112 protein-coding genes and 6 pseudogenes (2 of these 118 only partly in view) are annotated in these 115,343 nt (G+C 41.9%); 105 read left to right on the top strand and 13 right to left on the bottom strand.

Annotated features, from left to right (window positions below; translation table 11 throughout):
• From PAV_RS18735 to PAV_RS18455, 59 genes and pseudogenes are all read left to right on the top strand, one after another.
• A protein-coding gene (locus PAV_RS18735) for a betaine/proline/choline family ABC transporter ATP-binding protein (RefSeq protein ID WP_005548983.1) crosses the window boundary here: on the top strand, positions 1-927 show its 3' portion. It extends 237 nt beyond the left edge of the window; 927 of the gene's 1,164 nt are visible here — the last part of the coding sequence; the start codon falls outside the window, past its left edge; its stop codon occupies positions 925-927.
• Positions 928-933: 6 nt separating this feature from the next.
• On the top strand, positions 934-1,593 hold the full coding sequence (locus PAV_RS18730; protein ID WP_081505784.1) for an ABC transporter permease: 660 nt from the start codon (positions 934-936) through the stop codon (positions 1,591-1,593).
• 207 nt (positions 1,594-1,800) lie between these two features.
• A complete protein-coding gene (locus PAV_RS18725) occupies positions 1,801-2,703 on the top strand; it encodes a glycine betaine ABC transporter substrate-binding protein (protein ID WP_005548980.1) in 903 nt (300 codons plus the stop codon).
• A gap of 15 nt (positions 2,704-2,718) precedes the next feature.
• Positions 2,719-3,414, top strand: coding sequence for an ABC transporter permease (locus PAV_RS18720; protein WP_005548978.1), 696 nt, complete (start codon positions 2,719-2,721; stop codon positions 3,412-3,414).
• 261 nt (positions 3,415-3,675) lie between these two features.
• Positions 3,676-4,239, top strand: a complete 564-nt coding sequence (locus PAV_RS18715; protein WP_005548976.1) for an RNA polymerase sigma factor — start codon at positions 3,676-3,678, stop codon at positions 4,237-4,239.
• Between the two features lie 145 nt (positions 4,240-4,384).
• Positions 4,385-5,854, top strand: coding sequence for an Ig-like domain-containing protein (locus tag PAV_RS18710; protein ID WP_005548975.1), 1,470 nt, complete (start codon positions 4,385-4,387; stop codon positions 5,852-5,854).
• Positions 5,855-6,135: 281 nt separating this feature from the next.
• The gene (locus tag PAV_RS32505; RefSeq protein WP_005548974.1) at positions 6,136-6,465 is read left to right on the top strand and encodes a hypothetical protein; all 330 of its coding nucleotides are present in this window, start codon (positions 6,136-6,138) and stop codon (positions 6,463-6,465) included.
• A 2-nt stretch (positions 6,466-6,467) separates the two neighbouring features.
• Positions 6,468-6,992, top strand: coding sequence for a hypothetical protein (locus PAV_RS32500; protein WP_005548973.1), 525 nt, complete (start codon positions 6,468-6,470; stop codon positions 6,990-6,992).
• 281 nt (positions 6,993-7,273) lie between these two features.
• Positions 7,274-8,686, top strand: a complete 1,413-nt coding sequence (locus PAV_RS18700) for an MDR family MFS transporter (protein ID WP_005548972.1) — start codon at positions 7,274-7,276, stop codon at positions 8,684-8,686.
• A gap of 150 nt (positions 8,687-8,836) precedes the next feature.
• On the top strand, positions 8,837-9,946 hold the full coding sequence (locus PAV_RS18695) for a hypothetical protein (RefSeq protein WP_005548970.1): 1,110 nt from the start codon (positions 8,837-8,839) through the stop codon (positions 9,944-9,946).
• Between the two features lie 112 nt (positions 9,947-10,058).
• Positions 10,059-10,802 carry a hypothetical protein gene (locus PAV_RS18690; protein ID WP_005548968.1) on the top strand — a complete coding sequence of 248 codons (744 nt, stop codon included), beginning with the start codon at positions 10,059-10,061 and terminating at the stop codon, positions 10,800-10,802.
• 114 nt (positions 10,803-10,916) lie between these two features.
• Positions 10,917-11,672, top strand: a complete 756-nt coding sequence (locus PAV_RS18685; RefSeq protein WP_005548966.1) for a hypothetical protein — start codon at positions 10,917-10,919, stop codon at positions 11,670-11,672.
• Positions 11,673-11,794: 122 nt separating this feature from the next.
• A complete protein-coding gene (locus PAV_RS18680; protein WP_005548964.1) occupies positions 11,795-12,295 on the top strand; it encodes a hypothetical protein in 501 nt (166 codons plus the stop codon).
• An 18-nt stretch (positions 12,296-12,313) separates the two neighbouring features.
• On the top strand, positions 12,314-12,724 hold the full coding sequence (locus PAV_RS36365; protein WP_005548963.1) for a site-specific integrase: 411 nt from the start codon (positions 12,314-12,316) through the stop codon (positions 12,722-12,724).
• Between the two features lie 15 nt (positions 12,725-12,739).
• A complete protein-coding gene (locus PAV_RS18670) occupies positions 12,740-13,162 on the top strand; it encodes a hypothetical protein (protein WP_005548961.1) in 423 nt (140 codons plus the stop codon).
• 60 nt (positions 13,163-13,222) lie between these two features.
• A complete protein-coding gene (locus PAV_RS18665) occupies positions 13,223-13,723 on the top strand; it encodes a hypothetical protein (protein ID WP_005548958.1) in 501 nt (166 codons plus the stop codon).
• 8 nt (positions 13,724-13,731) lie between these two features.
• Entirely contained in the window at positions 13,732-16,785 is a 3,054-nt protein-coding gene (locus PAV_RS18660) for a phage tail tape measure protein (RefSeq protein ID WP_005548957.1), read from the top strand.
• On the top strand, positions 16,779-19,133 hold the full coding sequence (locus PAV_RS18655; RefSeq protein WP_040736157.1) for a hypothetical protein: 2,355 nt from the start codon (positions 16,779-16,781) through the stop codon (positions 19,131-19,133). The genes PAV_RS18660 and PAV_RS18655 overlap by 7 nt, the downstream gene beginning before the upstream one ends.
• Positions 19,133-19,723: a phage tail domain-containing protein gene (locus PAV_RS18650; RefSeq protein WP_005548954.1), complete on the top strand. Its 591-nt coding sequence runs from the start codon at positions 19,133-19,135 to the stop codon at positions 19,721-19,723. The genes PAV_RS18655 and PAV_RS18650 overlap by 1 nt, the downstream gene beginning before the upstream one ends.
• Positions 19,720-20,721, top strand: a complete 1,002-nt coding sequence (locus PAV_RS18645) for a hypothetical protein (RefSeq protein WP_005548952.1) — start codon at positions 19,720-19,722, stop codon at positions 20,719-20,721. Before PAV_RS18650 ends, PAV_RS18645 begins: the two co-directional genes overlap by 4 nt.
• Before the next feature lie 56 nt (positions 20,722-20,777).
• A complete protein-coding gene (locus tag PAV_RS36360; protein WP_005548950.1) occupies positions 20,778-21,422 on the top strand; it encodes a phage distal tail protein in 645 nt (214 codons plus the stop codon).
• A gap of 19 nt (positions 21,423-21,441) precedes the next feature.
• On the top strand, positions 21,442-23,838 hold the full coding sequence (locus PAV_RS18635; protein WP_005548948.1) for a phage tail spike protein: 2,397 nt from the start codon (positions 21,442-21,444) through the stop codon (positions 23,836-23,838).
• Complete coding sequence (locus tag PAV_RS18630; protein WP_157266985.1) at positions 23,744-26,269, top strand: hypothetical protein; 2,526 nt, start codon at positions 23,744-23,746, stop codon at positions 26,267-26,269. Before PAV_RS18635 ends, PAV_RS18630 begins: the two co-directional genes overlap by 95 nt.
• A 76-nt stretch (positions 26,270-26,345) precedes the next feature.
• On the top strand, positions 26,346-27,107 hold the full coding sequence (locus PAV_RS18625; RefSeq protein ID WP_005548944.1) for a copper amine oxidase N-terminal domain-containing protein: 762 nt from the start codon (positions 26,346-26,348) through the stop codon (positions 27,105-27,107).
• A gap of 153 nt (positions 27,108-27,260) precedes the next feature.
• Positions 27,261-27,650 (top strand): copper amine oxidase N-terminal domain-containing protein, encoded by a 390-nt coding sequence (locus tag PAV_RS36355; RefSeq protein WP_005548943.1) that lies wholly within the window; start codon positions 27,261-27,263, stop codon positions 27,648-27,650.
• 50 nt (positions 27,651-27,700) lie between these two features.
• On the top strand, positions 27,701-28,024 hold the full coding sequence (locus PAV_RS36350; protein WP_040736153.1) for a hypothetical protein: 324 nt from the start codon (positions 27,701-27,703) through the stop codon (positions 28,022-28,024).
• A gap of 163 nt (positions 28,025-28,187) precedes the next feature.
• Complete coding sequence (locus PAV_RS18610; RefSeq protein ID WP_005548941.1) at positions 28,188-28,949, top strand: copper amine oxidase N-terminal domain-containing protein; 762 nt, start codon at positions 28,188-28,190, stop codon at positions 28,947-28,949.
• 166 nt (positions 28,950-29,115) lie between these two features.
• On the top strand, positions 29,116-29,505 hold the full coding sequence (locus PAV_RS36345) for a copper amine oxidase N-terminal domain-containing protein (RefSeq protein WP_005548940.1): 390 nt from the start codon (positions 29,116-29,118) through the stop codon (positions 29,503-29,505).
• Positions 29,506-30,025: 520 nt separating this feature from the next.
• Positions 30,026-30,784 (top strand): copper amine oxidase N-terminal domain-containing protein, encoded by a 759-nt coding sequence (locus PAV_RS18600; RefSeq protein ID WP_005548939.1) that lies wholly within the window; start codon positions 30,026-30,028, stop codon positions 30,782-30,784.
• 162 nt (positions 30,785-30,946) lie between these two features.
• Entirely contained in the window at positions 30,947-31,339 is a 393-nt protein-coding gene (locus PAV_RS18595) for a PAAR domain-containing protein (protein WP_040736150.1), read from the top strand.
• A 15-nt stretch (positions 31,340-31,354) separates the two neighbouring features.
• Positions 31,355-31,939: a hypothetical protein gene (locus tag PAV_RS18590; protein ID WP_005548937.1), complete on the top strand. Its 585-nt coding sequence runs from the start codon at positions 31,355-31,357 to the stop codon at positions 31,937-31,939.
• The gene (locus PAV_RS18585) at positions 31,888-32,505 is read left to right on the top strand and encodes a hypothetical protein (protein ID WP_005548936.1); all 618 of its coding nucleotides are present in this window, start codon (positions 31,888-31,890) and stop codon (positions 32,503-32,505) included. Before PAV_RS18590 ends, PAV_RS18585 begins: the two co-directional genes overlap by 52 nt.
• A 15-nt stretch (positions 32,506-32,520) precedes the next feature.
• Positions 32,521-33,063 carry a hypothetical protein gene (locus PAV_RS18580; protein WP_005548935.1) on the top strand — a complete coding sequence of 181 codons (543 nt, stop codon included), beginning with the start codon at positions 32,521-32,523 and terminating at the stop codon, positions 33,061-33,063.
• 78 nt (positions 33,064-33,141) lie between these two features.
• The gene (locus PAV_RS18575; protein ID WP_005548934.1) at positions 33,142-33,762 is read left to right on the top strand and encodes a hypothetical protein; all 621 of its coding nucleotides are present in this window, start codon (positions 33,142-33,144) and stop codon (positions 33,760-33,762) included.
• 13 nt (positions 33,763-33,775) lie between these two features.
• Positions 33,776-34,105: a hypothetical protein gene (locus PAV_RS18570; RefSeq protein WP_005548933.1), complete on the top strand. Its 330-nt coding sequence runs from the start codon at positions 33,776-33,778 to the stop codon at positions 34,103-34,105.
• A gap of 15 nt (positions 34,106-34,120) precedes the next feature.
• Positions 34,121-36,229, top strand: coding sequence for a LamG domain-containing protein (locus PAV_RS18565; protein WP_005548931.1), 2,109 nt, complete (start codon positions 34,121-34,123; stop codon positions 36,227-36,229).
• A gap of 34 nt (positions 36,230-36,263) precedes the next feature.
• A complete protein-coding gene (locus PAV_RS18560; RefSeq protein WP_005548929.1) occupies positions 36,264-36,974 on the top strand; it encodes a hypothetical protein in 711 nt (236 codons plus the stop codon).
• 1 nt (position 36,975) lies between these two features.
• Positions 36,976-38,925: a discoidin domain-containing protein gene (locus PAV_RS18555; RefSeq protein ID WP_005548927.1), complete on the top strand. Its 1,950-nt coding sequence runs from the start codon at positions 36,976-36,978 to the stop codon at positions 38,923-38,925.
• Positions 38,926-38,984: 59 nt separating this feature from the next.
• Positions 38,985-40,160 carry a hypothetical protein gene (locus tag PAV_RS18550; RefSeq protein ID WP_005548925.1) on the top strand — a complete coding sequence of 392 codons (1,176 nt, stop codon included), beginning with the start codon at positions 38,985-38,987 and terminating at the stop codon, positions 40,158-40,160.
• 47 nt (positions 40,161-40,207) lie between these two features.
• Positions 40,208-40,747, top strand: coding sequence for a hypothetical protein (locus PAV_RS18545; RefSeq protein ID WP_040736146.1), 540 nt, complete (start codon positions 40,208-40,210; stop codon positions 40,745-40,747).
• A complete protein-coding gene (locus PAV_RS18540) occupies positions 40,654-41,562 on the top strand; it encodes a hypothetical protein (RefSeq protein WP_167549040.1) in 909 nt (302 codons plus the stop codon). The genes PAV_RS18545 and PAV_RS18540 overlap by 94 nt, the downstream gene beginning before the upstream one ends.
• A gap of 14 nt (positions 41,563-41,576) precedes the next feature.
• Entirely contained in the window at positions 41,577-42,116 is a 540-nt protein-coding gene (locus PAV_RS18535; protein ID WP_005548922.1) for a hypothetical protein, read from the top strand.
• Positions 42,073-43,200, top strand: coding sequence for a discoidin domain-containing protein (locus PAV_RS18530; protein WP_157266982.1), 1,128 nt, complete (start codon positions 42,073-42,075; stop codon positions 43,198-43,200). The genes PAV_RS18535 and PAV_RS18530 overlap by 44 nt, the downstream gene beginning before the upstream one ends.
• A gap of 216 nt (positions 43,201-43,416) precedes the next feature.
• Positions 43,417-44,439, top strand: coding sequence for a discoidin domain-containing protein (locus tag PAV_RS18525; protein ID WP_040736142.1), 1,023 nt, complete (start codon positions 43,417-43,419; stop codon positions 44,437-44,439).
• 95 nt (positions 44,440-44,534) lie between these two features.
• Complete coding sequence (locus PAV_RS18520; protein ID WP_157266979.1) at positions 44,535-45,755, top strand: hypothetical protein; 1,221 nt, start codon at positions 44,535-44,537, stop codon at positions 45,753-45,755.
• A gap of 24 nt (positions 45,756-45,779) precedes the next feature.
• The gene (locus tag PAV_RS18515; RefSeq protein WP_005548918.1) at positions 45,780-47,714 is read left to right on the top strand and encodes a CBM96 family carbohydrate-binding protein; all 1,935 of its coding nucleotides are present in this window, start codon (positions 45,780-45,782) and stop codon (positions 47,712-47,714) included.
• A gap of 144 nt (positions 47,715-47,858) precedes the next feature.
• On the top strand, positions 47,859-48,206 hold the full coding sequence (locus PAV_RS18510) for a hypothetical protein (RefSeq protein WP_005548917.1): 348 nt from the start codon (positions 47,859-47,861) through the stop codon (positions 48,204-48,206).
• Entirely contained in the window at positions 48,193-48,489 is a 297-nt protein-coding gene (locus PAV_RS35555; RefSeq protein ID WP_005548915.1) for a hypothetical protein, read from the top strand. The genes PAV_RS18510 and PAV_RS35555 overlap by 14 nt, the downstream gene beginning before the upstream one ends.
• The gene (locus PAV_RS18500) at positions 48,482-49,243 is read left to right on the top strand and encodes a peptidoglycan recognition protein family protein (protein WP_167549039.1); all 762 of its coding nucleotides are present in this window, start codon (positions 48,482-48,484) and stop codon (positions 49,241-49,243) included. The genes PAV_RS35555 and PAV_RS18500 overlap by 8 nt, the downstream gene beginning before the upstream one ends.
• Before the next feature lie 215 nt (positions 49,244-49,458).
• Positions 49,459-50,637, top strand: a complete 1,179-nt coding sequence (locus PAV_RS18495) for a DUF262 domain-containing protein (protein ID WP_005548912.1) — start codon at positions 49,459-49,461, stop codon at positions 50,635-50,637.
• Between the two features lie 199 nt (positions 50,638-50,836).
• Positions 50,837-51,829: a phage lytic cycle repressor MrpR family protein gene (locus tag PAV_RS18490; RefSeq protein ID WP_005548910.1), complete on the top strand. Its 993-nt coding sequence runs from the start codon at positions 50,837-50,839 to the stop codon at positions 51,827-51,829.
• A gap of 187 nt (positions 51,830-52,016) precedes the next feature.
• A complete protein-coding gene (locus PAV_RS18485; protein ID WP_005548909.1) occupies positions 52,017-52,499 on the top strand; it encodes a hypothetical protein in 483 nt (160 codons plus the stop codon).
• 183 nt (positions 52,500-52,682) lie between these two features.
• On the top strand, positions 52,683-52,847 hold the full coding sequence (locus tag PAV_RS34775) for a hypothetical protein (RefSeq protein ID WP_157266973.1): 165 nt from the start codon (positions 52,683-52,685) through the stop codon (positions 52,845-52,847).
• A gap of 31 nt (positions 52,848-52,878) precedes the next feature.
• Positions 52,879-53,181 carry a DUF1653 domain-containing protein gene (locus PAV_RS18480; RefSeq protein WP_005548905.1) on the top strand — a complete coding sequence of 101 codons (303 nt, stop codon included), beginning with the start codon at positions 52,879-52,881 and terminating at the stop codon, positions 53,179-53,181.
• 202 nt (positions 53,182-53,383) lie between these two features.
• Complete coding sequence (locus tag PAV_RS18475) at positions 53,384-53,941, top strand: dCTP deaminase/dUTPase family protein (RefSeq protein WP_157266971.1); 558 nt, start codon at positions 53,384-53,386, stop codon at positions 53,939-53,941.
• Positions 53,942-53,967: 26 nt separating this feature from the next.
• Positions 53,968-54,195 (top strand): hypothetical protein, encoded by a 228-nt coding sequence (locus PAV_RS18470; protein ID WP_005548902.1) that lies wholly within the window; start codon positions 53,968-53,970, stop codon positions 54,193-54,195.
• A gap of 189 nt (positions 54,196-54,384) precedes the next feature.
• Complete coding sequence (locus tag PAV_RS18465) at positions 54,385-55,338, top strand: helix-turn-helix transcriptional regulator (RefSeq protein WP_005548900.1); 954 nt, start codon at positions 54,385-54,387, stop codon at positions 55,336-55,338.
• Positions 55,339-55,961: 623 nt separating this feature from the next.
• Positions 55,962-57,317 (top strand): annotated as a pseudogene (locus tag PAV_RS18460) (MutS-related protein); the annotation flags it as partial.
• Between the two features lie 304 nt (positions 57,318-57,621).
• Positions 57,622-58,779, top strand: a complete 1,158-nt coding sequence (locus tag PAV_RS18455; RefSeq protein WP_005548897.1) for an amidase domain-containing protein — start codon at positions 57,622-57,624, stop codon at positions 58,777-58,779.
• Between the two features lie 121 nt (positions 58,780-58,900).
• On the opposite strand, the gene PAV_RS18450 is transcribed toward PAV_RS18455, so the two are convergent.
• Positions 58,901-59,275: an RNA polymerase sigma factor gene (locus PAV_RS18450; RefSeq protein WP_005548896.1), complete on the bottom strand. Its 375-nt coding sequence runs from the start codon at positions 59,273-59,275 to the stop codon at positions 58,901-58,903.
• The gene (locus PAV_RS18445) at positions 59,272-59,481 is read right to left on the bottom strand and encodes an RNA polymerase sigma factor (protein WP_005548894.1); all 210 of its coding nucleotides are present in this window, start codon (positions 59,479-59,481) and stop codon (positions 59,272-59,274) included. Before PAV_RS18445 ends, PAV_RS18450 begins: the two co-directional genes overlap by 4 nt.
• A 319-nt stretch (positions 59,482-59,800) precedes the next feature.
• Between PAV_RS18445 and PAV_RS18440 the strand changes: the two genes are divergently transcribed.
• The 10 genes from PAV_RS18440 (at position 59,801) to PAV_RS18395 (ending at position 69,761) form a co-directional block, all read left to right on the top strand.
• Positions 59,801-60,664 (top strand): sugar phosphate isomerase/epimerase family protein, encoded by an 864-nt coding sequence (locus tag PAV_RS18440; RefSeq protein ID WP_005548893.1) that lies wholly within the window; start codon positions 59,801-59,803, stop codon positions 60,662-60,664.
• 60 nt (positions 60,665-60,724) lie between these two features.
• Positions 60,725-61,795, top strand: coding sequence for a Gfo/Idh/MocA family protein (locus PAV_RS18435; RefSeq protein WP_005548892.1), 1,071 nt, complete (start codon positions 60,725-60,727; stop codon positions 61,793-61,795).
• Positions 61,796-61,958: 163 nt separating this feature from the next.
• A complete protein-coding gene (locus PAV_RS18430) occupies positions 61,959-62,831 on the top strand; it encodes a sugar phosphate isomerase/epimerase family protein (RefSeq protein WP_005548891.1) in 873 nt (290 codons plus the stop codon).
• Positions 62,832-63,044: 213 nt separating this feature from the next.
• Positions 63,045-63,308, top strand: coding sequence for an acyl carrier protein (locus tag PAV_RS18425; protein WP_005548890.1), 264 nt, complete (start codon positions 63,045-63,047; stop codon positions 63,306-63,308).
• A complete protein-coding gene (locus tag PAV_RS18420) occupies positions 63,301-64,737 on the top strand; it encodes an ATP-grasp domain-containing protein (RefSeq protein WP_005548889.1) in 1,437 nt (478 codons plus the stop codon). Before PAV_RS18425 ends, PAV_RS18420 begins: the two co-directional genes overlap by 8 nt.
• A gap of 49 nt (positions 64,738-64,786) precedes the next feature.
• On the top strand, positions 64,787-65,884 hold the full coding sequence (locus PAV_RS18415; RefSeq protein ID WP_005548888.1) for a hypothetical protein: 1,098 nt from the start codon (positions 64,787-64,789) through the stop codon (positions 65,882-65,884).
• Positions 65,881-67,056: a radical SAM protein gene (locus PAV_RS18410; RefSeq protein ID WP_005548887.1), complete on the top strand. Its 1,176-nt coding sequence runs from the start codon at positions 65,881-65,883 to the stop codon at positions 67,054-67,056. Before PAV_RS18415 ends, PAV_RS18410 begins: the two co-directional genes overlap by 4 nt.
• Before the next feature lie 154 nt (positions 67,057-67,210).
• Positions 67,211-67,834, top strand: a complete 624-nt coding sequence (locus PAV_RS18405) for an ABC transporter permease (protein WP_005548886.1) — start codon at positions 67,211-67,213, stop codon at positions 67,832-67,834.
• Between the two features lie 3 nt (positions 67,835-67,837).
• Complete coding sequence (locus tag PAV_RS18400) at positions 67,838-68,671, top strand: ABC transporter permease (protein WP_005548885.1); 834 nt, start codon at positions 67,838-67,840, stop codon at positions 68,669-68,671.
• A 46-nt stretch (positions 68,672-68,717) separates the two neighbouring features.
• A complete protein-coding gene (locus tag PAV_RS18395; protein ID WP_005548884.1) occupies positions 68,718-69,761 on the top strand; it encodes a hypothetical protein in 1,044 nt (347 codons plus the stop codon).
• A gap of 175 nt (positions 69,762-69,936) precedes the next feature.
• Here PAV_RS18395 and PAV_RS18390 read toward each other — a convergent pair whose 3' ends face one another.
• Together PAV_RS18390 and PAV_RS18385 are read right to left on the bottom strand one after the other, a co-directional pair.
• Positions 69,937-71,121: a gluzincin family metallopeptidase gene (locus tag PAV_RS18390; RefSeq protein WP_005548883.1), complete on the bottom strand. Its 1,185-nt coding sequence runs from the start codon at positions 71,119-71,121 to the stop codon at positions 69,937-69,939.
• Positions 71,111-71,554, bottom strand: a complete 444-nt coding sequence (locus tag PAV_RS18385; RefSeq protein WP_005548882.1) for a hypothetical protein — start codon at positions 71,552-71,554, stop codon at positions 71,111-71,113. The genes PAV_RS18390 and PAV_RS18385 overlap by 11 nt, the downstream gene beginning before the upstream one ends.
• Positions 71,555-71,766: 212 nt before the next feature.
• On the opposite strand from PAV_RS18385, the gene PAV_RS18380 reads away from it, so the two are divergent.
• A complete protein-coding gene (locus tag PAV_RS18380) occupies positions 71,767-73,515 on the top strand; it encodes a protoglobin domain-containing protein (RefSeq protein ID WP_005548881.1) in 1,749 nt (582 codons plus the stop codon).
• 160 nt (positions 73,516-73,675) lie between these two features.
• Here PAV_RS18380 and PAV_RS18375 read toward each other — a convergent pair whose 3' ends face one another.
• The 3 genes from PAV_RS18375 to PAV_RS18365 form a co-directional block, all read right to left on the bottom strand.
• Positions 73,676-74,002 (bottom strand): YnfA family protein, encoded by a 327-nt coding sequence (locus PAV_RS18375; RefSeq protein ID WP_005548880.1) that lies wholly within the window; start codon positions 74,000-74,002, stop codon positions 73,676-73,678.
• Positions 74,003-74,085: 83 nt separating this feature from the next.
• Positions 74,086-74,496, bottom strand: coding sequence for a YjdF family protein (locus tag PAV_RS18370; RefSeq protein ID WP_005548878.1), 411 nt, complete (start codon positions 74,494-74,496; stop codon positions 74,086-74,088).
• A gap of 356 nt (positions 74,497-74,852) precedes the next feature.
• Positions 74,853-75,446, bottom strand: a complete 594-nt coding sequence (locus PAV_RS18365; protein WP_005548876.1) for an LOG family protein — start codon at positions 75,444-75,446, stop codon at positions 74,853-74,855.
• A 73-nt stretch (positions 75,447-75,519) separates the two neighbouring features.
• Between PAV_RS18365 and PAV_RS18360 the strand changes: the two genes are divergently transcribed.
• Positions 75,520-75,837: a MazG nucleotide pyrophosphohydrolase domain-containing protein gene (locus tag PAV_RS18360; RefSeq protein WP_005548875.1), complete on the top strand. Its 318-nt coding sequence runs from the start codon at positions 75,520-75,522 to the stop codon at positions 75,835-75,837.
• Positions 75,838-75,869: 32 nt separating this feature from the next.
• On the opposite strand, the gene PAV_RS37335 is transcribed toward PAV_RS18360, so the two are convergent.
• From PAV_RS37335 to PAV_RS18350, 3 genes are read right to left on the bottom strand one after another with little or no spacing between them, the layout of a single operon-like run.
• On the bottom strand, positions 75,870-76,436 hold the full coding sequence (locus PAV_RS37335; protein WP_338010910.1) for an MFS transporter: 567 nt from the start codon (positions 76,434-76,436) through the stop codon (positions 75,870-75,872).
• Between the two features lie 23 nt (positions 76,437-76,459).
• Complete coding sequence (locus PAV_RS37330) at positions 76,460-77,158, bottom strand: MFS transporter (RefSeq protein ID WP_005548873.1); 699 nt, start codon at positions 77,156-77,158, stop codon at positions 76,460-76,462.
• A 28-nt stretch (positions 77,159-77,186) separates the two neighbouring features.
• Complete coding sequence (locus tag PAV_RS18350; RefSeq protein WP_005548872.1) at positions 77,187-78,101, bottom strand: polysaccharide deacetylase family protein; 915 nt, start codon at positions 78,099-78,101, stop codon at positions 77,187-77,189.
• A gap of 207 nt (positions 78,102-78,308) precedes the next feature.
• Between PAV_RS18350 and PAV_RS18345 the strand changes: the two genes are divergently transcribed.
• Together PAV_RS18345 and PAV_RS18340 are read left to right on the top strand one after the other, a co-directional pair.
• Positions 78,309-78,854, top strand: coding sequence for a hypothetical protein (locus PAV_RS18345; RefSeq protein ID WP_005548871.1), 546 nt, complete (start codon positions 78,309-78,311; stop codon positions 78,852-78,854).
• Positions 78,855-79,160: 306 nt separating this feature from the next.
• Positions 79,161-80,039 carry an ABC transporter substrate-binding protein gene (locus PAV_RS18340; RefSeq protein ID WP_005548870.1) on the top strand — a complete coding sequence of 293 codons (879 nt, stop codon included), beginning with the start codon at positions 79,161-79,163 and terminating at the stop codon, positions 80,037-80,039.
• A gap of 269 nt (positions 80,040-80,308) precedes the next feature.
• Here PAV_RS18340 and PAV_RS18335 read toward each other — a convergent pair whose 3' ends face one another.
• Positions 80,309-81,967, bottom strand: coding sequence for a hypothetical protein (locus tag PAV_RS18335; protein ID WP_005548869.1), 1,659 nt, complete (start codon positions 81,965-81,967; stop codon positions 80,309-80,311).
• 211 nt (positions 81,968-82,178) lie between these two features.
• Here PAV_RS18335 and PAV_RS34250 point away from each other — a divergent pair, with 211 nt between their 5' ends.
• The 7 genes from PAV_RS34250 (at position 82,179) to PAV_RS18300 (ending at position 91,908) form a co-directional block, all read left to right on the top strand.
• A complete protein-coding gene (locus PAV_RS34250) occupies positions 82,179-82,517 on the top strand; it encodes an RHS repeat domain-containing protein (RefSeq protein WP_040736139.1) in 339 nt (112 codons plus the stop codon).
• A gap of 55 nt (positions 82,518-82,572) precedes the next feature.
• Entirely contained in the window at positions 82,573-83,610 is a 1,038-nt protein-coding gene (locus PAV_RS18325) for a GBS Bsp-like repeat-containing protein (protein WP_238555866.1), read from the top strand.
• Between the two features lie 118 nt (positions 83,611-83,728).
• Positions 83,729-84,178 (top strand): hypothetical protein, encoded by a 450-nt coding sequence (locus PAV_RS18320; RefSeq protein ID WP_005548866.1) that lies wholly within the window; start codon positions 83,729-83,731, stop codon positions 84,176-84,178.
• A 117-nt stretch (positions 84,179-84,295) separates the two neighbouring features.
• Complete coding sequence (locus PAV_RS18315) at positions 84,296-84,898, top strand: carbohydrate binding domain-containing protein (RefSeq protein ID WP_040736138.1); 603 nt, start codon at positions 84,296-84,298, stop codon at positions 84,896-84,898.
• A 27-nt stretch (positions 84,899-84,925) separates the two neighbouring features.
• Positions 84,926-90,229 (top strand): polymorphic toxin-type HINT domain-containing protein, encoded by a 5,304-nt coding sequence (locus PAV_RS18310; protein ID WP_005548862.1) that lies wholly within the window; start codon positions 84,926-84,928, stop codon positions 90,227-90,229.
• A gap of 15 nt (positions 90,230-90,244) precedes the next feature.
• Positions 90,245-90,751 carry a hypothetical protein gene (locus tag PAV_RS18305; RefSeq protein WP_005548860.1) on the top strand — a complete coding sequence of 169 codons (507 nt, stop codon included), beginning with the start codon at positions 90,245-90,247 and terminating at the stop codon, positions 90,749-90,751.
• 545 nt (positions 90,752-91,296) lie between these two features.
• On the top strand, positions 91,297-91,908 hold the full coding sequence (locus tag PAV_RS18300) for a helix-turn-helix domain-containing protein (RefSeq protein ID WP_005548858.1): 612 nt from the start codon (positions 91,297-91,299) through the stop codon (positions 91,906-91,908).
• A gap of 420 nt (positions 91,909-92,328) precedes the next feature.
• Here PAV_RS18300 and PAV_RS18295 read toward each other — a convergent pair whose 3' ends face one another.
• On the bottom strand, positions 92,329-92,535 hold the full coding sequence (locus PAV_RS18295; RefSeq protein WP_005548856.1) for a helix-turn-helix domain-containing protein: 207 nt from the start codon (positions 92,533-92,535) through the stop codon (positions 92,329-92,331).
• Between the two features lie 151 nt (positions 92,536-92,686).
• Here PAV_RS18295 and PAV_RS18290 point away from each other — a divergent pair.
• The 22 genes and pseudogenes from PAV_RS18290 to PAV_RS18190 all read left to right on the top strand — a co-directional run bounded on the left by PAV_RS18290 (position 92,687) and on the right by PAV_RS18190 (position 111,761).
• Positions 92,687-93,464: pseudogene (locus PAV_RS18290) on the top strand (recombinase family protein).
• A gap of 121 nt (positions 93,465-93,585) precedes the next feature.
• Positions 93,586-94,823, top strand: a pseudogene (locus PAV_RS18285) (IS110 family RNA-guided transposase).
• Positions 94,824-94,874: 51 nt separating this feature from the next.
• Positions 94,875-95,267 (top strand): annotated as a pseudogene (locus PAV_RS37700) (polymorphic toxin-type HINT domain-containing protein); the annotation flags it as partial.
• 286 nt (positions 95,268-95,553) lie between these two features.
• The gene (locus tag PAV_RS18275) at positions 95,554-95,901 is read left to right on the top strand and encodes a DUF3969 family protein (RefSeq protein WP_005548851.1); all 348 of its coding nucleotides are present in this window, start codon (positions 95,554-95,556) and stop codon (positions 95,899-95,901) included.
• 627 nt (positions 95,902-96,528) lie between these two features.
• On the top strand, positions 96,529-96,909 hold the full coding sequence (locus PAV_RS36335) for a type II toxin-antitoxin system HicA family toxin (protein ID WP_005548850.1): 381 nt from the start codon (positions 96,529-96,531) through the stop codon (positions 96,907-96,909).
• A gap of 25 nt (positions 96,910-96,934) precedes the next feature.
• Positions 96,935-97,186 carry a type II toxin-antitoxin system HicB family antitoxin gene (locus tag PAV_RS18265; protein ID WP_005548848.1) on the top strand — a complete coding sequence of 84 codons (252 nt, stop codon included), beginning with the start codon at positions 96,935-96,937 and terminating at the stop codon, positions 97,184-97,186.
• 437 nt (positions 97,187-97,623) lie between these two features.
• A complete protein-coding gene (locus tag PAV_RS18260; RefSeq protein ID WP_040736136.1) occupies positions 97,624-101,355 on the top strand; it encodes an RHS repeat-associated core domain-containing protein in 3,732 nt (1,243 codons plus the stop codon).
• Positions 101,346-101,480: pseudogene (locus PAV_RS37695) on the top strand (polymorphic toxin type 17 domain-containing protein); the annotation flags it as partial. The gene PAV_RS18260 and the pseudogene PAV_RS37695, both read left to right, overlap by 10 nt.
• A gap of 125 nt (positions 101,481-101,605) precedes the next feature.
• Positions 101,606-102,154 (top strand): hypothetical protein, encoded by a 549-nt coding sequence (locus PAV_RS18255; RefSeq protein ID WP_005548844.1) that lies wholly within the window; start codon positions 101,606-101,608, stop codon positions 102,152-102,154.
• Between the two features lie 611 nt (positions 102,155-102,765).
• Complete coding sequence (locus PAV_RS36330; RefSeq protein ID WP_005548840.1) at positions 102,766-103,047, top strand: hypothetical protein; 282 nt, start codon at positions 102,766-102,768, stop codon at positions 103,045-103,047.
• Positions 103,048-103,073: 26 nt separating this feature from the next.
• Positions 103,074-103,310, top strand: coding sequence for a hypothetical protein (locus PAV_RS36325; RefSeq protein WP_005548838.1), 237 nt, complete (start codon positions 103,074-103,076; stop codon positions 103,308-103,310).
• Positions 103,253-103,945 (top strand): wall-associated protein WapA, encoded by a 693-nt coding sequence (locus PAV_RS35645; RefSeq protein WP_005548836.1) that lies wholly within the window; start codon positions 103,253-103,255, stop codon positions 103,943-103,945. Before PAV_RS36325 ends, PAV_RS35645 begins: the two co-directional genes overlap by 58 nt.
• Before the next feature lie 14 nt (positions 103,946-103,959).
• On the top strand, positions 103,960-104,262 hold the full coding sequence (locus tag PAV_RS18235; RefSeq protein WP_005548834.1) for a hypothetical protein: 303 nt from the start codon (positions 103,960-103,962) through the stop codon (positions 104,260-104,262).
• Positions 104,263-104,431: 169 nt separating this feature from the next.
• Positions 104,432-105,412, top strand: coding sequence for a wall-associated protein WapA (locus PAV_RS18230; protein ID WP_005548828.1), 981 nt, complete (start codon positions 104,432-104,434; stop codon positions 105,410-105,412).
• Between the two features lies 1 nt (position 105,413).
• Positions 105,414-105,968, top strand: a complete 555-nt coding sequence (locus PAV_RS18225; RefSeq protein WP_005548826.1) for a hypothetical protein — start codon at positions 105,414-105,416, stop codon at positions 105,966-105,968.
• A gap of 236 nt (positions 105,969-106,204) precedes the next feature.
• Positions 106,205-107,149, top strand: a complete 945-nt coding sequence (locus PAV_RS36320; protein WP_005548824.1) for an RHS repeat-associated core domain-containing protein — start codon at positions 106,205-106,207, stop codon at positions 107,147-107,149.
• Positions 107,150-107,155: 6 nt separating this feature from the next.
• Complete coding sequence (locus PAV_RS18215; protein WP_238555857.1) at positions 107,156-107,647, top strand: hypothetical protein; 492 nt, start codon at positions 107,156-107,158, stop codon at positions 107,645-107,647.
• Positions 107,648-108,637: 990 nt separating this feature from the next.
• Positions 108,638-109,099, top strand: coding sequence for a hypothetical protein (locus tag PAV_RS18210; protein WP_005548821.1), 462 nt, complete (start codon positions 108,638-108,640; stop codon positions 109,097-109,099).
• 360 nt (positions 109,100-109,459) lie between these two features.
• Positions 109,460-109,729, top strand: a pseudogene (locus PAV_RS37690) (RHS repeat-associated core domain-containing protein); the annotation flags it as partial.
• A 309-nt stretch (positions 109,730-110,038) separates the two neighbouring features.
• Complete coding sequence (locus PAV_RS18200; RefSeq protein ID WP_005548818.1) at positions 110,039-110,284, top strand: hypothetical protein; 246 nt, start codon at positions 110,039-110,041, stop codon at positions 110,282-110,284.
• 16 nt (positions 110,285-110,300) lie between these two features.
• The gene (locus PAV_RS18195; protein ID WP_005548816.1) at positions 110,301-110,699 is read left to right on the top strand and encodes a DUF4279 domain-containing protein; all 399 of its coding nucleotides are present in this window, start codon (positions 110,301-110,303) and stop codon (positions 110,697-110,699) included.
• 684 nt (positions 110,700-111,383) lie between these two features.
• Entirely contained in the window at positions 111,384-111,761 is a 378-nt protein-coding gene (locus PAV_RS18190; protein WP_476638846.1) for a Tle-like phospholipase domain-containing protein, read from the top strand.
• 181 nt (positions 111,762-111,942) lie between these two features.
• Here PAV_RS18190 and PAV_RS18185 read toward each other — a convergent pair whose 3' ends face one another.
• Positions 111,943-113,097, bottom strand: coding sequence for an IS4 family transposase (locus PAV_RS18185; protein ID WP_005543483.1), 1,155 nt, complete (start codon positions 113,095-113,097; stop codon positions 111,943-111,945).
• A gap of 159 nt (positions 113,098-113,256) precedes the next feature.
• Between PAV_RS18185 and PAV_RS18180 the strand changes: the two genes are divergently transcribed.
• The 3 genes from PAV_RS18180 to PAV_RS18170 all read left to right on the top strand — a co-directional run.
• A complete protein-coding gene (locus PAV_RS18180; protein ID WP_005548811.1) occupies positions 113,257-113,790 on the top strand; it encodes a hypothetical protein in 534 nt (177 codons plus the stop codon).
• A gap of 412 nt (positions 113,791-114,202) precedes the next feature.
• Complete coding sequence (locus tag PAV_RS18175) at positions 114,203-114,736, top strand: hypothetical protein (protein ID WP_005548810.1); 534 nt, start codon at positions 114,203-114,205, stop codon at positions 114,734-114,736.
• A 306-nt stretch (positions 114,737-115,042) separates the two neighbouring features.
• Positions 115,043-115,343, top strand: the start of a protein-coding gene (locus tag PAV_RS18170) for a LamG domain-containing protein (protein WP_005548809.1). It continues 2,126 nt past the right edge of the window; the window shows 301 of its 2,427 coding nt (coding positions 1-301); it begins with the start codon at positions 115,043-115,045; its stop codon lies beyond the right edge, outside the window.

Raw genomic sequence — 115,343 nt, 5'->3', positions numbered from 1 at the left:
TATGTTATTCAAAATATCGGGCTATTCCCCCATATGACGATCGGCAATAACATTGCTGTCGTTCCACGCTTGAACAAATGGGATAAAGATAAGATTGACGCCCGTATTGATGAGCTAATGCGCCTCGTTAACCTTGATCCGGAAATTTACCGCAATCGGTATCCAGCCGAATTGAGTGGCGGACAGCAGCAGCGTATTGGTGTTGCTCGCGCATTTGCAGCGGATCCAGATATTATTCTAATGGACGAACCGTTTAGTGCACTTGATCCTATTAGCCGTGAACAATTGCAGGATGAACTGATTCGATTACAGCAAGATTTTAATAAGACGATTATTTTCGTTACCCATGATATGGATGAGGCGATCAAGATTGCAGATACAATCGTGCTGATGAAGGATGGAGTGGTCGTGCAGACCGGTTCTCCAGAAAAGATTCTTCGCCATCCGGCGAATGATTTCGTTCGCACGTTCATCGGTCAAAAGAGATTGGAGAGCGAGTCTCCTATCGATATTCCAACCGTGGATGAGGTAATGGTGTCTACACCAGCGACGGCATTCCCGAATCGCGGTTTAGCGGAAGCCATCAAAATGATGGAGCATCGCAAGGTTGACTCCTTGTTCATCGTGGATCGTGCGAAGAAGCTCCAAGGCATTGTATCGATCTATAATGTGCTCGATCAGTACGGTGAGGAAGGCAAAACCGTCAAAGATGTGATGAAGCCGATCGGCTATTCCGTTCCACCGGGAACGCCGCTGCCTGATGCCTTGAATATGATGAACGATCATCGCTTGACCAATCTGGCGGTGGTCGATGATACGGGGACATTTGTGGGACTCATTACGCGGGGAAGTGTCGTCAAGCATTTGTCCGAGGTATATCCAGCTGTCGTGGATAAGCTGGCGAAAGCTTATGCGGAGGAGGCCTGATGGATGATGAATGAATGGTGGACGTTCTTTCAGGAGCGAGGCGCAGACATAATCATGGCGCTTCGCGAGCATTTGGCGATTACGGCCGCTTCTGTACTGCTGGGTTGCTTGGCAGCAATCCCGTTAGGAATCGTGCTTGTCTACAATCGCGTGAAGTGGGTGAACAGCATTGTGTTCTTTGCTGCGAACCTGTTGCAGACGATTCCAAGCCTTGCGCTGCTCGCGATTCTGATACCGCTGATGGGCATTGGGATGAAGCCGGCAATTATCGCCTTGTTCTTGTATTCTATAATGCCGATTCTGCGCAATACGTATGATGGCTTCGAGTCGGTCGATCGCGGCGTGCTGGAATCCGCACGGGGCATGGGATACGATACGATGCAGCGTATTCTTCGCATTCAGCTTCCTCTGGCGCTTCCTTATATCATGTCGGGCATTCGAATTACGACTGTGTACATTATCAGTTGGGCCACGTTAGCAGCACTTATCGGTGCAGGTGGTCTTGGACAGCTAATCGTATCCGGTCTTGGCGTAAATAAGCCGGAATTGATTGTCGCAGGAGCAGTTGGAGCCATTGTGCTGGCATTTGTCATTGACGCATTGCTGGGCTGGATTGAGCGAGCACTGACACGCCGTTTCGGACGGACGAGCAGCATGATGGCATAAGTTATTGCCGTACGTGAACGGGGTGGACAGTCGGATAAAGGATAGAAGTGTAAGGCAGGATGTTCATCGCAGCGCTGAATGTGAGCGAATCAAGTAAAGCATTAAGTTGAATGAAACTCGGAACTCGGTTAGCTGGGATTTGAGCTGGATTTAGTTGAATCGTGATGAACACCTGTCCTGAATGTCTGAATGAAGGAGGGCGCACATATGAAGATGCGACAAAAATGGGCTGTTGGCGGAACAGCACTCATGGTAATGCTGGCATTGTTGTTGTCTGCTTGTGGAGCGGATAACCGGATCATTATCGGCACCCAGACATTTTCGGAAACCAAAATTATTGCGGAAATGTATAAAGCACTTATTGAAGATCGTACGAACATCAAGGTCAAGGTACTGCCGGATTTAGCGGCTAGTCCTGTAGTCATCAATGCGATGAAGAAGAATGAAGTACAGATGGCAACCTTGTACACGGGTGAGATCTTCAACAATCACTTTCCGGTGAAAGATACAAAGAATCGCCAGGAGGTATTGAAGCAGGCTCAGCAGGGTTTTGATAAATATTTTGACTTCAAATGGTATGAGCCGCTTGGATTCGAGAATACGTATGCCTTTACGATCCAGAAAAAGCTGGCGGATGAGAAAGGATACAAGACGATATCGGATGTGGCCAAAGATGCAGGCAGCTTGAGGTTGGGCGTTGACACGACTTGGCTGGAGCGTGATGCGGATGGATATAAGGGCTTCCAGCGAACTTATGGCTTTGCCTTTGGCAAGGAATTTCCAATGGAGATGAGTCTGGTATATGAGGCTGTTGCCAACAACCAGGTGGATATTGTGCTTGCCTATTCCACCGATTCGCGCTTGAAAGCCTATAATTTAACAACGATTAAGGACGACAAGCAATTCTTCCCTCCTTATGATGCATCCCCGGTCATCCGCAAGGATGTGCTGGAAAAGCACCCAGAGCTGAATGACGTGATCGGGCTGCTCTTGGGTACGCTGGATGAGAAGACGATGATCGATCTCAATTATCAAGTGGATATTGAGAAAAAAAGTGAGCGTGAGGTTGCTGTCGATTATTTAACTAAGGTCGGCTTGCTAAAGAGCTAGGGAAGGAGGATACGAATGAGCAATTATGAGTGGTCAATCGCAGATTTATTGTCATATATGGGTAGAAACAGCGGTATGCTGTGGGAGTATTTTATTACACATGTGGTGATGGTGCTGGCAGGCATCGGTCTTGCACTCGCAATCGGAATCCCGCTTGGTGTGCTCTGTTCCCGGAATGAGAAGCTGGCTAAGTTCATCTTGGCAATAACCAGCATGCTGCAGGTTGTACCGAGCTTGGCGCTGCTGGTGCTGCTAATGCTCGTGTTCGGTCTCGGGACAACGACCGTTGTCGTTGGTTTGCTGCTTTACTCCTTGAATCCAATCGTTCGCAACACATATGTCGGCTTGAAGCAGGTGAACGGAAGCTATGTGGAAGCGGGACGCGGACTTGGCATGAGCTCAATGCAGCTCATGTTCAAGGTAAGATTCCCGCTGGCGCTGCCTTATGTCATTTCAGGACTTCGCATTGCGGCCGTCATTGCAATCGGGGTTGCGACTATCGCGCCTCTCGTCGGCGGTGATGGATTGGGTAGAGAAATCTATTCTGGATTGAACGGGCAAAATCCGCTCCGCTTGTATGCGGGAGCGATTCCAGCAGCACTGCTGGCCATCGTTGCGGATATCATATTTGGAGTGATGCAGCGCAAGCTCAACTTTGCACAGCGGACGTCTAGTTCAGGTTCTCGGCAGAGTGCCTCTTCTTCGAAGTAAAACTAGGCCACGGTGAATTCAAGAAATGAAATGCTGTGGGTGATTGAAAAAGGAGCATCGAATAATATCGGTGCTTCTTTTTTTATTTTTACCGCATGTGAACGATACATGAATATCTTCTTATTATTGTTACAATTTGGAATTAATGAGTTATACTTGAAACGAATCGAGTTGTTTTAAGGGCGAGCTTGTAAGCAGCGAGTCAGATCAACCGGAGGCAAGGGCGCCCCATATCAAAGATTTGATCGGGGGAAAGCAAAAATGGGACAAGCACTGATGCAATTATACGCATACGTACAGAATGCGAACCAAGAGCTTCAGGCGGTCGTCTATGATGAATTTCGCAAGCTTGTGTACGCCGACATTTATTGCATCGTTCAAGATCGCTCGTTAACGGAGGATGTCATTCAAGAAGCCTCGATGAAGGCGTTGACGAATATCCACCATGTGCGGCATCCTGCCGCCATTCGTTCCTGGCTCAAGCAAGTTGCGCGCCACACCGCGTTCGATGTTCTTCGCAAAAATAAAAGCCACAATTTGAAAGCAAGCGAGTCCATGCTGCACACAGCCAACTCAACCCCATTTACCCAAACGGAACCGGACATATCGATTACTGTGGAAAATAAATTGCGGGATTCCTTATTGCATCAATCGATGAGTGAATTGAAATCCCATTACCAAGCCCTGCTTCGTCTGCACTATTTTGAAAATAAATCGTATAAAGAGATCTCCAAGGAATTGCATTTGTCCGAGCAAGTGATCAGCCAACGGCTGGCTCGCGCACGAATAAAGCTTCGGCAGCAATTTTCGAAGAAGTGGTCTTAACTTTGCATTTCGAATTCTAAGTGACGGATTCGAAATGATAAATTTTTCGTTAGAAAATAGCTCGTAGGTACGTCTTTAATTATAAGACCTTCAGTCCTTCCAATTACAAGGTCACTTTACATAACGAGAAAGGGGTAAGTCCACGATGAAAAAAAAGTTTTCGATCGTAACGGTGCTAAGCCTCGTCCTGCTGCTCGTATTTCAAATGAGCGTGGTGTCTGCAGCCGAGGGCAGACTTTCAGAAGCGCTCCCATCAACAACGCAAGAGGATGCATTATCACTGCATGCCGCGATTGATAATGCGGAGCCTGTTACACAGCTCATGAAAGCCGCACCTGCAGATGGCTTAAATGGCGCCTTGCAGCATACGATTGATACTCCCGTGAATTTGAATGATGCCGCAGCTATTCAGCCCCTGACAAGCTCTCTTCGCACATTGGCGGAGTCGACCAGCTCGGTTACAACCGCCACTTATACCGGGGTTATACCGAAGGAAGGGGAAGCCGTCCATTTATATCCGATTTACGTGAAGCCGGGAGAAGTGCTGCAGGTACAGCTCGATCCGCCATTGTCGCCGCAGTTGAACTATGATCTGTATTTGTACGAATTCGATATGGCAACAGGCAATATCATTACGACGCCAATTGATCATTCGATTTACGGAACGTATATGAATAATTATGAGAACGGAACGCGCACATTATCTGAAAACGTGGGTACGAAAAACACGACGTCGGGAGATAAGGCTTATCTCGTCGAGGTACACGCCAAGCAGGGCGGAAGCATCAATGATCCGTTTACCGTCACGCTGGCCGTCAGTTCGGAATATGACGCCTATGAGACGGATGAAAATGCATTTCACGCCTATGGATTTACAGTGAACACATCTGGATCTTCGTTGAACACGCGTTCGATTAGCTCCCCGATCGATAATGACTGGTTTTCGATAAACGTACCGGAAAATCGCAATTATGACGCTTTGAACTTATCGCTGGACAATGTGTCCATGAGCAAAGGATATAAGGTTGAAGTATACGGGGCATTCGAAGGCAATCAAATGAGGCTGCTGTCATCTCCAGCAGACAAAAATGTTCGAATAGGAACAGGTACGTTCTATGTTCGTGTCTATACGACGGGCCAATATGATAATACCAATTACACGTTGACTGTTAGACCCGTACTGCGTGCAGATAAGATTTCCATTATCGGCTTTAATTCCAAGGAAGGCCCGAATGATTATCCGACTTACCAATACGGAAAACATTTCCGTGCAAAAGACACGCTAACGGTAGTCGGCAGGGTGACAACATCGGATAATTATGCGGTAGCCAATGCGAAAGTGGATGTTCTATGGCTGAATAAGAATTGGACGGAAGGCAGCGGCAATCGCACCCGCGCTGCTTCCGTGTATACGGATGCCAATGGGACCTTTACGGCCACATTAAGCCTGCCGCCTTCAACGGGCAGCATAAGTGAATTTTTACCGGGAGCCATTAATTTTACGCATTATTATGACTTGAGCGGCATTAACGTACAAGTGTCCGAACGTCCGAACGTAAGTGCAACGAATATTATCTATCACTTCGCTTACAGCTTGTACGGAGGAAGAGGTTAATTGTTCACGGATGAATGTGATGATTGATGGTGATGGTTAATTAGCGAGTGCTCTTCATTATTATTCGCAAGCTGCAAAAGCCTCCAATCTCGCCTAACTAGCGTGCTGGAGGCTTTGTTGTATGGATGTACTTATGCTTTCTTACTGACTTGAGGATGAAATGTAAATCATTGGATGTCGGTGGTCGATATATGTTGTAGAAGCCTGAAATACTGAAATAATCCAACATACCTATTCAGATGATAGAGCATACGTCGTATGCCATCATGCAGGAGGCAGCCATGAAAATAAACAATCCAATGATTTCACCGAAGCTGTATGACAGCTATGGGCAATCGAGCAGGCAAATGAGAACCGATACGGGCATAATGAACGGCGTCAATCACGACTCCGTTGAAATTAGCCCAACCGGACGGCAGCTAGCTGTTGGTGCTATTGAACATCATGTTGGTTCTTATTATGGAAATGCGGACATCGATGATTCGCTGCAGCGCATTTTAGAAGGAAAATCGCCCGAAATTAAAAAGCTGTGTATACAGTCATTGAATCCAATCTGGCTCCCGGCGGCTCTGTTCCTGATGATGCGGCTCGCTCAGCTTTGCTGGAGTTAGGGTTGACCCAAGCCAAATATATCGCACAGCATTATTTTGCGGATGATGAGGGCTCGGAACTGCTTAGCACGTTCAACAACATTGCTGCGTTGTCGCAGAAGCGGGCGGATGGGACGGCAGCCGGAACGAATCCATATCGAGAGCCTACTCCCAAACCAGCAGGAGCGCCGGATGATTATGTGAATATTACGGACTTGATGAGAAGGTTCGCACCTGAAAGTCATCAGCAAATGGAGGATGCTATTAGCCAAGGCGGAGACTGGTTCGGCGTCCTGATGAAATTCGCACAGCGTATACCGCAGAATAAGGGCTGGATGGACAAATATCGGGAGGAAATTGCCACCGCCAAGCAAGAGGCTCCTCCTGTAAAGGTGGATAGCCGGTTTGATAAAGCGAACATGTCAGGCATGGATGCCTTCGTCAAGGATATTCAGCAGCTTCTTCATCAATTGCCGAATGCCGACCGTGAAATTTTGGATCGCAATATCGCCTATTTTGCTCATGTGCTTGGACACTCGATGGCATAACACATTAAAATTTGTAAATCCAGAGTCGCGCTTTTAATGGATAAAAGCTGCGGCTCTTTTTTGTGCATGTAGGATGAAGATAAACATTTATTTCAAGTTGATATGTCAATATTGACACAATAGGCTGGGGAGGATTACACTAGAAAAAGGCCGTGTCGCTGCGTGGATGCTATGACATGGATGAACGAATAATAGGTTAAATCGAATTTAGAAAGCTGTGATGTATGCATATGGGAGAACAAAGTCAACACACAATGACCAACAGGATGTTTTGGAGTATTATGTTTGCCATCTTTTTTGGGAATTTCTTGGCCGTATTAAGCACGAATACCGTCAATATTGCACTGCCGGTAATGATGACCCATTTTGACACGGATTTGACGACGATTCAGTGGGTATTGACGGGATTTATGCTGGCAACAGGGATTATTGCGCCTGCTGTCGGATATTTGGGCAATCGATTCAGCACGAAACGGCTGTACTTAGTTGCCCTTAGCGGATTTGTGATTTGTTCCGTGTTATGTGCGGTGTCCTGGAGTGAATGGAGCCTGATTGTATTCCGTGTCCTTCAAGGGATGTTCAGCGGCATCATTATGCCGACGACGATGTCTGTCGTATATCAGGTAGTTCCTCGTGAACGCCAGTCGATGGCGATAAGCCTGTGGGGATTGTCCGCCATGCTCGCGCCAGCTGTTGGCCCGACATTGGCCGGATGGATTGTCCATGTTGGGGATTGGCACTGGTTGTTTTGGATGAACGTACCTATCGGCATTATTGCGATGATTTCGGTCATGCGGTATATTCCAATGTATCGCCTTGCCTCAGGAGATACATTTGATAAGCTTGGTTTCTTCACCGTAGCGCTGGGCAGCTTGCTGCTGCTGCTTGCCTTTGGCAATTTGTCCAACTGGGGCTGGGGTTCTTGGAAGACGATTGGCTGCATCATCGTCGGCATAATCATTCTCATCGCCTTCGTACGCCGCTCCCTTCGCATTGAGCATCCCCTGCTCAATTTCCGCGTGTTCCGTTATAAGCGGTTCGCATTTAGCATGATACTGGTTACAATCGTGACGATCAGTTTGTATGCGGGTGCATTATTAACACCATTATTTTTACAGCGTGTACAGGGCTCTTCGACATTGGTTTCTGGACTTGTCTTGCTTCCGGCATCAGCGCTTATGGCCTTCGTTATGCCATTCACTGGACGCTGGTATGAGCGGTTTGGGCCAGTGAAGCTCATCTCAACAGGGCTGCTGCTGATGGTCATCGGCACGTATGAACTAGGACGACTGCATGTTGATACACCTCATAGCTATATTACGCTGTGGATGGCTGTTCGCAATGTAGGTATTGCTCTTGCGAATACCCCGATATTGAATGCAGGCATGTCTGCGATTCCTCGCGAACTGTCAGGCTATGGATCTTCGATCAACAGCTGGCTGCGCCAAGGGATGGCGAGCTTGTCCATCGGCTTGTTCACGTCCTTGCTTGCTGTACGTGCGCTTCATCACGCAGGGGAGTTGCAGGGTGTGATCGCCGACGCGACATTGCTGCAAAATACAGCATTTACAATGAGCATCAATGAGGTGAACATGATCAGCATGGTCATGACCCTGATTGGCTTGCCATTCGTATACTGGCTTGGGAAGGCGCAAGGGCGAGTAGTTCCGAAAATCAATAGTAGAAGGAAATAAAAATCTAATATTTTCATAGAATACGAGGATGCTAGCAGAGCCAATGAAATTGAGAAGGCTCTGCTTTTTTTATGAGGAAAAACGAAATGACAGTTTACTAAAACCAAAGAAAGTATTATTATGTTGATATAAAAAAGGGGTGGATGACACATGGGGAAAATGTCGGTGGAATTGGATTATGAAATAACGGACAGTAAATCTCGCTTAAAATCGGTACAAGAAATCATTTCAAAACATGATGCAAATATCGTGCGTTATTTTGACGAAGCATATAACCCGCATATAGGTCAACATGGGATGTTAAGCGACAGCAACAGGGTAGCCAAGGACTTAGAATCGTTAGCAAATTATTTGCTGTATACTCAAGATAGTGATGCAGCCTCCGATACAATTACGGCATATCGAAAAAAACGAAACCAAATTCGTGAGTCTGCTATCGAAAAAATGATTGTGGTCGAGGAGTCAAAAAAGGAATCCAGCCGTTCCATTATCAAAATTCCAAAACTCAAGGTTCTTAAGGAAGATCGATTATCATATGCAGAGCTAAAAGAAACGGGAAAAGCGATCGAGCAGATTAATAAACTAATTAAAACCAGTACAGATTCAAATGGTCTGCAAATGCCAGCAGCAGAGATCAAAAAACTAAAATGGATTCGGACAGACATTCAAAAGGATGAAATTGCAGTAAAAAGTGAACTTAAGCAATACATTAGATTCAATAAAATCAGCAAAATAGAAAAAGATAACAACCAACTTTCCTATATTCGATTTGACGATATTGAGATTGTTCGAATACTGTTTGAATGCTATACGGAATTGAAAGAGAGGTCATACGATGATACTCACGGATATTTAAAGCTAGTGATGCTTATTTTTGAAGAATTAATGGATCACACCATAATGAAGGATTACATGAAGGATGTATTCGTGTGGAAAATTGAAGGGTGCACACATGACATGATGATTGAGCGGTTAGATCAAAAATATCATGTAAAAATGACCAAGCCAGCACTTAGTAAAATGACAAGAGATACGATTCCGTCTATGCTCGTAGAAACATACAAACAAAGTAAAGAAGATTGGTTATATACATATATATTGCGCGGAAAGTATAAAACATGCAACTGTTGCAAGCAGAACTATATTGCCAGTACAAAATATTTCAGTCCTATGAAAAACTCGAAATCAGGACTTCGATCAATATGCAAAAAGTGTCGTAAATCGAAATATAAAGAGTCATGTTCTTCAAAAACTAAATAAAGTACTATAAATAAAAATATATATGTGGGAAGAGCGGTGATTTCTGTGAAAAATTATTTCTTATTAATTATTTTATTATCTGCATACATGAATAGGAGCGAGATAAAGAACAATGGAGAGTATTGATTTAAAACTGAAATTATTGGGAGGCAGGCCGATTTTTGCAAAGGATTTTGGTGAAATCTATCCGTTGAAAATAAGAGACATTATTGATGTAGGATATTCAGAATATATGAAATATTTAAACATGATTACGCTAAACAATAGCAATCTCCTGAAAGAGGCCCCAGAACATATAGATACGCTTGAGTTATTGTTATTGGGAGGTGGCGATGACATTGTTGAACTTCTCATACAGTCAGTTTCCTTCTTTCTCAGGGCTGAAGTCTATCCGGACAAGGAGAACGTAAGCTTGATCGTTACAATGACGGACGGAGAGATGCGCCAAATTAATAAAATGAATTATAAAGAGATTCAAGAAGTAATTAAATGGCAAAATTACATCAATCACTTTGATGAGAAGAAAGACAACGAGTTCGATCCGGCAGATGAAGAAACGAAAAAACTAAAGGAACAAATGGACAAGCTGGCAAAACGACGAGATGAACTAAAGCGGCGGAAAAGTAGACTAGATGAAGTAGGTAACGACGATTTAGATTTCTTTGATATCCTCGCAGCCATTACATCTAAATCATATAGTATCAATGAAATTAACATGCTTGACTTAACGGTGTTCCAAGTGTACAGGAAATTCAAGCGGCTTGAAATTATCGATCAGTATGATATTAGTATTCAATCGATGTTGGCTGGGGCCCAGAATGTTCAGCTTCGTCATTGGTCAAGTAGAGATAATTGAGGAGAAAATAGGGTTGGAGCATAGAATAACCAAAAAACAATAAATCATTTAGCAAAAGTGACTATTTAGAATGTAAGCAACTCAATCATAACTTAGTTAAGGAGAGGATTTATTATGGCACGATTTGGAGTTAAAGAGGTAGCAGATGTAATGTTCTACAACTTGTTGACGAACAAGGCAGAATTGTACTTAGATACGTTGAAGCTATCTAATCTGGAAAATACGGCAGAAAGCAGCTTTGCAACCGGCGGTAAAGGCGGAAGCCGTCTTGTAGGTTGGGATTTCGGTCGTACAGCTACATTTAATATCCAGGACGCATTGTTGAATCCAAAATCGATTGCAATGCAAACCGGCACTGAGCTGGAGAAACGCACAGAAACGATTTATGAGCGTGTGGTAGCAGTGGCAACTGACGGCGGCGCGAATAATTCGAAAATTGTTCTTGAAGAAAAGGCAGATAAAGATTCTGTTCAAATCTACTTCTCTGAAGACGGTTATAGCCAGGAAAAAGAGGTGCCAAAGGCATCGATCACAGTAACGGACAAGGAAATTACGGTTCCTTCCACTGATCTGCCAGTTGGCCGAAAGGTTATTGTGTACTTTACTTATCAAACAACGAACGACGCAGAAGTTCTTACGATTAAATCCGATAAGTTCAGCGGTTACTATCGTGTCGTTGGTAAAACGGTATGGCGTTCTGAAACGACAGGTAAGGATGAGAAAGTTCAAATCGTCATTCCGAAAGCGAAAATCGGTTCCGAATTTACATTGACTATGCAGCCTGATGGAGATCCATCCGTATTCGATATGAAATTGGATGTATTTAAAGATCCAGCTAGCACAGACATGGTTAAGATTGTTCGTTACTAATATCAAAAGCTAAATAAAGTATTAAATTGAAGGCGAGAAGGGTTCTCCTTCTCGCCTTTTTTTTCGAATTTTAATAAAATGAACATTTTATTTATAAATTGACGATTCAGGAGTGAGCACAAATGGCAAAGCGAGTAAAAAACTTAAATTATGAACTAATTACACAAATGAATGAGAAGTTTAACGAAACGAAAAAGGTTGTCGTTACGATTGATATTGGGGATAAAGCTCAGCAATTCGGCTTAGAAATTTGTAAATATTTTAGTCCCGCCAAAATGGATTCTTGCATTACAGAACTGATCGATAAGCTCGATCAAGCTAAATTGCAAGATAAGGAGAAATATGAACAAATTATTGTTCCGTATTTGATGTTTTTAACGGTTAAGCATTTTACAACATTAGAGCTTCCTTCTACATTTAGCGAGCAGCTTCAAGCAATCGAGAACATGATTAATACAGGGACACTTTTTCAGATTTATATGAGTTTTGAGGAAAAAGAGCTCGAAAGATTGTCCAGCACCCTGCGAAGTGCCATCGATAATTTCAATGCAAATGCTAAAGAATTTGAAGAACTGAAAGAGAAAATGAAAACACAGTTAGCGGATAAAAGCCTAATGGAATAAAGAACAGGGGATAGTCAGTTGTCTAGCAGAAAATATATACGATATGTAACAAAAGAAAAGTTAGAAAAGGTAGCGAATGAAAATAAACATTATGTGAGTTGTTACTTTACATACAAAAGTCTTAGTGAATCTTCCCAATTAAGTTACTTATCTGATTTTAATCAATGGTTGGTCTTTCTACATGACAGAGCTGAAAAAGGAACATTGTCTGAAGAGGATATATTAAAATGTGTGAATTCCGAGAATGGGATCGACAGAATGATTTCACTGATTGAGGATTTTATTTCATTTTGCATCATGGAGCTGGGAAATAATGAACGAAGAATTCAACGAAGATTAAGTTCGATGTCGTCCTTCTTCTTGTATTTGTTGAAGGAGCGTAAAATCCGTTCCAATCCGCTTGATTATATTGAACGTCAAACCAAATAAAAGGAGTAGATCCAAATGGAACTAAAAAATGCTGAGGTTGAACCCTTTATTACCTTTCTAATGAGCTTTGAATTGACGGGTCGGAAGTCGCGATTGCGAACGAGATTCGTGAAAGTACTAATGGAGCGCCACAAGCTGATTCAAGAAGAGCATGCGGAATTGATTCGCGAGTTCGCTAAACTGGACAGCAATGGGGAACCTGTCATCATCGAGTCGAACGGACAGCAAATGTACGATGTGCCAGATCGTGAAGGCTTTCAGGGTGAGTATTTCCTATTGTTAAATGAGAATTTTGTTATTGAGCAAAATACAGAGCGTAAAGAAATGCTGCTCTTTATAAAAGAATTAATTTTGGAGTGCGATAAGACTTTTAAAGGCAGCGAGGCTTTGGAATATGACAGATGGTGCGATATTGCAGAGATGATTACGACTGAATGATATGGGTGAGGGGTGCGAAGAGCACTCCTTTTTCTTTTATGCACTGAAAAGGGGTGTTTGATGATGACGAATGATCAGACGATTTTATTAGGCGTAGAAATGAAAAATGCTGAAAAAGATATAAAAAAACTGATCGCGAACATTAGCAAAAAGTATAAATTCAAGCTGGAACTAATTATCCAGAACAAAGACAGTGTCATTCGCGAGGTCAGCAGCATACAAAAGTTAATCGCCTCGATTGGCAAGATTGATATCGATTATGGACTTGGCAAGGCTGGCGACGAAATCAAAAAATTGAAAAAATCGATTAAGGAACTGTCTAAAATCGATGTTGCAAAAGCAGGAAAGGAATTTGTAAGACAGCAAAAAGAAGCCAAGCGCCAAACCGATGAACTGACAAGATCGTATGCTCAATTGCTGAAGATGCAATCAACCGCGGCTCAGAATCAATCCAGTATATTAGATTCCGCGAAAAATGCGGCTAGTAAGCAGGAATCTGGCGCAAAAGCATCTTCTTCGGATAGTAAAACAAAAAAGAAGAATCGATTCCGGATAAGCTAGCGACTGCAATGAATGCCATTCCGTCATGGCAACGCGCCTCTGAGGCGTTTGAATGGTCGTTCAAGTTCGAGGATCAGATGAAGAAGGGGCTTGAGAAAGTCGTAGAACTCGATAGGGCCATGATCGACCTGAAGAGCACGTCCGGGGCAAGCTCACAAGAACTAGATGCGTTTAAAGAACGTGCCTTTGGAATCAGTAAGGAAATGGGCGTTGCTTCAGCTTCCGTAGTAAGAGCAACCACAGAGTTCCAAAAGCTGGGCTACACGTTGGAACAGTCAACGGGGTTAAGTGAAAACAGCATATTACTGTCCAAGGTCGGCGGCATGGGCATAGGTGACGCGAGCGCGAGCATCATAGCCGTATTGCGCGGCTTCGACATTGAAGTCGATAAATACGGGAACAATGTCCGCAGCGTCGTTGATATGTTTACGGCGGTTAAGAATAATTTCTCCATCACGTCAGAAGGCTTGGGCAATGCGTTGAAAGACTCCTCCTCTGATCTGAAAAAGGCCGGAAATACGGTTCAGCAATCCATTGGAATGATTACGGCAGCGAATATTGATCTGAAAGATCCGGAAAAAGCCGGAGCGGGATTAAAAACCATTGCATTGAGATTGCAGGGACTTTCTGAGAGCGGCGAAAAAGTAAGGGGCGTCGTTCCGCAAATTGAAAAAACATTTGCGTCTCTCAATGAGAAATACAAATTGATGGGCAGCGGCGCTCTAGATTTAATGAAAGAGGATCAAACGACCTTTAAGTCCACCTATGAAATCTTCCAGAGTCTCTCTCAGGTATGGGATAAATTGTCGAAGGAAGAGAAGGTGGACGTTTCCAGCAAGATCGGCGGGGATCAGAACGAGGTCGTATCCTCCATCATGGAGAATTGGAGCAAGGCCAAGGGAGCAACCGAAACAGCTATGAGCTCAGCCGGATCGGCGGCTCAAGCATTCAATCAGCATGCGGACAGTTTCGAGGCGCGCATCGGGAAGCTGCAAACTTCTCTTTCTGAATTTTGGAATACGTTCAGCAATTCAGAAGCCGTTAAAGATATTATTTCTGGGTTAACGACAATAGTAGAATTTCTTACAAAAGTAACGGAAATGATAGGCGCTCTTCCTATAGCTACAGTTTTTGCCGGGCTCAGCGGGTTGTCTAAATTTGATGCCTTGAAAAATCTCGTTATGGGCAGCAGCAGCATTGGCACTTTTTTCTCAGTAATAGGAAAAGGGTTAGCGAGAATTGTCCCATACGTGGGTGCACTTCTTATGATTGGGGAAGTAATTCAAGGTCTGTTTAACATTATCAACAAACCAGAGAACGATCGAAAAGATAGATTAAAATTCCTCGATGACGATACCAAAAGAATTAAAAAGTTTAAAGAAGACTATGACAGCATTTTTGATGGAAAGAATATGGATGTTGATACCTTTGAGAATTTGCAACTTAAAGGTAAAAGCCGAACAACAGAGGAAGAGGAAAAGTATTTAGGTATTATTGAGCAAATAAAAACGAAGATGCCCGAACTTATATCCCACTATGATGAATATGGGAATGCTGTAGCAAAAAGTGCGGATGAAATAAAGAGGCTTCGAGTAGAAGAAGAGCAAAGAGAACTAAAAAATAATAAAGAAGAGTTGAAGTTAAAGTTAGATGGCGATTTTGGAGAAGTAGATCAAAATATTAAGAAAATCAGAAATAACAAAAAACAAATCGACTTCCAAGATACGTGGCTCGACTTTGCAAAAAGAGCAAGAATGTTTATCGAAACGGACATCAAAGACATCAAATTTGATGATAAAGAGGGTATAAAAGAAGCTTTCACAAATAAAATGAATCCAATTTTTGATGCCTTACCAAAAGATAAAGCTCTAGTCGTTGATCCGTTCTATACTATTCTCATAAATAGCTTACAAGGATCACCCGATAGAAGTGCAGCCTTAGCAAATTTTGATAAGTTTATAAATGATATTATCGCTGAAAAAGAAAAATATGAAGTAGAAAATCAAAACTTGAAGGACAGTATCATTCATGGTTCTACCGATTTCAATGAATCTATTAACTTAGCCTTTCAGAATTATATTAACTCTAGCAATATACCTGTAGACTCAAATAAGTTTTTATTTATAGAATCCCTTAAACAAATATTTGTGGAAAATATAGATAATTTCGGTGAAGACACAAAAGATGCTGCTCAAAAGATCCCTTCGTTTATTAATGAAATAATGGGGGTAATTCAAGGTAACAAAGTATCTATTGATGATCTGATGAACGTAAAACCAGAACAGGCTAATAATATGCTTGATGTTATAGATAATATAAAAGAAAAATTGAGCAAAAATCCGGTTAATAATCCGTTCCTCAAATTATTCAATGACATAAGAGTCGGACATCAAAAAGCAGCCAAAGAAATAAATAGCACGAGAATGAAAATTGATCCGAAAAATGCGAAAGAGATTGAAAATCTTCGTTCTGCTTATCATAAATTAGCAGATGGACAAAAGCTATCTAAAGATTCGATTACTGAATTGCTAAGTACGTATCCTTCCTTACATGATGCAATTTATATTGAAAACGGGAACATTCAACTTACTGCAGATGGTTTAAAAGATTTAATGCAGCAAAGAGAAAAAGAATTTCAAGATGATATCGATAAGAAGAATAAGCAAGGCATTGCTGCAAAGGACAAAGCAGTCAATACAATCGAAGCAATCGAAGATGAGATTGAAGCTTACGAATTGCTTATGGATGCTCGAAATTTATACGATGTTGATGTAGATAAAATTTATGACGACGCAAAAAAGAAGAACGATGAAATAGAGAACAATCGAAAAAATGGAATATACACGACTACTATCGATGAAATGAATGCAGCAAAAGAGCTTACACAAGCTGGTTATAATCGTCATATAAAACACACATATTACGGAGATAAAGAAAAACTAAAAGCGATAAAGGATAAAGTAGCTGCTAAAAAAAACAAGCTTCTAGCGGTAGTTCTTATGGGGGGAGTTCTCATTCTTCTAACCCGAAACCCGAACTTCAAGATGCAATCTATGTGGTAGACAAGTATAAAGAACATATGGACGAACTTACTCAATCCATTGAAAAGCAGCAAAGAATTCAAGAGAAGTACAGTACGTGGTCTAAGCAGCACCGGCAGGCTCTTGCTGAAGAAATCAGATTGTCAGGTGAGAAGAAAAAAACGATTGACAATGAAATAAGTTCTTTAAATGAACAAATCAAGCAAAAACAAATCAAGAAAACCGGCTATATGACCGTCGATAAAGATAAAAATGCAAATAAAACGAAACAAGCGATTGCAGCGGAAATTGAGCAAGAGGTAGCCCAAGCGAAAGATCGTCTCCATGATTTGCAATCTCAATCGTCTGAAATGGAGTCGGTCATTGCAGAGCTTAATAGTAAGATGGTTGATGCTACAGCCACTATGTACAGCCATCGAAGAGATACGTTATCCGAGAAAATAGATTATCAGGATTACGTAATGGATTTATATGACAGTACAACCCAAGGGTATCGTGATCATGCGGCTGAAAAAATCCAATTATTAAGTTTGCAAAAGAAAAGTTACCAAGACGAAATAAATTTTTATGAAGAACAATTAAAAAATAAAGATTTGTCGGAACTTAAAAAAGACGAATTAAGGAAGAGTATTGAAGGAAAATATTCTGAAATGCGTCAAAAGGATAGGGATATTAATTCGGAGAAAACAAAAATAGCCAACTCCGTCATCGACAAGCATCTGTACCGCATGAACGACGAGAGCAAAAAATATGCCAAAAGCATTCAGCAACTAGAGGATAATATTCGCTATGACGTGGATAAAGAAGACGGGGATTATGCGAAGCATATCGGATATTTGCAACAAATCGCTGGCTTGCGCAAGGGTGAGGCCAATGATATTAAAAACAATATTAAATTCCTTAAGTCGCAGTTGGAGTTAAATAAAAACAACAAAGATATCGTGGAACGTTTGACCGATGAAATCGAGAAACAAGAGGATAAGCTGCAAGATACAGAACGGTCGGTTAAGGATCTTAATGGCAGCGTAAAAGACATTTACGAAAAAGCAGCCGATCAATATGTCGAGCTATACAAAGAAAAACTCGAACTCTTAAAAAAAGCGGACGAGGAACATTATCGGTTAAAGCTCGAACAAGAAAAACAGGTTCATGAGAATCGGATGAAGCAAATCGATAAAGAGCTTAAAGCGTTGCAGGATGCCTACGATCAACAAATGCAGATGCTTGATCGCACGGAATCCACGCGAACCTATGAAAATGATTTGTCCAAAAAACAAGACGAAATAACGGATCTCAAAAAACAAATCGACTTGTTATCCATGGATGATTCCTATGAAGCGAAAAGTCAAAAAGCCGACTTAATCAAGCAATTGACCGAGAAAGAACAGGAGTTGTCCGAATATCAGCATAATCGGGAAATCGAGCTCCGCAAGAATAACCTGGAGGACGAACTGAACTCGGAGCAAGAAAAGCTGGAAAGCAAAAAAGAAAAGATGGAAGAGGAATACAACAACACGGTCAAATTGTTGGAACAGAAGGCGGAGGAACGGCAAAAGTTCTGGGAAAATGAACTGAACAACGAACAAAAATTTGCTGATATGCGCAAGCAAGTATATGAAGGCAACTTCAATGAAATGCTTGAAACCGTCAACACTTGGTCTGGAGAAGTCGATTCCAAATTCGATATACTAGGAGATTCGATTACGACGAATTTCACCGATAAAGTAAAGGAAGCAATTCGTGAACTCAACAAATTAAATGACTCAAAGCTTGGTTCCATGGGTTCAATCGTCAACGATGCGAATTCCCAAAACCTCGACGGAAGTAATAAACCTACCGCAGGCCTCCCAGACAACAGCTTACTATCCGCGAAAGACAAAATCAATGAAATGATATCCAACAGTAAGAAGTGGAAACTGACCACTGATGAAAAGGAAAGAAAAAGATTAGAGGAAGAGAATAGAAAGCTAGGAAAAGAAATAGGTGCAGTATACAAGAATGGGTCATGGTATAAGGACGGAAAGCCTCTACGCCAATTCGATACAGGCGGCTACACGGGGGATTGGAGCGGGAATTCCGGTAAATTAGCGCTGTTGGATAAAAAGGAACTCGTATTAAACGCCGAGCAGACAAAGCACATTTTGGACACGGCTCGCATCGTGGAACAAATTCGATCGGCTGTGCCTAGTTTCCCTATTGCTAATTTCATGCCGGCATCCATTCCGTCAGTCATTCCTGCTCCAGCCAATGAGCAGCATGAATATCACATTGAAGTGAATGTAAATGGAAATGCAGACCGGAATACGGCCGATATCGTGGCGACGGAAATCGTGAACAAACTGAAGCGTACAAGAGGGGGGAGATTTTAATGCTGGAAGGCGTACATTTTTATTATGACGGCATCTATTCCGTCGATATGGGGTTATTGAATTGCAAACTAGACGGAGGTATGTTCGAGGAGAGCTTGCTGCCGTCAAGAAGCATTATCGAGAAAAAAGTAAGCGGAAGACATAAACCGTATTTTCAGGCCATCGAATTAAGCCCGCTCGAATTTAATCTCACCTTTGCCTTTGAATTTCATTATGACGAGCGGCGTATTCGAGAAGTTGCCCGCTGGCTGTCACAGCCTTACTACAAACCTTTCTACACCGTCGATAATCCGACCCGGGTATTTTATTGCATGCCGGATGGAGACGTGAATCTCATTCATAATGGATTGAAGCAAGGCTATATTACCTTGAAGATGAGATGCGACGGACCATACTCCTATACGCCCAAGACCTTGAAGGAAAAGATGATGTTCGACGGCACAAAACTGACAAAAACAATCCAGGAAAACACTTTTACTAATGGGATGGGGACGCTGCAAAATATCGAAATTGTCAACGGAGCTTTGCAGGTAAAGAGCGGAAGCACGACATGGCTACAATATTCAGGAATGAAATGGAGTGATCTATGATGATACAAACGAAGAAGATGGGGTTAAAAAAGCCGCAAGTATCGGATCAGGTCGATCAAACCATCGCTTGGTTGGCCGATAATTTTCAAGTGCTCGATAATCATTTTGAAGAGCTTATATCCGACGTAGCAACTCACCCCGAGATGGGTGAGTTTTTTCATGCAGGGAAGAAGTTTTGGAACAAGAACGCATCGCGCGGCGATTTCGCAGGCTGGGTAAATGTGCGGGAAGGCGTATTTGCACCTACATGGCAGAAGCAGTATTCCTATAAGGCAGGCAACAAGGTGAAAGCCTCTCCGGATAATGGCCATTATTATGAATGCATTATCGAGGGCACAAGCGGGATGAAGCAGCCAACATTCCCGACTACATCCGGAAGTCTGGTATATGATCTATATGGGCATACGGCATGGAAGCCGTCTTATCATTATAAGCTGGATGAAATCGTCGTCGCTACGAATGGCGATATGAGCTATTACTATAAATGCATTATTGAAGGCGCTTCGGATTCCGTCGAACCAGCCTGGACCAATATTAGCGGCTCCACGATCGTCGACGGCAGCGTACACTGGTATGTGTATAAGACCGTTCAATGGAAAGAGATGGGGTCTAGCTGCGAATTCGTGCCGTTCGGCACAATCGGCAATTACAAGGGTGAAGCAACGATTGAGACAGTAGGCACCATTCAAATGGGAAAATGGAAAGCGGATACCATTGAGCTGGCTCACGGAGGAACCGGAGCTACGGATGCTGATGGAGCAAGACGAAGCTTGGGCGCAACCGGAAAAGTTGCGAAAACGATCGGAGACGGTCTTTCTACAACCTACACAATCAAGCATCCACTGAATACTCGAGATGTCGTCGTCATGGTGCGGGAGGCGGAATCTCCATTCGCGGCAGTAGATGCCCAAATTAATATGATGGATGAGAACAGCGTCATTTTGACATTCCCATCCGTACCTGCCGTTAATCAGTACCGGGTTACGGTCATTGGTTAAATAAGCATAAGCTGCCTTCGGGCAGCTTATTTTTTTATATCAAAGGAGGTTAGAGCATGCCCAGTTGGCTTGATTTATATATACCGAAGGGGGTTTATGTTTCGCGAGTGTTCGATGTGGGCTCTCATTTCGAAACGTATATTCAAGATTTGAAGGTTCAATATGAGCGTCATGATGGAACGGTAGATGTATTCATAAGGCTGTCCTATGATTCAACGAACTGGACGGAGTGGATCAAAATGAACGAAGCCGCTTTCGATGCAAAGGATTTGTTCAGAGACAGTTACTATGATATGGAACAATGTTCCCTGCAATATAAAGTTGTGCTGCGGAATGAAGGTATGAAGAGCCCCGAATTTCGCGGCATTTCGTTCTCCCTGCTAGGGTCATACCTGTTAAATAATACGGGAGACGTCTCCTGCAAACCGGAACTGTGGATTACGAAGCGCAATGGCGCCGGCACGATTAAGCTTACGAACGAAACGAACGGACAGACATTACTATTGGCGGATTTGAACGACAATGAGCAGGTATACATCGATTGCGAGAATGAAGATATTGTGTCCGACTTGCCGCTCATATACCGCTACGATAAGCATAATAACGTATTTCTCGAGCTGGAGGTCGGGGAAAATCTGCTGACCGGCGAAGGCGGATTTGAACTGACGATCAGACATGAATATAAAACCATGCAAGGATAATTCGGGAGGTGAACGACGGATGTTACGTTTAGGAGATATCGATTTTGCCAAAAAGCCTGTTGCGCCCCAACTGTTTCTATGCAAGCCGAATAAAGAGACCATATCCAAATTGGCGGAAGCGCATAATATCGTGTTTAATTTGAAGCTCGGCGCGCTTAATGAGCTTACATTCGATTTCCCTGCTTATTTGGACAAGCACCATATCGTAGCGCGCAATAAGAACTTTGAGCTGATTAAAGGAAGATATCTGATCAAGCTCGTTCTTGGCTCCTACGAAGAATATTTTATTGTGAACCAGATCGGGAAGCGGGCCGGCGACGACGGAGAGAGCGTGTCGGTATCAACCTTGTCATTGGGATATGAATTGAACGATAAAATCATTCGGGATTATAAGGCCGTGTCGAAGACCGCCACGGAGCTTATGAAGGATGTGCTGATTGAATCCATATGGCAGGTCGGTTACGTCGATTCCGAATTCGAGCTGAAGCGAAGAGGGCTCGAAGTATCGTCCAATACCGTGCTGGAGGTCATATTTGATATTGCCAAAACCTTTAATGCTGTGGTCGTATGGGATACGCTCCATAGAACTGTAAGCCTGAAAAAGCCGGATCTTATTGGGCATGATAAAGGATTCTCGATTAAATACGGCAAATACTTGGAATCTGTTAACCAGGAGGATAATGCCGAAGAGATTGTAACGCGGTTGAAGATGTACGGCAAAGAAGACATAACGATTCGCGAAATCAATCCAACGGGCACGTCCTTTGTGGAAGACTTTCATTATTTTATTTATCCGTACAAGGAAGACAGAAACTACAGCCAACAGTATTATTACGGTCCTGACATGAAAGCGCAATGGAATCATCATGATGCGGAATGGAGCGTCCTTAATGGCAAGCTTATTTCCACCTCTAATCTCCAGCAGCTTTCTACAATCGTGAATTCCAGCGCATTTGGAAGCCAAAATTACAAACTATCTGCCACATTGAACGCGACCGGCGGGGACAATGTCATGGGCTTCGTTGTCAGATATCAGGATGATCGCAATTATTACTGGATTGGCTGGGAGTCCGGCAAAATTCAAGGCGGTGTCGGCTGGGGCAAGGAAAAGCTGCGACTCTATAAACGGGAGAACGGGAACGATATTCTGCTTGCCTTGACGGATGCGGTTGACGGTTGGAGCACGGACGTGCACTATCGGATGGCAGTCGAAGTATATAACCAGGATATAAAGATATGGATCGATGACAGACTTGTCCTATCGGGCCATGATTCGACATATTCGCATGGTGCCTATGGCTTGATCAGCATAAATCAGCCTTTCGAAGTAGAGTACGTAGAGTTCATGTCCAAAGAGCATACGGTGTTGTCCCATAGCGATTATATGACGGACGCGCTTTGTCATGGTCTGTTGGAATATGAGGATTTGCTGCAGGGGAACCGGGACGCTTTTACCGAGCTGGTCGCCAAGCGGGAAGCGAACAATTCTATTCTTCATATTAAGAATGAGGAATTGCATCAACTGAACACGCAATTGAAAATGCTGTTAGACGAGCGGGATACGTTGAATACGCGGATCGCGAAACTGAGCGATGAGATTGATCATGCGGATAATACGTTCCAAGATTACACCTTGCTGCTGAGCGATCTGAATTCTCTCCAAAATGAATTGGATGCGAAGTTGTTTGAAATCAAGGCTAAGGAATCCGAAATCAGCCGCAAAGAAGCGGAAGTAACCCAAATCGAACAGCAGCATCAAGAAATCATGAATCATATCAATGCCTTGAAGCTGCGGCTCGATATTCGCAACAACTTTACGAAGAAGCTGCTGGATGAACGTAATCAGTATGTCATTGAAAAAGAGTGGCAAAATTCCAACATCGAGGATCCGAACGATTTACTAAAAGAGGGAATGAAGGCTTTTGACGAGCTGAAGCAGCAAAAGATTACGCTAAAGGTTGATCTGGTCAATTTCCTGTCGATGGTGACGGAGCAACGGAATTGGGACAAATTAGGGCTCGGAGATACAATCGGCATTGAGCATGAGCGAATCAGTCTTCGCTACAAAGCGAAAATTACCGAGATCGAATACAACTTCGAAGATAAAGGCATCAATCTTACGATCAGTAATATGAAGGATATGTACGCCAACAAAGATAAATTTATTGAAATGCTGTACAAGTCCTATAATACGTCTACCCAAGTATCGATCGACTCGTGGAAATGGGATTTATCCATGCAAAATAACGGCACGATCAACCAGATTATCAACAACAATTGGGATGCCAACAAAAACGCGATTATCGGGGAAAGATCAGGTAGTGGAACTGTCGGACAGAGGATTAATTATTCGGGATCCAAAAAACCCGCTGCATTATTTGGTTGGATTGAATTCGATGATTGCCATTACGAATGATGGCGGCAACACGTGGAAGCATGCCCTGACGGCTGACGGTATTGTTGGCGAGCGGATCTACGGGAAAGTCATCATGGGCGTTAACTTGGCCATCGAGGATGAGAGCGGGGTTCTGAAGTTCCAAGGCTCCAAGGGAGAAATATTCGACCGGAACGGCAAGCTGGTCATGAAGCTGGGGCTCGTCGAAGAAAATCCGGATGCTTTCGGTCTCATGTCTTTCAACGATATTACGAGAGTAAAAGTGACGGACAAGGAAGGCTTCGTCATCGACAAAGCAAACAGCAAACGGCCTGACGGTTGGGAAAAAGTAATGTGGGCTGATCAACGTGACGGCACATTATACACTCATGGCCTGGTCGCCGAAAATATCAAAGTGTTCAATGACATCGGGAAGATGATCATGGATGCGGAATCGAACTATTTCAATATCGGCGATTTTAAGACGATCGTCATGGATAATAAGCTGACTTCTCTTGAAAAAATGCAGATCATTACGGAATTGTACAAGCTGGAAGCGGGATATCATCGCATGCTGGAGCAAGCAGAGAAGTATAAGCGCTCTCAGCGCGATGACGTATTCGACATGGATGCTCAATTTTTCACAAAAGTTCCAAGTGCCTCGGACCTGTATTCAACGGAGCCGCTGACGCAAGCATATCGGAAGCTTATCGCATATATGTCCCAATATATTAAAATTACTTCCGTAGAGCCGCTGAACATCGCTATTCACGATCCATTGACCGAAAAGACAAGTGAAATCGCGGATCGTTCGGAATTTATTCTTGCTTTCAAGACGTATTATGACGAAGAGAAAAATCTGAGAAATAAAATTGAAGATGCGCAGTTCTATTCCGGATTGAATATGGGTAAATTCTACAACAATGTCGTGATCGGGGAATACGGATTCATTGCGCTTCGGAATGACGGCAAGTACCGGGCCGTCCTGAATGCGACCAATGGCTTGGCCCTGCAAAAATGGGAGAAGAACAAATGGACCAATAAAGTATACGCGGCGGTAGGCAGCTCGGAATATACGGACGGTACCTTGATTGCGGAGGATTTAGTGGCGAAGCGGCTGCGGATAGAGACGAAGGTTGGCAATGTGCTGCTGGATGCGGATGCCTTGAATCTTGATTTTACCGTACTGGATTCCATCATATTGGATGATGTGATTGTATCGCCCGAGAAAATTACGCTTGCCAACCAGTTCAAAATTGTGACGAAGCAATATAATGAACTAAATTCGCAAATTAATCGGTATGCAATGACTATATATAATGACAGGGAATCTTCCTATGCGGAACTGGATGAGACGCAAAGTAGGCTCGTAGCGGCCGGCAACGAGTTGGAGGATAGCTATAATCGATTGAAAAGTTATATGCAGCCGATTTTTGCAAACATGAACACGACGACGCATCTCATCCATGATCTCGGTTCAACGCGCACGGAGTTTCATGAGAAATGGGAGAACTTCTATCAGGAATATGAATACGGCAGAGTCGTGCTGGCAGACTTCCTGGAGAAGAGCTCCTTACAGCTAGGGAGAGACTACAATAATACGCTTATTGATGCGGAAAACGGTATCGTTGTAACTCGCGGCGATAATATGTATCGAACCGTCTTGAATGCCACGGACGGCATCAAGATCGAGAAGAATATCGGCACGGGATCGAGTCCGAATTGGGATAAGCGATTCTATGTGGACACGGACGGCAAGCTATTGGCTGTCGAATTAAAGACAAAGGCCTTAAAAATCCTAGACGGCGAGCTTGGCGAGAAAATCATTCTGGATGCGGAGAAGGGCATAACGATCAATGGAGCCAAGGGGGAAGTGATCCGCTTAAATGCTAACGAAGGCATTGCAATCGATGTAAAAGATAAGAAGCGGTTCTGGATTCATAAGGACGGTACGTTGCGCGCCAGAAAGCTGATTATTGAATCGGAAGAGGGAAAAGAGCCGGTATTAGACAAGGAAACCTCCGGATACATTTCGGATCTCATGGTTAACAGCTTGAAAACGGCCGAGAAACCGGAGGGATATCAGGATTATGTGCATATTCAAGACAAGTTCATTAAGCTCCTTACAGGCGATACTTCTATCAATGATATTCAAAAATTCGTATTGCGATTGGAAGGAGACGGGATAAATAGTTATCCTGAAATGATTTGGGGGCAGGGAAGCGGAAAAGGAAATCAAGGGATTATAAGGAAAACGGCAGAAGGTTTCTTTTTTGAGGGCTCGACGGATGTTGGTAACAAACGCATGATTCAGCTAATGAATCAACAATTTGACGCTATATTAGTGAAAGCGGAACAGGGAAGTATAAAAATTGATTCAGATACCGAAATTTCATTGATATGTGGGGATAGTTATATAAAAATATCACCCAACAAAGTGGTCATTAAAGCGGATAGAATTGATTTGAACTAATATGAGTAAAATTTGCTGCTAGATCCTTAATATGATAATATGAACATAAAAACATCAAGGGGTACAGGTGAGAACCATGAAGAAAAGCATAATATCCTTGTTTTTAGTAGCAATATTATCGTCATCTATAGCAGCAAGTCCTTTATATGCACAAAAATCAGTTCGAGAGTCGGCAGAAATATATTTTGAACAAAGAGAAATAAAACTCTCAAACCAAGCCTTTATTGAAAATGGTAGAGCATATATGCCATTCAAAGATTTATTTAATGAGTTGAATATGAAAGTATCCTATGAACCAACAACAAAAGAAGTCTCTGCTGAAAATGAATTACTTAGTATAAAGTTTACCATAGGAAAACAATCCGTTACCATTAATGGTGCTATGCAAAAGGCAGATCCATCAATAGTTGAAAATGGTGTGGTTTATATACCGATCAGCTATTTGAATAAAGAAGGAACTAAATTAACTGCCCGTAAACGTTCATCAGTTAATGACATAATTATTGAAGGTCGGATGCTTAGAAAGTATATAAGAAATTCAACTGAATATTATTTTGGAGAAGGCTACATTAAAAAATATTCGACATTCGTCCCAGACGGAAAAGGAAAAGAATACAAGAATGGTAACGTGACGGCGGAGCCTTATACGAAGGATGGAGAAACAGGACGATATAAAGATGGAGAAAAGGAAGGATGGTTCATCTATTATATTGAAGAAGGACATATATCCAAAGCAGATTATATGATCGTAAAACTGCACAATAGCAGAAATGTAGGAACGGGTTACTTCTATGCGAAGGACGGAACGCTTCTCTATACGAGAGAGTACGACGAATAATTTTTTATTGATTCAAAATACTGTTATACATAGGATATTAGGAGCCACTGGACTTTTCTGGTGGTTCTTTCCTTGTTAAGTAAATGATGATCAGAGTATATTATAATGGTAATATGAACAAAAATACATTTATTTAAACACAGGTGATGAGACATGAAGAAGAGACTATCAACACTGTTGTTAGCAGCAATATTATCAGTGTCCGTATTACCAAGCCAAATATTTGCTCATCCTTCAAGCCGCGAGTACGCAGAAATAGAAATAGATAAAAGAGAGATAAATTTGTCTAATAAAGCGTTCATTGAAAAGGGAATAACATATATTCCTTTTAAAGATTTATTTAATGAGTTAAATATGAAAGTAACCTACGATCCGAGCACGAAGGAAGTAGCCGGTGAGAACGAATTATTGAGCATGAAATTTACGATAGGGAAACCATCGGTCACCATTAACGGAGTAATGCAAAAAGCAGATGCATCCATTGTAGAAAAGGGCGTTACCTATGTACCTATTAATTACCTAAATAAAAAGGAACACAGTTAAAAGTAAGTCAAAAGTATGCCCACTCCAATATTATGAAGATCGAAGGAAGAATGATTAGAAAAAAAATTCGTAATTCAACAGAATATTACTTAGGTGAAGGGTACACGGATAACTTTTCCGAATTCGTTCCAGACGGAAAAGGAAGAGAATACAAGAATGGTAACGTGACGGCGGAGCCTTATACGAAGGATGGAGAAACAGGACGATATAAAGATGGGGGAATGGAAGGATGGTTTATCTTTTATAGTGAAGAAGGACATAAATCCAAAGCAGATTATATGATCGTAAAACTGCACAATGATGGCAATGTAGGTACGGGTTACTTCTATGCAAAGGACGGAACACTTCTCTATACGAGAGATTACGACGAATAATTTTTTCTTGATTCAAAATACTGTTATACATAGGATATTAGGAGCCACTGGAATCGTCTAGTGGTTCTTACTGTTGTAAAGTAAAAGGCATACAGAAAAAATAATCGAGAGTGGACTATAATGATAGTATGAACATAAATACAACTAGAAAACAGGTGATAACATGAGAAAAGTATTCGTTTCATTGTTGTTAGCGGCAATATTATCTGCCTCAGTCATGTCTGGAAAGATATACTCTGCACAAGCCGAACGAGAGCGTGCAGAGGTGTATTTGGATGGGAGAGAACTTAAACTATCAAGTGAGGCTTTTATAAAAAATGGTAGAGCATATATGCCGTTTAAAGACCTATTCAATGAATTGAATATGAAAGTAGTTTACGAACCAACAACAAAGGAAGTTTCTGCTGAGAATGAATTGCTTATTATGAAGTTTACCATAGGAAAACCATCTGTAACGATTAATGGAGTTACGCAAAAGGCAGATCCTTCAATAGTTGAAAACGGTATAGCATATATACCAATTAGTTATCTCAACAAAGAAGGGACTAAACTTTCCGTATGGAAGCATTCTGCTGTTAACGATATAACAGTAGAAGGGCGAATGATCAGAAAGTTCATCAGAAATTCTACTGAGTATTATTATGGGGAAGGTTTCATCAAGAAGTACGGAAGATTTGTTCCTGATGGAAAAGGGAAAGAATACAAGAATGGTGTCGTGACGGCGGAACCTTATACGAAGGATGGAGAAACAGGACGATATAAAGATGGAGAAAAGGAAGGATGGTTCATCTATTATATTGAAGAAGGACATATATCCAAAGCAGATTACATGATCGTAAAACTGCACAATAGCAGAAATGTAGGAACGGGTTACTTCTATGCGAAGGACGGAACGCTTCTCTATACGAGAGATTACGACGAATAATTTTTGATTCAAAAATATCACTATACAAAAAATATCACTATACAAAGGATATTAGGAGCCACTGGATTTTCTGGTGGTTCTTTCCTTGTAAAGTAAATGATGATCAGAGTGTATTATAATGATAATATGAACAAAAATACATTTATTTAAACACAGGTGATGAGACATGAAGAAGAGACTATCAAAACTGTTGTTTGTGGCAATATTATCAGCATGTATAATACCAAATCAATTATTTGCACAGTCTTCGAGCAGAGAGTACGCTGAAATCAGAGTCGATGGAATAGACTTGAAGTTGTCAAATAAAGCTTTCATTGAAAAGGGAATAACCTATATACCATTTAAAGATTTATTTAATGAGTTAAATATGAAAGTAACATACGACCCGAACACAAAAGAAGTATCTGGAAAGAACGAACTGTTGAGCATGAAATTTACGATAGGGAAACCATCGGTCACCATTAACGGAGATACGCAAAATGCAGATGCATCCATTGTAGAAAATGGCGTTGCCTATGTACCTATTAATTACTTAAATAAAAAGGAACACAATTAACAAGTAAAAAATATGCCCATGCAAATATTATTAAAATCGAAGGAAGAATGATAAGAAAAAAATCCATAATTCAACAGAATATTACTTAGGTGAAGGATACACAGATACATTTTCCAAATTTGTTCCAGATGGACAAGGGAAAGAATATAAAAATGGAAATGTAAGCAAAGAGCCGTACAATAAAGACGGGAAAACCGGGTCTTACAAAGATGGCAAATATGAAGGATGGTTCATTGATTATATCCCGAAGGGGCATATATCAGGTGCAGATTATAGAATAGGAGAATATAGCGACGGTAATATTAAGATAGGCTACTACTATAATGAAAATGGAGATTTGTTATTTACTAAGGACTAAGTGTGATATTAATAACAAAATCTTTGCATATTAAAAGTAAGAACCACTGGAATCGTCTAGTGGTTCTTACTGTTGTAAAGTAAAAGGCATACAGAAAAAATAATTGAGAGTGCACTATAATGATAGTATAAACATAAATACAACTAGAAAACAGGTGATAACATGAAAAAAGTATTCGTTTCATTGTTGTTAGCGGCAATATTATCTGCCTCAGTCATGTCTGGAAAGATATACCCTGCACAAGCCGAACGAGAGCCTGCAGAGGTGTATTTGGATGGGAGAGAACTTAAACTATCAAGTGAGGCTTTTATAAAAAATGGTAGAGCATATATGCCGTTTAAAGACCTATTCAATGAATTGAATATGAAAGTAGTTTACGAACCAACAACAAAGGAAGTTTCTGCTGAGAATGAATTGCTTATTATGAAGTTTACCATAGGAAAACCATCTGTAACGATTAATGGAGTTACGCAAAAGGCGGATCCTTCAATAGTTGAAAACGGTGTAGCATATATACCAATTAGTTATCTCAATAAAGAAGGGACTAAGCTTTCTGCATGGAAGCATTCTGCTGTTAACGATATAACAGTAGAAGGGCGAATGATCAGAAAGTTCATCAGAAATTCTACTGAGTATTATTATGGGGAAGGTTTCATCAAGAAGTACGGAAAATTTGTTCCAGACGGACAGGGGAAAGAATATAAAAATGGAAATGTAAGAAAAGAGCCATACAACAAAGATGGAAAAACAGGATATTACAAAGATGGAAAATATGAGGGATGGTTCATTGAATATATTCCAAAAGGGCATATATCAGGCGCTGATTATAGATTAGGAGAATTTATTGACGGTAATATTAAGATAGCCTACTACTATAATGAAAATGGAACACTTCTCTATACGAGAGAGTACGACGAATAATTTTTTGATTCAAGAATATTATTGTACATAGGATATTAGGAGCCACTGGATTTTTCCGGTGGTTCTTTCCTTGTAAAGTAAATGATGATTGTACTTACAATCATCAAAATTGTGTGAAAACCACTAGACTTGCCTAGTGGTTTTTTTGTATGGGGTGATAGGATGGCTGGCATGGCTTATAAAGGGGCAAGGACGAATTCATCTGTTGCAAGTGATCACGTCGAAATCGAAGAACGGCATGACGATCATTATCATGATGGCACAACAAGCGCTACGATCGATGGGACTCTAAATGGCGGTTCCTCGAATGTATATGTAAATGGACGACAAGCTGCGTGCAACGGGGATCCTGTTACGGAGACGGAATCATACTCGATTCCAAGCGGTTGGAGTTGGAAGTCCTCTGATGGCGGAGGAACGGGCTATGTAACAAGCGGTTCAAGCAACGTCTTCGTCAATGGAAGGCAAGCGGCGACAGTTGGCTCGTCCGTAGATACTCATGCGGGGACAACGACGTCCATCGCAGAAGGCAGCAGCAATGTTCATATCAATTGAAGGAGGTGAAAAAACATGCCGTACAGTCATTATGGGTACCTGGATCCGATACATATCGTATGGAGAAAGGGGACGAATGAAGATCCTTATATCGACAGGGCCGAATATTTGAAAGTGCTGAATCACAAGGTCATACTTTCTGAAATACCGGATCGTTTCACGCGAGTGAAAATAGCCGGATTGATGGAAATCAACTATGAAGGAACACCGAAAAAGGCGATTAAGCCGAATGAATTCAGTGTCAATTATTCAACGGGCGTTATCGAATTTCATCCATCCCAAGAATCGAATGCCGTCAATGTATCCTACAAGGGAAGAGGATTCATCCAATATCCGTCTAGCCGGGTTTATCACCAAGACGAGATGAATGATGTTGTCGAGTCCCTTGCAACGATCATCGATCGCGCTAATGTGAAAATTAAGGATGTCAGTGCCAAAACAGAGGATTATGAAGAGCTCAGAGATGAATTGCTGCAGACGATCATTAAATCTGAAGTGGCCACTACAAATGCTAAAAAAGTACCGAGGAATCAAAAACAGCAACAGACATGGCGAATGACGCATACGAGACAACACGACTCGTCTTTTTGCCATATGTAAAAACGTATCAACAAATTTTTAGCAATTATCCGCATCCGAAAATTGGTTGGACGGTTCAAGTATACGACTCCGGGATTCGATACCGCTGGGACGGAAAGTCTTGGGTTCCAATCGATTTGCTAGGGGGCAATATTCCGTTAGCCAATAAAGGGGTTAATGGTCTCATGTCCAAGGAGGATTGGGCGAAGCTACATTCCTATGACGATCGACTTAAAGAGAGAGTCATTACTTTCGTGATTCCTCAGTTCCCGGATATCGGCGTCCAGCATATTCATGCTAGATTTCCCTTCAAAGGGGAGATTGTCAATGTTCGAGGAATGATTGGCAGTATAGATTCGAAGGTGAGCACCGAGATCACGCTACAGAAGAGCAGAGATATGCTCAATTGGTCGGATGTACTCTCCAGAAATATTGTATTTCGCAAGGGAGAACACTTCGACGATGGATTGAGGAAAGTTGACGTCGCAAACGTGGCGAAAGACGATATTTTTCGCTTGGAAATTCTCCAGCTAGGCGGAGATGTCCAAGACATTACAATTGAGGTTATTGTAAAAATTACACAATAAGGGAGTTTGATTCAAATGGCAACAGCACCGATTATTAAATGGTATGATGTTAATCATGCAAGTGAAATTGTGGCACCCTTCGACTTTGGAGTGGTTGATGCAGGGGATTGGGGTCCAGCATTTACGTTCAATATTTGGAATAACCGAGGCGGGGCTACAGATGTAGCGAATATGCAGGACTGCCATATCACGACACGGGATATGGATGGCGGTACAGGCGACAAACAAGGAAAAATTGTAGAGGTTGTCAGAGATGATTGGTTCCATGCACAAGTCGATTCATTGGCAGAGTCGGATCTCCAAGCAGACACATCCAAAATTGGCCGCTCAGGAAACAAGCCGATCGGTACTACGGAGCCTACCGTTAAGAATAACGCAGGTGCGACAATTACGCCAGTAATACCTAGTGCCAAAGAGATTCTCGGAATAAATAATAACGGCAATCAAGTTGATTCAGGCGGTAACTTTGTAACTGTAACTTTAAGGGCACAGGTTCCGCTGGCTGCAAGTGCAGGCAAACAGAACTTTAAAATCCGCGTTTCCTATCGATTTGTATAAAGATTATTTAGGACGGGCTCGTAAGAGCCTGTCCTTTTTTCTTTATCTGGCAGGCAAATTATTGTGGAGGTATATGTAATGATTTTTACAACTAGTAATGGCACGCATCCGATTTTAGGTCAGGATTTTATCTGGGTGGCGGACTACTATGATGGGACACATTTATGTGAATACGATCTAGAAACGAAAGAATCGGATCCGTATCGCTTCTATAGTATTGATAGAATGAAACTTCTTCGTTTCGGCTTGATTGGCCATAGCTCCAAACTATTCTTCGAAGCGGCAAACGGAGTTTTTAATATTAACGGCGAAGAATTTAGAATTTCCTATGTAGAGAATGACAAAGAGTTTCTCTTGAATGGAAGATCACTGTTCTATAATGACATTATTTCTTATAAGGACGCGGTGAGTGAAGCAAATCCATTTCAAAAACAGACGGATTGCGGAATGTTTACGAACCGGATTACGCAGTACAACTTCGGGTATAAAAAGAAGTTGAGTTTGGACGGAATTATATTCAACTTTCAAGCGATTGTATCCATTCCTTATCAGGATAAAGCGTATATGTCTCTTAAAATTGCTTCTGATCAGGAACTTGACGGCAAGATTGTAATTCAACGCAGAGGCATAGTTGTGGACGAGATTGAATCACCTTTGCAAAAGGGACATAGCACGAATATTACTTGGACATTGAAATAAGGAGATGAGAGATATGGCAGAACTAGTGTGGGGGACAAAAGACATTAGAGGCGATGTAAAAATCACGCAAGGTATAAACGATACATTAACTTTCGATGTAGACGGTAGTTCATTTTCTATTACTTTGGACGAGGGTGTATACCATACGCTTCGAGAGAAACATTCTTCGGCGCTTGTACAAGCCTTGAGCGAGAAGGTTGCGCAGCAAACCATTCCTATCGATGTGCTGCTGGGAGGAGCGTTAAATGACGATGGGAAAGTAAATTATGTGGTGTTTGAACATCAGAGCGGCGGAGTTATTGACAACTTTGGAGGGACAATGAAGAGCTTGATTTTTAATTGATTGAGGTGATTATTAATGGCTACTCAAAATGATGGCGCAATCCACTTTAGCGGAACGTCTGGCGAGTATGTAGAGATGGGCGCTGCTGGACTTCCAACAGGCGATAATCCAAGATCGATTGATTTTTGGATGAAACCAGAAGATAACGGTTCTAAATTGATGATTCCTGTTCGGTATGGTGATGATAGCCCAAACATGAAGAAGATAGAGGTCATTATCAATCCGCTTAATAACGATCCGACTACGAGAGGCAAGATGGCAGTTGGTGTTGGCGGTGAGATGATTGCAACCAAAAATGAAGTCATTCAAACCTGGAACGATTGGTATCATATTGCTCTTACGTATAATGGCGGTGGATTAACAAAGGGAATTGCGCTTTATGTAAACGGCATGAAACAAGAGCTTGAAGCAGTCGTTGGCTATGGAAATAAGACTCCCCTTGAAACAACATCTACACAGTTTAGATTTGGAGTTGACTACAAAGGGAAGTTGGACGAAGTAAGACTGTGGAATTTCGCGAGATTAGAGGCCCAAATTCGTGCAGATCGTTTTCAAGTGTTGACTGGTTCGGAAACAGGATTAGTCGGTTACTGGAGATTTGAAAAGAGCAGTATTCAAACTGACGAAGTTAAGGATTACTCAAAGACTAAAAACAATGGGAAGACAGTTGGCAACGTTCGGTTTGTAGATGGTGAAATTGCTTTGTTGTCAGGGCAGAAGGTTGAAGAGATCGGCATGCCTATCAATTTTGACAAAGGTGCATGTAAAAACACTTTTGTTGATGATGGTAAGTTGCAATTGGAAAAGCTTTATGAAATTAAAGAGTCAGATGCTGCGGATCATAAAGGACAAGGAACAGAAGCAGATCCTTATTTGATCCGAGATGCATATGATTTTTTTTATATGAGGAAGAATCCGTACGCCTATTATAAGCTAACAAAAAATATCGATTTTAAAGTCGGACTTTTTGAGGAAGGAAGATATTATGGTTTCGATTTTTATGGTTGTCTAGACGGAAACGGGTATAAGTTGTTGAATTTCACACAAAAGATAGGTGGAGTCCCTACTGGATTATTTACATCTCTTAATGATAATTGCGTTGTGAAGAATTTATTCATTGAAAATGTAGACATTGAAGCTTCTTTTGCAGGGCAAGGAGTCATCACTCCTAATTTTAATAAGGGTGTTGTAGATAGGGTGGTTGTAACGGGCAAATTAAAGACAAAACAAGCAAATGTTGAGAATGTCTATGGCGGTGTATTTGGAACAATTACAGGGGGAACCGCAACAAATATGTATATTAATGTAAACATAGACACGAGTGAATCTATAAATGGGAGATTTATAGGCATTCTCGCAGGGTATTATTCGGCTGGTCAACTCAGTAATATCATTATTGAAGGAACATTAATAGGAAACAGAAAAAGTAACACAATAGCAGCAATCGTCGGATACAGTTATGCCGGTAGAACAAACATTTATTATAACACTGATTACAATACATATAATCATTCTGTAATTAATGGTTCGGCATTCATTGATGCTGCTAAAACCGAAAGAGAATTAAAAGATGCAAACTTATTTAAGAATTGGGATGAAAACGTTTGGATCATTACAAACGGCATGATTCCGAAGTTGGATGGTTTTGAAAAACTAACTCATGCATTAGCCAGAAATGGTGAGTGGGAATCCGAAGTTATTGATTTAGTTGATAACTATACCGCATTTAAAAATTTAGTAAGTGTTCAAGAAATTGTAGGTGGAGCTAAAGTTACAATTCTTACAAAAACATCTCATGATAACCGCATATGGAGTCCATATGTAAAGCTTAGTGGAAACAATACGATTGCCAGTCCAAAATCACGATATGTCAGAGTTAAAATCATCATTCAAGCAGATAACAGCAGCCGAAAGGTTACGGAGGTTGAAGGGTTTAACGGAATGATAGATTATGACAATACCGAATACGTAAAAATTGATAAGGGACTTCTAACGGTAGATTATACGGAACAACACGACTTGACTATAGATGATAGCTATAAGGATAAGGGATATACAGTGTCCACAAAGATATATGCGAAACATATAAAGAGGTTAGATCGAATAAGAGCGTATCCAAGATAAATAAAATTGCAATTTATTTGAGAGGTGAAGGTTAATGGCGAAGCCCAATACGGATGGTATAGAGCGGGACTTCATTTTAGAAATGGAGGTGGGGGATTACATTTGTATGCAAGTTTATGAAAATGGATCTCCATTTGAATTCACTGGTGGTGTAAGTCCGTGGGTAGGAACAGGAAGTAATTTTATGGCGATTCCCGAAATTGATTATAGTGGTGCAGAGATAAACTCTGCACGAGGGATTTTCTACTTCATTAAGGTAGATGAAGGTCTTCTTATCGCAGATAGAGTCATTAAAACCATCATTTCCTACAACGAATTAAAGGGAACAAAAGATAACAACTACATCCAAGGGAAAGCCATGACGTTAAATGGAGTATACGGATATATGAGATGCTTAACAGGGGGGGTTGGTCTAATAAATGAAAAAGGAAGCATAGAAAACGACCCAAGTAAGGCAATATTAGGTGCATACCCGATAGATAATGAGTATGACAAGTATATTGTTAACTCTAATTTAAACGGAACAATAAAAGCTAATGATCATGATGTCTGGCATCATTTTAATTATAAAACAATTACTCAATGCACTGATTATTTAAACCCAGAGGTATGTATAACAAGAGGGGGAAATCTTAATGGTGCAGGTTTTGAAAAATATGACGTAGCAAAACGGGCCTCATATGGAATTAATAAAATTGGATTCAGACCAGTATTTGACTTTAGACATCTTTACGAGGTGAAGTAATATGTCCTTATCATTGAATAATAACTTACAGACGCTTAAAGTGGGCGATTATTTTTGGTGTAACTCTTACACGATAGATACAAAATTCGAACAAATTGTTGATGAGACCGATTACTCAAGCAAGGAAAAATATAGATGGATATTAAGTGATCTTGCAGTTCATACAGATTATGAAACAGAAAAACGGCAGATTAACAAAGATTGGTCTACTAATGGCGATGGATATTTTAAATTTATTGTTGTTGATATAAAGAATAATGGTGACATCATCTGTATAGCAGATCGAAATATAGCATATCGGATACCTTGGAATTTTTATGACGCAAGAGGTGGATTGATGCAAATTGGCACTTCATATCACGATCTTGAGTCCGTTTTGTACAAGAATAAGTGTGTTGGTGGTACTCCGATCTGGTCGTCTTGTCTCAATGGTGATGTTGATCAGTACGGAGGCCAAAAGGCATTTGGAGTAACAGCCGCAAAAGGTACATATTGGGCTACAGGGTTATGTTTTGGAGATACAAACTTTGATAAAGAGTGGATAGGCTATCAATTTAAAGAACCAGTGTCAATTCAAAGAGTAAATATCGTATTTGAAAATAGGTACTGGACGGAATATTACAATTTAAAAAAGTTGTATTTAGAATATTCGGATGATGGGAATGATTGGGGATTAGCTAAGGAGTTAGATATAAAAATCGGCGCTAATGATTGCAATATTTGGCATGTATTGAACTTCAATCATGAACACCCATATAAGCATCAGTTTTGGAGAATGAGATTCGGGACTTCTAATGTTAACTTAACAAAGGAATCGCTCAAGTTGAATTACATAGAAATGTGTGAAACCGTAACAGGTAAGACCAATGACAAGCTCAAAGACTTTGATCCTATATTAACGTCAATTACCTCTAATGCAAAAAAAGATGAGGGATTTATTGAATATAATGAGTGGGACAAGTATATCAACTCAGATTTGAATGGTGTAATGGACAAGATAGGAGACAATTCAGTTTGGAATTTGAAATACCCATCTTTTACTAATACGCCCGCACATGGAGTATCAGTAGGTGTGGTTATTAGAGGTGGTGGTAACGGAGATGCAGGCGCATTCGGAGTGGTTGATGCTAGAAAGAAATATGAGAATGATGTAATGACTGGCGTAGGGTTCAGACCTATGCTTATTCTCAAGCCAAAGAAACGAATAGATGAAAAACAATATTTCTTTAATGTGAATGGTCAGTATAAAACCTATAATCTGGGGAGTGAACAGGTACTTGAGCCTGCGCCATTGATTGATGAATTCATTGAAGATGGTTCTACACTGACAAGCACACAACACCAAATAAAGGTCACTGCCACCAATGGCTCAAGCGTTTGGAAGTTGTTCAATGGTACCTCTGATTCTTGGGTGTCTTCTGATGGAGAAACAAGTGTAGAAATTACAATTGATTTTGGAGAAGGAACGGAAAAAACAATTGGCGGGTACGTTATGAAATACAATTTTGGAAAAAATACACTTCCAGTTGCCAATGCAACGGTTAAACAGGACATTTATCCATCTCCAAGAGATTGGAATTTGTATGGCTCACTGAAAGGAGACGATTGGACGTTAATCGAAAAACGTAACGGAGTTTATTGGAAACAAAATGAAGAAAAAGTATTTACAATAGGAAATGATGTGAAATACAGATTCTTTAAATTTATCTTCATTTCAAACAATAGTGATATTAAAAATATCGCTATACAGTATCTAAATCTCTATCCAACAAAGTACAAAAAAATTAATCCATACTGGAAGCTGTTATCTACAACAATGCCTTCGCAAAAGATTATTAAAAGTGAGGGCTTATCAGATTTGTCGAAATTAGATAGAAAAATAAAATCGATAAAATCGATACAACATTTAGCAATAATCTTGGATCTGGAAGTATATATAAATGTGATCTAGACCTTTCGACATTGCAGAATATGTACAAACTGAAATTGAAATAAGGCAGGTGTTTGTAATTGCTTATAAAAAGAGTTAAGTTCAGCGATATATCAACTACTGTTTCAGCTGTAGCGACTATAGGTAGGATTAGATTTTATGATAAAAAAGGGGCTAAAATTAATTTTGGAAGAATAATTTCAAATAGTGGTAATTTGAAGTTTGAGACTGAAATTGCTTATTTAGATTCAATGGCACGCTATAGCGAGACATTTTATGATGCATTAAATGATGGGTATTATTCCATGATAAACGATAAATATGACGCTAGAATCAATATGCAAATCGTGTTTAAAGATCCCGTAACGATCAGTAAATTTGAATTAGATACTGCGGGGAGATATGCAGTACAATCTAATCTAAAGGTAGAGTTTTATAATACAAACGATGAATTGGTAAAGACCTACATCATAAATCCAACTGAATATGAGTTCTTTAACAAGGATTCTCTTCGATTAATAACAATACCTACACCCGAACTAGCTGACGATCAAAAATACTTCATTTTAAACGAAAAGAAAGCGAATGGAGTGACAAAAAGTTTTACTATAGAGAATAAGGAAGTCAGTGCAATTCCACTCTTCTTTGAGAAAGAATTTAACAACGAAATTAACAGTGTTGATGCATATAAAGCGTATTCAGCAGAGTACCCGATTGAACACGTTTTTAAAAACAATTCAATTGGTGACTATGGCTGTTTCTATGCTTCGGTCGATAATAGTAGTTTGCAGTTTGCACACCCAAGTATAAAAATTGAATTTAAGAAACCTAGATTGATTAATGCTGTAGAAATACAGTCAAAGGCGAAGATAAACGCACATATCACATTTGAGGGATATGATGAAATTAATAAAGAATGGAATCTTTTATTTGAATACAAAGCCATACTGATTAATGATTTTGGGAAGCTTCGAAAGGAATTTGATAACTCCCAATTTTATTGTTTATATAAAATCACGTTTTTAAATTTAAACAATACTAATGTGCAAATAAATGATATCAAGCTAATTGAATATCAATCCTATATTAAAGAGATATCTGCATCTTCACCAGAAGATTATAAGGAATATGGCATGAAAAATGGAGAATACCACTGCACAAGTCAAGTGCTAAAAAAAGTTGTTCAAAAAGAGAAAAATAAATATGGTAATGGCAATGTTTTCTCAAAGGTTTTTACGGATAAAAAAAAGAAATAAAGAGCATTACAATTTGATTGTGATGCTCTTTTTGATGAGGTGTGAATATGTTTGTACCAATACTTCCATTATTTAACGAAAAATATAGAATTAAGTTTAATTTCGAGATTGCTACTAGTGATTATTTTTATACTCCAAAATATGAATACAGCGAATATAACATGTGTGATGGAGACAAGAATACCGCATGGGCAAGTAGCACTTTTAAAAAAGTACATGCTAAATTCCAATTTCCAGCAGAATATACCCCCCGAAAGATATCAATGACCTCCTCTTCTGATACGTCAAAGTCTCCCAAGAGCTTTAGGCTCTATGGAGTACCTGATGATACACTGAATTTGATGAATACGTTTGGTCTGAAGCAAGTGGACGAAGAGCCAACCTGGATTGGTTGTACGTTGTTGTTGGATATAAAAAATGAAACATGGAAGGAACACGAAAAAAAGAATGGACATTCAAAAACGATAAAAAATATAGGATGCTTGTTCTTTATATGTATGAGAAACAAGGTGATTGGAATGGAAAATCGGAATATTCAATTGCAGACTTTCAGTGCTATGAATACATGGAGAATGAACGAAGCCTAATTAAGCGGAAATTCGATGGCAAGCATGTAGCTGTTACAAAACGAGTTAAAAATCCATTTGTAGGTTTCAGTTTCGATGATATTAATGAGAATCGAAATCGATTCAAGCTTCTACAAAATCGTTCTCTTGCTTCTATACATGGTATTTTTCGTCTATATTTAGTAAGAGGAGGGTATATCTTATTTGGTGACGATTATTATGGTGGAAAGTTGTACATGGAGTTCACTAAATATAATGATCTTGACCTTAGTATTGGATTAGTTGCTAAACACACTGACGACTATGGGGCATGGGGAGTAAATAATTTATTATTTAATTTTTATGCAAAAAACTTATATTTTTATGGAGCAGAGAAAATTGGTGAAAAAACTGTGATTTCATCTAGTTTAGTGGGTGGTGTTCGAAGAATTGGAATAGCAATGGATTTAGATAACAACATTTTCGAAGCTATTGTCGATGGGAAGAGTATAGGGAAAGTAAAAGTAAGAGAGTTACCCAAACCAGTCATACCAATTATAAGATGCGGCGGCTCTTCATCATTTGAGGTTGATTTACAAGCAGAAGCTAAATATATGCCTAAAGGATTTAAAAATATCATTTCAAAAAGAGAGTACGAATATGTCGTAGCGGAGCTAACTGAAAATGTATCTGCGATCGATTACGCGAAATATGGTATGCAAAAAGGACAGAAGATAGAATTCGACAAGCCCTATAACAAAGAGTTTGTTTGGAGTAAAAAGATGAGGCGTTGGGGATGGGGAAAGTTTTTAGTTATCAGTTTAAAGCAAGAGAGAATGTACAAGAAATCAAGTTAGATGAGGTGAAATAAATGAAGGAAGAAATTTATTCGCATGGATTCGAACACCCTGTACAAGTATATACAACTACGACTGAGACAGAAATGTACTTTCTCCAAATTCCAATCAATGAGTTGTCTTTATGCAGATTGAAATCGATTAAATTTAGAGGATTACCAAACGTCCAAACAAAAATGAAGATTGCTATCCTGCAAGAGACAAATAGGCACAGAGAATATAAAATACTCTTAGCTAGAGAGCTGATTAATGACGGCAAATATGGGGATGACATTTATTATTTTGAGGGCATTGATATCACCTGTCCTAAAGAAACGTTTCTAGCAATCATCTTCGATCAAAACACTAAAGTTCCAGCCGAAGGAGGTTGGTATAGAACTTATGTTCCTTGGGTGTACTCAAGATGCCTCAAAGTAAATTATGAAACAATCGCGGATGGTAGTATTATTGATATTTATAATTATCCAGCTAATGCAACATGGGAAATGCACTACCCGATAGAATTTGAAATTGAAACATACGAAACAAAACCGAAAAATTTTATTCATAGATGAATCGGGTGAATATAAAAGATACCAATTACCAAAATATATTGATCTATCTAAAGCCAATGAAAATAGCAAATATATTTATAGTAGTGACACACATATAAATCACCCCAATTCTTTGTGGAAAGTTTTTAACAATGAGGTCGATTCTGGTTGGGTGAGCGTAAATGGTAAAAATCAAATACGATTCATTACATATGACTTTGGAGTGCCTACAACAATAGATAGACTTGAGCTTGAAGCGTTACGAATTGCAGATAGTGTCAATTTCGGAATCCAGTATTGGACATTTCTTGGCTCAAACGATAACAACAATTGGACGCAACTCTATAAGTGTGATAGTAATTCGATAGGTGTGAATGGAGATGATTATAATTCATCGAATGGTAGTCACATTAGGTATGTGGATTTCGAAAAAATAAAGCCAACTTATCAATATTATAAAATTGAATTTGGAGATGGCTATCATAAAGCAGCACCATATGACTTTTCAGTTGGTGTTAAGCGAATTGGGTTAATGAAATTTGTCGAAGAAGGTTGGGAGACAATCGGCAGGGATATAACAGACAAGGACTTCATAACATACGGTATGTCTAAAAGTGAAGTAGAAGCTCTGTCAGCAGCGGAATTAAGTCAGTTAGATGGCGACTTTGAAGTGAAAATTTTCACTGAGATTCCTCAAAGTCAGCCAGTCTTAATTAAAGAGATGGAAAAAGGAAAATATCTTCCAAATCTTGTTGGTGATGAATTTGAAATCTTGAAGTATACAGAAAATCCTTTAGCAGAAGAGGTTGAGTTTATTGTCGAGGATAATGAAAAGAAATCATTAGCTGATTATTTTGAAAATAACGTTGAATTAAGTATCTATTCTGAGGATGGGAAGCCAGAAGTTGAGTTGGGAACAGAAGTCTCTCCACTAGATGAATATCAGGGGAATGACATTGAACTGCTGGAGTATAGTGATGTTAACCCTATTGCAGAAAAAATAGAAAAAAAGCAATTCGCAAATGACAGCTCTGAAAAGGTGGATGGATTGTATATTGATAGCTTAGAAGTAGATTTGAAGAATACAAGGGAGTTATTTAGGTAAACAAATAGGGGTGTGATTAAAAATGGGAAGAGGATTATACGCGCACAGCTTTAATGGGATTAAAGGGAATATTAGCACTGTATTGCCCGAAGGATGTGACGGTATTGCGAGAATAAATGGTGAAGTGTTTATCGCTCCAAATAACCAAAGTAAAATAAAAACTACATATATGTTTTAGACTTTTATTCCTTGACTATGAAAAGAAAGCTCCAACTAATGAGTCCTCTGTGGGGAAGCGGCCTGGGTACAGATGGAGCAAAGTTATTCGTCAGATTAGCTAATGACCCATACATGATAAAGGAAATTGATATACAGACTGGCGAAACGTTAAAGACAATGGTTAAACCAGAAGTCAACATTTCTGAAAAGGCTGCATCCTCATTTTACATTGACGCCAAACGGAACCTATTATATATGACAGACTATAAAAAAAGTGTCTATTGCTTCGATACAATAACAGGTAAGGAGTTGGCTGTAGTATCGTTTACAGATGGTTATCCAACAGGAGTAACAATAACAAATGGATTTTTTATTGTATCTGTATATAAAGGAAGTTCTCCGGCAAATGTTTATTATGCTAAAATACCTGACTATGAGAATTTTGGGGCAGAAGAGTTCTCCAAATTGAATTTTACTTTATACAATTATGGATCAGTCATTACAGGTTGTTGTTCGATTGGTTCTTACATGTTGTTTACAAAAGGTGATGTGAATATAGCATATCTGGATTTAGAAAAAATAATTGGGAAAGAAGCAAGCAGTGAGAGATTTCTAATTCACCATGATAACAAGTATAAAACATTTAATTTGGGTGAAAAAACGAAAAGTCTTACAAGTTTAGTACCTGTCATGACAACAAATAATTCAAATGGTATTGCAGCTTCAAGTCCACATGATGGGGCATATGAAGCATTTCGCGTATTTGACGGATTAAACAATACAGCATGGGTTACGGCGAAAACACAGGTAAGGTCATGGCTGTCTTATGAATTTGTTAGCCCAACTATATTTAATAGCTACGCATTGCTATCCAGAGAAGAAAACGTAGGCGAGTCACCAAGAGCATGGGATTTGGAAGCCTGGAATGGTTCAAGATGGATAACGCTGGATAAACGCAGAAACGAAGTGAATTGGAATAAAAACGAAGTTCGAACCTATCATTTTCCAAATACGAATCAATACAAAAAATTAGATGGAGATTTTATGAGAACAATGGGTCTGTACTTGGAGTTGCTTTAAGGGAAATTAAACTCTTCCATCTAATTGATAGTGGGTGGATCGAACTTTCAAAACCAAAACATATGAATTTTGTATATGCACATGGGATAAGTGATTTGAATCAGATTAAGAAGGAAGATTGGAGCTTACTCTCTGCTAGTAACTCGAAGGTTAAACTGCTGAGATATACGCACGATTTACTTTCCGATATGTCCGAAGACAACAACATCCTTTACGTTGCAAAGAATGCGTCAAGACGTGTAGTGAAAACTCAATTCACACCATTGAGTCAAATTTCTATTCCATTAGGAAACATCTCCATAAATGACGATGTTGAAAAATATACGATAGAGCTAACGAAAGAATATAAAGACAACATTCGATTATTTGTATCATTCGACAACGGCATGAAGTGGGAATCCTATCGTCAAGGGAAATGGAAGAGTCTCGATATCACTGACGAAAATGATATGAAGAAAAATGGAATGCGAACTTGGGAATTCGAATCGCTAAGAACTGAGGATTTCAAAACTAAAGCTATTTTTGGGTTTATTAAAATTGGGTTTATGTTCGATACAAAACTAAACGAAAAGGGATCTGTGGATGTCGATAGTGTAAAGGCAAGCATTAATACCTACATGAAAGGGGCGCGTGTAAGTGATGCATCTCTCTATATTTTAAATACAACTTCAACCATCAACCTTTCTTTTGTCGGTAACAAACTGTCAGGAACATTAAGTGACTATGATTTGGGCCTTGTTCAATATCGTGTATTCCTTAATGACAAACCCTATTATCCGCTTTCGGGCGAGTTTACGAATCTACATGGTTCTCCTGAGGCAATTGCCCTTAATATTAAAAACACGGAAGTCAAAATTGGTGAGAAGAACACTCTTGTTGTTGAATTCAAAGATTATTGGGGCAGCGTAGACTCATGGACGACTCACTTTATCGGAACCTATGCGGGATTGATGTTTAGCGACAACTTAGGAAAGTACTATACAACAGATATCGGGGAGATCCTGAAATACTGGAATACGGGTACGCTCGTTGCAGGACAGATCTCGAAAGAGAACAAAATTACGTTAACGAACATGTATGGTCACAAGGTTACGAATATTGAAGTGAAGGGAATGAATTCTGATTTACCTAACGGAGTTAGAATCGAATTATCGAAGGAGCAATTCCCATTCACGTCAGAAGAAGTGCTGAATTGGAATACAATACTAGACTACAATCAATCCGTGGAGTTCTTTGCCAGATTGGCCACTGAGCTGACAGCTAATTCGGTTCCGAGCGGAAAATTTGAAATTAGAGCGCGGGCTCAAAAAATCTAGTCCAATACAATGGAGTGATGGTAGGTGCAGGAGGAAGTTTATGATTTTAATGCGAACCTTTGGGTAGGTTATGCGCATGATGATGTAGAATCAAGCATGTATGTTAGACACTACGATGAACCAGTCAATACAATGGCCGGCAAATATGTACTGTATACGGGCAAGTATTTAGATATAGAATCCTACATGCTTGTATACAAGAAAGCCTATAGTGATTTGAACGCTTCTCTCATAGTCCGCGTACAAAGCAAGTCAGAGTTAGATTCGTTTGCGATGATTATGTATAAGGGGATTAGTGATAAACAGTCCACAATTGAGGCGATTGCCGGGAGTTTCATAGAGAGTGTCATCGAAGTAGCGCCCAACAATCGAATGTATGGCGATTATGAACTGTTCGAGGCGCCTAGAATTATTCAAGAGATAGCACCTGTAAAAGATGCTTTTACGAGAGATAGTGTCAGGTATCAGTCGCAGAACTGGGGCACTGAAAAACAAATGTTTGTCGGTAGGGATACGAGGGACTATGTAAATATTGAAAACTTCGAATCCTTTATCGAATTTGATTTGCATGCTTTAGGTACAGAAAAACTGATTGAAAAGGCTACGTTAAGATTATATTGTGCTGATGATAAAGTAGAAGGCATGGATCTCGAATTTACGACAAATAAAGAGTTCTGGAATGAAATCGGTATCACAGCAGCAAATGCTCCAATGCCCCTGGGTCTGATAACAAACAAGTTCCTTTACAATAAAAAAGAGCGATATATCGAAGTAGACATGACTGATATTGTACTAAAATGGTATCGTGACGAACAACCGAATTATGGTATAGGCATCAGATCGCAAGCGAACTCGTATGTAACATTTTTCACTAGGGAGTTAGGGCATAAGCAGCCAAAACTATTTGTACAATATATTGATTTATCTAAATCTTATACGGCATCTAGATACCTGTTCGACGCTGAGATGTTTGTCATTGGACGTGGTTTTAGCGACCTTAATGCTAGGATTAACGTTAAGAGCGATATCGGATTCAGCTGGCTGGATTCCTCTCTTTATGTGCATCAGGGGAATGTACCAATGCTTATGGACTACGATGCTGATATCTATGTAGCTAGACCGGAACTCCATTCTTCTATGTTTGTATATAAAACGGCTAAAAGCTATCGAGATGCAAGCTTGACGGTTAGATCGTTACTGCAATCTTCTGACGTAAAGACTCAAATGGATGCGAATAGACCTGAGCTCCAATCTGAAATGATTGTCGATAAGAATGCTTTTCTCCAAGCTACATTACAGACTAGAGCTTTTGTCGAGGATGATCCGCGGGCAAATATAGAATCGCAAATGGAGTCCAACAAGCCTGAACTCGGTGCAGTCATGGAAGTGTTTAGTTACAATGATTCTTTTGAAGGAATCATTCAGGCCAAGTCTTTAGAATATGATGATATTCCAGCATTCATTGGTGTGCCAACGAAAGAACAATATGATGATAAATCTTCCGTGATTTGGAGCAGTAGACCAGAGCTGCATGCAGAGATGTTTATCTATATAAAGGGCGAAAATGATTTAGATAGCTATATGGAAGTCTATGAGCATGAGGATATCGAGACAAGCATAGCTTCAAGCAGCCCTGAATTGGTTGCAACCGTATTAGCCCAAATCGTGACCAATCTGGAGTCTAGCATTGATGTTTGGGGTCATTCAACAATCGATTCGGTTCTTACGGTCAATGTGTACAAGGATATAGATGCCACAATTGATATCAAAGCAATCCATGAAGTTGAGGCTGAGATGACGAGCAGTAGACCAGAACTGTTTGGATACCTATTTAGAAGATATCAAGCGGACGTAGATCTTGTGTCTCAGACGACTTGTCGTCAAAGAGATGTTAATGATTTGCATGCAAGATTTGGCATTAGATCTCAAACAGGCGGGGCCTATTATTTCATAGTTTAGAATGAAGCAATCGCAACTTAAAACGCAAAGAGGAGGTTTCGTCATACCTCCTCTTTTTTATGTTCTTTTCATGAAATTTTCGAGTTCTTATCACTTTATAGATTAGAAATAAAATGATACATGCAAGCAAGAGGGTGGTTATGTTTGGAGGCACTGCAAGTACTGATTCCGGTTATTACAGCATTAGTAACAGCTATATTTACTTTCGTTGCAACAAAGAGTACTAATCGCAAGGATGTTACGATTAGCGACCGAAAGGCATTAAGCGAAGATGAGAAAGCATTTAGATTAGAGCTGAAAGAGATTATAAATAGCTATAAAACCGATCTGGAGGAAGCAAGAGAAGAGATTCGAGTACTCAGCGAGGAAGTCGCACAGCTTCACAAAACAAATCTCGAACTGACTTTAGAAAATAAAAGACTGCAAGTAAAAGTCGATGACTTGCGTGTAGAGCTGCAATCTTTTCGAGGTGGTCAACATGAAATGGATTAAAGATGGATTGTCGTTGGATGAAACCAAAGTTTCAGCACTTATTATCGGATTTTTTTGCACATTAAGCATGGCTTTGTATCAAGCGTGGCATATCGGGGACATATCGGACAATATGCTGATGCTGCTCGCTTATGAGCTGGGGGCGTTTACAGGCATTAAATGTGTGGAATCGTTTGCGTTCGCGCCCGGCAAAAAAAATCAAAAAATAACTATTCTGAAACAAGGGCTGAAAGTCTGCCATAAGCAAGACACATATCGTATCGGGGGAATGAATGATGTTTAAAATGAAATACGAAATTGGTAAGCAATACCTTACACCTAAGACACAAAGACGGCCAGGGTTACCAATGCCCTATGTTGGGTTTATCGTAAGCCATGATACCGGCAATGATGGCAGTACTGCTTCAGCAAATGTAAAATATTACGAAAACTCGCACAATGAAATGTCCGCATCCGCACATACATTCATTGACGATAAACAAATTATCGAGTGTATTCCAGCCACAACAGCTAAGCCCGAAAAAGCATGGCATGTAAGATATAACGTAAAGAGGGATAATGAATTATTTGGGGGCGACGCAAACGATATTGCGATTGGAGTAGAGTTATGCTTCTCGTATAAGAGAGGCTCCGTTAATAATCAAGAAGCTTACAAACGGTATGTGTGGTATCATGCATATCTGTGCCATACATTCAATCTCGATCCCCACAAACATATAGTAGGACATGATGAATTGGATCCAGATCGCAAAGTGGATCCTTTTAAAAATGCTTTAAAGCTCATGGGAATTCGTAAAGAGCATTTCATTCAAGATGTGCAAAATGAACTGAAATCATGCACTCAAGTGAGTAAAAATGATGGAGAATCGAAAGGTGTGAAGAAATTGGACAAACTTGCAGTAGCAGAAGCACATAAAGCCATTGACCGACTAGCGAAGGAAGGGATTCTTTCTAGTCCTGACTATTGGAAAGCACGTGTGGAAGACAGTCTCCCTGTATGGGCGTATATGATTATGGAATATCGTAAAATCAAATAATAAATAGGCATCAATATATAATATGAAGTTGATATCTGCTGATTCTAAGTAAGAAGTAATACATGAATGAGGTTTATAATGATATAATGTTTCTCTAGAAAAATGTAATTTAGTACGAAGTAATACAGTAGATTTATACTCTATATTGCATGGTCATCATGCCTCTTATTACTTTGAACATGTCTAACTCTGAAAAGAAGGAGTATAGTTAGGTTATGAATCAAGCTGTTACCAACAATAATGAACGAGGTAAACAACCTCATCTGAATACAGAGCGGTTTTATAGAAAAACACGAATCGAAAAATCAACAAGGAATTATACGATCAGAAGTCTTTATAAAGAGTGGAGAAGAGATCGATCATTGATCAGTCAGAATCAACATGATGAGATTGTTCTTCGTTTCGATCTGGCAATCCAAAGGAATGCAACCTGGAATGATCATCAGCGGAGTGATTTAATCCATTCTTTGATTTATGGATATTATATTCCACCCGTGCTTATCCAGGATTCAGAAGACGGGAAAAAGTGGTTTTTGGATGGAAAACAACGAATAACAACGATCATGAGCTTTATTGACGGTGCATGGAAGTTGCATAAAAATACAGAAGATGTATATGGTCATCAAATTGCAGGGTGCAAATTCAAGGATCTGCCTCAAGAGATGCAAGATGAAATACTGGATGAATCCATCACCATCGTCAAAATAGAAAATATGACGGATGAAGAACGCGATAAGATGTTTGTAAAGCAAAATAGTGGGACGCCCCTGTCTAAAATAGAATTAACAAGAGCGAAGCATAGTGATTTAATCAGATCCATTAATGATTTGTCAAACCTGCATTTCTTCAAAGAAGATGTAAGATTGTCGAAACGTGCCAGAGTTCGGTTTGTAGATCAAGAAATGATATTACAAATCTTTATGCTGTTTGAAGAGGGCGTAGCTAAAATTAAGGGCTTCGGTGCAAAAAATATTGAAGAATATGTTCTTGACTTAAAGAAAAAAGAGCGGGTTTTGAATCAAAACATTACTGATAAAATAAAGAAGATCTCAATGTATCTTACGGAAGCTTTTGTTTCGTTCGATTCAAATGAAAGAAAAAAAGCACTGAAAAAGACCCATATACCGATTATTTTTTGGTGTGCAGAGGAAGCGATGAACCAATCCTTACAACCGGAGTTATACGGTGAGTTTATTCGTAGCTTTTTGGTTACATGTTATCGTGTAGAGAGTGAATATGGGAAGTCGTGTCAAGCAGGGGCACCTAAAAAGGAGAACGTACTGAAGAGAATTTCGGAAATGTCAATAGCTTTAGAACGATTTATATCTATTGTTCAGTCTAATTTGGATGTAGAGGAAGCAATCGTACAGTTGGATGCGTCGCTATGCATATGATTGTTGACAAAATGTCGAAATGAATTAGAATGTGAGAGACAGAATAGTGTGAAATTAAATATGTATAAAAGTTACATGTCAGGGTATTGAGGTGGTGCTCAGTACCCTTTCTTTTAATTAAAGTGTCATATATAATAAAAATAAGTAGTACTTTATTTAGTTAATACCCATTGAATAAAATGTATAAAGGAGGTCAGAGATGGATATTTATAACTCAGAAATTAAAATGAAATATCTTGAGCAATTTGATAACTTAGATACAAGAGAAGTCTACTCCAGATTATTTAAAAAAGCAGTAGATATAGAAATAAAGCTCCAACGGGATTTATATGATTTTCGTGATGACGAAATTGAAGATTTTATTGAAAATATGCTCAAACCGAAAACAAAAGAGAGTGCACGAACATATTGTAATGTTCTATCTTCCTACATACAATGGGCGATGGATCATAATTATTCAAGGAATTTTATTAATCCTTTACGACGTAAACAAGAATATTTTTGTTCCTTTGTGAAAGAGTATAAAAAATATATAAGTTATGACGAAAAACAGGCGATCATCCATTCATTAGTGAATAAGCAAGATAGTTTTATTATTGAAGCTTTATGGAACGGTATTCAAGGAACCCAGGTTAAGGAATTGACTAACTTACAAATTTCAGATTTCGACATCGATAAGAATAAAATTTATATAAGAGATGAGAAGGGAAATATCGCTCGAATCATTTCTCCAATAGATCCATTTATTTTTAGCATGGCGGTACTGACGAATCAGGAGCAGTTATATTATAAATCCAATGGAGGAATTGATTTTTCAAGTAAAGTTAGAGACTCAATTCCGCTTCCGAACTCACCTTATATATTAAAAGGTGCAATAAATAATAATGAAGAGAATCGCGATAAAGTTAAGTTTTATACGATTTACAATAGACTGGAAACGATTAAAAAAGTAGATGGATTAGAGGAGTACAGCGAGGCTCTTACTACCAAAAATATTGTGCGGAGCGGTATGATATACGTGGCTCTACAGATTTTAAAAAGAGATGGGAGCCTGGACAGGAAGCAGATCGAAGAAGTATGCGATTTTTATAATATGAAATATAAATGGTCTCTTCGTGATTTTTTGAATATAGAAACGATCAGATCCCTATATCCTAAAGAAATAGACGAGATAAAGAACGCAATGGATTAAGCGACGCCCATTGCGTTTTTTAGTACGTCTATTTCTTATTAAAGAGATGAATAAATTGTCAAATGGAAAGCTAGAATATAGCAACAAAAATTTGACGGTAAGTATTGTATGGGATATAATTGGCATATAAATATACAAACATATGTTCTCATTTTGTTGCAGACATCATTGTAATGGGGGATAAATAGTGGATAATTTTGACGATATTATATTACACGAGTTAGGATGTAAAATGGGATTTAGAGGGAAAATGTTAACTGACTTAAAATCAGTCATTGTTGATGAAGAAACATTGCAGCAATTTTATAATTTTATAATCCTATATGGTAGTGAATTATCGAAACCAATGATTGTTCATAAGTTCATCATACATATAAAGGAAAAATTATCCTACAAACAATATCACGAATTTGAAGAAAAATATAAGGAATGCGTTTTAAAAATGGAAAAGATTAATATAATAAGAAGATTATTTGTTAATATAGAAAATAATGAGGGGATAGAAAAGGTTTTTCACTGGATTGATAATCAGAATGTAAGTTTAAAACAAGTGTACAATGCAGTTATTACATATAGAAATGACTTTAATGTGAATGAAATTATAACGCTAATTGAGCATTTGCATATAAACAAGGGTTATAAAAATCAATTTAAGAAAGCAATTATATAATAGTTAAAAATTAGATGAGAGGCAAAATGATTATGGATAAAAATACAACGTAAATGTATTGGATCAAAGCCGATACAAAAAACCTATTGACGGAAATTCTAGCAGGGAATATAATCTATTTACATTTAAAACTAAATAAAGTACTGATGTGTATTAAGATAACATAAGGCGGAGGTGATGAACGTGATCAAATACGAAATAGAGGAAGGTATAAATAGTTTTAACTTATTTTTAAAAGATGATGACAACAACGTAAAAGTCTTGATTGCGGTTATTTTTAATGATGTACATGCACGAATTATTAATCGAAAAATGAACGAGTATGTTACCTCTTCAGCAAAATCATGATTGACCCATACCAAAAAGGGAGGACTATATTATGTTTTATCGTCATTATGAAGGCAATGAATGTTATTTGCTTGGAATTGTGAAACCTGATCTTAGTCACAAGCAAGCAGATAAATACTTTGAGGCCATACATACTGAATCCGGGAAACATTTGAATGTATTTCTTTATAAAGGTGCTTTCCATGTGGATTCAAATGAGTCACTTGCTCTTTATATTGATGCCCAAGGCAGACATTGGGTACAACCGAAGGAATTATTTTTGGGTTCAGTAAAGGTAGATGAACAAGAAGTACGACGCTTCTCCCCGTTTAACCAAAGAAGCAATGATTATTAATTATTAAAAACCATAAAAAGTACAGAGGTGTATGTTGTGGAGAATAATAAAAAACGGTATTACAAAATTGGTGAAACTGTGTGGATGAAAAAAGAAAAAGATTCGGAATCGTGAAAGAACTAAATATTAAGCCTTCCGAAAAAAGTATGAGTTAGTTATTGAAGAAAAAATAAACAATGAAAACAAAACAATGTGTGTAAACGTGTGGGATGTTGATAAGGATAAACGGACAACTCGAAATAAGAAGCTCTGTGATACCGTACTGTTTGCGAAGGTGAGAAATACAGCGATTTTGCCTAGTTTCATTAATGTCGATGCAAGCTACGATATTTATGTAGATATTAAAAATGCAGTGTTGAATCCAAAAGGAAAATCAATTAAAGATCCTGTAAACATTCAACCGAATGAAGTCGTATTTTTACCTACTGGAATAGCATCTTCTTTGTTAAGCAAGTATAGATTTGCACTGAAAGAAAATAATGATTCTTCGAGCTGTTCCTTGTCGGTACTATCAGGAATCATTGATGCTAATTATCGGGAAGAGTGGTTTATTGCCATTCATAATTTGGGATCTAAAAACGTTATATTGACATCAAGTGTGAATGAAATTATTGAAACGAATGAACATATTTATTTTCCAGCAACAAAAGCAATTGCTAAAGCAGTAATAGAAATATGTCCTAAAGTAAGAACGAAAGAGGTTACATATGAACAACTCTGCAAAATACCTACTTTCAAGATGAATCAAAGTTCAATTTAAAAAGCGATATCAATAAGGGACGTTGAATGGTTAAAATGACAAAACAAGAAATTATGGACTTAATGGCTTATTTATCTTTGATTTCAGCTTCTAAGATGGGAAAGAGTGCGATTCGGCTAATGAATGAAAATCAAGTTGATAAGATTATGAAACAAGCCGTGGATTTATTTAATAATGACAGTAATAAAGCAGAAGCATTTATTGTCGGTAGGACAAATAAATTACTCCGAAAGCTTAGCAAAAACATGAAATAGTAGATCAAAAAGCAAACCTCTTACTAAGAGGTTTTTGCTTTTTGATGACGAAACTATAGTACAATATGAGATAGATCACTTGACGAATAAGAATATGACTCCATCTATTGGAATAAATATGACGAGGAACTTCATTGAGCAGTGTTACTTTGTACAATCCGTGATTTCATGATGTGGCAGGTGATGCACATGACTGAGGAAAGGAAGCTTGACGGCAGGGGAGCTGAATTAGCGAACGATGTGATCCTCTTTCGTTCTGAGCAAGAGATGAGAGCACATTTGCCCTGTAAAATGTATAAAATCAATCAAACGTTGGGGAGCATATGGGATCACACCCACGATTATATCCAGATTTGGTACGTCGTCAAAGGGGAGTTCAAGCACTCTATTCATCATCGAACGTATAACATGGTTAAGGGCAATTTATTTGTCATTCCTCCTTACGCAGTTCATCGGGTTGACATGATTCCCGGTCAGGAGATGGAAGTGATCGGCTGTGAGTTTCTGCCGCACTTTATTAATGAGCGATTCGAGCAATCTGAGTGGAGCCAAGAGTGCTTTGATTTTTCTTATTTAGAGAAATTCTTGATCGATGAGAAGCAGGTGACGCCCAAAATTGCCTTGACCGGGGATTCCGATATGGAGGTAGCCCGTCTGCTTACTGAAATGCTGGAGGAGTACGGTCATTCCAACCGCTATTTCGAGCTTATGCTCAAGGCGAATTTGCTCAAGCTGCTCTCTGTCATCATCCGTGAATATTCCAAGCTGGCAGATAGGCCAAGCGAGGAGGATGAACGGGTGGAGAAGTATCGAGGGCTTATGAATGCCGTTATGGAATATATTCATGGACATTTCGCTGAAGAGCTGAGGCTTGAGCGTTTATGCCGTCAATTTAACATCTCGAAAACTTATTTTTGTCACTTGTTCAAGCGGTTTACGGGGAAAACCTTTAATGATTATTTGATTAATTTGCGCGTAAATAAAGCTGCGGAATGGCTTATAGAGACAAATATGTCTGTGACCGAGATTTGCTTCGGCTCAGGCTTCAATGATTTGGCCTATTTCTCACGCATATTTAAGCGTTATACAGGTATGGCGCCTTCCCAATTTAAGAAAAAGGCGCTGGCCGATCGTTTATCGTGATCCATGCTGCTTGACGATGTATCTGATCATTTTGTATACTGGGAAATATTATGTAGCAAGGGGAGATTTTAATGTTGGTGAGCGTTCTTAACTAGTGAATTCCATAGTGAGGCGAACAGCTTTGTTGCAGGGTATGTTCAATAAGTGAATGTGAACATCCCTGAAAATTGGCGTCCTTGGTGACGTTTATTTGAGCATGCTGTATTGAAGCCTCCGGAAACGAGTTAAGAACAGCGGATAAGCAATTCTACGCCAGCATATCATTCTCTTGCTCCCGGATTCGTGTTGCATCAGCACGTGTTGTTTGCAATAGCTGTGAAGTACGAGTACTTCTATGTAAGAGTACGTTCGTTCATGGCGTTGGCAGATATGGAAGAGAGAAATGAAGCTATAGGCAGGGTGTGCGCATACGCATGCTCTGCCTTTTTTGCGTTGCATAGAGGATATATTCAGGCATGGTCGATTTGTGCTGGTGTTTTCCGTTAACAGGAACCCTTCTTTCCGGAGGCCTCGATCGCGGCTGCTCTCCTACTTTTATTAAAAAGGAGAATCAAGAGGCATGAATGAAGCAATGCTGCAAAGACTGGATTATCATGCAGCATCAGTTGGCACAGTGGCGCACGGAAGAGACAAGAGAGGAAATGAAGGTGCTGAGCTGCTTGACCGAGCTGCTGGAGCAGTCGACACATGAGCTTGAGATCAATGTGGATACGGTTGGCGTATATGATTATTTGTTCGCGCGGGCGAAATACAGCCGGGCAATCGATGGACGATCCGTACAGCTGAATGACCGAGGTATCATAGACATCCGGGATGCGAAGCATCCGCTGCTTGGTGGAGATACGGTGCCCCTTACATTTCGAATTGGTCGAAGTTACTCTTGTCTTATTATTACAGGGCCGAATACGGGGGGCAAGACTGTTGCCTTGAAGACAGTCGGGCTGCTCACCCTTATGGTGCAGTCGGGTTTGCTGGTGCCGGCCCAAGAGAACAGCATGTTTTCGGTGTTCGGCAAGGTGTGTGTCGATATCGGGGATGGTCAGAGCATGGAGCAATCGCTAAGTACGTTCTCGGCCCATGTTACCAATGTAATTCATATTCTCGAGGAGGCTGACCAATCTACACTGGTGCTCTTTGACGAAATGGCATCCGGTACGGATCCTGGCGAAGGCGTAGGGCTGTCGATTGCCATATTGGAAGAACTGCGGAGAAGAGGGGCCATCGTGGTGGCAACGACGCATTTTAATGAAATCAAACATTTCGCTTCTGCAACCAATGGATTTGAGAATGCGCGGATGGAATTTGATGCGGATACGCTGCAGCCGCGATATCAGCTTCGCATCGGTGAAGCTGGAAGCAGCTATGCATTTCTTATCGCTTCGAAGCTGGGGCTGGCTGCGGATATTATTACTCGCTCGCAGCATATCACGCAATCGCTTGGTTCTGGAACATTCCGTGCCGGGGAGGAAGCTCATGCTTTGACAGGGGAATCAGAATGTAAGCCGACTGAACCTCAGCATGATCGATGGTTTACAAGAGATGAAGAAGGATCAGCAAATGAGGCAATACGTGTGGATGAGACATCCTCTGTCGAGGAGATGGAGGAGGGTGCGTCAGATGCCCAGCATGCCAAGCGCCTCAAGGAGCAAAAGAAATCCGAAATTCCTCACCAGCGGAATAAAAAGAGCTCTTCTGTTAAGCTGCAAAAAGGGGATTGCGTGTTCATTTCTTATTTGAAGCGTACTGGCATCGTGTATGAAGAAGAGGATGTACGCGGCAACGTAGGGGTGCTTATTCAACAGCAAAAGGTGAAGATCAATAAGAAGCGGCTCACGCTATATATTGAGAAGCAGGATTTGTACCCGAAAGACTATGATATGGACATTGTGTTCGAATCGAAGGAGAATCGTAAGAAAAAGAAGATAATGTCCCGTAAGCATGTAGAGGGAATATCCATTGAATATGGTGCGGAAGAGTAAGTAGGTAAGAGACATTCGAAGAGGCCTTCTCATTTTGCAGAAGGTCTCTTTGGTACGAATTTTATCCAAAAAAATTAGTTTCGGGAAAATGTGACAAAATCAGTAATTTTGGTGTCTATATAAGTAGAAAGTTTCCCCACGATTACAGCGCCCAAGAGATAGCTTTTAAGGGGGAACAATTCTTACTGCCTAGCAGAACTAATCATGCTAAGTAATCTGGAAAAAAGGGGGGGATTAGAAGGTGAGTTACCTCACGAGTCGGGAATTTTTCTATGAATCACCCAATCAAATAAGGAGGTTCATTATGATGAAGAAGAGAATTGTGTCATTTGTATTGGCTGCAATGCTGTTCATGATATTCATCCTTCCTGTGTCGGCGTATCAATCGCTGGACAACTCGACTCAACCTCTACCTCACTCTGAATTCGCTAGTCAGATTCAACTTTCCAATACGAGTTTGACGGACAAGCAAGCCGCAGTACTTGCGAATTATGTGCAAAAACAACTGTTTTCCAAATATGCGGGGCTCTATACGTTCGATCATTTTTCGTTTGAATTTGGGAATGAAAAGATTGAATCCGACAAATTTTCGATTGATGTCAATGTAAATGTCGACATGACCCTAATCCGAAATCCCATAGACAGCCCTTATGTAAAAGGGATGCAGACAGCCGTGTCGGAGCTTCGCAACGAACATGAAAAAATGATTGGCCAAAACGAAATAGATGCCTTCCTTCAAGAAACAGAATCTTATTATAATACTCCTTCTCCCTCCACCTTCCTATACCGAATGGAAATCGGGATCAGTTCTCCTAATCTGCTTGAATCGATTCAATCCTTGAATTACGACATACAGCTCACTTTATTTGATCGAGCTGATATTACGACGGAAGAAACCATTGTAACGCGAGCCACATCAGAGCGGTTAGATGAATCCATGGCTGCGGATTATGGAAAGAAAGCCATCAATGAAGCAGTAACCAAGCGGAATGGGATTGCGAATCATTTAGCTATATCCTATAATCGGCTCGCAGCAAGAGATTATGCCTTAGCGCATGCTTTTGATGTCCCTGAGTTTTCGGCGGCCAATGGAATGGGCAGTGATTGTGCGAATTTTGTGTCGAAGGCGCTCAATGCGGGCGGGATTCCGGTAAATCGAGCAGGAAAGTGGTATCCGAGTACCAGCCGCGGGAATTATGCAGGGGAAAATTGGATGCGTACAGGCTACTATAATAATGGCGGAGTCGTGCCTTATATGTTGAACAAAGGGTACTTTTCCAGACAAAATAACATAAGCAAGGTATACAGCGGCTCTATCTTATACCGAACAGATACGAGTCATGTTGCACTCGTTACGTACGGTGATGGAACGACGGTGAAATATACGGAGCATTCGAATTATCCTGTCACAAGAAAGAATATTGTGTATACAGGAACTAGGGCGAATTTCTATACGCCATAAGCAAATGATAGAGACTAATGATAGAGACTTATGAAACAGAAAATTCGGCTAAGAGGCATAAATAGACAAGACAGAGAAACCCCAGACGCTGAGTCCGGGGTTTCTTACATTGTTAGCGTAATCAACACATATGCTCCTCAAATTCTTGAAGGTAGCGTTCTTTTATTATTTTCCTCCCTCTATATAAATTTTGTCGGACGGCCCCCTCCGTAATATGCAAAGCTGCGGATATTTCTTTGTAGCTCAACTGCTTCATGAAGCGAAGGTACATAATGGTTCGAAGATGCGGAGCTAAGTCGTTCATATATTGCTGCACAGTCATGACCTCAAACCTCTTTAGGTAATCCCACTCGGATATCATCTGTGGATGCAGGGTATCCATTTGCAGCTCCTTCATATTCGTAGCAATGCCATGCTTTTTTTGTTTTCTTATGTAGTTAATTGCTACGTTGCGTGTAAGCGTAAAAATCCATCCATACAGTTTGTCGTCGTTCACATGGGAGAGTTTTTTGTAATGAGACGGAGAAAGGCTTCTTGAAGAATATCTTCTGTAGAATGATGGTTGCGGATCATGGAGTAAACGAAATGATAATAGTTATGGCAGTACTCGTTATAAATTTGGGCTTGGATCTGATTGCTGAGCTGCGAAAAATTGATGAGAGAGGCTTTCGAGCAAGCGGATTGCTGGTGAACAATACTCATAGCATTCCTCCTCTTTCGTTTGTACATAGATTACTATAAAAGCGGGATATTGGTAAAGCGCTTACATGAATTAGGAATAAGGTTCTCGCATATTTATTTTGCAGACTGTTCTTGTTCTGCTTAGCTATAGCTAGATCCCCTCGAAAGTATTGTAAATGCATCTGTGTAAGAAAGTCCAATATTTGTGGACTATAGTGCAATGTGCAGTAAGTGAACTTTTTTATAATGGAATGGAGAACGTAAGCGCTTCTTGTAACCGTTTGCGAGTAAGTAGATAAGAAATAAGTCCGAACACAACGAAGAAATGGAGTGGGCTGCTGTGAAATTAGGAGTTAGCATTTATAGTTTGTATGCTGCGCTGCAGGACAAACGTCTAAGTATATCTGGTGCGCTGGAATGGATGAAGGAAAATGGTGCCGATCACGCTGAAATCGTAGACTTGGATCTCGATTTGGTCAATCATCCGGAACGTGTGGAAGAGATTCGTACAACTGCTGAACGCATTGGGCTTGAGCTGTCCAATTACTGCATCGGCGCTAACTTTGCAGGTCATGACGAAGAAGGGCTGAAGCGTGAGATTGAGCGCGTAAAGTCGCATGTTGATGTAGCAAATCGCCTTGGTGTGAAATTCATGCGTCATGATGTCGCGTCGCGTCCACATGCGGAAACAGGCGCCGCTTATTTCGAAAAGGACTTCCCGCAGCTTGTAGAAGCATGCCGGCAAATTGCAGATTATGCGGCTCAATTCGACATCGTGACAAGCGTCGAGAACCATGGCTACTATACGCAGGCTAGTGAACGCGTGAAGCGTCTTGTGCTTGCTGTCGATCGTGATAACTACAGAACAACGATAGATGTAGGCAACTTCGTATGTGTGGATGAGAATCCGCTCGTTGCGGTGAAGAACAATCTTGAGCTGGCTTCCATGGTGCACTTTAAGGACTTCTATATCCGTCCTGCGGATCGCAATCCTGGCGAAGGCTGGTTCCGATCTTTGCACGGCAACTACTTGCGCGGAGCAATCGTAGGCCAAGGAGACTTGCCGATTTACGATATCGTGCGCGCGGTTAAGGCATCTGGCTTTGACGGATATGTCAGCATTGAGTTCGAAGGTATGGAGGATTGCCTCAGAGGTACGAAGATTGCGTTGGATAATGCGCGCCGCATCTGGGATGAAGTGTAAGCTTAGCCGAGCATCCAGTGAGGATTGAATATAGATTTTTTAATTTAGGAGGACATACAGATGAGCAAAATCAAGGTTGCGGTTATTGGAACAGGTTCGATCTCGGAAATGCATTTTAACGGCTATAAAAACAATAAGGAAGCCGAAATTATCGCCGTGTGCGATCTGAATGCGGAACGTGCGAAGGAGAAGGCTGCAAAGTTCGAAGCTCCAGACGCAATTGTATATACCGAATATCATGAGCTGCTTCAAAACCCTGATATTGATGCCGTTAGCATCTGTACATGGAACAATTCTCATGCACCGATCGCGATCGCGGCGCTGGAAGCGGGCAAGCATGTGCTCGTAGAGAAGCCGCTTTGTATGACGGTAGAGGAAGCACTCGCGGTGCAGGAAGCACAGAAGAAGAGCGGCAAAACGCTGCAAATCGGCTATGTGCGCCGTTATGGCACGAATACGCGCGTATTGAAAAAATTTATCGATGAAGGCGAGCTTGGCGAGATTTACTATGCGAAGGCGTCCTGCATTCGCCGTCTTGGCAACCCAGGCGGCTGGTTCAGCGATAAGGAGCGTTCCGGCGGCGGACCGTTGATCGATATCGGCGTTCACGTGATCGACCTGTGCTGGTACTTGATGGGCAAGCCGAAGGTGAAATCGGTAAGCGGCAATGCGTATTATAAGCTTGGCAACCGCAACCACATCGAGAACTTGACCTTCTACACGGCAGCAGATTATGACGGCGGCAGGGTGAACACGGTAGAGGATATGGCGAATGCGCTTATCCGTTTCGAGAACGGCGCATCGCTCGCGGTTGATTGTAGCTTTTCGCTTCATGTGCAGAAGGATGATATGTATGTGAAATTATTCGGCGACAAGGGTGGCGCTGAAGTAGAGCCTGAATTGAAGATCATTGGCGAAAAGCATAATACGATCTTGAATATGACGCCGCAAATTGATCACCTGACATTTGACTTCAATAATGGCTTCCAAGGCGAAGTCGATCACTTCATCGACTGCGTGCAAGGTCGTACAGAGACGATCTGCCCTGCGGAGGATGGCGTAGAAATGATGAAGATTTTGTGCGGCATTTATGAGTCCAGTACCAAAGGAACAGAAGTTGTATACTCCTAACTTAAAGTCAAAGCGATACATGAAAATGCAGCCGTTATGGTTGTGAACGTCCTCAGTTGAGGCTTTCGATGTAAGGAAGGGCATGTTTCATGCCTGAATGATAAATGTGAATGTGAACGGATTAGCAGTTTGCAGTATTACGAAAATTGAAGGAGTGAAATTCATGACGAAGATTGCGAACCCTATTGGAGTCATTACAGACAGTTTCCGCATTCCTGTGCGCGAGGCATTGGTAAAGGCGAAGGAAGTTGGCGCGGACGGCGTTCAGATTTACGCGGTAAGCGGAGAGATGGATCCGGCGAATCTGTCGCCGCAAGCGCGCAAAGAACTGCGCAGCTATATTGAATCGCTGGGCTTGCACGTATCTGCACTGTGCGGTGACTTGGGCGGACATGGCTTCCAGGACAAAGAAGCAAATCCGGTTAAGGTTGAGAAATCCAAGCGTATTTTGGACTTGGCTCTTGATCTGGGAACGAATGTGGTAACGACGCATATCGGTATTGTGCCGCATGAGCAAAATTACATTTTTGAAGCGATGCAGCAATCTTGTGAGGAACTAAGCCAATACGCGAACAGCCTTGGTGCGCATTTCGCTATTGAAACGGGCCCAGAGCCTGCGGCACATTTGAAGTCCTTCCTTGATACATTGACTGGCAAAGGGGTAGCCGTTAACTTCGACCCTGCGAATATGGTCATGGTTACAGGGGATGATCCGGTACAAGGCGTACACACGCTGAAGGATTACATCGTGCATACGCATGTAAAAGACGGTGTGAGATTGCGCGAGGTTGATCCGCGCACCGTATACGGCATGCTGGGCTTTGAGCCAATGTCGCATGAGAAAATTGCAGAGATGGCGACTAGCGGTCCGTTCGAAGAGCTGCCGCTTGGCGAAGGCAAGGTTGACTTCGACGCTTACTTCCAGGCGCTTGTTGATATCGGATACAAAGGCTATTTGACGATTGAGCGTGAAGCAGGCGCAACACCTGAAGTAGACATCCGCAAGGCAGTGGACTTTATTAAGCGTTATAGATAATGAATGAGATAAAGAAGAGATAGAGGTCGAAAAAAGCGGCTTCTATCTCTTTTTTATTTTGTCTATCATCGAACAAGCGGTTATAGGGGGGGAGTCTGTAAAAATATAAAATGAAAGCGGTGCCATAAAAATAGACAGACATATTTCATGTGTGCTTTTACATATTGTAAGAAGGGTAGTTCTATATTTTGTACAGAGAATAGGAGTGGTTATGTGCACGCAATCGATAGGTTAGCTCGCATGGTAAGTGATGTGAAGGAAGATCCGTCTTGGGAGCTGCGTCTTACGCCTGAGACGAATCTGATCGACGAGGTGGGCCTCGATTCGCTTCAGCTGATTCAGCTCATGTTGAAGGTGGAGGAGCAGTTCAACGTGCAGATGGATTTCGAACGGTTCGAGTACGAGCATTTACAGTCCACTCGCGCATTTCTGGAATTTTTGGAATCCCTGGGGGCCGAGGTTCAGCAGCATGCGTAGTGTTCTGCCAGAGGAGCTGCTGCTAAGATCTTTGCCGCTCTATGATGGGCCGCGTCTTGTCATGGGCATGTTCGATGCAGAAGCTTATTGGCGTCCTTCGGAGCTGGCGAAGCTGCCATCGCTTAGAACTGCACAAGGGCACGCTGCCGTTGATTATATGGACGAGCTGCTGTTCCCATTGTGCGGGGAAGATGGCATTGCGGTGACCCGACATCAGCGGAATGCGGCGCAAGCCGCCTATTTGCGTGATGCGGGCTTTCATTTTCGTTCGGTGGCATGCGGCAAGCTTCAAGCGAACGAGCATGGGAATACGGATGTATTCCAGCTCGTGTCGGATCTGTGTTCGGATTCCAGATGGAAGAAATTAATGCGAGAGCTTCCGCTTGCCGCATATGCCGTTATTCCATCTGCGGCAGAGCTTGTGCAGAAGTATAGATTAGACGGCTCAATTCCTTCGCCAGAAACCGTAATACAGGTGAATTCCAAAGTGTATTCTCTTTGTCTCGCGCAGCAATTAGGCTTGAACCCTTCTGGACAGCTTGTGGAGGACGCTGCTTCGGCCGAACGGCTTGGGGCTGAGCTGTTGAACAAACATGGCAAGCTAATACTAAAGGATCCGTACGGGGTATCCGGCAGCGGCAATATGGTCGTCGATTCGTCAATATCACTTACTCGTCTTAGCGAATATTTTCGTGCACAGGAGAGAGCAGGCAAACATGTGCAGCTGCTGGTTGAGCCATGGCTGACGAAGCAGGCTGACTTCTCTTGTCAATTGTACATTGCACCGAATGGCCAGATTGAGCTTCTTGGTGTACAGCGCATGGAAAATAGACAGCTGAATTATGGCGGTTCATATGCGGCGGATGCACGACTGTTGAACCGACTGGCGGAAGCGGGATACTTTGAACAAATGGAGAAATTGGCAGTTCGTATGTACGAAGACGGATACTTCGGCCCTGTATGCGTTGACTCTATGTTGCTGTACAACGGTGAAGTATATCCGGTTGTGGAAATTAACGCCCGTCATTCCATGGGAATGCTCAATCATTGTTTGGACGTCCATTTGGAACGTTGGGGGCAGCGCAGCTTTTTGACGTGCCTTCAGCTCGGACTTCCGGAGCGGGAGCAGCAAGCAACGATATGGCCTGAATCTGCGGCTGGAGCCATTGGTGCTTCATCTGATGCATACTCGGCTGACGTTCTATTCGAGCAATTATTGATGCAGCTGGATGAAGCAGAACTGCTGTATACGCCAGGGCGGCGAACGGGTGTGATGCCGTTGTCTGCGAACACACTCTTTGCACCCACAGCCCATAATCGCTCAGGGCGCTGGTATGTATCGCTTGCAGCGGACAGCAGCAATGCTGGCGCTGCGTTGCGCAATCAGCTCCTTCAGGCGCTTCAGGCGTTCGGATATCGCATTTATTAATAATAAATAAGCTTGAACAGTGAGCTATTGATATAAAAAGTAGGTGTTCATGGTGCAGCATACTTCCTTCATTACAATTCTGACCTCGGGAAATTCACTTGGCGCCTATGTACCTGGCATTCGACTGGTAGAGAAGCTCTGCCAGCGCGGAATTCCGGCGGAGGCAGAGGTGCTGGAGCGTCTGTTTCCTGAAGAGGTTCGCCGCAACATGATTCGCACAAAGCAGTTGTTCCACAGCAGCTTCGGAGCAGCCAAGATGGGAACCAAGCTGGCTCGCGATATTGGGCTGGTACTGGATGATAATGCAGTAAGGAAGCTTCTGCAGCGCTGGAAAGCGGAAGGAAGATCGACCTTTCTCGCCGTAACGGGATTCTGGATCCCCATTATGAAGCAATATGAACTGTTGATGCATCCAGAGCCGATACGCATTGAATTTTTACGGCTGGATGCGGTGGATACACCGTCTTACCGACCGTATTTCAATCAAGATAACCGTTTTCGGGATCATTGGCTGTTTCAATTGGAAGGGGAAGCGACGACTCTTCATGCTAGGCTGGTCATGTCGGATGAGGCTTTGATTCCTTATTTAGAGCGCGAGAGACGGATCGTCGTTCACGGCGGAGGTTGGGGGATCGGCACCTATCGAAGTACGATTGCAGCTCTGCAGCAGCACTATCCTCTTGCCTTTGTTGCGTATGACGTGGGAGAAGCACAGGAGGCATTGCCAAATGACCGAGTATATATGACCGATCCGGAATGGCATCCATGGCTGGATGAGACGCTGCCGGACGGACAGTTTCCTTACCCGCCCACTGCAGAATGGAAGCGGAACGAGCCGCTCATCTACGAACGGAGTGCAAATGGGCCGCGCCTCTATGCGATCATCCGCAGCAGTATGGCTATCGTCAGCAAGCCTGGCGGAGGAACGCTCATTGATTCCTTGTCAGCCGCGACGCCGCTTATCTATCTGGAGCCGTTTGGCGAGCATGAGCGAGCAAATGCGGAGCTGTGGGAACGGCTCGGATTTGGTATATCCTACGAGCGCTGGTCACAGGCTGGTTTCTCTTGGGAGCTGCTGCATGAGTTGCATCACAATTTAAAAAGCAATGCGCTTTCACTATCTGATTTCGGAGGGATCTATGCATGACACAACCGAAGACAAGCGCGACATTGACGCGAACAGAGTTCCGTTCCTTGAAGCAGACGCTTCATAATATGAGTACAGGAAGTCGTGGCTTGAAGCACGATCATGCCTTCGCGTTCGATTTGCCGCGGGATATTGGAGTTAAGCTGAACAATGGCTGCAACTTGCGCTGTAAGCACTGCTTCGAATGGAACCCGGACGGATATCATCATGAATTCGAGCGGCAGGAAGCGCGAAGAGAAATTGAATTCTCGTTACTTGAGAAAATATTCGAGGAAACAAGACCTTATCGTTCCCGCATGTTCTTGTGGGGAGGCGAACCGCTCATGTACTCCAAGCTGGATGAGTTATGCGAGCTGCTTGCGTCCGATCCGCGCATCGCGACGATTTGCACGAATGCGGTGCTGGTCGAACAGAAGCTGGAATCGCTGCTTAAGCTGCCGGAAGGCGTTACATTGCTGGCAAGCTTGGAAGGTTTTGAAGAGGAAAATGATGCGATTCGCGGTCGCGGCATTTTCCGCAAAGTCATGTCAGCTATTCAGCTTCTGCTGGATAAAAAGCGCACCGGTGAATTCAAAGGGGATGTCTCGATCAGTCTGACGATCAATGATGCGATGGTGAACCGGCTGTATGAGTTTATGGAGTATTTTGAAATGGTAGGGGTCAACTCCGTATATTTCGTTTTTCCATGGTATATTCCAGAGCCGGTGGCGGAGCGGATGGATACATACTTCGCCGAGCACTTCGGCTGGCTGGATGCCGCCCATGATTCCGCGAAGAAGAGCTGGCATTCATTCACCTATCATCTATCGCCAGACAATGTGGAACCGCTGCTCGCGGAAATGGAGAAGCTGCGCTCGCGCGTCTGGAATAATCGCATTCGCTTCCAGCCTGCGTTGGAGCCGGATGAGGTGCGGGATTTCATACTTGGCACGGAACGTCCCGGCATGAAGAGGAAGGAATGTCTGGCCTTGTCCACACGCATGGATGTGCTGCCAAATGGGAAGGTCAATCCATGCAAATTCTTTCCGGAATTCACGATTGCCGATATGCGCGAATCCAGCTTGAAGGAAGTCTTTCATGGAGACAGCTACAACAGGCAGCGTGAAGTGCTATCTTGCGGCTTAACACCGGTTTGCTCGAAATGCGTGCTGCTGTACAACAACGGAGCTTAGCAGCAAGCAGCCGGGAAGGGGATATAAGCGATGAGCGCGATTAGGGTCAAACAATTAAGTAAAACATTCGCTTACTACCAGAAGCAGAGCGGATTAAAGCATTCCTTGCGCAACTTGTTCCATCGCGACGCTGTATGGGTATGAATACAGCCAAATGATTTTGTATACGATTCTCTCCGGTCTTGTCGCAAAGTTCGTCATGACACAGCTCGAGCGTACGATTGCGGAAGACATTAAGAGCGGCGGCCTGAATGCGTACCTCATTCGCCCTGTAAGCTACTTCTGGTATCGGGTGTCTGCTTATGCAGGCAGCCGTGTCATCTCGGACGGCATTTTGCTTGGTCTGGTGGCAGTTGTTCTATTTACGGCTTCGTATTATGGGCATACGCAACTTTCGCCAAGTCGGATGGTTCTATTTTCAGCTTGTCTATTGCTCGCAGCCGTCGTGCAGTTTCTTCTCTCCTACGCCATATGCGCTTTGGCGTTTCGCCTCGCAGAAATCTCTTATTTCTTTGTCATTACAGGGCTTATCGTGCAAATTCTGAGCGGCGGCATCGTACCGCTTGAGGTGTTCGGCGACACGCTCAATAGCTGGTTCAGCTTGCTTCCATTCAAATATACGATTTACTTTCCGGTCAATGTGCTAAACGGTAGATTGACGGAAGGAGAGGCGTTAACAGGTCTCCTGATTCAATGCGGGTGGATTGCCTTGCTTGCAGGCGCTGCGCACTTGGCTTGGCGTGCCGGGCTGAAGCGGTATGTTGGGCTAGGGGGGTAGAGAATGGGAACGGAATGGAAGGGGACGAAGTTGCGTTCTTGGAAGAACATGAAAGATTATGCTCGTCTGTACGGTTTGTTTGTGAAAAATTGCCTTGCTGCGAGCATGGAATACCGCTTCAATTTCTGGATGGGGATTACGGTGGAAATCGCCTTTTTATGTGCTAAAGCACTCTATATCCTGATCGTGTATCAGACCGATCTTCATATTGGCAATCTGACGCCGGATCATATTCTCCTGTTCATTGGCACTTATACAATGATGACGGGATTGTACATGGGCTTATTCTATGTGAACTTCATTCGTCTTCAGCAATACGTCCGCGATGGGACACTTGATCTGCTGCTGACGAAGCCGGTATCGCTGCAATTTATTGTATCGCTGCGCTATGTCGATATTGGCCTGCCTATCCCGAATGTCGTGGCAGGAGCGGTTATGATCGGCATCGGCTGGCATCGTGCGGGCCTTCCGTTAGATGGCAATATTCTGGGATTTGCAGGTTTGTTGATATCAGCGCTTGTTGTCACATATGGCATTATGCTGCTGCCCGCGCTGCTCGCGTTCCGCTTCGTCCAGACTGGGGCAGTGACCGAAATCGCGCATTCCATTTGGGATGCGAACAATATGCCGCTGGACATTTTTCCGCGTTGGCTGCAGCGAATCGGGGTATATGTAATTCCGATATTCCTCATTAGCAACTATGCGCCGAAGTTCGTGCTCCAAGAGTTGAGCGCAGGCGATATATTATGGGCCGTTGCTGCGCCTCTCTTGCTGCTGCTTTTAACGCGATGGTGCTGGAAGCGATCTGTAGCCGGGTATAGCAGTGCCGGAAGCTAGTCGAGCGGGATATGGAACGGAAAGGGATGAGAAGGGGTGACATCGAATGGCTGAACGAGAACTGGCACCGTCGTTTATGCGGGAAAGACAGCGTTATGAGCAGGGCTTCCTGGATTGCAGGAATGTCCAAGTGTCCATTGCGCTGCAGGAATGGGGAATTCCTGTCGAGGTGTTGTATTACAATGCATGGGAGAGCACGCGCTCTATTTATGAGCATTTATATGTGCACAAGAAGCTGCCTTGGTTGTACGAATCCCCATGCCTAACTCCATCTGAGCTTAAGCTCATCGGAGTGCCGTACCGTGAGATACCATATGCAACTTATGAAGATGCCGCCGCAATTTTACAAGCACTTGATTTTACAGAGGAAGCAGCTTTCTTCTGGATCGTGTGCGGCGAATCGCCGTATGTGAAGCCAGGATTCTATGGTCATCCGCAATCTGTGCATTCTGTGTGGGTTCGCGGTCTGTCCAGCGCTGCAGCAAATACAGCCCCCTACTCCGAAGAGGGCGCATCCGTTCCGGGATATTGTGCCCGAGATACCTTTCCAGAGTTTGAAGGCTTCGTATCCGAGGCCGATTTCCGCCGTATGATAGACAGCCCTTATATAAAGGCCGAAGATCGAAAGGCGTTCCTTGTTCAGAGGCCGGATCAAGTATTGAAGGTGGATATGGAGCGGATAATAGAGCGATTTGCGGAGCGGCAAAAGATACTGGATCTGAGTGACGAAGCAGTCTTTTACGAATGGATCCTTTATTCGATAAATCAGCAGGAGCCAGTGGTATTTCCGGATTGGGTGCAGCTATATTATTGCAATTCCCATGCATTCAGATTCCTTGCTGGCTCTCGATATGCCTATTCCTGCTTCGCTGCGGCGCTAATGTCCAACGATCATCCTTGGGTAGGACAGCTTCGGGAAATTGCCCGCAAGGCAGACATGCTGAAAAATGTCTTCTTATTAGCCGCTCAGAGCGGACGTGTGGATGGTTATGCGGTTCTTCGTATGTGCAGACAACTGCAAAAGCTTGAACAAGAGTGGCTTGCGGATGGTTATTTGGAGCTTGGCCGCACCGCACCGCTTCCAAAATAAAAAGGAACTGACTATAGTTATGTTCATGCGCAAGCGGTTATATCGGGGAAGTTCAAGCTTGAACGGCAGAGTACAGGACCACAAAAGAAAGGCAAGCATAAAACAAAGGGGCAGCATACGCTGCCCCTTTGTTATTTCTTTATAAAGTGGAATGACGACCAGCTTCCTTCATCACTTATGCAACAGGCTTCGGATTGGTCATGGAAAGCAACTCCTGCATGCTCGTCTTTCTCACATCTCCAAGCGTGCTGCCGATTAAGTTCGTATACCCGTCAATCGTTGCCATACGTCCATTGTAACGCTGGAAGTACTTATGCCAGACGATGTCGAGCGCTTCAGTGCCCGTTTGCTGCACCCATTGAACCATAAGTGCTCCTCCTTTGACGCGATAGAGGAGCTCGGAATATTGACCAACATGATAGGCCGGAGTCGTTACTTGCTTCTGGAACAGAACGGCAGGCCATTGTTCAGAAGGAAGGGCAAGTGCTTCACCACTCGGATCACGCCACGAGCTTGTTGCCGAAAGATTTGGGTAATTGCCGTTCCATAGTGTCATTGGCCAAGGTGCGCCTTCCTGCTCATGACGATAATAGTGGGCAGCGAACTCAGACAGTCCTTCTTCCAAAAAGCCCTCCGTCAGCGAATTATGCCCAATCGCAAGCGAAAACCATTGCTTGGCAATGGAACGAAGCACATCCTGTGACAGCACTCCTTGCTCACTTCCAACTGCGCCAAGTTGATTAAATAGAATGACCTCATTCAAGCTGTCTGTCATTTCTGGGAATGGGGCTTCAACGAACTTCCAATGCTTAGTCGGTAAAACTCCAATTTTATCAGAATAAAAACCGATCGCATTCTGCAACGCAGCCGTATACTTCTGCATCTGCTCCTGGTTCGGCTGCTCGAAGGTGAATACAGACAACAGGCCGCCGCCAGGCAGCTCCGCTTTCGTTTCTATATAGTTAGGGCTGGCATAGAATCCGAATTGGCGTGCATTCTGCACTTTTGTATGCACAATTTTCCGTTCATTTTCCACACGCTGATCCATCATCGTTCCCGTCATCGCTACATTCCATGCGGCAGGCATATTCAAGCTTACATCATAATCAGCGGTATAGAAAAAGTCACTCTTGTAGCGTGGATTATTTGGAACCCGGTTCCAGCCGCCGCGGATCGAATCGAACACAGCCAACTGTGGTGTCCAGTAGGTTCCACCCACGTAATTTTCGGTATAGGATAGCCGCTGAGCACCATATGGAATCTGTATATCATAAAGAATTCGAAGGGATATCGTATCCATGGGAGCCAAGCTCTGATTAAGATTGACGGTCATGGATTGGTTCGCATGCTTAAATTCCAAGGGTTTTCCGTCCAGAGTCGTTATTTTTTGGTCGTAACGCCGCCAAAAAACGATCCTCCATGTTATGGCCTTCTTGAGGCGATTGCTTGCGTATCTCTTCATTGCGCTGCTTGTATTGAATAGACATTGTTTCCGGCTTGCGGTAGCTGTCTGCGAACCAATGGAACACAAGTTCATTGAGATTCCGGTTAAATACATTGCGTATTTTGACGACAGCCTGCGCTTGCAGCGTTCGTGTCTGTTCATTCCATTTCGCATGGATCTGATATTGAATCGGAGACGAGGAGGCATCCTCCTTCTTCGCCGTGCTCTCACTCTTGCTTCCCATAGCGCACCCGGCTAACAGCTGGGTGATCAGGCAGATGACTAGCAGGGTAACAGCCAGCTTCCATCGTGTGGGACGCGGTTGGATGTGTGGGGGTATGCTGCTCATGGGTGGCCCTCCTTCCGCCGATAAATAGGTGTGGTTGTTGAGCATAGTATGTTAACTCCATTGTAGTAGATTTATAGGGAATATATCTATTGATTTGACTTACGCAAGCTTACAGTTTTGTCATAATCCTAGAATATGGTACTATTAATTAAGGGGATATGCATTCTATTAATTTTTGGAAACATCAACAAACCTACTAGAGAGAGAAAGGGATGAATTCGGTGATTCTCCGAAAACCGATGTTACCTCACTCGATAACCGAATCCGATATTGTTGTATTGGATTCCCTGCGAACAAAGATGAATTTTCTACAAATCACTTCTAAAGATGCCGAATGCCTGCGTCGTTTGGCCCCATACATGGAAAAATACGCAGAAGCGATTACAGACCGCCATTACGATTTATTGTTCGAACTGCCTGAAATGAAGCAGATGATCGATCAGCACAGTACAAGAGCGCGATTGAAAGGCACGTTCGTCTCCTATTTGAAATCTATCCCTCAAGTTGCCTTTGATGAAGAATACGTACAAATGAGAGAACGGATTGGTCAGGTGCACAGCCGTATTCAATTAGAGCCGGAATGGTTTATTGCCTCTTTCCTGCGTGTCTATGAATATCTGGTTCCTATCATTGTGAGTGATTTCCGCTCCAACGATGCATCAGCGATCCTAATGGCACTCCACCGGATTGTCATGCTGGACGCCCAAATTGTTCTGGAATCCTATCAATCTGCTACGGAATACCGACTGATGGACAATAACAGCGATATTATGGAAATGTTGATTCAAACCGATGGATTGCACACGATGCTTACCGCTGCCGAGCGATCCTTGCAGGATGTGATGGACATTCAGGCAGCTACTGAGCAATTGACGGCGTCCATTGAAGAGGTAGCCGCCCAAACTGCGGATTCCGCCACGAATACAGAAAACATGATAGCGGCGCTTCAGGAAAATCGCACCATTGTCGAGGAGACAATCGAAGGCTTCGAGATGATGAATGATTTATTCTTAGATACGCGCACACGCTTTGATCAGTTGCAGCGTTCCATGCAAAAATTGACGGATGTCGTTCACTTAATCGATACGGTCGCTGGTGAAACACAGCTTCTAGCGTTAAATGCTTCCATTGAAGCGGCGCGTGCAGGAGAAGAGGGGCGTGGTTTTGCCGTGGTAGCTGGCGAAGTTCGCAAGCTGTCCGATCAGACGAAGGTAGCTGTACACGATGTCTATGAAGTCATCGAGACCATTCAAGGAATGGCAACCGCAGTGCAGGAGCGGACGGAAGATATGTCAGTGCAAATGGATATCCAGCACAATAAAAATAAAAGCGCTTTCGAGCAGTTGGAGCGAATGATGCAGACGGTCAAAGAGGTAGGCTCTACTGAGGATGCGATTGCAGCAATCGTGGAGCAGCAGGCAGATGCGACACAAGAGATTACGGCCGGTATGACTGGCATTGTGAAAAATACAGAAGAGATGATGTCCACGGCTAAATCCACGGGGCTGCACATTTATACAACAAGCCAATCCGTCGAGGCCCTGCGCAAACAGTCGCTTGAATGGTTCCGTCATCTGGATGAAGCACAATGGATTCGCATCATGAAGACTGACCATATGCTTTGGAAGTGGTGTACGTATAATCGGCTTCTTGGCTTCGATGAGAGCGATCCGGCGGTTATGGAGAATTTCCATCAATGCCGACTTGGCAAATGGATTGAAAAAGAGCAGAGCCGCAAGGATTCGACGGTGGCTAATCTTCCAGAGTTTAAGGAAATGGTGGCGCTGCATGAGAAGCTGCATCGATTGGCAGGCGAGGTTGCACGCCAGATAGATATCGGACATCGAGATACGGCGATAACTGCGTATCGAGAAATGAGTGATATTTCTCAGGAATTGCTGACGCAGCTGGATGTGCTGCGATCACAGCTAGAGCGCCGTCCGTTGAAGAAGCACGCTTAACGGAAAAGGTTAGGAAAGAAGAAGTTTTCTATCTAAAATATATGAATGTATGATCATATATTAAAATAAAGGGAAGGGAGCACCCAACGTGGTATCTTGGTATCTCCCTTCCCTTTATTTATGTTTTTGGACAGTTCTCTTGTATAGGTGGAACACGAGACTAAGAGCGCGGCGCCCACAGCATAATCGCAACTCCGATTAGGCAGAAGACGGCTCCTGCCATATCGTAAACGTCTGGCGCCTTCTTATCGACCCACCAGCCCCATAAAATCGCAAGAATAATAAACACGCCTCCGTATGCAGCATATACACGTCCGAATGAGGGAAAGGATTGAAACGTAGGGATAACGCCGTAGGCAACTAAAATCAGGCCGCCCACAATTCCATACCAGAGCGGACGTGCTTCGCGCAGCCAAAGCCATACGAGGTAGCCGCCGCCGATTTCGGCGAGTCCGGCGATAATAAATAAGAGGATCGCGATGAACATAGCTTGTCTCCTTTTGCATGCATGGACAGCAACAACCCTGGCCACTGCGGAGGTGTCCGGGGCGATTGCTTCATAGAAGCAGCTTATCGACCTCTATGCTTTTCTTTCCGCTTTTGAATGCGAATGCTCCGTTTTTTCTCCTGCAATGCTTCGCGTTCTTCCCGAGAGCGGCATGTGCGCTCCTTCTTTCTGCTCTCGTAATCAAGACGCAGTGCTTCCTGGGATTGCGTTGATATGCCACGCTGCTTCATTTCCATTGCGGCACGTCTTGCCAGCCGCTTCGGATTGATGCGACGCAGCTGCTCTTGGGCGCCTACAGCAGTTTGCGTGACCCGCTCCATTAGCGGCATCATGAATACTTCCACAAATTCAAGCACTTCTGCATCCTTTGGCTCTGCTCCGAATACATGGCGGCAAGCCTTCAGACGCCCGTGGACAGTGTCCTCTACGATGCCGATCCAGAATGGGCCTTCAAAAAATACGGTCAACTTCACACTCGATTCCCCCTTTGTAATAAAGAGTGATGGACATCCCAAGGGGGGGAAGGTTACTGATCCCGACTGTCAATCGGAACGTTCGGACTACCAACCGAAGCTGTGTTTTTTCACTCCTTTCGAGTATATCGCAAATAGACGAAGTTCCCAAGATAAATATGCCGTTATCTCAGTACAAATGAGGCTGTAGGCAGCTATTAGAAATGTAGGGGATGGCGTTATATATCAGCGGTTTTACGCTGTAAAAGCGAGGGGAAGAGAGGGGGCATGTCACATCCGAATCTGTGGAAAAGCTCGCTAGGGAGCTTCCACAGATGAAGTGGGATGGAGGAAATGCACTTATTCTATGTGCAGGATTACTTATCAGATTCTGAATCCAATTGACTCCATTTGTTGCCGAACACGGGAGGAGTATACTGAAGCAGCTTCTCCACCAACTCAGCGGGATCTGCTGAAGAGAGAATAAGCAGTTCATGCTCTTGCTTTACAAAGCCTGCTTGAATGGAATGGCGCACCATTTCCAGCATTGGTGAGAAATAGCCTTCAACGTTCAAGACGCCGATAGGCTTCTGATGAATGCCGATTTGCGCCCAACTGATGACCTCGAACAATTCCTCGAACGTACCGAATCCGCCAGGCAGCGAGATAAATCCATCAGACAGATCTATCATCGTTTTCTTGCGTTCATGCATGTCTTTTACTTCGATGAGTTCCGTCAAGCTGGTATGTACAACTTCCCCGCGGAACAGTCCGCGCGGCATAACGCCTGTTACCTTGCCGCCAAGACGCAGCACTTCGTTGGCAACTTCGCCCATAAGTCCGACCTTGGAGCCTCCATATACGAGCTCAATGTTCTTCTCCGCGAGCACGCGGCCAAGAGCTTGAGCGCTATTTGCGAAGTTGGGATGCGTCCCCAAATTGGAACCGGAATATACACATAATCTTTTCACGAGTCATGCCTCCTCATCTGGTATACTTTATTAAGTATAGACATCATTGGTCAGGAAAGGAAGTTAATTTACGATGGAGATGAAGCCATTTCAACAATGGGTGCAGCAATTTTATCAGGAACGGGAATGGTCGCAGTACAATCCGTTTATTCGCGTCGGCTTCCTGATGGAGGAAGTCGGTGAGGTAGCCCGTGTTGTTCGAGCGCTGGAAATTGGCCGCGACCGTCCGGACGAGGGCGAACGAAGCAAGGATGAATTGCGTCAAGAGCTGGTGGAAGAGCTTGGTGACGTGCTGGCAAATGTCATTGTCCTGTCGGAGAAGTATGATATTGACCTGAGTGAAATTGCACAGGCGCATATGGACAAGCTGACGAAACGATTCGGCGGATAATGAAATTTATAGATGGATGAAGCAGAAGATATTCATGGTTCATTGTTCCGCTCTGGAACGTTCCGAATTGGATACACAATAAAGCAAATGATGGCGAATACGAGTGCGACGATTGGGATACCTGCCAGCATGAGCCTGATCCCGAAAATGGCTGCGTCAGGTTGATGAGCGCTATTGGCTATATAGCCGCTGGATTCGAGCACCGTGCTCATAATGATGGCTTGCAGGGAGACGCCAAATCGGATAATGAATCCGTTCATGCCGAAATACATACCTTCGCGTCGAGCCCCCGTCGTGCGCTCATCTTCGTCGATGACCTCGGAAAGCAGGATGTCGAGCAGGATGATGAGCCCAGCAAGGCTGAACCCAATGATCGCGCCCGCAATATATGCGCCTGCTTCCGTAGAGACGAGCATAAGCGGGGCAAGGGCGAACATGTAGCATAGGATGGCTGCAATCATGGTTTTGCGTGGCCCGTAACGTTTTGTCCAATACGCCCATACGTAAACAAATGGAATTGCAGTAACAAAAACAAGCCCGAGCATGATGGTGTTGGCGCTTTCATTTGCGTGCAGCGCATATTTCGTGAAGAATGGGATAGCTGCGGTTAGAAGGGCAAAGGTCAGTTGTACAAAAAACCGCCGAGCACATAGGTGACAAAGGAACGGTTAGAGAACGTATATACAATTGCCTCCCATAATCCAATTGTGCGCGCAGATGCCCGCTCATTTTCCTTCGAACCCCAGATCATTACCGCTAGAAATACAGCCGATACGATTCCAAAAGTAACCCCCATTGCGCCCCATCCATATTCCGTGTACACAAGCGGAGGCGCTGCTACCCCTGCAATCATGCCCAATATGCCGAACATTTGCTTCCACGAGGAAGCAGTCGCTCTTTCCCTCATCGTTACGAACATTTCCGGAAATAATGCAGAGTAGTTCAAAATGACAAGAACGTACAGAATATCGTACAGCAGAACAAGCACGATAAAATACCAAAACAATCCATCGCCTGAAGCAAGGGGGAACCAAATTAGGGTGAATACGGCTGCGAGTGGCAGCGTGCCGAATGCCATGTAAGGGATCCTCCGGCCCCATCTCGTGCGGAATCGGTCGGATACGTAGCCGAACAGCGGATTGAGCAAGGCGCCGACTAGCCCGTGTATGACCATCGCGATTCCGATAAGACTTGGACGTACTCCAAGAATATCGACGTAATAGTACACAATATAAGCAGCGAACATTTGCGCCATTATATTTGCCGATATATTTCCCGAAGCGAAGGCGGCTTTGCGAATCGGTGCGATTTGCCTATTCATTTGCTCCACGCTCCTTTTAAAGCTGCTGCTATGCAAGCGGCGGCAGCAGTCCACGCTGTACATCGCGCAAGTCTCTCCAGCGAATAAGCTGAATACCTTCTTCGGCAATTACGCGGCGAATGTCAGAATCACGGAATAACCGCCACTCCATGCCGCGCTTCTCCCAATGCGGGGTAATGGCTTTCAATTCATCAGATACAAGAGAAGGATGGAGGAATATTTCAGTAATCCCTGGCAGCAATCCTCGGAGGAGCGCTTCCGCCTTGGCTTTGACCTGCGCATACGTCTCCCCAGGAATCCACTCATAAGGAAGTCCGAGGAGCGTATCAAGAATGACAATCCCCTTGGCATCTGCCAGTTCAATTCGGCTCTTGGCCATGCGCTCCATTTCTGAACTTAGCTTCATGCCTCCGATTCGTCTTGGCATGCGGAACGGAAGGCCGTATGCTGCACACACATCAAACACAACATCAAGGAAGTCCCTCCCTGACGCAAGTCCATACAGACTTCCCATATGATTGTCAGCATGGGTAATATTGATGCCGAGCCGCCTTGCTGCTTCGATTTGGCTAATCATTTCACAGCGAACCTGCTCGGGATCGGCCATGCGCTCGATTGTCAGGCAATTATCAGGGAGGTAACCTTCCTCGGTTAACAGTGTGGAAATATCGCGCGAACGATTCATTGCTGACCATTTGTAACCTTCCCACTCACTTGTAAAGGTGAGATGCACGCCAATGTCCAGTTCAGGATGAGCGGCGCTCCACCGAGCAGCCTCCTTGGCCCATCCGCATGGCATCATAATGGAGGCAGAGCAAATGGAGCCCTCCTCGAGAAGCTGCATGATGCCCATATTCGTGGCATGGCACATGCCAAAATCGTCAGCATTGATAATCAGCAATCGATCGTTTGCCTCATATCCCAATGCCTTCATTACATTCATGTCCATCGCCTCCACCCGAGTAATTGGATTGGTGCGCCCAACCGGTATATCGTATGCATCTTAATATATTCGAGAGTCTGAGGTAACTTGCGTACGGATATTATTCATGAAGCCATATTGTTCAATATGGAGAGCTGCTTCTGATTTTGGAGTAGCTCTAATATGTTAATCATAGGCGAAGATGCATCCTGGAAGGAGGGCTGGACAATGGCATGGGATATCATTCGAATACCTTGGACGACGTATCGAGGAGCGGAAGCGACGGAACGGCTGCCAGAAGTTCTTCTTCAGCTGCAGGATGCGTCTACGATTGCTGAAGCGGAGCAAGCCAGTTCACTGATCGAAATGACCGTAGTTGTACAGGGCTCGCTTTATGAGGCGGCTGTGCCAACCGTCATTTGTCTGTTAAGCATGATTCAGCGGACAACGGATGCTGCACGCCCCTTCATGCTGGAGCTATTGGTTCTCATTGCTTCAGGCGAGCCGGCTGATAGTGAGAAAGAGAATGGAAATGCCCGCGTCGCTGAAACATGCATGCGTGAAATTGCCCGCGGTACTGCTCTCTATGCTCATTTGCTGGAATACGGGCGAGGGGCGGAACGGCTGCACTGCATCGACTTGCTTGGTTTATGTGCACAGCGGGATCGATCGCTTAAAGAAAGAGTTCGTTGGATGTACCGGCGGGTATTGCAATACGAGAATAATGAGCGAATTCGGGAGTTCCTCGAATATTGGCTGAGGGAGCTGGTTTAGCAGAGCAGCTAATAGTTCCAAGTGAGGTAAGAGAATAATGTATATAATCCATATAACCTTCATTTTGGATTTTACCCATAAATAGATGGTTTCTATTGTGAGTCGATTCAGAAGTTAAAAAAGGTCGAGTTAGGGGGATCCCTTCAACTCGACCTTTTAGTTTCAAGAAGTTTGGATACCATCACACATAAAAGTCATAAAAATATTAATTTCTCCATTGCGGTGCAGAGAGTGTTTGTTTATACTTACCATTACAATAATGATAATCATTATCAATATCGAATTGAAAATAGGAGGGAAGTATACGTGACTATATTCAAATGGAATCGTATAGGACAGTTGACATTGGTATCGACCGTTATAGCATCATTATTGACGTCATGCGGTGGGGGAAGCGTACCGATAGGATCAGAACAAACTGCGCCAAGCAATGCATCCACAACAACAACACATAGTACTGAGCAAGCAACTGTCTTAAGCAATCAAGCCGCAACCCGTCCGTTCACGGATTGGACCGGTCATACAGTAGAAGTGTCTGCACATCCGCAGCGTATTATCTACCATGGGGAAACGACTGGAGACCTTCTGGCGCTTGGGATTACACCTGTTGGAATTTTACATAAAAGTATACTTGGTACCACTTACGAGAATCGGTTGTCAGGATCCACAGATATCGGATTTCCTTTCAGTGTCGAGAAGGCGGTAGAAGTTGATCCTGACCTCATCATTATCGCCAACAACGACGAAACGGTATATACCCAAGTATCGAAGATCGCTCCAACGGTTACTTTCGATTCTTTCGCATCTCTTCCAGATCGAATGCGCGTATTAGGCGAATTGTTTGGCAAGGAAAAGGAGGCCGAACAATGGCTGGAGCGTTATACAAAGAAAGAAAAAGCAATGTGGAACAAGATTCGGGAACAAGGTGTTAAGCCAGAAGAGACTGCATCTGTAATCACCATGTATCCCGGCAATCGTTTGTTCGTGATGGTGTCGGCTGGGTTGCCTCAGTTATTATACGGAGAGTTGGGCTTTAAGCCTGTTTCACTAGTCCAGGACATAGTAAGAAACGGCACTGGGTTTATGGAGATTTCGCTGGAAAAGCTGCCTGAGTATGCTGGAGACCGGATCTTCATATTAAAGCCGATCGATGCATCTGCAAAAAAGATTTGGACGAGCTTCTGAAGAGCAAGGTTTGGACTCAGCTCCCTGCAGTGAAGAACGGACACGTATACGAATTCGATATCAACAAAGCGGGGAGCGATGCGACGTCTCGAGAATGGCTCCTTGATGAGCTGCCAAGATTACTTCAGTCTAAGTCGTAATAAAGAAATAAAGGGATTTAATGGAAACGTTAAAAATCAACGAAAATCTAATTAGAAAGTGGATGGAGTACCGAGAGAGAAGTCTAGCAATTTAGGCTGGACTTCTCTTTTTGTAGGTAAAGAATATCGCTAATTGTATTTGAATACTAGCTTTTTAATATCTATACTGCCAGAAGCTTGATTATCGAGTCCTCTTATAATTACGTGTACAAGAGCGCGTACGGCCCCTTGAGGAATTTGCCCATTATTTCGCAACGTTACAAAATCTGTAGTAGGTTGAGAGTGTTCTGTAATGTTGGCCCCGATAAATTGGTTATTAGCATCCATAAAATCGATATACAATTGCACTTTTGCACGCTCTAGGTGCTTTACATGAATGCCTCCACTTACTTCAAAATTCCTTGTTGGATCGACCTTCACATTTTGAAAGATGGTTAGTGCGCCATTAGTTTGAATTCCAGATCCCGAAATACTTTGCATATGCTGTTGATTGCTACGTTTGATTTGATAATTACTATGCTCATGCAACCAACCGCCCTTATTCCAGGCATCTCCCGCTTCATCTTGGTCTGGATAAACCATAAATTCGGGATTGGATAATAAATTTCGTTCACTTGAATATTGAAGGTTAATGGAATCTACATACATGCTGCCGGAAGACTGGTTTGTCAAACCTCGAATGATTGCATGAACGACTACCTTCTCTGCATTTGCAGGAGTAGTGCCTGAATTTGAAAGAACGATAAAATGTCCATTTGTTGGATATTCATACTCTGTGATACTGGCGCCTATATATTGGCCTTTGGCATCCATAAAGTCCAAATATAATTGAACTTTACTGCCTTTCAATTGCTCGACTTGGAATAATCCGCTAATCGTAAAATCTCGATTTTTCTCCACTTTTATCGTTTGGGTAACGGCAACCAGGTCATTGACTCCCATTTCTGATGCAGTAATTTTTTGGACATGATTGCTCTCGAGCCGAGCAGTTTCGAAGTGAGATTTGCCTGTGCTCCATACCGTCTTTCTCCAATCATCTGCTAGTTCAGAACCAAGCTCAGATTGGAATGATGGATTCGATACTAGATTGTGATCAGAGCTGTATGCAAGTCGGATGGAACTTACATTGATGATTCCTGAACCCTGGTCATTGGTTGCACGAAGAAGGGCGTAAACAATTGCTTTTTTTGCTGAAGCAGGAACGCGACCATGATTTGATAGCGTGATGAATCCACCATTTGTAGGGTGTTCCCACTCTGTAACATTGGCTCCAACATAGCTGCCGTCAGCACCAATGAAGTCTATATACAATTGGACTTTCGCATGATTCAACTGCTCTACTGTTAATGTAGCATTTGTAACGAATTCTCTGTCTGCGGCGACGTCAATGATTTGACTAACGCCGACCATACCGTTGTTGATGATACCCTCGCCAGTTATTTTTTGTAAGTTGTTGTTTCCGGACTTTACAATAGAAAAGCTGCTGCTTGCTGCTCCCCATGTTTCTGTTCTCCAATCTTTCGCATCCCCGGTTTCCATTGTTTCCTTGAAATAAGAGTTGCGTACTAGATTCTTAGGAATCGATACAGCATTTTTATTTATTTTCCGACCGATCATATTTCCATTCTTATCATACTCATATTTTGTTTGTGTATCGTTAGAAGTCGTTTTCACTAAGTTGTTATTCCCGTTATATTCATATTCTGTTATCCCTGCAGAAAAAGCGGACGTATTTATGGCAGGGGCCAATCCAAAAAGCAAAAGAAATAGGCCGATCAGTTTTTTCATTCGATTTATACCTCCGTGAGTGACTATATGAACATAGTATACACGGAAACATTTCTATAAGGTGATAAAAAGAACAATGATGTTACAAAACACGCCCAAATAATACCCGTTTGTTCTTATATATGTAAATTAATGTCTGTAAAGTAGCATAGGTCAGCAGATATAGTAAATATAGAAAAAGGAAACATAGATAAGGCAGGGGTACATGGTAATGGTGAAGGATGTAAAGAAGCTGTTCATAAGCATCACTATAATGATTGTTTTTATGATTGGGACAAACTTGATTTACGGGGACAAAGCACTTGCTCAAGAAGGGCAAAAGGAATCGCAGCAAGTGTTTATTAACTTGTCTACAGATGCAAAGAAAAACGATTACATATACGATGCTGACGGAAGATTGATCGCTGCTTTTCAAGCAGATGGCACTTATATGTCTTATATCTATGATTCTAACGGAAATCAAATCAATCGAAAAAAAGGGAGCCAGACAGCACAGCCAACAATCAATTTGTCGGCTCTATCCTATGAGATCTATATAAGAGGGACGTAGTAATGCTGAACAGGTATATTTCCCTACTTGGACTGATCGTAATGGTCAAGATGATATTGATTGGATCAAGGGAACGAAGGTGTCTAATGGAGTATGGAAAGCGACTGTTTTTTTCAAAAATCACGGTATGGAAACAGGCTCTTATATTACTCATATTTATGATGGGGATCGTATGGTTGCATCGACAATCGTGAATGTGGGCTTTAACGTGAAAGTGCGCAGTCCAGAAAAAGCGTCATTGAAGGACGAGTCTTATGATATTTACATTGATGGTGTAGGCTCCAATGTGAATGAGGTTAGGTTTCCGACTTGGACAGAGGCAAATGGCCAAGACGATCTGGAACAACCTTGGATTAGAGGAGTCAATCAAGGGAACGGTACATGGAAAATAACGATTCCATTCAAGAAGCATAATTATGAGACAGGAAAGTATATCACACATATTTATAGCTTTGACAAATATGGAAACAACATGATGCTTGGCGCGGCAGAGGTAAATGTGACAGGTGGAACTCAGTATCCAATCGAGACGAATCTATCTAGTGTGTCCTACGATATTGCCATTTATGGTCTGGATCAGAATACGCAGAAGGTTCAGTTCCCAACGTGGACAGCTCTTCATGATCAGGATGACTTGAAATGGATTGAGGGAAGTAAAGTAGCGAATGGAGTATGGAAAGCAACTGTACTTTATAGTGAGCATAATCAGGAGGCGGGCAGCTATATTACCCATATCTATGCGGATGGGAAATTTGTAGATGGTTTTATCGTTACGGTTCGCGGTAACAACGTTCAACTTAGAGCTCCGCAAGAGGTGAAGAAAAGCGATGGTTCATATGAAATTTTTGTAGAAGGAGTTCCTACTAGCATCAATGAAGTCAGATTTCCAACATGGACGGATCACAATGGACAAGATGATCTTGAACATCCATGGATGAAAGGGGAAAAAGTAAAGCCGGGTGTATGGAAAATCCAAATTCCTTTCAGTAAACATAATAATGAATCAGGTACATACATTACGCATGTCTATACGGTTGATCAATACGGAAATATGATGGCCGTAGCATGGGTGCATGTTCAGGTAATGGATTGAAAAATTTAACTGGAATCGGGCATTACATCCATTGAGATTGAAAGCGAAATATACAAAACACCAGCCATCAATTCAAATTTAATCTACGTGTATTAACGATATGACAAGGAGGTTTATGATGAAGAGTAAATGCATATTGTCACTTTTTTATGTGCTAGGCGTTGGTATATTGCTGTTTCCGCATAGTGCCCAAGCTTTATCCTCACAAGAATATATGTATAACGCTTCTAATCACTTGGATTCCGTAAATGAATCCAACGGGAAGCATGTGAAGTTTATCTATGATAAGAATGGAAACGTGGTTAGGAGAATTGTAGATCATAATTTATTAAGGAATGGAGACTTTGAGGTAGTCGGAGATGGGGAAGTTGCATCAGGGTGGAAGTATTGGAAGTCAGAAGGAGCCGTTGGAACCTATCTTATAACTCAGAGTTCGATATCATCCGGGCAATACGCGCAAAAAATCGATGCTCAGAAAATTCCGAGTGGCGCAATGAATATCTATCAAGATGTTCAAGTGACTCCAAACCAAACATATAGTGTAAGTGGTAGATTGTTAATCGAATGAAAAACGCAGACTTTTATGTAGCCATTCATTATTTTGATCCAAATTACAATCTGGTTGGCGCAGAGACCCCTTTTTACATATGGAACTCCAGCTAGTTGGTTTACATTTACGGGGGAATTGACGCCACCGAAAGGAGCAGCAATTGCGAGAATTCATTTCCACTTGCAGGAATCTGCTGAAAATGGTTACGGAACAATCTATGTAGACGCACTGAAAATGATTCAAGGCGCCGCGACTGATCTGTTGTATAATTCGTCCTTTCAAGAAATCAAAGCAAAAGAATCGACTTCGGCTGGATGGTCGGTATGGAAATCTGAAGGAAGCGAAGGAAATGTATCTAGCGTCGATGTAGCGCCGAAGCAGGGGCAATCTTCACAATTCATTGATGCAAGAAAGATGCCAGGTGGAGGCATTAATTTCTATCAAGATATACCTATTGTTCCAGGGGTACATTATGATCTCTCAGCAGATGTGAAGATTGAAGAACTTAACCATGCATCGTTATCATTTGCTCTACATTATTTTGATCAACATTATAGATTAGTTGGAGCGGATACACCTGCCCATGTTAATAAACCTATAGACTGGACGAGATTGCAGGGACAATTTATTCCTCCTCCGAATGCGACTTTGGTGCGGATACATTTCCATCTAAGTGAGACCGGAACAAGTGGAAAAGGAAAGGTATACATTGCAAATCCGAAATTAAAAAGAATATAGATTCAACAAAAAATGAAGTAGGAGGAAATGGCCTTGAAAAAATGGTTGTCAATGATTCTTGCATGTACGCTATTGTTCACAAGTATACCTATTACATCAGCACAAGACTCTCCTAAGTCTGCGAACCAAACATCCAATAGAACCGTCACCTCTAGCGTATACGGCGCAAATGAAACCTTATCGGACTCAGATGAGCTAATCACCGTCACCTCGATTACGGAAATGTTTGGCGTAGCAAGGGATTGGGTAGTCAATGAAATCGTGAAAGGCTACCAGCTTCATCATATTTATCAAGGGCTGCTTCTTCAAAAGCAGGGCGGATCGTATGAGCAATTTATGGAACAGCAGTACCCCTCGCTAGTTACGGATCCCCTACATGCTCATAATGCAAGTGTAACTGCTGCCGTATATGGCCCCACCTCTGTGACGGATCAAGTATATGGAGGAGAAGATCCATTATCGGTTACCGATCTAGTATACAACACCCTGCGTCGAGCGAAGAGATCGCTAAGCGACGATAGTCCATACGACAAGGTCGCGCTGCAGCGTGCACCGATTCGCTTGGATCAAGCTCCGTATGCGGTCGGTTCGGAAAGCGACCATATTTCGACCGTGGACGCTTCCTTGCGCGTGGAGACAACGGATCTGGTCATGCCTGGATACAACGGTTTAGATTTTGCGCTGCGACGCGTATACGACAGCTCTCGAGCCAAGAACGATATTACTTTCAACCCGGAAAGTTATAAGGAGAATATCACGAAACATTCAACCGATGAAGAAGGCAGATTCAAGCTCGGAAAAGGGTGGATTTGGGATATCTCCTATTTCAAAAGAGTAGACGGACAGATGTACCTTTATATTTCCGGCTTGGGCACTTACCGAATAGATGGATCTAACATTGTGGGGTATCCTTTTCATGATCTGAACTTTTCCGAATCAGAGAATGTAAAGATAGGAAATGAAAAGTCTGCGTATGAGCTTGCCAATTATAAAACAGGGGTACGGCAATATTTTAATGCCGTGGGCGACTTAATTCTAATAAAGGATAAAGACGGGAATTATATTCAATTTATCTATCACGGTACAGAACTAGGTATAGTAGTGACGTCAAACAGTTCAAGAACCGGTGCCAATGCTATGATTTTTACGTATAATCCCGATAATACAATTGTCGTGGAAAGCGGAGGTCGGACAGTTGTCTATAAAAAGCAAAGAGTGACCTCTATTAAAGGAGAATCCGTCCTGGAACAAGATCTGCTGACGGAAGTCATCGATCCGATGGGACGATCCACCAAATACGATTACAGCGTGTGGAAAGACCTTTACTTCAACTTTGCCAGGGCTTATAAAGATTTTCGCAAGGATGGACAATCCGATTTAATGAGAATGAAATGGGGGAGAAACGATACCATCGCTTTAAGCGTAATCGAGCATCCAACGAAAGCAATTACCCGGTTTGCATTCGATACTCCGGTATTCCGTAAAATCGGGGAGTATGCGGAAGAGGAAACGATTCGCTATAAAACGCGTCGGGACTCCTATAGTTCGACCTCCGGAACGCATCAAAATGAGTTGGTTTTCACGTTCAATAACGGTGATGTAGGGGAGAAGTTCCAAGATAACTCTTTCTCGGTGGACGTAACGGACGGTCTGAAAACAACGACCTATGTATATGACAAACGATATAATGGGAGTGACGCCCCATCGAGTCTATATTTGGAAGAAACGAGGACGCGTACGGATCGTGGGAATGAAGCCCGAACTGTCCGATATCAATATGACAAGGGAATGAGAAACCCGAACCCCATTCGAATTGAAGAGGTTCGAAGCAGCGAGGGGAGAAACTCGGCACCTCGAATTACGACCAGAACGTATGATAAGGAAAATTGGGGATACATCGTTTCTGAAAGGAATCCATTAGGCGCGACAAGCCATTATGAGTATGGGCGGCTGGAATCTCCGAATAAGCAGAAGGGGCTTATCCGCAGCGTTGTCCCTACAGGGCAAAGCATGAACTTGAATACGGAATATCAGTATGATCGAAGTACTGGCGGACTGCTGCAAGTTCAATCCAAGAGTGATCAAGGAACTGTCGTGCAGCAGTTGAATTATGAATATGATTCGATGGGGAACCCGATCACGATACGGATCAAAGGCGACTCCCGGGATACTGTTGTCCAGCAAGAATATGGAAGAATGTTTTTGAACAAGCAATCGGTGAATGTTACGAATGTCGACGGAGCATCGGACAGCCTCGTATCCCGAATGGAGTATAACACATTGACAGGAGATCCGACGAAATACATCGATGGCAACGGAAATGAAACGACGTATACGCATGATAAGCTGGGACGGATGATTGCGGAAATCTATGCGGACGGCACACAGACCGCCGTAGCATACGATGATGCAGCAAACAAAATAACGATTACGTACCCGAACGGACAGCAAATCGAAAAGTGGTTCGACCCATTGGGGAATTTAATCAAAGAAACAAATGGCCGTGGTGGGGTGGCCAATCATACCTATGATCGCTATGGTCATATGATTCGAAAAGGAACCTTTGACGGCAATTGGATGGAGTATGAATATGATGCTTGGGGACGCGTAACGAAAGAAAACTTCATCTATGGTCAAAACCGAACCATCTACGACGATGCCGCCAACACGAAGACGACTTTCGACGGCAGCAATAATGGAATCCGCGAGACGTACGATGTAATGGATCGCTTGATTGCCAAAGAAGAAATCAAACCATCTGGTCGAGCCGTGGTAGCCGCACGGTACGAATATGACTTGGCGGGGAATGTTCAGACTGCCTACGACGGCAATCACAATGCGACAAAATACGAGTATGATGGACTAGGCCGCCTGATCGCCGTTACGGATGCTGAAGGAAAGACGACGCGCTATCGGTATAACCTATCGGGGGATATGGTCGAAGTCAAGTATGCGGACGGAAATACGGTTGAGAAACGGTATGATGAAATCGGCCGACTGCTGCAGCAGATCGATCCGAACAAGCAAAGCAAACGCTTCTACTATGATGCTAATAGTAATGTCGTAAAAAGCATAGACAGAAAAGGCCAAATCCAACAGTTCGAGTACAATAACCGCAATTTCCTGACTGCGGTCATTGCTCCGGACGAGAGAATTTCGTACAGCTACGACGTAACGGGCAAGCGGACGGCAATGACGGATCAGACGGGAACGACAGCTTATGCCTACTATCCAACAGGTGAACTGGCATCGATCACTTATCCGGATCAGACCAGAATCAATTACGATTATGAAGTCAGGGGGCTGCGCACGGAACAGACCGTTGCGGCCGGGGGCTATAAGATCACGCAGCGAATAAGCCATACTAACATCCTGCCGAACCCAACAAGTATGGCCGTCTTAGATGGCAGCGGCTCGCAGCTCACGCAATTTGAATACAAGTACGACGGCTCATATAATCGTTTGGTAGAGTTGAAATCGGCGCAAGGATTCTTGGAGAACTATGCGTATGATGGCTTGAATCTAGCAGGCATTCAGCAGAAGCAAGGAGATGCGCCGCTTAGAAGCTACAGCTACACCTATGATAACAACCGCAACATTGTAGCGAAAAACGACAACGGAGCAGCGTATCAATTCAGCTACGATCCATTGAATCGGATTAAGACCTCAAGCCAGTTCAATGAAGCATATGCGTACGATCAACGGGATAACCGCAGCACCCTGCAAAGCGATCAGGTACCGAACATCAAGGGAGCCAGCTATGCGTACGACAGCCGCAACCGCCTGACCCAAGTAACGACGGAAGACGGCAAAGCCGTCAGCTACCGCTACAACGGCGATAACCTGATGGTAGAACGCACCGAAGGCGGCGTAACGACCCGTTACTACTATGACGATAGAGCGAAGATCGTAGCAGAAGGAAAAGTAGAAGGCAACGGCAGCATCACCATTACCGCATCCTATGTCCATGATTCGAACGGCAAGCTATTGGCACGACAAGTTCCAGGACAAGGCATGCAGTACTACGTATCCAACGGGCACGGCGACATTACTGAGATTCGGGATGCACAAGGCAATGTACTGAACCGCTATACGTACGATATCTGGGGCAATCCATTGGTGCAGGAGGAGCGAGTCCCGAACATTTTCCGCTACTCGGGCGAATACTGGGATGCAGCAACGAATCTGCAATATTTGCGCGCAAGATGGTATGATCCAAGTGTAGGACGGTTTATTAATGAGGATACGTATGAAGGGGATATCAAGAATCCGCTGAGTTTGAATTTGTATACGTATGTAAAGAATAATCCATTGAAATACGTAGATCCGAGTGGACATATTGGGATACCGATGGCACCAACACCTGCAATGACGTGTGCAGCGAGTCCGGGGCATTGCGAAACGATTCTAAAAGCACAGGCCGAAGCAGGTAAAACATTGTTAGTTGAAGGAGCCAACTTTTTAATACTGGATGATGTAAATACGCTTTTAAATCCTGATGGCTCTCTGAATGAAAAAGCCCTGACTGTAGCATCATTTCTGCCTTGGGGAAAAGTATTAAAAGCAGGTAAAGTTGGATCTAAGGTTAGTAAAGCAGCGAAATCACTTGCAAAGTGTAATTGTTTTACAGCAGGGACAAAGGTATTAACAGACGAAGGGGAGAAGAATATCGAAGACATTGAAGTCGGAGATAAGGTTCTTTCCAAGTCCGATGCAACCGGAGAAGTGGAATACAGAGAGGTCGTAAAGCTGTTCCAAAAGCAGGCAGATGAAGTTTATTACGTCCATATCGGTGATGAAGTCATCGAAACAACTGGATTACATCCATTTTGGCTTGATGAAAAAGGGTGGACTCTCGTACAAGACCTAAAGGTTGGAGATTTGCTTGTCTCAAGTGATGGTACTAAACTGGCAATAGATAAGATTGAGAAAGCGCCGCGACAAACAACGGTTTACAATTTCATGGTCGACGGGTATCATTCTTACTTTGTATCTAACCTTGGGATTTGGGTGCATAATTGTACTATTATCACCGCAGGCAAGAACTTCAAAGACCACTTTATTCGACATAAGGGCATTTTAGAGAATGCTCTTGGAACAAAGTACCCTAAATATAAGACACACGGCGATGCATTCTTGAGTGATATTGGCAAAATAATTGACGATGGAACAGTATCGTTTGTGGGTAAGGGAACTTTGAAAAAAGATGGTGAAGTGTTAAATATTTATAGAGGCAATGGTATGACAGTTGCTACTAAACCAAATGGAGAGTTTGTTACTCTACTAGAATCTGGTAAGGGTATGGACTTAAACATTCAGTTTGTCCCTTAATGAAGGAGAGATTATATGCTCGAAGAACTTGTTGATATCTTTAAGAGCGGCTCAATTCAAGATATTTACTTGCTTGGTTTTGTAGATATTGAAGATGGAGTAGCGGATTTTTGTCCGGATATGCGTTACTATTATTTCGAAGTGGGTGAGAAGTATATTGAACTTGAATCAATTAACCAATACTCAAAACTAAGTGTGAGGATAGTTGATTCGATTCGATATCAATTTGAAATTGACGAGGATATGTTGCCGTGCAAGACGTCGGTAAGTCAAATAATATTGACTGACTCGATGTCTGCCAAAAATACTGTGAAGAGTTTCGTTATTAACGGTAGGGAGTCTAGTGACAATAATCAAATTGTCTGCAACAGCCTTCAATTGAACCTGGATAATGGACAAGAATTGTTTATTGACCCATCTTTTTATTATGGTATAAACATCGGTGGGGCAGAACAAAGGAAGTTTTGGAATGAGAACCTTGCTGATGGCACAAAGATTGACGAAGTAGTAATTGAAGTTTAAGTTTGCTAAAGGCCTTGAGGATATAAACCTCAAGGTCTTTCTTTTACCCCTACCCAGTGCCGAATGAATCGGGCGGCTACGTTCAAAAGAACTTAACCCTCATCATCCCCGTATAATATTCCTCTAATATGTCTGTACGCACATAAATGCTTGAATTTTATACCCTAAATAACGGTATTCCGTTACGTTGGACAGGTCGATTATGGTCAGATACCACCATGACTGACCTGTTTTTTGTTATCTTCGCTTTCTCACGGTTTTTTTAAAATGAATTGCAACGGTAAAGTATCTGTTCCGATAGAGAGGGTGAGAAGGAAGGCGCATCTTTTAGGATAGATACCGCCACTATTAAGAGTAGGAGGGGCTAAATAAAGAATTTTAATTTTGACCGCAACATAACTCACCATTCTTGCGATTGTTACAGCGCAAGGAAGAAATCTGCTGACGAGCAGTTGACATATACAGGTAAGGAGGCGTTTCAGACTAGCCGCCTTCCCTGCTTCATGACCGCCATTGGGCGGAACATTCAATAGGGGGCAACGAAAATGAATGACCTATGGTTGATAAAGAGCAACAAAGCCACTAATACCTACATGGACGAGGTAAGTCAGGAAAGCCAATTCACGTCACAGCACAAGGGCTTTACCAAAGTGCCGCATAAAATTCATCGGTGCTACGGTCTGAGTCCGTATGAGAAGCTGATTCTCATTGACCTCATCGCTTATATGAGCGATAAGAACCTTTGCTATCCGACCATCGAAGCGATTGCCCGAAATGTCAATAGCAGTTCAAAAACCGTAGAGCGTCATATTACGGAACTGGCTAGCAAGAAGATGATACTCGTCAGTCAGGGCAAGAACAATACGTATTACCTGCCGAACTATCTCCATTGCCACCCGTATTTGCTGATGAGCGAAAAGACCCATGAGTTTATCGGTAGTGCACGGAAGCAGGTCAATGAAAGAGAGTTGACGCTATGGGTTCAAGGGATAGTGAAGCGTGATGAGTACAAGGCGTTTATCGCTAGACTTCAAAGACTTCATGAAAGACGCTTGCCAATGGACAAAAACGCTGAAAAGGAAATTCTCGACAGCTATGCTCAGTTCCTAAAATCGGAGTCGGCATTACGCTTTCCGCCCGATATGAACGGTCAATAATGTCGAGTCTGTTGTCTCATCAAACTCTCTGTCCTGATAACCGCCATACAGTCTGTTGATGGCTAGAAAACAGGGGCTGTAGACAATGTGTCTACGGATTTGACGCAGAGTCGGTTATGCAAGACTGAGAGTCTGAAAGGCAGACATAAAGTCTGTTGTAGACCGTCAAAGAGTCTCACTAATAATAATCATTAACAAGATTCAATTAAAGAAGAATCAAGCTAAGAATCACTTGAAAAAGAAACAGCAGACACACCGAGCGGCGGTCTGCATTTCAGGGGGATTCTAGATTCTTTTGGGGATTAGTAAAGACGGGCGGATAACTTTACGGATACTTTACTCAAGAGTCAGAGATAGAGTTCCGTCGTCGATTCCTTCCGTCACGTTGGGCGTCTCTCCTAATGGCTCTGAGGGGCGGCACTATTTATCTTCCATGTCAATTAACTCATGGATGTGTACGTTCAAGGCTTTACATATCTGCTCAAGGGTGCTGATGTAAATTCTATCCGTTGTTCCCCTGCAAAGAGCATTTATTATGCCGGGACGCATATCGACCATAAGTGCAAGTTGACGTTGAGAAATATTTCGTTCGTCTAACAGTTCCTGCAATCTAATCTTGATTTTCATAGCATACTTTCCCCCAACGGTATATGAACCACTATATTCATGATTTACGATAAAACACATTGCGTGTGACGCTGTAACGTCATATAACAGTTGTGTGACGTTGTAACGTAACGGAAATTGTGATTATCGTAACGGAGGGGGAGGAAACAGCATGAATGTCATCGGTTACGTCAGAGTTTCAACAAGTGGACAAGACAAAGACAGTTACAGTTTAGCGTACCAACAAGATGAAATCCGCTCCTATTGTCAGGAGCAAGGATGGAACTTGCAGGACATCTTTACGGATGAAGGCATTAGTGGAGCGAAGGTGGATGAGAATGCTCTTGAAGTGGACAGAATCGGCTTTCAGAGCATGTTAGCCGCCCTAGCTACCCGGAGACTATGATGCTGTTGTTGTCCTGAATACAAGCCGTTTATGGCGGTCTGACATCGTGAAAGTATTGGTTCATCGGGAGTTCAAGAAGTACGGCGTAGATGTGAAAAGCATCGAGCAACCGACTTATTCCATCCATAAGAAAGACCCAAGCGATTTCCTAATCAATGGACTTATGGAATTGCTCGACCAGTATCAGCGGCTAGAAATCGCCCTAAAGCTAGGCAGAGGACGCAACAAGAAAGCCCAAGAGGGCGGCTACGCAGGTGGACGGGTGGCATTTGGCTACATAGCCCGTAAAGGACAGAAAGCAATTGAAGTGAACGATAAGCAAGCCCAGGCAGTAAAAAGGCTCTTTGACATACGGGAACAGAACCCGAATTGGTCTTTATCGGAAATCGCATTTCAACTGAACCAAGAAGGCTTTACTACACAACAAGGCAAGCAGTTCACGAAAGTACAAGTCAAACGGATACTTGACCGTAAAGCACTTTATGAAGGTCAGTATCAATATGGCGGCATTACCGCAACAGGATTACATCAAGCCATCTTATAGCGATTATAGAGGAAGAATGGACACGCTTACCCTTCAATGTATCCCTTCGGGAGAATACTAAACAGACGATGCGGCTATTCTTTTTCCCTAATCGCTATAAGCGGCCAAGGGGATACTCACCATGAGACATCGCAAGGAACAGTTTATTTATGTAGGCGTTGATTTACATAAGCGGACGCATACCGCTGTTGTCATTAACTGTTGGAATGAGAAGCTAGAGGTCATTGAAATTGAGAACAAGCCATCGGCTTTCCCTGCGGTGGTAAGTAGGTCAAGAAGCATGTTCAGGAAGGCATGACAGTTGTATTCGGACTTGAGGATGTGGGCGGCTATGGAAGGTCATTAGCCGTTTACCTTGTCGAGAATCATTTCCTAGTCAAAGAGGTCAATGCCGCTCTTTCCAACTGGAAGCGTAAAAGCTATGCCATGACGGAGAAGCATGATAGTTGGGATGCAGAGAACATTGCCAAGCTGTTGCTTGATGAACTGGACAGGTTGCCAAACGCGCACCCACAAGACGATTACTGGATTCTGAAACAGCTTGTGATGCGGCGTTACAGCTTACGGGATACCCTGGTCATGCTCAAGAATCAGCTTCACACGCAATTAAGCTACAATTATCCAAGTTACAGCAAGTTCTTCTCCGAGGTGGACGGGAGAACAGCTCTAGCCTTTTGGCATGAGTATCCTTCCCCATATTTGCTTGAGGGGGTCACACTAGAAGACCTTACGCTGTTTCTTCGTAAGAATAGCAATAATGTCTGCTCTACCAAGAAAGCAGCCCTCATCATAGAAGGCGTTCAAACTGACGGGAATACGAAGCGGAACGGTCAGGAGCATCGGGATTTCCTAGTCCAAAGCCATGTGAACCAAATTCGTGACGTTCATCGTGAAATGAGCGATGTGGAGAATCATATTCGAGACATCATGCAGAAACTTGAATTCAAGCTGAACACGTTTACGGGCATTGATGACGTGACTGCTTCGGCAATCGTGGCGGAAGTCGGAGACATTGCCCGTTTTACCAGTGCTGACAAGCTAGCCAAGTACGCAGGGCTTACGCCAAGCCAAATGAGTAGCGGCGGCAGAGGCAAAGACCGCAACCAAAGGCAGGGAAATCGAGCGTTAAATAAGATACTATGGGGATTAGCAGTCAGACAAGTTCAGACCGCTAGAAACTCTAAGAAGCCGCTCAATCCTTTATTCCATGCTTATTATGAAAAGCGGCTCAACGAAGGCAAAAAGAAGAAGCAAGCAATAATCTGCATCATGCGAAAGCTAGTAAACATCCTTTACAGCATGATAAAGAACAAAACCGAATACCGTCTTACCGCTTTACCTGAACGGGCGGCAAGCTAATGATACAATGGTGGTAGCGGAAAAACAGTTGCCACCTTCTTTATTCCCTGAACTAAGTTTATAACTAACGAAGGGGAGAAACCTATCGAGGAAATCGAGGTAGGGGATAAAGTACTTGCCAAGTCTGACGAAACAGGAGAAGTGGCGTATAAAGAGGTCGTGGGGTTGTTCCAAAAACAAGCTGACGAAATTTATTACGTCCACATCGGGGATGAAATCATCGAGGTTACGGGTGAGCATCCGTTTTGGTTGGATGGTAAGGGATGGACGTTTGTTAAAGACTTGAAGGTTGGCGACTTGCTTGTTTCGAATATCGGTACTAAACTAGCGATAGATAAGATTGAAAAAGAGCCGCGAAAAGCAACAGTATATAACTTTGAAGTTGCAGATTTCCATTCTTACTTTGTATCCAACCTTGGTATTTGGGTTCATAACTGTGCGTTGCAAAATGTATACAAATCCATTAAGGAAGCGCCACTATACCCAAAAGGTTTTTCAGGTGCTAAAAATGGAACGGTGAAGAACAAGGTTAACAATACAGAGTTACTTGAAGAATTACGAGGAGTTGAATCTGGCACTTGGTACAAGATTTACAAGGATGGTGTGGATGCAAACGGAAAAAATATCTATCCACTATTTCCAAAGTCAATCTAGTCAAGTGTTTAATGTAAAAACTAAAAGTGGATGGAGTAACAAGTCAAGTCAAATGCCTTGATAAAGGAGTGATATATTGAATTTACAAATTAACTTGGAGCAATCAGAAGAAATCCAAAAGTTTTTATGTATATTAAATCTCGGAATGCTCGATTCTTTACTTGAAGGGGCGGTAACTTTTGAAGATGCATATAACTATCTATACCGACCTTATGTAGCACAGCTTCTAAATGAAAATGATGCAAATAAGGCAATAGTCGAGTTGTTTGAAGAGTGCTGCATGTTGGAAGATATACATGATATCGCCCCCGAAAAGCTAAAAGATTCAATTACATTGAAAAAGAAAGAAACAATAGCTTTACTTAAATCCATATCTAGTTCAGCGGAGGAGCCAAGGTATTGGCTCAACAAATTTGATGAATAACTCAAAGAACTTGGGGGCGGAAATCCTCAAGTTCTTTTTTATGCCCCACCCAGTGCCGAATGAATCGGGCGGCATGTCCCGAAAGAACCTAATCCTCATCAACCCCGTATGATATTTTTCTAATACGGTTGTGTGCACATATAAGTGTTGAAAAATATCCCTCTTTATGACAAACCTCCTTCATTGTCATAACTCCGAAATCATCAGATACCACCATGTTTTGATGAAAAAACCTTACCTTCGTTTTTTCACAGTTTTTCCGAAATGTATTGATGCTGTAAATAAAATTGCAATGAACAGTCCTCCCAAACTGATAGAGAGGGCGAGGAATATAGCAACTTTGAAGATACATAGTCCGACTATTAGGGTGTGGAGTAACACAAAAAATAATGGCGGCAGGAAAGAATAAGCAGCAAGCTATTGTATGTATTATGCGTAAACTGGTAAACGTCATCTATTGCTTAATGAAGACCAAAACAGTTTACACGATTCCATAATTACCCATTAAACAAGCAAGTTGATATAATAATGTTGGGCGGTAATTGGAAAAAAGTAACCGTTCTTTTTATTGAAGTACGCTTTATTAACTAGGATACGTATGAAGGGGACATAGGAAGTCCTTTAAGTTTGAATTTGTACACGTATGGTAATGCTAAAGAAGTACCATTACTAGATGATCCACTATTTTATGTTTTTGATGGTACTTTTGCACTTGCCTACAAAGGTGTAGCTAAGTTAGCTGCAAAGACAATGGGTAAGAAAAGTGTTGATCAGACTACAGAGTATTTATTAAAATTGGATTTGCAGATGTTTTCAAAAAATAAGTTTCCATCAGGCTCTATGAGTGGAAAAGATGTAGTGAAATTCCTGAAAAAAGACGGGTTTGATGTTGTAAGTCAAAAAGGTAGCCATGTAAAATTAAATGGACCAAATGGAGAAGTTGTAATTGTTCCTGTTCATGGAAATAAGGGTCTACCTGTTGGTACTCTTAACAGTATTCAGAAGTAAGCAGGTTACAAATAAAGGAGAGCATATGGAACATAAAATATATAAATATTATGCAATATTTGATTATGCTGATGACGGAATTAACGTTACTTTTCCAGATTTACCAGGATGTATTACATGCGGATATACAACAGAAGAAGCATCTCTGAAGGCAAAAGAAGCCGTTATGCTTTATTTGGAAGATATGAGTGAAGAGAATATTCCAAAAGCAACACAGATACATCCTTCGATATTAAAACCTTCGGAACAAGTGTTTTTGATAGAAATCCAATTGTAAGAAATATAAATGACCTTGACTGGCTTTCATGCCTGTCAAGGTTTTTTCTTGGTTGGTGCTACCCAGTGCCGAATGAATCGGGCGGCATGTCCCAAAAGAACCTAACCCTTATCAACCTCATATGATATTTTTCTAATATGGTTGTGCGTACATATCATGAATTGAAAAATATCCCCCTCTACGTCCATTTTTATCTCTCATAAAACCTTATAATCATCAGATGCCATCATGTTTTACTCTAATTACCTTATCTTCGTTTTCTCCCGTATTTTTTGTTATTCAGAGACTATAAAACAGGGGTACGGCAATATTTTAATGCCGTGGGCGACTTAATTCTAATAAAGGATAAAGACGGGAATTATATTCAATTCATATATCACGGTACGGTACTAGGTATAGTAGTGACGTCAAACAGTTCGAGAACCGGTGCCAATGCTATGATTTTTACGTATAATCCCGATAATACAATTGTCGTGGAAAGCGGAGGTCGGACAGTTGTCTATAAAAAGCAAAGAGTGACCTCTATTAAAGGAGAATCCGTCCTGGAACAAGATCTGCTGACGGAAGTCATCGATCCGATGGGACGATCCACCAAATACGATTACAGCGTGTGGAAAGACCTTTACTTCAACTTTGCCAGGGCTTATAAAGATTTTCGCAAGGATGGACAATCCGATTTAATGAGAATGAAATGGGGGAGAAACGATACCATCGCTTTAAGCGTAATCGAGCATCCAACGAAAGCGATTACCCGGTTTGCATTCGATACTCCGGTATTCCGCAAAATCGGGGAGTATGCGGAAGAGGAAACGATTCGCTATAAAACGCGTCGGGACTCCTATAGTTCGACCTCCGGAACGCATCAAAATGAGTTGGTTTTCACGTTCAATAACGGTGATGTAGGGGAGAAGTTCCAAGATAACTCTTTCTCGGTGGACGTAACGGAAGGTCTGAAAACAACGACCTATGTGTATGACAAACGATATAATGGGAGTGACGCCCCATCGAGTCTATATTTGGAAGAAACGAGGACGCGTACGGATCGTGGGAATGAAGCCCGAACTGTCCGATATCAATATGATAAGGGAATGAGAAACCCGAACCCCATTCGAATTGAAGAGGTTCGAAGCAGCGAGGGGAGAAGCTCGGCACCTCGAATTACGACTAGAACGTATGATAAGGAAAATTGGGGATACATCGTTTCTGAAAGGAACCCATTAGGCGCGACAAGCCATTATGAGTATGGGCGGCTGGAATCTCCGAATAAGCAGAAGGGGCTTATCCGCAGCGTTGTCCCTACAGGGCAAAGCATGAACCTGAATACGGAATATCAGTATGATCGAAGTACTGGCGGACTGCTGCAAGTTCAATCCAAGAGTGATCAAGGGACTGTCGTGCAGCAGTTGAATTATGAATATGATTCGATGGGGAACCCGATCACGATACGGATCAAAGGTGACTCCCGGGATACTGTTGTCCAGCAAGAATATGGAAGAATGTTTTTGAACAAGCAATCGGTGAATGTTACGAATGTCGACGGAGCATCGGACAGCCTCGTATCCCGAATGGAGTATAACACATTGACAGGAGATCCGACGAAATACATCGATGGCAACGGAAATGAAACGACGTATGCGCATGATAAGCTGGGACGGATGATTGCGGAAATCTATGCGGACGGTACACATACCGCCGTAGCTTACGATGATGCAGCAAACAAAATTACGATTACGTTTCCGAATGGTCAGCAAATCGAAAAGTGGTTCGACCCATTGGGGAATTTAATCAAAGAAACAAATGGCCGTGGCGGGGTAGCCAATCATACCTATGATCGCTATGGTCATATGATTCGAAAAGGAACCTTTGACGGCAATTGGATGGAGTATGAATATGATGCTTGGGGACGCGTAACGAAAGAAAACTTCATCTATGGTCAAAACCGAACCATCTACGACGATGCCGCCAACACGAAGACGACTTTCGACGGCAGCAATAATGGAATCCGCGAGACGTACGATGTAATGGATCGCTTGATTGCCAAAGAAGAAATCAAACCATCTGGTCGAGCCGTGGTAGCCGCACGGTACGAATATGACTTGGCGGGGAATGTTCAGACTGCCTACGACGGCAATCACAATGCGACAAAATACGAGTATGATGGACTAGGCCGCCTGATCGCCGTTACGGATGCTGAAGGAAAGACGACGCGCTATCGGTATAACCTATCGGGGGATATGGTCGAAGTCAAGTATGCGGACGGAAATACGGTTGAGAAACGGTATGACGAAATCGGCCGACTGCTGCAGCAGATCGATCCGAACAAGCAAAGCAAACGCTTCTACTATAACGGCAATGGAAACGTGATTAAAAGCATCGACCGAAAAGGGCAGGTTCAACAATACGAATACAATAACCGTAATCTCCTGACTGCCACCACTGCTCCGGATGAGAGAATTTCGTACAGCTACGACGCAACGGGCAAGCGGACGGCAATGACGGATCAGACGGGCACGACAGCCTATGCCTACTATCCAACAGGTGAACTGGCATCGATTATCTATCCGGATCAGACCAGAATCAATTACGATTATGAAGTCAGGGGGCTGCGCACGGAACAGACCGTTGCGGCTGGGGGCTATAAGATCACGCAGCGAATAAGCCATACTAACATCCTGCCGAACCCAACAAGTATGGCCGTCTTAGATGGCAGCGGCTCGCAGCTCACGCAATTTGAATACAAGTACGACGGCTCATATAATCGTTTGGTAGAGTTGAAATCGACGCAAGGATTCTTGGAGAACTATGCGTATGATGGCTTGAATCTAGCAGGCATTCAGCAGAAGCAAGGAGATGCGCCGCTTGGAAGCTACAGCTACACCTATGATAACAACCGCAACATTGTAGCGAAAAACGACAACGGAGCAGCGTATCAATTCAGCTACGATCCGCTGAACCGGATCAAGACCTCAAGCCAGTTCAATGAAGCATATGCATACGATCAGCGAGACAACCGCAGCACCCTGCAAAGCGATCAGGTACCGAACATCAAGGGAGCCAGCTATGCGTACGATAGCCGCAACCGTCTGACCCAAGTAACGACGGAAGACGGCAAAGCCGTCAGCTACCGCTACAACGGCGATAACCTGATGGTAGAACGCACCGAAGACGGCGTAAAGACCCGTTACTACTATGACGACAGAGCGAAGATCGTAGCAGAAGGAAAAGTAGAAGGCAACGGCAGCATCACCATTACCGCATCCTATGTCCATGATTCGAACGGCAAGCTATTGGCACGACAAGTTCCAGGACAAGGCATGCAGTACTACGTATCCAACGGGCACGGCGACATTACTGAGATTCGGGATGCACAAGGCAATGTACTGAACCGCTATACGTACGATATCTGGGGCAATCCATTGGTACAAGAGGAGCGAGTCCCGAACATTTTCCGCTACTCGGGCGAATACTGGGATGCAGCGACGAATCTGCAATATTTGCGCGCAAGATGGTATGATCCAAGTATCGGGCGGTTTATTAATGAGGATACGTATGAAGGGGGTATCAAGAATCCGCTGAGTTTGAATTTGTATACGTATGTGGTAAATAATCCGTTGAGGTTTATGGATCCCAGTGGACATGCCTGGATAGATATACTACAAGGATTTAATGAGGCGGGAAGCGAAGCAGTATCATTTGGTTTAAGTGCTCTTTGGGAAAATGGACCGAGAGTTGGGGAAGAAGAGGATTATTGGCTAGGTCAATATCTAGGATTCTCAACAACTTCAGTGATTGCTGCAATAGGTGCTGCGGTATCTGCGGGAACGGCTGCTGGCAGTAGCATGGTATGTGCGACAGGTGCTGGTTGTGTAGTAGGTGGACCAGTGGCTGTAGGAGCTGCGATTGTAGGGACTTATCAAGCAGGAGTAGGAACTTATGCTCTCAGCCAAGCAAATAAGTCATGGGACAATTATCAAGAACATTCCAAAGTTTCTGAATCGCTTAGAAAAAGCATTAAAAGCAAAGATTTGCCAGCTAATGGTCCGTTACGTTTTATCCCAGATAAAAAGAAAGGTGTTATAACTAAAAAGGAAGTGATGGTAAAAACTATTACGTTGATAGGTTTGGAAATGAGTGGAGGGAGGGGCCATATCATGGTGATCCTTCTTTGAAATTTACTAAAGAGTGGGATGTTGTTCTATCCAAACAAGGTGTTAAGGTATGGGGAAAACTTGCTAACATCAAAAACGGAGTATCGTATGTAAACATTAGACCTGATGGATATCTATCACATTAGGAAAAGGGAGAAATAGGATTGATAATTCTAAACTATCGAGTAAATACCACATTGAAAGAACAGACAAAACAGGTTTCAAAAAAATTATAAAGGCACTTCAATCGTCATTTGTGAAGTCTGGGACTATGGTTGCTAATGATAAAAAGAACGAAAACAACTCGATGTATTATATGACTACTTTAGATTTACAAACAAAGCATGAGATTACCGATATAAATATGGCAAAAGAGATTCTTAAAACGTTATGCAATAAATATGTATGGAGCTTCTCATCGGTACATGCGAGTAAATTCAATACCTCAATTGACAGAGTCGATATAAATGTTCATTTCATTCATGCTGAGCATGATAGCAAACAAAAAACGTTAAATTGCAGCTTCTATATTAGCGGTGTATCTAATATCGATGCTACTAATAAAGTTAAAACAATTATTAAACATGCAACATTAGATTTCAATCTGTTGGGAGTCACAGAATATTTTAAGATTGATGACTGTTTTATTGTTAATGTTGAAATTCCTCTGAGTATAAATTCAATAGATGAAATAAGAGACGTTCTTATCAGGTTTTGTAGTGACTGGAGAGTAACTGGACTTGAAGCATTTAGTGAAGAATGCGTTTTGGATGATAATATAACATCTTTGAGTGTTTGGTTTAAAGAAGCAAAATTATGAGATTAGAAACCATATGTTAGCTTGAACTGTAACCCGTAAAAGATGGACACTTGAAAAAAGTGACCTCTTACGGGTTTTGTGTTTTAATCATACTATCAAGAATACACGGGGAATGAACATCATGAGAAAAACTAGAACAGGATGTACTGAAACGGAGATCAGGCTGTTGGATTCCAATCCGAACGTAAGCCGCGTATCGGGGAGGAACATCTAGCCTTTAAGCTCGCAGCAGTGCACGCTAACTAAGCAGGAGAGGCTCCTTATCGCCGAAGCTGGGTTTAAACAGTCGATGTCTCGTAAGGGAAACTGCTGGGACAATGCGTCCATGGAGACGTTCTTTGGCCATATGAAGGATGAGCAACCAACGATATACCTCGATGATTATAGTGTAATAGAAATCTGGTGACGACCAGTTTACATATCCTACGCTATTGTTCACAAGCATATCTATTACCTCAGCACAAGACTCTCCTAAGTCTTCGAACCCATCATCCAATATGACTGTCACCTCTAGTGTATATGGTGCAAATGAAAGCTTTGGACTGTCAACACCAAACTAGACAACTTTGGACGGCAAGGCAGTCAGCTAACGCTATAACGGGGATAACCTCATGGTAGAACGCACCGAAAACGGTGTGACGACCCGTTATTACTATGACGACAGAGCAAAGATAGTGGCAGAAGGAAAAGTAGAAGGCAACGGCAGCATCACCATTACCGCATCCTATGTCCATGATTTGAACGGCATGCTATTGGCACGACAAGTTCCAGGACAAGGCATGCAGTACTACGTATCCAACGGGCACGGCGACATTACCGAAATCCGGGATGCCCAAGGCAATGTACTGAACCGCTATACGTACGACATTTGGGGCAATGCAAGACGATTCTAAAAGCACAGGTCGAAGCAGGTAAAACATTGTTAGTTGCAGGAGCCAACTTTTTAATACTTGATGATGTAAATACGCTTTTAAATCCTGATGGCTCTCTGAATGAAAAAGCCCTGACTGTAGCATCATTTCTGCCTTGGGGAAAAGTATTAAAAGCAGGTAAAGTTGGATCTAAAGTTAGTAAAGCTGCTGAAAAAGTACTTGCAAAATGCAATTGCTTTACCGCAGGGACGAAGGGGAGAAACCTATCGAGGAAATCGAGGTAGGGGATAAAGTACTTGCCAAGTCTGACGAAACAGGAGAAGTGGCGTATAAAGAGGTCGTGGGGTTGTTCCAAAAACAAGCTGACGAAATTTATTACGTCCACATCGGGGATGAAATCATCGAGGTTACGGGTGAGCATCCGTTTTGGTTGGATGGTAAGGGATGGACGTTTGTTAAAGACTTGAAGGTTGGCGACTTGCTTGTTTCGAGCGATGGTTCTAAACTGGCGGTAGATAAGATTGAAAAAGAGCCAAGAGAAGCAACGGTTTATAATTTTGAAGTTGCAGACTTTAATTCATACTTTGTTTCGAATCTTGGGATATGGGTGCATAACTGTGAGATTCTTAAAGCCAATAATATGTCGGAGTTCTTTAGACTTGATTTTGGTTCTTCGTTAAAGAATCTTTCGCGAAAAACAAGTAATATGGTTAAAGGTGCATCGGTTTACGAGGTTACTGGGAAAACAGGTAATTATTATTTGAAGAAAGGTGACCAATATTATTTAGATACATTACATCGTGACCACATGGAAGTTTTCGATAGTCGAGGAAAAGTTAAAGCAGTGTTGAATTTGGATGGCTCGTTTAATGCTAAAAAGACGGAAGCGGCATTAAAAGAAGGGCGAAGAATTCCTTAAAAAGGAGGAAATATATGCAAGACGAATTATTCAGGACATATAACATCCTTTCCCGTATAAATGATTCATGTCGAGTGAAAGTAATCACTCAGGAAGAATTAAATGAGCAAGATACTAATTTGAAGGATTTCCAGGTAATGATTACTGAACTGGGGGATACCTTATCCAAACTTGAAAACAGTAATTTGCTTTCAGTAGATGAAACGGTTGAAACCCTGCTACAACTGCACTTGAAATACTCAGACTATATTTGGCATATTGACCAAATCCATGAGTTAGTAAAAAAAATGGCAGGAAACTATCGAGATTCAAATTAGTAATTATCAGAGACCTTGAGGGCGGCAATCCTCAAGGTCTTTCTTTTACCCCCCCAGTGCCGAATGAATCGGGCGGTAAGCCCCGAAAGAACCTAACCCTCATCCCCCCGTATGATATTCCTCTGATACCCCTGTACGCACATACAAAATGCTTCTCGCAGCAGCAATCATGAAGATAACATCTACCGAAAGTAGAGCATATTCATACGCTTATGACTTGTTAAGTCGAGAGTATGCAGATGTATATGATACTAATCGTTTTAATTATTTGTTTGGTTTATTAACGCAAACAAGTGCATACAAGAATAGTGCAGGAAATGCGGACTGGGCAAGAGCGGAGTTAGCCAAGGATTACAGTAAATGGCATCAGGAAATCTCCTTTGCGGAAGCTTTGGCTTCATTGGGGCCAGTAATCGGGGGCATAGGAAAAGCTAGAGAAGTTGGTGGAAAGGGAAGAGCGATTGGCGGATGTAACTGCTTCACAGCGGATACCAAGGTTTTAACAGACGGAGTGGAGAAGAATATCGAAGACCTTGAAGTCGGAGATAAGGTTCTTTCCAAGAATGAAGAGACTAACGAAGTAGCTTATAAAGAGATTACTGCTACATTTAACCATGAGGCGGATGAGATTTACCAAATCCATGTGGGCGACCAAGTCATTGAATCGACCTATAATCATCCGTTTTGGGTGGAAGGTAAAGGATGGACGTATGTCAAAGACCTAAGGGTCGGAGACTTGCTTGTTCAGAGTGATGGGAATACACTCAAGGCAGACAGCATTAAATTGGAGCGTAGGCAAGCAAAAGTTTATAACCTGAGGGTTGACGGTTTCCATACTTATTTCGTGAGTGACCTTGGTATATGGGTTCACAATACTAATTGTTGGGGCAAGTTTAGTGCGGATGACTTGAAGAAATTAGGAAAGGCCGACCAAAAAGACATTAAGAGAATTACTGGAAATGCTAATGATGCTTTTGGTTTCTTTAAAGAGCAGGTTAGTAGCTATAAAGAAGTTTCACCGGGAGTTTTTGTCGGGAAAGATGCAAATAAGGTTACCTTTACCTATCGTGCATCTTCTAAATCTGGCCCTCCGACAATCGACGTGAAAGGAATAAGTGGAGTTCGGAAAATCAAGTTTTTGGAGGATTGATATGAAAAAGATTACTGAAATTGAAGCCATTAAAAATCTCGAACTTAATTTTGTTAAGGTATTCAAGAATAAAGACCCCTTTGACAATTGCTTTACTGATAATATCAAAGCTAAGTTACTTTTGTTTCCTACTGATGGGTACTACCTTCAAGAAGAGCAGTTTAATATTCTTCGTCAAGCAATCAGCCACTTTGGGGAAGATGACTTCTTTATTTCCGAAATTGAAGGTGACTGCTTTTCCAAGTCATTATCCAGTGGGTCTTACGAACATAGTCACTGGGTGGGCGCAACTTCATCAACATTCGAGGATTATACAGATATCCCTATTGTAATTGAAAACGCAATTTATTCTACTTACGGCAATTGGGGAGTAATTATTTCTCACGAAGGGCATGCTGTGTTGGGTGGTAGTACAGAGTTGATAGAACAGGTTCAGAGTTTATACCCCAAGCATGTGACTTGCAAACAAAAATTTATTGAGTACTGGGAGCATAATCAAAGAGAGTATAATTCCAACATTGACTGGGTGAATGAATTTCTAAAACAATTTTCATAATGATTTCTGACCTCAAGGATGAGATTCCTTGAGGTCTTTCTTTAACTCCACCCACCCAGTGCCGAACGAATCGGTCGGCATGTCCCGAAAGAACTTAACCTTCATCGTCCCCATATGATCGAACGAAAATCGTAGCTGAAGGCAAGGTAGAAGGAAACGGCAGCGTTACAATTACTGCAGCGTATGTCCACGACTCGAACGGCAAGCTGCTGGCTCGTCAGGTACCAGGACAAGGCATGCAATACTACGTATCCAACGGGCACGGCGACATTACTGAGATTCGGGATGCGCAAGGCAATGTACTGAACCGCTATACGTACGACATCTGGGTCAATCCATTGGTTCAGGAGGAGCAGGTTCCAAACATTTTCCGCTACTCGGGCGAATACTGGGATGCAGCGACGAATCTGCAATATTTGCGCGCAAGATGGTATGATCCAAGTATCGGGCGGTTTATTAATGAGGATACGTATGAAGGGGAACTAGGTAATCCACTGACATTAAACCTATATACCTATGTACAGAATAATCCGCTAATATATTGGGATCCAAGTGGACATAGATATGAATCGTATCAACTTTTAGAAATTCAATATGTAATTGATGAAGCAATGCAGATAACTTCAAAAAATCCGGATTATTGGAACTATAGATCCTATCTCGGATCAAAATTCCAAGCTGTATTTGATGATTCGAATAATAATCGATTTAAGTATTTATTTGGGTTGCTGACTCAGACAAGTCCATATGAAAATAGTAAGGGGAATGCTGAATGGGCAAGAGGCCAACTGCTAGATAAGTATGATGAATGGCAGATGGCATCTCTTCTAGAGGCTGCTGCTCTAGGTGGGTCTATGGCTTTTGGGTTAGGACAAACAAAGGGGATGTTCGGGGCAAATGGGGCGCAGGTTACCAGTAAAACTGTCTGGAAAGCACAAGGTAGTAAAGCAAGAATTGATGTTGAAAACCCTAATCCCGGGCAACGACCTGGACAGATTCACTACCAAGATGCCAACAACAAGAAGTATTTGTTTGACTCACAAAAAGGAGCATTCGTAGACTCTAAAGGAAATCTTGCTCCCAAAAGTGTTAATAATATGCTTAACGACCCTGATTTTGTTAAGAAATTAAATGTGGGACTAACGCAGTATCTTGGTGAAAGTCCTTATGTTCGAAAATGAGGTGAGATGTTGAAAATAAATTCTAAGATGCAAAAGTACCTTGATGAATTAGTAAATACAGAATTACAAGCAATTAATTGTAATATTGATATCAATGGCATTGAGAACATTATTTTTCCGGCTTTTATTGAGTGGGATGGTTGTGTCCTCCTGAAACAAGAAAGGAATGTTGAATTACCAAATCATTTTTCACCAAATCAATTTATAACAGATAGAACAGCGTTTGAAGCAGATTACAATCATATTCACCTAAATGAGATGTTTGATGAAGTTTTTCAACCTAGTCAAATATTCAAAATTGCAATAAAAATACTCGATGTATGGACGGCTGTTCTCTACAGAAAATTCAATACACAAAGAAGTTTTTGCCTCATACTTTCTTATGATGGTGAGGACATTGTTATACGTTTCTATTCAGTTAGAGAGAATGAATCACCATGGCTTGATATTTCTTCAATAGAGTCATATTTGGATGGGTTGATGATTGTCGAAATTTAAACTATTTGACCTTGAGGTTTGCTTCCTCGAGGTCTTTATTTATTTGCCGCTACCTGGGTGTTAAATGAAATCATCATTCATTCAACCAATACCCCGTCAGGTAAAGTAGACATCAAAAACTCATTTGGAAAAAACTAAATGTCACTACAATTGAATCTAAATTACAAAACGATAAATGAGAGGAGGATAGATTATCTAATTGCGAAAATTAAGATGCTTTCAATGTAATAATCCGATTCCATTGAAATGGCTAATTTTTAGTGGTCAATGGAAGGCGCATAAATGTAAATGTTCACAATTGTATGTATGGCCTTGGAAAAGACAAGTTTATTTTTACACTAGTTTTATTACTGGTATATTTTTGAGTTATTATCTGGATGCTTTCTACGGTGATAAACTAGAAAAATACATTATGGATGAAGTAAACAATCGTTGTTACTAAGTTTCTATTGTTCATAATCACAGTAATTTTTATTTTGTTATTTGTATTTTTATCTTATTTTGTTACCCCAAAGGTATATAAATTAAAAGAAGGTACAGATGGCGATAAACAGTTATAGTGATGAATAAGGATGTTAATAAATCTTTAAATTAGTCTCCAATAGTAATAATTTTGTTTAACCACAATGCGGCTTGCTATCGTATTGTGGTTTTTTCTTTGGTGGATGCCCCACCCAGTGCCGAATGAATCGGTCGGCAAATCCTAAATGAACATAGCGCTGTATCTGAGATTGAATTTGTATACGTATGTACCGAATAATCCGTTTCTCGCTTACTATCCTAGTGAAAGTGAAGTAGTATACTTTAGTACGCAATCGGATTATTTAAGTTTTAAAATGATGTATGAAACCGGAATGATTGATATAAATGATTACAAGGGAAAATTTTTGTATTATTTAAATGGTGTTAGAATAAATGTGCCGAGTGGTTCAATAAATATTCCTATTAGAATACCAAGACCTGCATTAGTTCCGTAATTGGAGGATACAAATGAAATATTTTAAAGAAGTATTTTTCAAAGAAGTGAGTTTAGGGAGCGAAGAGGACAAAAAAATAAATGCATTATGGATTGAAGCGCTCCAGCATTATGAAAATGAACTGTTTTTGATAAAGGAGAGAGTTTCAAAAAAGGTTTGGAAGGCTGTGAGCGAGAATAGTTTGCACGATTTGAGGTTCCAAAAACTAGAGGTTGAGGATAGTGCAAGAGGAACGCATCCACTTAATATAACATTAGTTTTTGCTGGTAAGACGAATCAAACTATATATTATAAACGAGTGAAAACTATTAAATTTAGTTATATTGGTGATAATAGTGGTATAGATTTTTTAGGTATTCACGATTGCATAGCGTCCGAATTACTTGTCGTAGATGGGAAATTATTATCACATGAGATATTATTCTCATCGGGTGCAACATTGTATATAGAATTTGAAAAGATAATAATCAAATGATACTCAAAGCCACATACGAGTGCAACATTGAACTGTAACCCGTAAGAGGTCACTTTTTTCAAGTGTCCATCTTACGGGTTACAGTTCACCATCGTATTGTGGTTTTTTCTTTGGCGGATGCCGACCACAGTGCCGAATGATCGGGCGGCATGTCCCAAAAGAACCTAACCCTAATCAACCTCATATAATATTTATCTAATATGGTTGTGCGTACATATAATGAGTTGAAAAATATCCCCCCCTCTACGTCCATTTTTATCTCTTATAAAATCTTATAATCATCAGATGCCATCATGTTTTGCTCTAATTACCTTATTTTCGTTTTCTCCCGTATTTTTTGTTATTCAGAGACTATAAAACAACCGCTATACGTACGATATCTGGGGCAATCCGTTGGTTCAAGAAGAGAAGGTTCCAAATATTTTCCGCTACTCGGGCGAATACTGGGATGCAGCAACGAGTCTGCAATATTTGCGGGCAAGATGGTATGATCCAAGTGTAGGACGGTTTATCAATGAGGATACGTATGAAGGGGATATAGGAAGTCCTTTAAGTTTGAATTTGTACACGTATGTAAAAAATAATACTTTAAAATATCTCGATCCAACAGGTCATATTGAGTTTTCTGTTGGAGATAAAGAAGCGCTACTTAGGTATCAATCTATCTTTTCTGTTGGGCAGAAAGAAAAGAACCTGCTTATGATGCAATCTGCCCATGATGCAGCAAATTATCTTAGACTGAATTATGAATCTAGGGTAGACAGAACAAACTTCTTTAAAGACGGAATAATCTATAAATTTCTTACGAAAGATATGTACAATGAGCTGTTATTTGGTAATGATAAAGAAGTACCATTACTAGATGATCCACTATTTTATGTTTTTGATGGTACTTTTGCACTTGCCTAAAAAGGTGTAGCTAAGTTAGCTGCAAAGACAATGGGTAAGAAAAGCGTTGATCAGACTACAGAGTATTTACTAAAATTGGATTTACAGATGTTTGCAGCTAAAAAGGACTTAAAGATGGTTAATGATGCTGCAAAAAGGGTAGGGGTTGATAGGAATAAGTTTGGTGAGTACATTCATCAACTAAAGAAAGAATTTAATATGAAAGTAAACGATAATTTTAGTTGGGATGATCTTCTCGAATTTGCCAATGAATTAAAAAGCATGACGAAAAAGTAGAATCTGTGGAGGTTATATGAGTATTACAGGTAATTGTTCATTAAATATTAGTTCTACAAACCTTGATTTTGACTTATTAGGTAAGCTAAATCTGACACCAACATCTGTTGTCCGAAAAGGAGATTTTCTCACAAGTAAGAGAAAGGCACTTTATGATGTTTGGATATTTGAGATTCAAATAACCAATACTTGTCCGCTTAACAAAGCATTAGAGAGCATTGCAGGACATCTATCCAATGTAAGTCATGAATTGAGTTCATTAAAAAGTAGGTATGACGTGTCCCTCAATTGCTATTTAAGATCAGATTACGCGCAGATGGGAATCGATATAGCACCGGAAATTCTTAAGTCGATTGCAGAACTTGAATTGGGGTTGCAAATTCACATTCTATCATTTGGTGGCGTCGATAGTTAATCAGCATGTATAAAGTTAAATTAGTGGCGATAAAAAGTCGATAGACAGTAAGCAACATGATGCATTGAAATTGATGGGAATTATCCATTGTAAAACCTTGTTGGGATTTTTGATCCCTTCAAGGTCTTTTTTATTGTCCCAGCCAGTGCCAAATGAATCGGGCGGCATGTCTAGAAAGAACCTAACACTCATCAACCCCGTATGATATTTTTCCAATATAATTGCACACACGTATAAAGGTTTAATAATATCCCCTTTATGAAAAATCCGCCCCCATTGTCATAGATACCACCGTGTTTTGATGCAAATACCTATATACTAATGTTGGGAGGGATTTAGAAGACGGTCATCGTCCTTTTTATCGAATATCCATTGATATATTTTGACTCAAGTGAACATATTCCAACGGTGTGATGGAAGCAGCAGTAATTGCGGATCATATTTACGGAGCAACACAAGATAATGTGAAGAACGTAGTAATTAATGATTGGATATTAGATGGTATTATGAGTAATAGTTAAGGATTGAAAATGGGGATATATTCAAGAAAGGGTAATGGTAAGGTTGAATATACTTTAGTAAATAAAGGTACAATACCTACTAAAGTTATTGATTGGATTAATAACATTGCTCAACCTTTTGGAGAATCTTCTGACTTGAAAGATTAATTGAAATGGCTTCTAAATTAAATTTATAAGTAGTCATAAAAACAGTGAAGTAACAATGGTAGGACACTCGAAAGGAGGTGCAGAAGCAGCGGCCAATGCAATTGTCACAAACAAAAATGCTATATTATTTAATCGAGCCAAGTTAAGCACTTTTGTAAATACTAAAGTGGGTCTTTATTATCAAGTATATACTGCGAAAATTAATGCATATGTTGTTAATGGTGAAATATTAAATGAACTTTTTGGTGCAGTTGATACTCCAGGTGGAGCAGTGCATTATTTACGTAGCCAGTACCCATTAGGTAGGTGGAACATTTGGAATTTTAAGAAAAACATAGAAAATTCAATCGAGAATCATTCTATGGGTTCTGTAATAAATGCATTAAAGGAATGATATCAATAGCGTTGCATAAAAGAATCCCACTGCAAATATTAAAGGAAAGATATTGTTGCAGATAAAATAATTTACAGTTTTCTTGCTTTCATATAAGCCAAAAAGTTAAGGGTTCTATGAAAGCAAGTAGCCGCGCCCATTTGGTAATATCTATCATTTCAAGGAACTATTTTCCTGAATCTTAGGTCTTTACGACTTTCTGCCGACCTTTGGAAGTGCGAGCAGGCTTCCGAAAAACAGCTTCTCTGAACGTTTCCCAGGGCTGATACAGCATTGAGATAAGTAGTCGATGTAGATCTAATAAGCTCTTCGTTGTACCAAGCTCCATTTTCATCAAGAGCTGAAGGCTATATGCGATCAAACAAATGAGGATCTGATTCCATACCGCGTTCTCTTGCTCTCCATAGAAACGCGTCAGCTTCAGATGCTGTTTAACCCAACGGAAGAATGTTTCTATCTTCCAACGATTGCGATACAGCTCACTGATCTCTTCTGCTGTTAAATCAAAGCGATTGCTAATGATGCGGATCAGCTTACCCTTTAAATCGGTCGTTTCTACAAGTCGCAATGCCTCTTCCATCTGTTTCTTTCCTTTACCGATTCGAACCATTTGATCCCGATGGATCAAGGAGTTTTCGGCTACTGGAAATTCGGAGAGCGTCTCCACGACCGCGTTGTTCTTCAAACGAGTTACGAAAAAAATGCCTTCCCTGCAGTAATGATCATACTTCTTGTAATCGACATAGCCGCGATCGAACACATAGGTGGCTCCGGTTTCATCAATAAGAGCATCCATTTGAGTACGATCCGCAGGCTTCGCAGGTGTAAGCACTGCCTTTTCTGGATAAACCGTGTCCGGATCGCAAAAGGTTACTCGCAAATGAAGTTTGACACCGGATTTTGTTTTTCGGTACGTTGCCCATTTGTATTTACTTAAACATAGGCTCATCGTCGTGGAATCTAGCAATTTTACTGTGCCGATTCGCCCTGAAGCAGGACGGCTGTGCTCGCTGATTTTCAAGACCAGATCCGCAAATATGCTTTGCAAAACCTCACTGGAAAGCTTGTTGTTTTTCCTTGATAGCTGTGAGGTGCTTATGGACGTAATTCCAAGTTCTTTCTGGAACGCTTCGTTACACTGCAATTCAGTAACGATAGTTCGTAAACAGTCTCGCTGCTGCAGCTGTGCATCCATAAAGATCAAGAGATAGGCCAGTGAATGCAGCTTTTTAACGTACTTATCTTCGCCGGTTTTATCCGTCCAATCTGAAATGATTTGTGCATTTAGTGGTGCGACCCATTTACCAAATGATGAAAGTAGTGTATCCTTGTCCATGTACGATCTCCTATGATTAGGGATTTGGACAGGACTACCTGCTCCCCTAATTATGGAGATTTTTTCTTTGAATGGACGTCGATAATTTAACATTTTTAGTACAATTTAGAATTTGTAATTAGGTCTGAAATTTAATGCAACGCTATTGGAATGATATAAATGAAAAAAACACAAGTTATTCTAATCGTATTAGTTGCTTTAGTGTTCTGTATTGTAGCACTACCGTGGGCTCTAATATATATTGGACTGCTACTTCAACCAGATCCTCCTCGTCCAGAAATCACCTATGGGGAATTTCCTTTCAAGTTAGTCTATGAAATAAATGGGGAAAGAAAGGTTATTCAAGATACGGTCATTTGTGAGTATGATGGGGTTGGAATGGATGAAGGGCAAGGTAAGCATAGAAAATGGAAGCAGCGGTATGTAAGTGGAAATAAAAATATTACTTTGTTGAAAATTAATAACAACAGCGAAATAGTTTACTCAGAAGGAAGTGCAAATTATTATATGGGGGATTTAAAGGAATATAGACAATACAATCCCTTGTTCCCTAATGCAATAATCATAGAGAAGGATATTGGAAGCACTAGGGTAATTCGAGCGGATGAATTGTTTGAAAAATATCATATTAAACTAATAAGCTGGGAGTCAAGTCCACCAATCAAGAATACATTTATTGAATCCGCAAAGTAAATAAGATGTAATTTAAGCACACAGCCTATAACTAATCTCGATAAAACGGTTATAGGTTGTTCTGCATTTTACAGCACTAATCCTCAGAATGGTAACATGTAAAATGAATATTGCGCGCAAGATGGTACGATCGGACGATTATTACGGGGATACATATGATGGGGAGTTTAGGAAACCGTTAAGTTTAAATTTTATTTGTGTATGTGAAGAACAATCCGCTAAAATATATTGATCCAACGGGGAATATCCCTAACAGCATCATGGCACAGCACATACATAGTGCAACGAAAAAGGATTATAATAAAAATCACTTTTTGGTGGATGGAAAAACTAAACACAGAGTATGTTTTGTCACACCGAATGGTTCAAAATGGATTCAGTCAAAAGTGCTTTGACGGAGGCGGGATATTAATTGAAAATTAAAATGTTAATGATAGTAGGTATTCCATTGATTCTACTTGCTGTCCTTGTGTACATTACTTTGCCATGGCTTTTCATTTATATTGGGATTCAATTAGGGCCTAGTCCACCAAGCCCGAGAATTACGTACGGAGAATTTCCGTTTCGTCTAGAGTATGAAATTAATGGGCAACGGAAGGTTGTCGAAGACACTTTAATATGCGAATTTGATGGTATTGGTTCAGATGAAGGCCGAGGAAAATTTCGCAAATGGAATGAACGATTGGCTAGTAAAAATGAAGAAATAATATTGCTAAAAGTGGATGATACGAAAAGGATCATTTACTATCCAGGTAGTGCTGAATACTATATGGGGGATTTAGATACCACATTGGAGCATGATTCTAGTTTTCCTAATGGTCTGATAATTGAGAAAAATGATCGCATAACTAGTACTCGATTAATTCTTGCAGATCAATTACTTGAACAATACAAAATTAACTTAATAAGTTGGGATTATACTCAACCCATAAAGAATAGTTTTTAAGCATCCAAATAAAATAAAAATTACATTTTCAGTCCTTATTTGAAGTGAGCCACAATGCGAATAACTCGTATTGTGGTTTTTTCTTTAGTGGATGCTCCACCCAGTGTCGAATGAATCGGCGGCATGTCCTGAAAGAACCTAACCCTCATCAATACCGTATAAGATCGTCTGTGGATTTAGTGGACTGTAGCTCATGTCTTATTTGTATTTACGCTAACAATAACATAAATTAACTGGTGCAACACGAGAATCCATAATAGAGTAATAAAGCAGCAGCGAAGTTGGATTAGAAAGGTGAGAATAAGGATGAGTTGGTTAGCACGGCGGAATAAACGCATCATTTTGATGATGTGTGCAATCTTGTTTATTTGCGCTATGGTATTACAGATTGGTAACGTCCAAGCATTTTCAGCAAATGGTGAAAGTAAGTATTCATACGATGGGTCTGGACGGTTAAATGATGTTCAATCCACTACTAGACAAAGTATAGACTACGTATACGATAACAACGGGAACATAACGCATAAGCTATCTACTCTCCATTTTAAGGGGAGTGATCAGAGTGTAATGCAAAATGTAGCGGTAAATCAAACACCGGGTGCTAAAA

Source organism: Paenibacillus alvei DSM 29 (assembly GCF_000293805.1).
Classification (GTDB): domain Bacteria; phylum Bacillota; class Bacilli; order Paenibacillales; family Paenibacillaceae; genus Paenibacillus_B; species Paenibacillus_B alvei.
This window is presented reverse-complemented; position numbering and strand designations above follow the sequence as displayed.

Bases quoted from the DNA above. Each gene is read 5' to 3' on its own strand.
- PAV_RS18445 (WP_005548894.1), bottom strand. From the start codon at position 59,481: ATGAGTATTGTTCACCAGCAATCCGCTTGCTCGAAAGCCTCTCTCATC.
- PAV_RS36350 (WP_040736153.1), top strand. From the start codon at position 27,701: ATGATTAGAAAAAAAATTCGTAATTCAACAGAATATTACTTAGGTGAA.
- PAV_RS18200 (WP_005548818.1), top strand. From the start codon at position 110,039: ATGGGTAAGAAAAGCGTTGATCAGACTACAGAGTATTTACTAAAATTG.
- PAV_RS36355 (WP_005548943.1), top strand. From the start codon at position 27,261: ATGAAGAAGAGACTATCAACACTGTTGTTAGCAGCAATATTATCAGTG.
- PAV_RS18645 (WP_005548952.1), top strand. From the start codon at position 19,720: ATGATGATACAAACGAAGAAGATGGGGTTAAAAAAGCCGCAAGTATCG.
- PAV_RS18385 (WP_005548882.1), bottom strand. From the start codon at position 71,554: ATGAGCAGCATACCCCCACACATCCAACCGCGTCCCACACGATGGAAG.
- PAV_RS36320 (WP_005548824.1), top strand. From the start codon at position 106,205: ATGCAATACTACGTATCCAACGGGCACGGCGACATTACTGAGATTCGG.
- PAV_RS18360 (WP_005548875.1), top strand. From the start codon at position 75,520: ATGGAGATGAAGCCATTTCAACAATGGGTGCAGCAATTTTATCAGGAA.
- PAV_RS18395 (WP_005548884.1), top strand. From the start codon at position 68,718: ATGGCTGAACGAGAACTGGCACCGTCGTTTATGCGGGAAAGACAGCGT.
- PAV_RS18720 (WP_005548978.1), top strand. From the start codon at position 2,719: ATGAGCAATTATGAGTGGTCAATCGCAGATTTATTGTCATATATGGGT.
- PAV_RS18595 (WP_040736150.1), top strand. From the start codon at position 30,947: ATGGCTGGCATGGCTTATAAAGGGGCAAGGACGAATTCATCTGTTGCA.
- PAV_RS18695 (WP_005548970.1), top strand. From the start codon at position 8,837: ATGGGGAAAATGTCGGTGGAATTGGATTATGAAATAACGGACAGTAAA.
- PAV_RS34250 (WP_040736139.1), top strand. From the start codon at position 82,179: ATGGTGAAGGATGTAAAGAAGCTGTTCATAAGCATCACTATAATGATT.
- PAV_RS18700 (WP_005548972.1), top strand. From the start codon at position 7,274: ATGTTTGCCATCTTTTTTGGGAATTTCTTGGCCGTATTAAGCACGAAT.
- PAV_RS18265 (WP_005548848.1), top strand. From the start codon at position 96,935: ATGGAACATAAAATATATAAATATTATGCAATATTTGATTATGCTGAT.
- PAV_RS18230 (WP_005548828.1), top strand. From the start codon at position 104,432: ATGAAGATAACATCTACCGAAAGTAGAGCATATTCATACGCTTATGAC.
- PAV_RS18195 (WP_005548816.1), top strand. From the start codon at position 110,301: ATGAGTATTACAGGTAATTGTTCATTAAATATTAGTTCTACAAACCTT.
- PAV_RS18415 (WP_005548888.1), top strand. From the start codon at position 64,787: ATGGTGCAGCATACTTCCTTCATTACAATTCTGACCTCGGGAAATTCA.
- PAV_RS18180 (WP_005548811.1), top strand. From the start codon at position 113,257: ATGAAAAAAACACAAGTTATTCTAATCGTATTAGTTGCTTTAGTGTTC.
- PAV_RS18635 (WP_005548948.1), top strand. From the start codon at position 21,442: ATGTTACGTTTAGGAGATATCGATTTTGCCAAAAAGCCTGTTGCGCCC.
- PAV_RS18380 (WP_005548881.1), top strand. From the start codon at position 71,767: ATGAATTCGGTGATTCTCCGAAAACCGATGTTACCTCACTCGATAACC.
- PAV_RS18540 (WP_167549040.1), top strand. From the start codon at position 40,654: ATGTATGAGAAACAAGGTGATTGGAATGGAAAATCGGAATATTCAATT.
- PAV_RS18430 (WP_005548891.1), top strand. From the start codon at position 61,959: ATGACGAAGATTGCGAACCCTATTGGAGTCATTACAGACAGTTTCCGC.
- PAV_RS18310 (WP_005548862.1), top strand. From the start codon at position 84,926: ATGGCCTTGAAAAAATGGTTGTCAATGATTCTTGCATGTACGCTATTG.
- PAV_RS18650 (WP_005548954.1), top strand. From the start codon at position 19,133: ATGCTGGAAGGCGTACATTTTTATTATGACGGCATCTATTCCGTCGAT.
- PAV_RS18215 (WP_238555857.1), top strand. From the start codon at position 107,156: ATGTTGAAAATAAATTCTAAGATGCAAAAGTACCTTGATGAATTAGTA.
- PAV_RS18725 (WP_005548980.1), top strand. From the start codon at position 1,801: ATGAAGATGCGACAAAAATGGGCTGTTGGCGGAACAGCACTCATGGTA.
- PAV_RS36360 (WP_005548950.1), top strand. From the start codon at position 20,778: ATGCCCAGTTGGCTTGATTTATATATACCGAAGGGGGTTTATGTTTCG.
- PAV_RS36345 (WP_005548940.1), top strand. From the start codon at position 29,116: ATGAAGAAGAGACTATCAAAACTGTTGTTTGTGGCAATATTATCAGCA.
- PAV_RS18600 (WP_005548939.1), top strand. From the start codon at position 30,026: ATGAAAAAAGTATTCGTTTCATTGTTGTTAGCGGCAATATTATCTGCC.
- PAV_RS18295 (WP_005548856.1), bottom strand. From the start codon at position 92,535: ATGAAAATCAAGATTAGATTGCAGGAACTGTTAGACGAACGAAATATT.
- PAV_RS35645 (WP_005548836.1), top strand. From the start codon at position 103,253: ATGCAATTGCTTTACCGCAGGGACGAAGGGGAGAAACCTATCGAGGAA.
- PAV_RS18210 (WP_005548821.1), top strand. From the start codon at position 108,638: ATGAAATATTTTAAAGAAGTATTTTTCAAAGAAGTGAGTTTAGGGAGC.
- PAV_RS18235 (WP_005548834.1), top strand. From the start codon at position 103,960: ATGCAAGACGAATTATTCAGGACATATAACATCCTTTCCCGTATAAAT.
- PAV_RS18410 (WP_005548887.1), top strand. From the start codon at position 65,881: ATGACACAACCGAAGACAAGCGCGACATTGACGCGAACAGAGTTCCGT.
- PAV_RS18470 (WP_005548902.1), top strand. From the start codon at position 53,968: ATGGTTAAAATGACAAAACAAGAAATTATGGACTTAATGGCTTATTTA.
- PAV_RS18455 (WP_005548897.1), top strand. From the start codon at position 57,622: ATGATGAAGAAGAGAATTGTGTCATTTGTATTGGCTGCAATGCTGTTC.
- PAV_RS18400 (WP_005548885.1), top strand. From the start codon at position 67,838: ATGGGAACGGAATGGAAGGGGACGAAGTTGCGTTCTTGGAAGAACATG.
- PAV_RS18690 (WP_005548968.1), top strand. From the start codon at position 10,059: ATGGAGAGTATTGATTTAAAACTGAAATTATTGGGAGGCAGGCCGATT.
- PAV_RS18525 (WP_040736142.1), top strand. From the start codon at position 43,417: ATGAGTCCTCTGTGGGGAAGCGGCCTGGGTACAGATGGAGCAAAGTTA.
- PAV_RS37330 (WP_005548873.1), bottom strand. From the start codon at position 77,158: ATGAATAGGCAAATCGCACCGATTCGCAAAGCCGCCTTCGCTTCGGGA.
- PAV_RS18660 (WP_005548957.1), top strand. From the start codon at position 13,732: ATGAATGCCATTCCGTCATGGCAACGCGCCTCTGAGGCGTTTGAATGG.
- PAV_RS18465 (WP_005548900.1), top strand. From the start codon at position 54,385: ATGACTGAGGAAAGGAAGCTTGACGGCAGGGGAGCTGAATTAGCGAAC.
- PAV_RS18665 (WP_005548958.1), top strand. From the start codon at position 13,223: ATGATGACGAATGATCAGACGATTTTATTAGGCGTAGAAATGAAAAAT.
- PAV_RS18580 (WP_005548935.1), top strand. From the start codon at position 32,521: ATGGCAACAGCACCGATTATTAAATGGTATGATGTTAATCATGCAAGT.
- PAV_RS18305 (WP_005548860.1), top strand. From the start codon at position 90,245: ATGCTCGAAGAACTTGTTGATATCTTTAAGAGCGGCTCAATTCAAGAT.
- PAV_RS18610 (WP_005548941.1), top strand. From the start codon at position 28,188: ATGAGAAAAGTATTCGTTTCATTGTTGTTAGCGGCAATATTATCTGCC.
- PAV_RS18345 (WP_005548871.1), top strand. From the start codon at position 78,309: ATGGCATGGGATATCATTCGAATACCTTGGACGACGTATCGAGGAGCG.
- PAV_RS18335 (WP_005548869.1), bottom strand. From the start codon at position 81,967: ATGAAAAAACTGATCGGCCTATTTCTTTTGCTTTTTGGATTGGCCCCT.
- PAV_RS18570 (WP_005548933.1), top strand. From the start codon at position 33,776: ATGGCAGAACTAGTGTGGGGGACAAAAGACATTAGAGGCGATGTAAAA.
- PAV_RS35555 (WP_005548915.1), top strand. From the start codon at position 48,193: ATGAAATGGATTAAAGATGGATTGTCGTTGGATGAAACCAAAGTTTCA.
- PAV_RS18685 (WP_005548966.1), top strand. From the start codon at position 10,917: ATGGCACGATTTGGAGTTAAAGAGGTAGCAGATGTAATGTTCTACAAC.
- PAV_RS18710 (WP_005548975.1), top strand. From the start codon at position 4,385: ATGAAAAAAAAGTTTTCGATCGTAACGGTGCTAAGCCTCGTCCTGCTG.
- PAV_RS18560 (WP_005548929.1), top strand. From the start codon at position 36,264: ATGGCGAAGCCCAATACGGATGGTATAGAGCGGGACTTCATTTTAGAA.
- PAV_RS18185 (WP_005543483.1), bottom strand. From the start codon at position 113,097: ATGGACAAGGATACACTACTTTCATCATTTGGTAAATGGGTCGCACCA.
- PAV_RS18575 (WP_005548934.1), top strand. From the start codon at position 33,142: ATGATTTTTACAACTAGTAATGGCACGCATCCGATTTTAGGTCAGGAT.
- PAV_RS18585 (WP_005548936.1), top strand. From the start codon at position 31,888: ATGGCGAATGACGCATACGAGACAACACGACTCGTCTTTTTGCCATAT.
- PAV_RS18260 (WP_040736136.1), top strand. From the start codon at position 97,624: ATGATTTTTACGTATAATCCCGATAATACAATTGTCGTGGAAAGCGGA.
- PAV_RS18480 (WP_005548905.1), top strand. From the start codon at position 52,879: ATGTTTTATCGTCATTATGAAGGCAATGAATGTTATTTGCTTGGAATT.
- PAV_RS18435 (WP_005548892.1), top strand. From the start codon at position 60,725: ATGAGCAAAATCAAGGTTGCGGTTATTGGAACAGGTTCGATCTCGGAA.
- PAV_RS18255 (WP_005548844.1), top strand. From the start codon at position 101,606: ATGGTTGCTAATGATAAAAAGAACGAAAACAACTCGATGTATTATATG.
- PAV_RS18535 (WP_005548922.1), top strand. From the start codon at position 41,577: ATGAAGGAAGAAATTTATTCGCATGGATTCGAACACCCTGTACAAGTA.
- PAV_RS18490 (WP_005548910.1), top strand. From the start codon at position 50,837: ATGGATATTTATAACTCAGAAATTAAAATGAAATATCTTGAGCAATTT.
- PAV_RS18715 (WP_005548976.1), top strand. From the start codon at position 3,676: ATGGGACAAGCACTGATGCAATTATACGCATACGTACAGAATGCGAAC.
- PAV_RS18730 (WP_081505784.1), top strand. From the start codon at position 934: ATGAATGAATGGTGGACGTTCTTTCAGGAGCGAGGCGCAGACATAATC.
- PAV_RS18625 (WP_005548944.1), top strand. From the start codon at position 26,346: ATGAAGAAAAGCATAATATCCTTGTTTTTAGTAGCAATATTATCGTCA.
- PAV_RS18590 (WP_005548937.1), top strand. From the start codon at position 31,355: ATGCCGTACAGTCATTATGGGTACCTGGATCCGATACATATCGTATGG.
- PAV_RS18495 (WP_005548912.1), top strand. From the start codon at position 49,459: ATGAATCAAGCTGTTACCAACAATAATGAACGAGGTAAACAACCTCAT.
- PAV_RS18565 (WP_005548931.1), top strand. From the start codon at position 34,121: ATGGCTACTCAAAATGATGGCGCAATCCACTTTAGCGGAACGTCTGGC.
- PAV_RS18420 (WP_005548889.1), top strand. From the start codon at position 63,301: ATGCGTAGTGTTCTGCCAGAGGAGCTGCTGCTAAGATCTTTGCCGCTC.
- PAV_RS18225 (WP_005548826.1), top strand. From the start codon at position 105,414: ATGAAAAAGATTACTGAAATTGAAGCCATTAAAAATCTCGAACTTAAT.
- PAV_RS18680 (WP_005548964.1), top strand. From the start codon at position 11,795: ATGGCAAAGCGAGTAAAAAACTTAAATTATGAACTAATTACACAAATG.
- PAV_RS18545 (WP_040736146.1), top strand. From the start codon at position 40,208: ATGTTTGTACCAATACTTCCATTATTTAACGAAAAATATAGAATTAAG.
- PAV_RS18405 (WP_005548886.1), top strand. From the start codon at position 67,211: ATGATTTTGTATACGATTCTCTCCGGTCTTGTCGCAAAGTTCGTCATG.
- PAV_RS18555 (WP_005548927.1), top strand. From the start codon at position 36,976: ATGTCCTTATCATTGAATAATAACTTACAGACGCTTAAAGTGGGCGAT.
- PAV_RS18350 (WP_005548872.1), bottom strand. From the start codon at position 78,101: ATGAATGTAATGAAGGCATTGGGATATGAGGCAAACGATCGATTGCTG.
- PAV_RS18500 (WP_167549039.1), top strand. From the start codon at position 48,482: ATGTTTAAAATGAAATACGAAATTGGTAAGCAATACCTTACACCTAAG.
- PAV_RS18670 (WP_005548961.1), top strand. From the start codon at position 12,740: ATGGAACTAAAAAATGCTGAGGTTGAACCCTTTATTACCTTTCTAATG.
- PAV_RS32505 (WP_005548974.1), top strand. From the start codon at position 6,136: ATGAAAATAAACAATCCAATGATTTCACCGAAGCTGTATGACAGCTAT.
- PAV_RS36330 (WP_005548840.1), top strand. From the start codon at position 102,766: ATGGTAGAACGCACCGAAAACGGTGTGACGACCCGTTATTACTATGAC.
- PAV_RS18300 (WP_005548858.1), top strand. From the start codon at position 91,297: ATGAATGACCTATGGTTGATAAAGAGCAACAAAGCCACTAATACCTAC.
- PAV_RS18320 (WP_005548866.1), top strand. From the start codon at position 83,729: ATGAAGAGTAAATGCATATTGTCACTTTTTTATGTGCTAGGCGTTGGT.
- PAV_RS18375 (WP_005548880.1), bottom strand. From the start codon at position 74,002: ATGTTCATCGCGATCCTCTTATTTATTATCGCCGGACTCGCCGAAATC.